General features: G+C 71.9%; 76 protein-coding genes and 3 pseudogenes. 34 read left to right on the forward strand and 45 right to left on the reverse strand.

Annotated features, from left to right (window positions below; genetic code table 11):
* The first annotated feature begins 318 nt into the window (after nt 1-318).
* The 5 genes from IF29_RS0103285 to IF29_RS0103305 all read left to right on the forward strand — a co-directional run bounded on the left by IF29_RS0103285 (nt 319) and on the right by IF29_RS0103305 (nt 4,588).
* Complete coding sequence (locus IF29_RS0103285) at nt 319-795, forward strand: hypothetical protein (protein ID WP_030249213.1); 477 nt, start codon at nt 319-321, stop codon at nt 793-795.
* Between the two features lie 38 nt (nt 796-833).
* The gene (locus tag IF29_RS0103290; protein ID WP_030249215.1) at nt 834-1,262 is read left to right on the forward strand and encodes a hypothetical protein; all 429 of its coding nucleotides are present in this window, start codon (nt 834-836) and stop codon (nt 1,260-1,262) included.
* Between the two features lie 110 nt (nt 1,263-1,372).
* On the forward strand, nt 1,373-2,110 hold the full coding sequence (locus tag IF29_RS0103295) for a ribonuclease H family protein (RefSeq protein ID WP_030249217.1): 738 nt from the start codon (nt 1,373-1,375) through the stop codon (nt 2,108-2,110).
* Between the two features lie 147 nt (nt 2,111-2,257).
* Entirely contained in the window at nt 2,258-3,550 is a 1,293-nt protein-coding gene (locus IF29_RS0103300) for an SAM-dependent methyltransferase (protein ID WP_030249219.1), read from the forward strand.
* A gap of 114 nt (nt 3,551-3,664) precedes the next feature.
* Complete coding sequence (locus IF29_RS0103305) at nt 3,665-4,588, forward strand: SGNH/GDSL hydrolase family protein (protein ID WP_084713438.1); 924 nt, start codon at nt 3,665-3,667, stop codon at nt 4,586-4,588.
* A gap of 27 nt (nt 4,589-4,615) precedes the next feature.
* Here IF29_RS0103305 and IF29_RS0103310 read toward each other — a convergent pair whose 3' ends face one another.
* The 4 genes from IF29_RS0103310 to IF29_RS0103325 all read right to left on the reverse strand — a co-directional run bounded on the left by IF29_RS0103310 (nt 4,616) and on the right by IF29_RS0103325 (nt 8,990).
* On the reverse strand, nt 4,616-5,023 hold the full coding sequence (locus IF29_RS0103310; protein ID WP_030249224.1) for an SHOCT domain-containing protein: 408 nt from the start codon (nt 5,021-5,023) through the stop codon (nt 4,616-4,618).
* A 75-nt stretch (nt 5,024-5,098) separates the two neighbouring features.
* Nucleotides 5,099-6,976: a glycoside hydrolase family 15 protein gene (locus IF29_RS0103315; protein WP_030249226.1), complete on the reverse strand. Its 1,878-nt coding sequence runs from the start codon at nt 6,974-6,976 to the stop codon at nt 5,099-5,101.
* 130 nt (nt 6,977-7,106) lie between these two features.
* Nucleotides 7,107-7,310, reverse strand: a complete 204-nt coding sequence (locus IF29_RS0103320; RefSeq protein ID WP_198037251.1) for a helix-turn-helix domain-containing protein — start codon at nt 7,308-7,310, stop codon at nt 7,107-7,109.
* Between the two features lie 273 nt (nt 7,311-7,583).
* Nucleotides 7,584-8,990, reverse strand: coding sequence for a PucR family transcriptional regulator (locus IF29_RS0103325; protein ID WP_157623551.1), 1,407 nt, complete (start codon nt 8,988-8,990; stop codon nt 7,584-7,586).
* A gap of 447 nt (nt 8,991-9,437) precedes the next feature.
* Between IF29_RS0103325 and IF29_RS43150 the strand changes: the two genes are divergently transcribed.
* Nucleotides 9,438-11,177, forward strand: coding sequence for a protein kinase (locus tag IF29_RS43150; protein ID WP_157623553.1), 1,740 nt, complete (start codon nt 9,438-9,440; stop codon nt 11,175-11,177).
* 150 nt (nt 11,178-11,327) lie between these two features.
* Here the strand turns inward: IF29_RS43150 and IF29_RS0103335 are convergent, their stop codons facing one another.
* Together IF29_RS0103335 and IF29_RS44650 are read right to left on the reverse strand one after the other, a co-directional pair.
* Nucleotides 11,328-13,013: a beta-1,3-glucanase family protein gene (locus IF29_RS0103335; protein WP_030249237.1), complete on the reverse strand. Its 1,686-nt coding sequence runs from the start codon at nt 13,011-13,013 to the stop codon at nt 11,328-11,330.
* A 207-nt stretch (nt 13,014-13,220) separates the two neighbouring features.
* Nucleotides 13,221-13,634, reverse strand: a complete 414-nt coding sequence (locus tag IF29_RS44650; RefSeq protein WP_051724823.1) for a DUF2218 domain-containing protein — start codon at nt 13,632-13,634, stop codon at nt 13,221-13,223.
* Between the two features lie 225 nt (nt 13,635-13,859).
* Here IF29_RS44650 and IF29_RS0103345 point away from each other — a divergent pair, with 225 nt between their 5' ends.
* Both IF29_RS0103345 and IF29_RS0103350 read left to right on the forward strand, forming a co-directional pair.
* The gene (locus IF29_RS0103345) at nt 13,860-14,162 is read left to right on the forward strand and encodes a muconolactone Delta-isomerase family protein (RefSeq protein ID WP_030249242.1); all 303 of its coding nucleotides are present in this window, start codon (nt 13,860-13,862) and stop codon (nt 14,160-14,162) included.
* Between the two features lie 172 nt (nt 14,163-14,334).
* Nucleotides 14,335-15,411: a YbfB/YjiJ family MFS transporter gene (locus IF29_RS0103350; RefSeq protein WP_084713476.1), complete on the forward strand. Its 1,077-nt coding sequence runs from the start codon at nt 14,335-14,337 to the stop codon at nt 15,409-15,411.
* Between the two features lie 11 nt (nt 15,412-15,422).
* On the opposite strand, the gene IF29_RS0103355 is transcribed toward IF29_RS0103350, so the two are convergent.
* Nucleotides 15,423-15,623 carry a helix-turn-helix domain-containing protein gene (locus IF29_RS0103355; RefSeq protein ID WP_030249248.1) on the reverse strand — a complete coding sequence of 67 codons (201 nt, stop codon included), beginning with the start codon at nt 15,621-15,623 and terminating at the stop codon, nt 15,423-15,425.
* The gene (locus IF29_RS0103360; RefSeq protein ID WP_030249250.1) at nt 15,620-16,204 is read right to left on the reverse strand and encodes a Uma2 family endonuclease; all 585 of its coding nucleotides are present in this window, start codon (nt 16,202-16,204) and stop codon (nt 15,620-15,622) included. The genes IF29_RS0103355 and IF29_RS0103360 overlap by 4 nt, the downstream gene beginning before the upstream one ends.
* Nucleotides 16,205-16,407: 203 nt before the next feature.
* Between IF29_RS0103360 and IF29_RS0103365 the strand changes: the two genes are divergently transcribed.
* From IF29_RS0103365 to IF29_RS0103375, 3 genes are all read left to right on the forward strand, one after another.
* Entirely contained in the window at nt 16,408-19,173 is a 2,766-nt protein-coding gene (locus tag IF29_RS0103365; RefSeq protein ID WP_030249253.1) for a galactose-binding domain-containing protein, read from the forward strand.
* Between the two features lie 343 nt (nt 19,174-19,516).
* On the forward strand, nt 19,517-21,430 hold the full coding sequence (locus IF29_RS0103370; protein WP_051724825.1) for an ABC transporter ATP-binding protein: 1,914 nt from the start codon (nt 19,517-19,519) through the stop codon (nt 21,428-21,430).
* Complete coding sequence (locus tag IF29_RS0103375) at nt 21,427-22,212, forward strand: AfsR/SARP family transcriptional regulator (RefSeq protein WP_030249259.1); 786 nt, start codon at nt 21,427-21,429, stop codon at nt 22,210-22,212. The genes IF29_RS0103370 and IF29_RS0103375 overlap by 4 nt, the downstream gene beginning before the upstream one ends.
* Before the next feature lie 33 nt (nt 22,213-22,245).
* Here the strand turns inward: IF29_RS0103375 and IF29_RS41525 are convergent, their stop codons facing one another.
* On the reverse strand, nt 22,246-25,170 hold the full coding sequence (locus IF29_RS41525) for an FtsX-like permease family protein (RefSeq protein ID WP_157623555.1): 2,925 nt from the start codon (nt 25,168-25,170) through the stop codon (nt 22,246-22,248).
* A 112-nt stretch (nt 25,171-25,282) separates the two neighbouring features.
* Nucleotides 25,283-25,792: a signal peptidase I gene (gene lepB, locus IF29_RS0103385; protein ID WP_084713442.1), complete on the reverse strand. Its 510-nt coding sequence runs from the start codon at nt 25,790-25,792 to the stop codon at nt 25,283-25,285.
* Between the two features lie 176 nt (nt 25,793-25,968).
* Here lepB and IF29_RS0103390 point away from each other — a divergent pair, with 176 nt between their 5' ends.
* The 6 genes and pseudogenes from IF29_RS0103390 to IF29_RS47335 all read left to right on the forward strand — a co-directional run bounded on the left by IF29_RS0103390 (nt 25,969) and on the right by IF29_RS47335 (nt 30,256).
* Complete coding sequence (locus IF29_RS0103390) at nt 25,969-26,172, forward strand: hypothetical protein (RefSeq protein WP_030249265.1); 204 nt, start codon at nt 25,969-25,971, stop codon at nt 26,170-26,172.
* Nucleotides 26,173-26,280: 108 nt separating this feature from the next.
* Entirely contained in the window at nt 26,281-26,823 is a 543-nt protein-coding gene (locus tag IF29_RS43155) for a hypothetical protein (RefSeq protein ID WP_030249268.1), read from the forward strand.
* A complete protein-coding gene (locus tag IF29_RS43160; protein ID WP_157623557.1) occupies nt 26,789-27,409 on the forward strand; it encodes a MauE/DoxX family redox-associated membrane protein in 621 nt (206 codons plus the stop codon). The genes IF29_RS43155 and IF29_RS43160 overlap by 35 nt, the downstream gene beginning before the upstream one ends.
* A 106-nt stretch (nt 27,410-27,515) precedes the next feature.
* Nucleotides 27,516-28,289, forward strand: coding sequence for an ABC transporter ATP-binding protein (locus IF29_RS0103405; RefSeq protein ID WP_051724827.1), 774 nt, complete (start codon nt 27,516-27,518; stop codon nt 28,287-28,289).
* Between the two features lie 254 nt (nt 28,290-28,543).
* Nucleotides 28,544-29,815 (forward strand): annotated as a pseudogene (locus IF29_RS0103410) (alginate lyase family protein); the annotation flags it as partial.
* Nucleotides 29,816-29,818: 3 nt separating this feature from the next.
* The gene (locus tag IF29_RS47335) at nt 29,819-30,256 is read left to right on the forward strand and encodes an RICIN domain-containing protein (protein ID WP_269664930.1); all 438 of its coding nucleotides are present in this window, start codon (nt 29,819-29,821) and stop codon (nt 30,254-30,256) included.
* A 156-nt stretch (nt 30,257-30,412) separates the two neighbouring features.
* Here the strand turns inward: IF29_RS47335 and IF29_RS0103415 are convergent, their stop codons facing one another.
* Entirely contained in the window at nt 30,413-30,832 is a 420-nt protein-coding gene (locus IF29_RS0103415) for a TOBE domain-containing protein (protein ID WP_030249278.1), read from the reverse strand.
* Between the two features lie 176 nt (nt 30,833-31,008).
* Nucleotides 31,009-31,479: a carboxymuconolactone decarboxylase family protein gene (locus IF29_RS0103420; RefSeq protein ID WP_030249281.1), complete on the reverse strand. Its 471-nt coding sequence runs from the start codon at nt 31,477-31,479 to the stop codon at nt 31,009-31,011.
* Nucleotides 31,480-31,620: 141 nt separating this feature from the next.
* Here IF29_RS0103420 and IF29_RS0103425 point away from each other — a divergent pair, with 141 nt between their 5' ends.
* Entirely contained in the window at nt 31,621-31,998 is a 378-nt protein-coding gene (locus IF29_RS0103425; protein ID WP_030249282.1) for a hypothetical protein, read from the forward strand.
* A 67-nt stretch (nt 31,999-32,065) separates the two neighbouring features.
* Nucleotides 32,066-32,764, forward strand: coding sequence for a TetR/AcrR family transcriptional regulator (locus IF29_RS0103430; protein WP_051724828.1), 699 nt, complete (start codon nt 32,066-32,068; stop codon nt 32,762-32,764).
* Nucleotides 32,765-32,807: 43 nt separating this feature from the next.
* Here the strand turns inward: IF29_RS0103430 and IF29_RS0103435 are convergent, their stop codons facing one another.
* Together IF29_RS0103435 and IF29_RS0103440 are read right to left on the reverse strand one after the other, a co-directional pair.
* Entirely contained in the window at nt 32,808-34,598 is a 1,791-nt protein-coding gene (locus IF29_RS0103435; RefSeq protein WP_084713444.1) for a CocE/NonD family hydrolase, read from the reverse strand.
* A gap of 79 nt (nt 34,599-34,677) precedes the next feature.
* Nucleotides 34,678-35,418, reverse strand: coding sequence for an acetate uptake transporter (locus IF29_RS0103440; RefSeq protein ID WP_051724829.1), 741 nt, complete (start codon nt 35,416-35,418; stop codon nt 34,678-34,680).
* A gap of 313 nt (nt 35,419-35,731) precedes the next feature.
* Here IF29_RS0103440 and IF29_RS0103445 point away from each other — a divergent pair, with 313 nt between their 5' ends.
* The gene (locus IF29_RS0103445; RefSeq protein ID WP_051724830.1) at nt 35,732-36,256 is read left to right on the forward strand and encodes a DUF6069 family protein; all 525 of its coding nucleotides are present in this window, start codon (nt 35,732-35,734) and stop codon (nt 36,254-36,256) included.
* Here the strand turns inward: IF29_RS0103445 and IF29_RS0103450 are convergent.
* From IF29_RS0103450 to IF29_RS0103475, 6 genes are all read right to left on the reverse strand, one after another.
* A complete protein-coding gene (locus IF29_RS0103450) occupies nt 36,187-37,392 on the reverse strand; it encodes a dihydrolipoamide acetyltransferase family protein (RefSeq protein ID WP_030249295.1) in 1,206 nt (401 codons plus the stop codon). The two genes, IF29_RS0103445 and IF29_RS0103450, sit on opposite strands and share 70 nt — an antisense overlap.
* Nucleotides 37,393-37,430: 38 nt before the next feature.
* A complete protein-coding gene (locus IF29_RS0103455; protein WP_198037266.1) occupies nt 37,431-38,867 on the reverse strand; it encodes an NAD-dependent succinate-semialdehyde dehydrogenase in 1,437 nt (478 codons plus the stop codon).
* A gap of 62 nt (nt 38,868-38,929) precedes the next feature.
* Nucleotides 38,930-39,907: an alpha-ketoacid dehydrogenase subunit beta gene (locus IF29_RS0103460; protein ID WP_030249301.1), complete on the reverse strand. Its 978-nt coding sequence runs from the start codon at nt 39,905-39,907 to the stop codon at nt 38,930-38,932.
* On the reverse strand, nt 39,895-40,950 hold the full coding sequence (locus IF29_RS0103465) for a thiamine pyrophosphate-dependent dehydrogenase E1 component subunit alpha (protein WP_084713446.1): 1,056 nt from the start codon (nt 40,948-40,950) through the stop codon (nt 39,895-39,897). Before IF29_RS0103465 ends, IF29_RS0103460 begins: the two co-directional genes overlap by 13 nt.
* A 19-nt stretch (nt 40,951-40,969) precedes the next feature.
* Nucleotides 40,970-42,232 (reverse strand): M24 family metallopeptidase, encoded by a 1,263-nt coding sequence (locus IF29_RS0103470; protein WP_030249306.1) that lies wholly within the window; start codon nt 42,230-42,232, stop codon nt 40,970-40,972.
* Nucleotides 42,229-43,179 carry an NAD(P)-dependent oxidoreductase gene (locus IF29_RS0103475; RefSeq protein ID WP_030249309.1) on the reverse strand — a complete coding sequence of 317 codons (951 nt, stop codon included), beginning with the start codon at nt 43,177-43,179 and terminating at the stop codon, nt 42,229-42,231. Before IF29_RS0103475 ends, IF29_RS0103470 begins: the two co-directional genes overlap by 4 nt.
* Before the next feature lie 233 nt (nt 43,180-43,412).
* Between IF29_RS0103475 and IF29_RS0103480 the strand changes: the two genes are divergently transcribed.
* Entirely contained in the window at nt 43,413-44,504 is a 1,092-nt protein-coding gene (locus IF29_RS0103480) for a LacI family DNA-binding transcriptional regulator (RefSeq protein ID WP_030249311.1), read from the forward strand.
* Nucleotides 44,505-44,526: 22 nt separating this feature from the next.
* On the opposite strand, the gene IF29_RS0103485 is transcribed toward IF29_RS0103480, so the two are convergent.
* The 5 genes from IF29_RS0103485 to IF29_RS43175 form a co-directional block, all read right to left on the reverse strand.
* Nucleotides 44,527-45,525 carry a LacI family DNA-binding transcriptional regulator gene (locus IF29_RS0103485; protein ID WP_037594127.1) on the reverse strand — a complete coding sequence of 333 codons (999 nt, stop codon included), beginning with the start codon at nt 45,523-45,525 and terminating at the stop codon, nt 44,527-44,529.
* 73 nt (nt 45,526-45,598) lie between these two features.
* A complete protein-coding gene (locus IF29_RS0103490; protein ID WP_063757416.1) occupies nt 45,599-46,738 on the reverse strand; it encodes an alkene reductase in 1,140 nt (379 codons plus the stop codon).
* Nucleotide 46,739: 1 nt separating this feature from the next.
* Nucleotides 46,740-47,306: an ester cyclase gene (locus IF29_RS43165; RefSeq protein WP_084713448.1), complete on the reverse strand. Its 567-nt coding sequence runs from the start codon at nt 47,304-47,306 to the stop codon at nt 46,740-46,742.
* Nucleotides 47,307-47,346: 40 nt separating this feature from the next.
* A complete protein-coding gene (locus tag IF29_RS43170; RefSeq protein WP_051724832.1) occupies nt 47,347-48,120 on the reverse strand; it encodes a cupin domain-containing protein in 774 nt (257 codons plus the stop codon).
* The gene (locus tag IF29_RS43175; protein WP_051724833.1) at nt 48,113-48,442 is read right to left on the reverse strand and encodes an antibiotic biosynthesis monooxygenase family protein; all 330 of its coding nucleotides are present in this window, start codon (nt 48,440-48,442) and stop codon (nt 48,113-48,115) included. The genes IF29_RS43170 and IF29_RS43175 overlap by 8 nt, the downstream gene beginning before the upstream one ends.
* Before the next feature lie 229 nt (nt 48,443-48,671).
* On the opposite strand from IF29_RS43175, the gene IF29_RS0103510 reads away from it, so the two are divergent.
* The 4 genes from IF29_RS0103510 to IF29_RS0103525 all read left to right on the forward strand — a co-directional run bounded on the left by IF29_RS0103510 (nt 48,672) and on the right by IF29_RS0103525 (nt 53,467).
* Entirely contained in the window at nt 48,672-49,754 is a 1,083-nt protein-coding gene (locus IF29_RS0103510) for an LLM class flavin-dependent oxidoreductase (RefSeq protein ID WP_030249328.1), read from the forward strand.
* Nucleotides 49,754-50,290 carry a DoxX family protein gene (locus IF29_RS0103515; RefSeq protein ID WP_051724834.1) on the forward strand — a complete coding sequence of 179 codons (537 nt, stop codon included), beginning with the start codon at nt 49,754-49,756 and terminating at the stop codon, nt 50,288-50,290. The genes IF29_RS0103510 and IF29_RS0103515 overlap by 1 nt, the downstream gene beginning before the upstream one ends.
* A gap of 68 nt (nt 50,291-50,358) precedes the next feature.
* Nucleotides 50,359-51,756, forward strand: a complete 1,398-nt coding sequence (locus tag IF29_RS0103520; protein ID WP_030249339.1) for an FAD-binding oxidoreductase — start codon at nt 50,359-50,361, stop codon at nt 51,754-51,756.
* A 124-nt stretch (nt 51,757-51,880) separates the two neighbouring features.
* Nucleotides 51,881-53,467, forward strand: coding sequence for an MFS transporter (locus IF29_RS0103525; RefSeq protein ID WP_037594132.1), 1,587 nt, complete (start codon nt 51,881-51,883; stop codon nt 53,465-53,467).
* 57 nt (nt 53,468-53,524) lie between these two features.
* Here the strand turns inward: IF29_RS0103525 and IF29_RS0103530 are convergent, their stop codons facing one another.
* From IF29_RS0103530 to IF29_RS0103550, 5 genes are all read right to left on the reverse strand, one after another.
* On the reverse strand, nt 53,525-53,971 hold the full coding sequence (locus IF29_RS0103530) for a PIN domain-containing protein (RefSeq protein ID WP_030249344.1): 447 nt from the start codon (nt 53,969-53,971) through the stop codon (nt 53,525-53,527).
* Nucleotides 53,968-54,222 (reverse strand): type II toxin-antitoxin system Phd/YefM family antitoxin, encoded by a 255-nt coding sequence (locus IF29_RS0103535; protein WP_030249347.1) that lies wholly within the window; start codon nt 54,220-54,222, stop codon nt 53,968-53,970. Before IF29_RS0103535 ends, IF29_RS0103530 begins: the two co-directional genes overlap by 4 nt.
* A gap of 22 nt (nt 54,223-54,244) precedes the next feature.
* Nucleotides 54,245-55,246: an alpha/beta hydrolase gene (locus IF29_RS0103540; RefSeq protein ID WP_030249350.1), complete on the reverse strand. Its 1,002-nt coding sequence runs from the start codon at nt 55,244-55,246 to the stop codon at nt 54,245-54,247.
* 21 nt (nt 55,247-55,267) lie between these two features.
* A complete protein-coding gene (locus IF29_RS0103545) occupies nt 55,268-56,146 on the reverse strand; it encodes a S1 family peptidase (RefSeq protein WP_030249353.1) in 879 nt (292 codons plus the stop codon).
* Between the two features lie 145 nt (nt 56,147-56,291).
* Entirely contained in the window at nt 56,292-57,251 is a 960-nt protein-coding gene (locus IF29_RS0103550) for a GlxA family transcriptional regulator (RefSeq protein WP_030249355.1), read from the reverse strand.
* Between the two features lie 124 nt (nt 57,252-57,375).
* Between IF29_RS0103550 and IF29_RS0103555 the strand changes: the two genes are divergently transcribed.
* A complete protein-coding gene (locus IF29_RS0103555) occupies nt 57,376-58,014 on the forward strand; it encodes an HD domain-containing protein (protein WP_030249357.1) in 639 nt (212 codons plus the stop codon).
* 4 nt (nt 58,015-58,018) lie between these two features.
* Here IF29_RS0103555 and IF29_RS48425 read toward each other — a convergent pair whose 3' ends face one another.
* From IF29_RS48425 to IF29_RS0103570, 3 genes are all read right to left on the reverse strand, one after another.
* The gene (locus tag IF29_RS48425) at nt 58,019-58,147 is read right to left on the reverse strand and encodes a 2Fe-2S iron-sulfur cluster-binding family protein (protein ID WP_269664922.1); all 129 of its coding nucleotides are present in this window, start codon (nt 58,145-58,147) and stop codon (nt 58,019-58,021) included.
* Complete coding sequence (locus IF29_RS0103565) at nt 58,144-58,989, reverse strand: SAM-dependent methyltransferase (protein ID WP_232241997.1); 846 nt, start codon at nt 58,987-58,989, stop codon at nt 58,144-58,146. Before IF29_RS0103565 ends, IF29_RS48425 begins: the two co-directional genes overlap by 4 nt.
* Nucleotides 58,990-59,107: 118 nt before the next feature.
* Complete coding sequence (locus IF29_RS0103570) at nt 59,108-59,764, reverse strand: TetR/AcrR family transcriptional regulator (RefSeq protein ID WP_051724836.1); 657 nt, start codon at nt 59,762-59,764, stop codon at nt 59,108-59,110.
* A 90-nt stretch (nt 59,765-59,854) separates the two neighbouring features.
* Here IF29_RS0103570 and IF29_RS0103575 point away from each other — a divergent pair, with 90 nt between their 5' ends.
* On the forward strand, nt 59,855-60,742 hold the full coding sequence (locus IF29_RS0103575) for an alpha/beta hydrolase family protein (protein ID WP_030249366.1): 888 nt from the start codon (nt 59,855-59,857) through the stop codon (nt 60,740-60,742).
* A 29-nt stretch (nt 60,743-60,771) separates the two neighbouring features.
* On the opposite strand, the gene IF29_RS0103580 is transcribed toward IF29_RS0103575, so the two are convergent.
* Nucleotides 60,772-62,529: an ATP-binding SpoIIE family protein phosphatase gene (locus IF29_RS0103580; RefSeq protein WP_084713450.1), complete on the reverse strand. Its 1,758-nt coding sequence runs from the start codon at nt 62,527-62,529 to the stop codon at nt 60,772-60,774.
* 198 nt (nt 62,530-62,727) lie between these two features.
* Here IF29_RS0103580 and IF29_RS0103585 point away from each other — a divergent pair, with 198 nt between their 5' ends.
* The 4 genes from IF29_RS0103585 to IF29_RS0103600 all read left to right on the forward strand — a co-directional run bounded on the left by IF29_RS0103585 (nt 62,728) and on the right by IF29_RS0103600 (nt 68,245).
* On the forward strand, nt 62,728-64,176 hold the full coding sequence (locus tag IF29_RS0103585; protein ID WP_051724837.1) for an ATP-binding SpoIIE family protein phosphatase: 1,449 nt from the start codon (nt 62,728-62,730) through the stop codon (nt 64,174-64,176).
* A gap of 211 nt (nt 64,177-64,387) precedes the next feature.
* Complete coding sequence (locus tag IF29_RS0103590) at nt 64,388-64,837, forward strand: hypothetical protein (protein WP_157623559.1); 450 nt, start codon at nt 64,388-64,390, stop codon at nt 64,835-64,837.
* A 143-nt stretch (nt 64,838-64,980) separates the two neighbouring features.
* Nucleotides 64,981-65,958: a GNAT family N-acetyltransferase gene (locus IF29_RS0103595; protein WP_157623561.1), complete on the forward strand. Its 978-nt coding sequence runs from the start codon at nt 64,981-64,983 to the stop codon at nt 65,956-65,958.
* A gap of 781 nt (nt 65,959-66,739) precedes the next feature.
* Nucleotides 66,740-68,245: a UbiD family decarboxylase gene (locus IF29_RS0103600; protein ID WP_051724838.1), complete on the forward strand. Its 1,506-nt coding sequence runs from the start codon at nt 66,740-66,742 to the stop codon at nt 68,243-68,245.
* Nucleotides 68,246-68,586: 341 nt separating this feature from the next.
* Here the strand turns inward: IF29_RS0103600 and IF29_RS41545 are convergent, their stop codons facing one another.
* Genes IF29_RS41545 through IF29_RS0103615 form a run of 3 tightly spaced genes read right to left on the reverse strand, consistent with a single transcriptional unit; the run spans nt 68,587 to nt 75,988 of the window.
* On the reverse strand, nt 68,587-69,903 hold the full coding sequence (locus tag IF29_RS41545; protein WP_051724839.1) for an FAD-dependent oxidoreductase: 1,317 nt from the start codon (nt 69,901-69,903) through the stop codon (nt 68,587-68,589).
* Nucleotides 69,900-70,730, reverse strand: coding sequence for a hypothetical protein (locus IF29_RS0103610; RefSeq protein WP_030249393.1), 831 nt, complete (start codon nt 70,728-70,730; stop codon nt 69,900-69,902). Before IF29_RS0103610 ends, IF29_RS41545 begins: the two co-directional genes overlap by 4 nt.
* Nucleotides 70,727-75,988 carry a type I polyketide synthase gene (locus IF29_RS0103615; protein WP_084713454.1) on the reverse strand — a complete coding sequence of 1,754 codons (5,262 nt, stop codon included), beginning with the start codon at nt 75,986-75,988 and terminating at the stop codon, nt 70,727-70,729. The genes IF29_RS0103610 and IF29_RS0103615 overlap by 4 nt, the downstream gene beginning before the upstream one ends.
* Before the next feature lie 584 nt (nt 75,989-76,572).
* Between IF29_RS0103615 and IF29_RS47345 the strand changes: the two are divergent.
* Nucleotides 76,573-77,002 (forward strand): annotated as a pseudogene (locus tag IF29_RS47345) (IS256 family transposase); the annotation flags it as partial.
* A 95-nt stretch (nt 77,003-77,097) separates the two neighbouring features.
* Here IF29_RS47345 and IF29_RS47350 read toward each other — a convergent pair.
* The 8 genes and pseudogenes from IF29_RS47350 to IF29_RS0103655 form a co-directional block, all read right to left on the reverse strand.
* Nucleotides 77,098-77,229, reverse strand: a pseudogene (locus IF29_RS47350) (exodeoxyribonuclease III); the annotation flags it as partial.
* A 271-nt stretch (nt 77,230-77,500) separates the two neighbouring features.
* Nucleotides 77,501-78,481 (reverse strand): phosphotransferase family protein, encoded by a 981-nt coding sequence (locus IF29_RS0103625; protein ID WP_030249400.1) that lies wholly within the window; start codon nt 78,479-78,481, stop codon nt 77,501-77,503.
* Nucleotides 78,482-78,995: 514 nt separating this feature from the next.
* Nucleotides 78,996-80,267: a TolB-like translocation protein gene (locus tag IF29_RS0103630; RefSeq protein WP_232241998.1), complete on the reverse strand. Its 1,272-nt coding sequence runs from the start codon at nt 80,265-80,267 to the stop codon at nt 78,996-78,998.
* Between the two features lie 232 nt (nt 80,268-80,499).
* Nucleotides 80,500-81,303, reverse strand: a complete 804-nt coding sequence (locus IF29_RS0103635; protein ID WP_030249405.1) for an exodeoxyribonuclease III — start codon at nt 81,301-81,303, stop codon at nt 80,500-80,502.
* Nucleotides 81,300-82,424, reverse strand: a complete 1,125-nt coding sequence (locus IF29_RS0103640) for a protein kinase family protein (RefSeq protein ID WP_157623563.1) — start codon at nt 82,422-82,424, stop codon at nt 81,300-81,302. Before IF29_RS0103640 ends, IF29_RS0103635 begins: the two co-directional genes overlap by 4 nt.
* Nucleotides 82,421-82,567 (reverse strand): hypothetical protein, encoded by a 147-nt coding sequence (locus tag IF29_RS44655; RefSeq protein WP_380522821.1) that lies wholly within the window; start codon nt 82,565-82,567, stop codon nt 82,421-82,423. The genes IF29_RS0103640 and IF29_RS44655 overlap by 4 nt, the downstream gene beginning before the upstream one ends.
* 44 nt (nt 82,568-82,611) lie before the next feature.
* Complete coding sequence (locus tag IF29_RS46730; RefSeq protein ID WP_198037254.1) at nt 82,612-83,463, reverse strand: LAETG motif-containing sortase-dependent surface protein; 852 nt, start codon at nt 83,461-83,463, stop codon at nt 82,612-82,614.
* 156 nt (nt 83,464-83,619) lie between these two features.
* The gene (locus tag IF29_RS0103655) at nt 83,620-84,429 is read right to left on the reverse strand and encodes a thioesterase family protein (protein WP_030249411.1); all 810 of its coding nucleotides are present in this window, start codon (nt 84,427-84,429) and stop codon (nt 83,620-83,622) included.
* A 108-nt stretch (nt 84,430-84,537) separates the two neighbouring features.
* Here IF29_RS0103655 and IF29_RS0103660 point away from each other — a divergent pair, with 108 nt between their 5' ends.
* Together IF29_RS0103660 and IF29_RS0103665 are read left to right on the forward strand one after the other, a co-directional pair.
* Entirely contained in the window at nt 84,538-85,365 is an 828-nt protein-coding gene (locus IF29_RS0103660; protein WP_030249415.1) for an enoyl-CoA hydratase family protein, read from the forward strand.
* 88 nt (nt 85,366-85,453) lie between these two features.
* Nucleotides 85,454-87,775 (forward strand): bifunctional salicylyl-CoA 5-hydroxylase/oxidoreductase, encoded by a 2,322-nt coding sequence (locus tag IF29_RS0103665; RefSeq protein ID WP_030249418.1) that lies wholly within the window; start codon nt 85,454-85,456, stop codon nt 87,773-87,775.
* Nucleotides 87,776-87,944: the final 169 nt, after the last annotated feature.

The following is an 87,944-nucleotide window of genomic DNA, read 5'->3' on the forward strand; positions in this document are numbered from 1 at the left end:
GGCAGGTGCACAGACCACGCACAGCATGCCGGGACCCGCACCCGTACGAGCGCGGACCGACGAATACCAGAGCTAAATTTGAGGTTTCCCCGAAAGGCCTTCTCCTGAGCTTCATCTGAGGTTCCACAAGGGCGCCGCAAAGGAGGAATCCGGCGCCAGGGAATCGCTTGACATGGAGCGGCCGACCGCCCCAGGATTGCGCTCGGCGAACGAAACCGCGATCGCCACGATTCGGCGGATTCAATTCCGTGATGGGGGAAACACATGCGTAACGCAAAGCGCGTTGCTGCCGTTCTCGGCGCGTCAACGCTGATTTTCATGGGTGTCACCGGGGTGTCCGGGACGGCCTTCGCAGCCGGCTCCGCGACCGTCCACCCGGACGGGTGCCCGCCGGACCCCGGCTACAGCTTCAGCGCGGTGACCCACACGTACCACGACATGGTCAGCAGCGTCGAAGGCACCAGTGACGAGACCATCGGCATCGCGCTGACCTCGGGCAAGACCGTCACCGGCACCATCACCGGCACCGTCACCACCGAGGAGTCGGCGATCTTCGCCAGCGCCAAGGAGTCGGTCAGCGCCTCGCTGGCCAAGGCCATCACCACCTCGGTGACCTACTCCGCGACCTGGAAGATCCCCAGCAGCACCAAGGTCGGCTACCTGCACGCCGGCGCCGATGAGGAGAAGATGCACTGGGAGTACGGCTCCACCGGCGGCAACTGCGTCTACCACATCAGCCGCCAGGGCACCGCGACCTTCCCGTACCACGTGCCGACCTTCTGGCACACCAGTTGAGCCGCGGGCCGGCCGCTGCAGGGATCCTCGCGGCGGCTGTGATCGCCCTGGCGGCGTGCTCCTCCGCGAAGCAGGCGCCGTCCGCGGCGCCGACCCCGAAAGCGGTCGGCCCGGCCTCCGCGGCCGCTTCGGCGACCGCCCCGGTGGATCCGCAGGAATACAGCGGATCGATTCCCGAAGGAAAGCTGCTGCTGAATACCCAGGGAAACGGGAATTCATCGCTGGCCATCAAGGGAACGGGTACGGACGGGGATTTCGTCATCGCCGTCAGCTGCATCGGGAAAGGCTCCCTGCATGCGGCGGACAAGTCCGGCCGGCTGCTGCTGGGCGTGGACACCTGCGAAGAGAGCCCGGGGGCCATCTACAACAGCCGCGGGCAGCTGCGCGCCGCGGACTCGGCCGTCGCGATAGCCGCGTCGCCCGGCGTCCACTGGCGCATCGCGGTCTTCCGGGCACCGCACCAGTAGCCGCAGCGCCAGTAGCGGTACCGGGACAGGCACTGACGTGACCACTGTGCGGGAGGGGGCGCCCCCTCCCGCACAGTGGTGTGCCCGTTGCGGACTGCCATCATGGGTGCATGATCGAACGAGTCGTCGCGGCGTGCGACGGAGCAGCCAAGGGAAACCCGGGACCGGCGGCATGGGCCTTCGTGGTCGCGGACAGCGCCGGCGCGCCGCAGCGCTGGCAGGCCGGGCCGCTCGGCCACAGCACCAACAACATCGGTGAACTCACCGCGCTGGAACAGCTGCTGACGGCCACCGACCCGACGGTCCCGTTGGAGGTCCGGCTCGACAGCACCTACACCCGTGACGCGGTGACCAAGTGGCTGGCCAACTGGAAGCGCAACGGCTGGAAGAACGCCGGCGGCAAGCCGGTGGCCAATCGCGAACTGATCCAGCGCATCGACGCGCTGCTGCAGGGCCGCGACGTCACCTTCGTCTACGTGCCGGCGCACCAGGTGGACGGCGACCCGCTGAACGCGATCGCCGACAAGGCCGCCAGCGACGCCGCGCGGTTGCAGCAGGCGTCCGGCGGGACCGCCCCCGACCTTCCGGTGCCGGACCCGGTCAGCGGGTCGGCATCCCGCAGCAGGCGGCCTGCGGCGGGGTCGGCCGGGGCGGCGGCCAAGGCGGCCGGCGGGGTTGCCAAGGCGGCCGGAACGGCCAAGCCGGCCGGAGCCGGGGGCCGTTCGCGCACCCTCGCCGCGCGGTACCCCGGCACCTGCCCGTGCGGCCGGTCCTACGCCAAGGGCGAGCAGATCACCAGGGTGGGCAGCGGCTGGGGCCATCCGGGCTGCACCGCCGCGGAGGCCTGAGGGGGCCTGAGGGGGCCTGAGCGGGACCCCGTCGGCGGAAACTAGATGTATATAGCAACGTATGTGTAAGGTGCCCTTGGATCTGGTGGCGGCTGCTCACCATGCGGGGCAGGTCGTCGCCGTGCGCTGACTTGGAGGAGGTTTTCCATGGCTCAGGCAGCAGGACGACTCGCCGGCGTGCTCGGCGGCGTGCTGGAAGGGCCGCTGCCGCTGCGGATCCGGGCCTGGGACGGCAGTGAGGCCGGGCCCGCCGAAGCGCCCACGCTGGTCTTCCGCAACCGCCGCGCGCTGCACCGGCTGCTCTGGAAGCCGGGCGAGCTGGGGCTGGCCCGCGCCTGGGTCGCCGGCGACATCACCGTCGAGGGCGATCTGTACGAGGCGCTGGGACGGCTGGCGCCCAGCGTGTGGCAGGGCGGCGAGCCGGCGCCGGCGCGGCGCGCGCTGCCCGACGGCCGCACGCTGCGGCTGGCCGCCGACGTACTGGCGCTGGCCGGCCCGTCGCTGCCGCCGGCGCCGCCCGAGGAGGAGGTGCCGCGCCGGCACGGGGTGCGGCACAGCATCGGCCGCGACCGCCAGGCGATCAGCCACCACTACGACGTCGGCAACGACTTCTACGCGCTGGTGCTCGGTCCCTCCTTCGTCTACTCCTGCGCCTACTGGCCCGACCCGGAGGCGACGCTGGAGCAGGCCCAGGCCGCCAAGCTCGACCTGATCTGCCGCAAGCTGGCACTGCGCCCCGGGATGCGGCTGCTCGACGTCGGCTGCGGCTGGGGTTCGCTGGTGCTGCACGCGGCCGAGCACTACGGGGTGCACGCGGTCGGCGTGACCATCTCGGCGGAGCAGGCCGACCTGGCCCGCAAGCGGGTGGTGGACGCCGGTCTGACGGACCGGGTGGAGATCCGGATCCAGGACTACCGCAGGATCGAGGACGGCCCCTTCGACGCCGTCTCCTCGGTGGGCATGGCCGAGCACGTCGGGTCGGTGGCCTACCGGACCTACGCGGACCAGCTGTACCGGCTGCTCAGGCCGGGCGGACGGCTGCTCAACCATCAGATCGCCCGACGTCCGCTGGAGGACGAGTCGGGGTACGCGGTCGACGAGTTCATCGACCGCTACGTGTTCCCCGACGGCGAGCTGGCCCCGGTCGGCAGCACCGTCTCGGCGCTGGAGTCGGCCGGCTTCGAGGTGCGGGACCTGGAGTCCATCCGCGAGCACTACGCGCTGACGCTGCGCGCCTGGGTCGCCAACCTGGAGGCGAACTGGTCCGAGGCGGTCCGGCTGGTCTCGCCCGGCAGGGCCCGGATCTGGCGGCTCTACATGGCCGCCTCGGCGCTGGCCTTCGAGCAGAACAACATCGGCGTGAACCAGGTCCTGGCGGTGCGCACCGGCGCGGGCGGGGCCTCCGGCATGCCCCTGGTCCGCGGTACCTGGGGCAGCTGACGCAGTGTCGGTTCCGTTGCGGCACACTGGTTTCCAGACCGTCCGCGACTGGGTATCCCGGTGGTGATTGGTCTATACACGTAGTGCGGGAGTGGCAGGTCTGGGGGGTCACTGATGTCGCGTGAACGAGTGGCACGGCGGGTGGCGACGGCGGCGGCCTACGGCGGTGGGGGCATCGGACTGCTCGGTGCCGGGGTCGCCGGGCTGCTGCTCGCCGAGGCGAAGCTCGCCGCGGTCAAGCTGGACGTCCTGCAGGGCGACCCGCTGCCCGCCGACGGCTGCTACGGCCGGGAGCTGGCCGAGGACGGCGCCGAGCCGCTGGCCCTGGTGGTGCTCGGTGACTCCACCGCCGCCGGGTTCGGCGTGGACCACGCGGTCCGGACCCCGGCGGTGCTGCTCGCCTGCGGCATCGCCGCGATCGCCGAACGGCCGGTGCGGCTGACCGTCGTCGCGGCGAACGGGGCCGTCTCGGCGGACCTGGAGCGGCAGCGGGAGCTGGCGCTGCGGCGCGAGTCCGCACCGGACCTCGCGCTGGTCATGATCGGGGCCAATGACGTCGCCCAGCAGGTCAGGACCGCCGAGGCGGCGCGGATCCTCGGCGACACGGTGCGCCGGCTGCGGGCGGCCGGGGCCGCGGTGGTCGTCGGAACCTGCCCGGATCTCGGCGCGGTGGCCGGCATCCTGCCGCCGCTGCGCTGGCTGGCCGCGCGGGCCAGCCGCCGGCTGGCGGCGGCGCAGGACCGGGCCGTGGTCGAGGCGGGCGGGCACAGCGTGCTGCTCGGCACGCTGCTCGGACCGGAGTTCGCCGGTCGCCCGGAGATGTTCGCCTCGGACCGCTACCACCCCTCCGACCAGGGCTATCTGGCGGCCGCGATGACCCTGATGCCGACCATGTGCGCGGCCCTGGACATCTGGCCGGGTGAGGGCGCCGCCCAGGCGGCCCAGACAGCCCGAGCAGCCCAGGCGCCCGCGACCCGGGGCGCCCGCGAGGGCGCCGGCCGGCCGGCGCGGGTCGCCGCCCTCCTCGATCCCCGGTAGCCGGGGCCCCGGTAGCCGCGGCCCGGATCAGGCCAGCAGCTTGTCCTTGGCCTTCTGGAACTCCTCCTCGGTGATCGCTCCCGAGGACTTGAGGTCGGCCAGCCTGGAGAGTTCGTCCACCTGGCTGGAACCGCCGCCCGCGCCGCCGGGGGCCGCGGCGGCCTGGCGGACGTACTGCTTGAACGCGGCGTCGGCCTGCTGGGCCTGCTCCCGGTCCCGCTCGCTCATGGAGCGGCCCCGGATGATCACGTAGAGCAGCACGCCCAGGAACGGCAGCACGATCACCAGGAGGATCCAGCCGGCCTTGGCCCAGCCGCTCAGGGTGTGGTCGCGGAACAGGTCAGTGATGATCTTGAACAGCAGGAAGAACCAGAGGATCCAGAGGAAGAACTCCAGCATGGTCCAGAACACGTTGAGCAAGGGGTAGTTCGACATGGTCAGCTCCAGCTGCTCGGCCCGCTGAGATGCGGCGATGACGCCTGAAAAACAGTCATATCACCGCAAATCAGGTTACGCATGCCCGGAACTCCCCTCGCGGTCCAGCTCCGCGTCCAGCGCCAGGGCGGCGTGGACCAGGGCCAGGTGGGTGAAGGCCTGCGGGAAATTGCCCAGCTGCTCGCCGGTGGGTCCGATCTCCTCGGCGAACAGGCCGACGTGGTTGGCGTAGGTGAGCATCTTGTCGAAGGCGTAGCGGGCCTGGTCCAGCCGGCCGGCCCGGGCCAGCGCCTCCACGTAGAGGAAGCTGCACAGCGAGAAGGTCCCCTCGCTGCCGCGCAGCCCGTCCGGGGAGGCCGACGGGTCGTAGCGGTAGACCAGGCTGTCCGACACCAGCTCCCGGTCCATCGCGTCCAGGGTGGACAGCCAGCGGCTGTCGCGCGCGGTGATGAAGCCGACCTTCGGCATCAGCAGCAGCGAAGCGTCCAGGACCTCGCTGCCGTAGTGCTGGACGAACGCCCGGCGGGTGGGGCTCCAGCCGTGCTCCATGACCTGGCGCAGGATGGCGTCGCGGGCGGCGGTCCAGCCGGGCAGGTCGGCCGGCCGGGCGAACCGGGTGGCCAGCCGGATGCCGCGGTCCAGGGCGGCCCAGCACATCACCCGGCTGTAGGTGAAGTCCTGGCGGCCGCCCCGGGTCTCCCAGATCCCCTCGTCGGGGCGGTCCCAGTGGTCGGCCAGCCAGTCCAGCAGGTCGGCCACGACCAGCCAGCCCTCGTAGCCGGCCATGTCGGCGACGTCCTCGGCCTGGGCCAGGCCGTAGACGGCCTCGCCGTAGATGTCCAGCTGCAGCTGGTCGGCGGCGCCGTTGCCGATCCGGACCGGGAAGGAGCCGCGGTAGCCCTCGAAGTGCCGCAGCTCCTCCTCGGACAGCTGCGGGTCACCGTCGATCCGGTACATGATCTGCAGCCGCTCGCCGCCAGCGGTGCTGCCGGCCCGGATCCGGGCGCCGAGCCAGCGCCGGAAGGCGTCCGCCTCCTCGCTGTAGCCCAGCGCGACCAGCGCGCTCACCGAGAGCGAGGCGTCACGGATCCAGGTGAAGCGGTAGTCCCAGTTGCGCTCCCCGCCCAGCTGCTCGGGCAGGCCGGCGGTGGCGGCGGCGATCAGGGCGCCGGTGGGGGCGTAGGTGAGCAGCTTGAGGGTGATCGCGGAGCGGTTGACCATCTGCTGCCAGCGGCCCCGGTAGCGGCAGCGGCTGATCCAGCGGTGCCAGTAGTGTCGGGTGGCGTCGAACAGCTCCCGCGTCGCCTCCTCGGTCAGCGGCTCCGGCGGTGCGGCGTCGGCGCCGCCGGTGGTCAGCACGAACGCGGCCAGTTCGCCCTCGGGCAGCGTGAATTCCGCGGTGGCGTCGGTGTCGTCGCAGCTCAGCTGCTGCGGTCCGACGGACTGGAGGTAGGCGGCGGCGTCCGCGGCGTGGAAGCCGACGCCTCCGGAGGCCAGGGTGCTGGTGCGGTGCTCGGCCCGGCCGTAGTCGAAGCGGGGACGGCACTCCAGTCGGAAGGTGACGGTTCCGCGCACCGTGCGCACGGCCCGGACGATCCGGTGCCGGTCCGAGGCCACGCCCGGCTCGTCCAGCGGCATGAAGTCGATCACCTCGCCGATCCCGGCCGGCGTCAGGAAGCGGGTGACCAGGACCGCCGAGTCGGGCAGGTAGAGCTGGCGGACCGTCATCTGCTCGGCATCGGCATCGGCGCTGGCGTCGGCGTCCGCGGCGGCGGTGACTGCGCTGATGCAGAAGGTGCCGCCCCGGTCGTGGTCGAGCAGGGCGGCGAAGATGCTCGGGGAGTCGAAGCGCGGGGCGCAGAACCAATCGATGGCACCGTCGGAGGAGACCAGTGCGGCGGTCTGCAGGTCGCCGACGATCCCGTGGTCGGCGATGGGGGGATAGCGGCGCATGGCGGGCTCGCTCCTCTTCCGGCCGGGGCCGGTTGGAAGATCGTCCGGGCGGACGGGTCGAGCCTTTCAGCCGCGGTGGCGGGCGGCGCGGGGGATGTGCCGTTCGGGTGAGCGGCCGGACCGGGGCCGGTCAGCCCACGCGGGGGTCGACCGCGACGAAGCGGCCGGTGCGTCCGGCCTCGGTGCCGGCGAGGCCCAGCGAGACCAGGGCGTCCAGGGCCCGGCGGACCCGCCGCTCGCCGGTGCCCAGCAGGTCGGCGAGCTCGGCGACGGACGCGGGGGAGCGGGAGACCAGATGCCGGTAGGTCTCCTCCGTATGGTCGTCAAGTCCCATGGACTCGAGCATGCGGTCTTCCTCCGACGCGGTGCCTGGTGCCTGGGCTGCTCCGGCCAGGGCGGCCGATGCTGCCAGTCTTCCGTGCGTCGCGAGCGGATGACCACAACCGGCAGGTGTCCGGTTCGGGAATTCGAGGCGGCGCCCGCACCGCCGGGCGCTGCTCCTACGAGCCGGAGCAGCGCCGTGGGGGAGGATCGTCGGTCACGAGCGGTCATGGGTGGTAGGGAGTGGTCGGAATCGGAATCGGTTGTCGGAGTCGGTTGGGGGTGGTCAGGACGGGTCGACGGGCAGCCCGGCCGTCCGCGCTGCTTCTCCCTCCTTCAGTAGCCGCCCGCGCAGGGCGAGGTCGATCTCGAACCGGGACTGCGGGTTGGTCAGCGCGCCGCCGAACAGCTTCTCCAGCCGGCGCATCCGCTGGCGCACCGTCTGCGGGTGCAGCCCCAGCGTGACCGCCACCTCGGGCGCGCTGCCGCTGCTGGCCCCGAGCCAGGCCAGCAGGGTGGCCTCCAGATGACGGCGGCGGTTGGGGGTGAGCCCGCCGAGCGGGGCCAGGCAGCGTTCGCTGACCAGCCCGACCAGGGCCTGGTCGCCGAGGAGCAGCACCGCCGACAGGTTCTCGTCGCAGTAGGTGGGACCCGGGGCGTTGGCCAGGACCGTGCCGGGCAGCCGCTCGGCGACGGTGCGGGCCCAGCGGAGCGACTCGGCGGCGTTCACCCAGGGCACCGCGGGGCCGACCACGGCGGGCTGGTCCCCGAGCAGCCGGGCCAACTGCTCCCTGGCACCGGGGGCGTGGGGCTCCGGGAGGATGAGGAAGGCGTCGGGGCCGTCCAACTGCGCCAGGACGTCCGGCCGGCGCCGCAGCCGGTCGGCGCCGCCCGGGCCGAGCGGGTTGCGGTCGGCCGGTGTGTCGCAGTCCCCCGGCCGCAGCAGCACCACCGCGGAGAGCGCGGGGGGCAGCTTCCACCGGGCCGCGCGCGCGGCCTCGGCCACCAGGTAGGCGGGTTCGCCGGCCAGCAGCGACCTGAGCAGTTTCTGGCGCAGGAAGCGCTGGGTGCCGGCCTCGTCGGTCCGGGCCTGGGTGTAGCCGGCGGCTGCGGCGACCACGATCTGGTCGGCGTAGGCGAAGATCACCTCGGCGAGCAGGGCCAGCGTCCCCAGGGAGACCCCAGTGTGCCGGGCGACCATCGCGTACCTGCGCCAGACCAGTCGGGCGCCGAGGCGGTAGGCGGACTGCAGCAGGTCCAGGCTGCGGCCGGCCCGGCACTCGCTGCGTCCCAGCGCGCGGTGGACGGTGGCGGAGGCGGCGCTGGAACTGCGGTCGCCCGCGATCAGGTCGGCGAAGTGGGTCAGTGCCCGGCCGGTGGCGCGGTGCAGCACAGCTCCGGATTCGTCCTGCTCGAAGAGCTGGGCGAACTCCGGTATCTGACGGCATATCTGCTCGACGATCTCGGACACCAGCCGCGGGTTCTCGCCCCGCAGCAGCCGGGCCAGGCCCGGCGGCAGGGCCACCCAGGGTGCGTCGTGCGGCACCGTGCGCGGTGCCTCTGCCTGCGGTCCGGCGTTCCGGGGCACCGGCACCCGGTCCCGGCGGACGACGAGCGAGGCGGCCCGAGGTGGATGGGCTGACGGGGCACGCTGGGGTGCGAGGCCCGAACCGTGTTGCGTTGCAGTGGACATGCGACCTCCTTCGCCGGTCCTGCGGGCGCCGCCGGCCGGGGAAGTCGAACCGGTGGCGCCCGCTGACCTTGGGAGTGAATCAACCGCCCGGTACCGGTGGCGCCGGTCGGGGCCGTTGGGCCGGAGGAGTCAGCGGGTGACCACCCGGCCGATCCGAGCATAGGGGGAGTCATCCGTCCGGAACGGGGCACAGCGCCTCCGTTAGGAATTGATAAGAGAGTTGCCCTTCAACGCCGGAGGCGCGACGGCAGGACCGGAGCCCGATCCGCGCCGCGGATGCGGAACCCGATTTCCCCGGCCGGGGTGCGATTTCCGAAAATGTTCGCACCTGCAGCGGTGATATCCCGACGCGATCGCTCACCTACGGGCAGGTCCGTCGATGTCATGACTGGACAGCGGCAAACCAGTTGATGATGATGAGCAGCAATTCATGTGGGAGGACCGGAAGTGACCACTGGAATGGCGCATCAGCACGGATTGAGGCGGTCCGGCCCCGAAGTCCGTACGGAGCCCTGGATATCCGACCGCGACGCCGGGACCACGCAGCTGCTGCGCGACGAGTACGGGGTGCTGTCCTCGCTCCGCTGCCTGGACGTCGGGCTTGCCGCCGACCCCGGTTTCCAGGGCGCCTACCCGGCGGAGACCTCGGCGCTGGCGGCCCTGGACGACCCCCGGGTGGCGCCGCCGGAACGCTATGTGGTGGGCGCCACCGGCCGCATCATCGCCGTGGTCCGCAGGCATGTCGACGGCACCCCGCTGTCGGTGCTGCTGGGGCAGCGGACCCGCGGCTTCGACTGGCAGACCGCCGCGGTGGTGGTCACCGACGTGCTGGCCGCACTGAGCGCACTGCACGGGCGCGGGGTGCCGCACCGCAGTGTGCACCCGAGCCAGGTCCTGGTCGGCACCAACGGCGTGTGCGTGCTGGTCGACGTCGGGCTGGCCCGGCGGACCGGCGGTGATGACGGTACGTCAAACACCGCGGGTGCCGAGGCCGGGGCCGGAGTCGAGCGGCGGGAGACGGCGATCGCGGCGGACCTCTCCGCGGTCGCGGTGCTGTTCGCGGCCTGCGTCGGGCAGATCGACAGCGGGACCGGCGCCAACGCGGGCTCCCCGGCGGCGGACGGCGTCCCCGACCTGCTGCGCGCGGTGCTGGAACGTGCCAACGATCCCGACGCCCGCGACGGCAGGACCGCGGCCGACCTGCTCACCGCCTTCGGCAAGGTGACCGCGCGGGCCTTCGACGCGGGGTGGGTAGAGCGGGGCCGTGAGCGGCTGGCCGCCCTGGTCGCGGACAACCGGCAGGCGCCTGCCGGGCTGACCGAGATGCTGCGGGCCGGGTGGAGCCGGCGCCGGGCTCCTGGCCGGAAGGCCGGTCGCACCGAGGAACCGGCTGAGCATCCGTCACCCTCCACTCCGCAGACCGGGCTCAGGACCGCAGTGGTGGCCGCGCTGCCGGTTGGACTTCAGGCCAGGCTGCGCAGGCCGGGGGCGCTCTGGCGGGCCGGGATCCTGCTGCTCATGGTCGCTGGTGTCATCGCGGCCACGGTGTCGGGTCTCAGCACCAAGGGGGTCAAGCATCCGTCGGCGTCGGCTGCGGGCCGCGCGTCCGCGCATCCCTCGGCGATCGGCACCGCGGCGGCGGCCCCGGTCCCCAGCCCGAGCCTCAGCCCCAGCTCCAGTCCCAGCCATGCCGCCGGCTCCGTTCCGAGTACCGGCCCCAGTAACGGTGCCAGTGCCGGTACCGGGCCGACCACGGCCCCGGGCGCCTGGCAGACGGTCGGCTACACCAACCGCGGGGCCCTGACCCGGGACCCGGCGGTCTCGCGCAGCGGGGACGGCTCGCTCAGGCTCGCAGCCCCGGCCGGCGGACACGTCTTCGCAGGCCTCGCCACCCTGATGGCCGCACAACCGGGGACCCGGACCTACGCCGCCTGGGTCAGGACCGAGGGACCGGCGCAGCAGAAGGTCTGCATCGACATTCTGTTCTACGACTCGACGGGCCGTCAGATCGGCTCGGACCATGCCGCGTTCACCAACGGCGGCAGTCACGACTGGCAGGCGGTCTCGGTCACACTGGCCAGGCCCTACGGAGCGACCCGGACCGACTTCCAACTGCGCCTCGGCGACCAGGGTCTGAGTCAGGGCGGATCCGCCTGGTTCGACGACGTCACCGTGGCCGGTCCGTGAATCCCCGGGGAAATTCCGGGTATTCCGTAAGCCGACCGTAAGCCGACGGCAATCGGCTGCGCGGCAATTGCGCCCCGGGCAGGGGAATGCCGCGACGCCGGCGGCGGGTGTGGCCGGACTACCGCCGCCGGCGTCGCTCTTTCGGTTCGGTCAGCTGGCTTTGAAGGTGAACCAGTTGATGTTCACGAAGTCGGCGGGCTGCCCGCTGGAGAAGGTGAGGTAGACGGTCTGCACCCCGGTGGTGCGGGTGATGGTGGCGGGGACGGTCTGCCAGGTCTGCCAGCCGCCGGTACTGGCGAGGGAGAAGCTCCCCAGCACGGTGCCGGTGGGGCTGTTGAGCCGGACCTGGACCAGGCCGCTGACACCGGCGGCGGCTCCGGAGGCGACCCGGGCCTGGAACTGGGTGGCCCCGGTGCTGCCGAAGTCGATGCCGGAGTAGCTGAGCCAGTCCCCGTTGGCGATCCAGCCGACGTCCTGGCCGCCGTTGGTGTCGCTGCAGGTCTCGGTCTGGGTGCCGGACTGCCCGGAGTAGGACTCGGCCTGGATGGTGCCGAAGGCGCCGGTCCCGGTCCCGGTGCCGCTGGTCGGGGTGGCCGAGGCGGAGGCCGAGGTGGTCGTCGAACCACCCTGTGCCGCACCGACACTGATGGTGAGTGAGGTCGGTGAGGCCGACTGGACCCGGCCCTCGAAGTCGACCCCGGCCGGGTGGACATCGTCGTAGGGGAAGGCGTAGCCCAGGTGGTCGGTCGAGGTCTGGTGCACGATGCGGGCGTAGTGGTTGGTGCGGGCCTGCGCGTAGAAGGCGGAGGGGTTCTCGCCGTCCGGCTGGTTGGCGTCGGCCAGCAGTGTGGTGCGGTTCAGGGCGGCGGCCAGACGGGCGCTGAGGTTGCCCATCTCGTCGTTGCCGGTGGTGAACGGGGCGCTGCTGCAGTTGAACACGGCCGCGGTGCTGGGCTTGGCGAAGCTGCCGACGCCGGGGAAGCTCAGCACGCCGTTGCTGACGCGTCCGGTGGTGGTCCCCCAGGAGGCCTGGGTGTCGATCACCAGGTCGGTGCTCTGGTACTTCGTCCAGACCTGGTCGATGTAGCTGTCGAGATAGCCGCTGAACAGCGCGGGGTTGGCGGTTATCGCGGTGTTGGGGCTGAGCACGCGCAGCGTCGCCCCGCTGGAGTTGGTGACGATGAGCTTGGCCCAGTCGCTGCCGTCGGTGGCGGCCTGGGCGCGCAGCGCGGACGCCACCGTCTCCAGCCCCCCGGCCGGCAGGCCGTTCACGGTCTGGGCGCCCTGCGGCGTCTGGAGGTTGAACGAGATGGGCACGGACGCGAAGTCCACGTAGCTGATGTTGGCGTACAGCTGGGTGGTGTCGTAGGTGAACTCGCAGAAGCTGTACGCCGTGGCGATGTTGGGGTCGGTGGGGTTGGACACCGACGGCATGGCTATGCCGGGACCGGGGTTGACCAGGAAGGTGAGCTTGCTGCCGATGGAGAAGTAGATGCGCCCGCTGGCCAGGTGCGGAACGTAGATGGTCTTGGCAGGCGAGCCCGGGGCGTTGAGCGCGATCGCGCAGTCGGCACCGAGCGCGGCTCCGGGCGCGGAGGGGGACGGCGGGTGGTAGAGCGTGCTGCCGTCGGCCTCCAGGAAGGCCCAGCTGTTGCCCTGGTTCAGGTCGAGGCCCAGGACGTAGGCGTAGACCGTGGCGGACGAGGTGTTGTTGGCCAGCTGGACCGGAAGGGTGGCGGTGGTGCTCGCCGAGGCGCTGCGGCGGATGGTGGTGAGCAGGACCGGCGCGGCCACTGCCGCGATCGAGGCGCTGATCAGTTTTCGACGGGAGATCACGTCTTGCTCCTGGGGGCCGGACAGCCAGGCGTGGGGGTCGCAGGCGGTCGTGACGGGTGGTCGGTTGAGTCAGCACGTGGACCGGTCGCCGGAAACGGAACCCCGGTTGGCGTGTCATGCACACTCTTGCCGTCACTTCACGCATCGTCAATATCCCGCGCTTGAAAGCGCTCTCAACTCAACCTTAAATAAAACTCTTGAACGCATTCACCCCCCGTTGGTCGCACCGTGGTCCGGTCCGTCGGTCCAGGTCACGGTGAGGTCCTCACGTGCACCGAAGCGCTCGATGTTGCCTCCGACGATCTGCTGCAGCCTGACGAGGTCGGCGGGGGTGGCGGCGTCGACGGCCAGCAGCAGGCAGTCGGGCTCCGCGGTGATGCGGCAGACGCCGGTGGAGCCGGGGAACTCGATCACTCCGTCGGGCGGGGTCCACCGGGCCCGGGACGCCTTCCAGGCGGCGTGACCGCACAGCTGCTTGCCGTACCGCTCGCCGCGCTCGGTCGGGATGCGGGCGTGGGCGCTGACCGGTCCCTGCTGGCGGCCGTTGTCGGCGGGCGCAGGGTCGGCGGGCGCAGGGTCGGCCGGGGCGGGGTCGGGGGTGTGTGAGCGGGGGTGGTGCACGGGGGCCTCCCGGGTCGTGGAATCGCGGTGCCGAGGGTTTCGGGGCGCCGCGCCGTCAGTTTTGCTATACATAGTGTCGCTGTCAAGACATAGTGTCCTCACCCTGTCTGGGAGGCTTGGCCTACCAGCAGGGAGGAAGCCGGTCGTGGCGCCGCCGACCGCGGTGAGTCAGGGTGGAGTCAACGGCACCCGGCAGCGGGCGCCACGGCAGACAGGGAGAGGGCCATGCGGGAGTTCCTGGTCGAGCTGACCACCACCGTCCCCGAGGGAACCGAGCAGGCCGAGGTGGACCGTCGCCGCGCGGCCGAAGCCGTCCGGGCCAGGGAACTCGCCGCCACCGGGAATCTGGGGCGGCTGTGGCGTCCGGTCGGTGAACTGCGCAGCCTCGGCATCTGGCGGGCCGCCGACGAGGCCGAGCTGAACGAGAAGGTGCTCGGCAGCCTCCCGCTGCGACCGTGGATGACCGCCGTGATCACACCGCTGGAGTCGCACCCCAACGACCCGGGCTGGACCGGAGCCGGCGCCTGAGCAGTCCTCACCGCGTCCACCGACCACGAGTGAGGACCCCGTCATGAGCTCCGCAACCCCGGGCGCCGCCGTGGCCGCCGAGGGGCGCCGCCGTTCGTCCGCACGGCCCGGGGGTGGTGCCGGGTCCCCGTGGGCGCATGTCCTGCGGGCCGCCGCCGCGTTGGCGGCCGCCATGGGCGTCGGCCGCTTCGTCTACACCCCGATCCTGCCGCTGATGCACGCTCAGGCCGGGCTGAGCGCCTCGGCCGGCGCGAACCTGGCCACCGCCAACTACGTCGGTTACCTGGTGGGTGCGCTGGTGGGGATCCTGGTCCCGGCGGCCGTGCGCTCCCGCACCGTGCTGCGCGGCTCCCTGGTGGTGCTGACCGGGTCGCTGGCCGCGATGCCGTTGAGCCACGCCGTACCGGTCTGGGCGGTGCTGCGGCTGCTCGCCGGTGTCGCGAGCGCACTGGTCTTCGTCATCGCGGTCAGCTCGCTGCTCAACCATCTGCGTGAGTACCCGCCGCAGCTGCCCGGATGGGGCCTGGGCGGTGTCGGCGCCGGGATCGCGCTGTCCGGCCTGCTGGTCCTGGTGCTGCGTCAGGCGGCCGACTGGCGTGCAGCCTGGTGGGCCGCGGCCGCACTGGCGGCGGCGCTGTCCGCCGCGGCCTGGACGCTGCGCCCGGCGCCCGTCGGCGACGCGGCCGACCACGGGGAACAGCCGCGGGCCCACCGCTGGTTCGGCTGGCTGCTGGCCTCGTACACGCTGGAGGGCATCGGCTACATCATCGCCGGCACCTTCCTGGTCGCGGCGATCGGGCAGTCCTCGCCGGGCTGGATCGGCAGCGGCGCCTGGGTGCTGGTGGGACTGGCCGCGGTGCCGTCCGCGGCGCTCTGGGCCCGGCTGGGACGCCGATGGTCCCGTCCCGACCTGCTGCTGGCCGCGCTGCTGGTGCAGGCGGTCGGCATCGCCCTGCCTGCCCTGGTCGGTGGGATCGCCGCCGCCCTGGTCTCGGCGACCCTGTTCGGCGGGACCTTCATCGGCATCAGCACCCTCGCGCTGGCCACCGGAGCGCAGCTGCGGTTCCCGCGCTCGGTCGCCCTGCTCACCGCCGGCTACTCCGTCGGCCAGATCCTGGGCCCCGTCGCCGTCACCCCCCTCCTCCACCACGGCTACCACCAGGCCCTCCTGCTGGCCGCCGCCGTGGTCCTCGCCGCCGCCGCAGCGGCAGCCGTGCTGCGCATCGGATTCCCACCGGGCGAGCGGTGACCGCAGATCCTTCAGCGGTGCGGTTCGAGGTCCAGAACCACATCGCAGTCCAGTGCGGCGGCCAGGCGCTGTAGTACGGGCAGGGTGGGGGTGGTCCTGCCGGACTCCACCCGGGAGACGAAGGCCTGGCCGGTGCCGGCTCGCGCGGCCAACTCCGCCTGTGACAGGCCCAGTGCGGTGCGTCTGTTACGGATCAGCTCGGCGGCCGTCACTGCGGGTCCTGGTCGTAGCGCGGCAGCTCGCCGGTGTCGATGACCCACTCCCTGATGGTGATCTTGTCACCGAAGACATAGGGCACACGGGCGTCGTAGGCAGCGGTGCCGCTCCTGGTGGTGATGGCCCAGTAGTGGACGCAGGTGCCGTCGCGAGGGTCGACGATCAAATAGTGCGGGATGCCCAGCTGGGGATAGTGGCGCAGCTTGCTCTCGTAGTCGTTCTCCGGATTCGACGGCGACACGATCTCGACTGCCGCCAGCAGCGCACGGGGACTGATGGCGTCATCCGTGTCCATGGCCGCCTCCGGAAGTACCAGCACGTCAGGACGGCGCAGCTGGCCCAGGGCGGCTTCTTCGATGTCACCGGAGGTGGTGGCGACGATCCCCGGGGGGAGCTGCGGTTGGAGCTGACGCTCGATGCGCAGTGCGGCGAGGTCGTGGCGGCCAGCCGGACTCATCATCATGATGATCTGACCGTCGCTGATCTCGACACGGGGGCTGAACGGCGCCGGCGGCGTGAAGTGTGCAGCGAACGCGCGCAGGTGTCTGTAGATCTCCTGCTTCGTGGCGGCGGTCATGAGTCAACCGTACATGACGAAATCGTCATACCGGAGTTCCCCGCTCCTGGTCCGACCCCGGGGTTGGGCAGTGGTCGCAATCCGCAGTGAAGTTGAATTTTTGCAGAGATGTATCAAACCATTGCGGATGGATGTCGACACGGTTACGTTCCCTGCGGCACAGTGCCTTTCTCTGTGCATGCCAGATCCCAGGGAGGGACCCGATGAGACTCCTGCCCAGCACTGCCCCGCGCGCCTGGATCGGACTGGCCGTCACGGCCTTACTGGCGGGCCCGCTGCTGGTCCCGGTCGCGGCGACGCCGGCCGCGGCGGCCACCGGCGCCGGGGCGACGGTCCCGTTCACCAGCCTTGAGGCCGAGGCGGGGACGCTCAGCGGCGGAGCCACCGCCGTGTCGCCGACCTCCGCGCCGACCACGCAGTACTCGAGTCCGGCCCTGGAGGCCTCCGGACACGCGTATGTGCAGCTGACCAACACCGGTCAGGCCGTGCAGTGGACCAACACCACCGGCGCGCCCATCACCGCGCTCAACCTCCGCGAGAGCATCCCCGACTCGTCCACCGGCGGCGGTACCACGGCGACCCTCGACCTCTACGTCGACGGCGTGTTCCGGCAGGCGCTGAACCTCAACTCCCGGCAGAGCTGGTTCTACGAGGGGACCAACTACAACGGCAGCGACCAGAACCCGGCCGACGGCGACCCGCGGGAGTTCTTCGACGAGTTGCACACCTTCGTCACCGGCGCCGCGATCGCCCCCGGCAGCACCATCACGTTGAAGAAGGACGCCGCCAACACCGCAGCGTTCTACTACATCGACGTCATGGACGTGGAGAACCCGCCGGCGCCGGCGACCCAGCCGGCCAACTCCATCTCCATCACCAGCTGCGGCGCGGTGGCCGACAACAACCCGACCAACGGGGCCGCGGACAGCGCGGCCGTCGACAGCACCGCCGCCATCCAGAACTGCATCAACCAGGCCGAGTCCCAGGGCAAGATCCTGTGGATCCCGGCCGGCACCTTCTACCTCAAGGGCACCACCGGGCTGAAGGCGCAGGGCATCACCATCGCCGGCGCGGGCATGTGGTATAGCACCATCTACCGTGACGTGCCGCTGCCCAACAGCACGCCGCTGGCCGCCACCTTCGAGCTGACCTCCTGTGACGTCCACGACTTCCACCTCGACTCCGACTCCACCAGCCGCGAGATGGTGGACGGCGGTGGCGGCGCCATGGACACCTCCGGGACCAACTGGGTCGCCGACAGCATCTGGAGCCAGCACGTCGAATCCGGCTTCTGGGCGTCCGGCACCGGCGGAACGGTGCAGAACAGCCGCGTCACCGCGGTGTGGGCGGACGGCATCAACCTCAACAACGTGTCGCTGAACAACTCCGTCGGCAACAACCTCACCGCGACCAACAACTTCGTCCGCGGCACCGGTGACGACGGCATGGCCATCAACTCGGTGAACTACAACACCGATTCCAGCGGCAACAAGACCTACTACACCGCGATGTCGCACATCACGATGACCCACAACACCGTCATCGCACCCTGGGGCGGCAAGGGCATCGGCATCTACGGCGGCAGCAACCAGGACGTCGAGAACAACTACATCGCCGACACCGCCCGCTACATCGGCCTGGGCGCCGGACGCTTCGGCGTCAACGGCAGCGACCTGCTCACCGCCACCGTCAACGGCAACACCATCGTCCGCTCCGGCGGCAACGGCTACAGCCAGGGCCAGCCGGCGCTGCAGATCGGCAACGGCGGCGACGGCCAGAACGTCGGCACCGTCGACCATGTGACGGCCACCAACAACACCGTGATCAACGCCCTCTACGACGGGATCGGCTTCTCCACCTCGACCAACACGCTGCTGCAGAACAACACGGTCACCGCGCCCTGGCGCAACGGCGTCGTCATCGCGCCGCCGTTCTACCCCGCGCCCACCGGGTCGGCCACCATCACCGGCAACACCGTCACCGGTCTCGGCTCGGGGATGGTGCCGTTCGTCAACAACTCCTCCGGCTTCACCGCGACCGCGAGCGGCAACAGCTGGAACGGCGGCGGCACCGTCGAGGGGCCGTACGGCGGCACCGCCGCGGCCGTCCCGGGCACGGTCCAGGCGGAGAACTACGACACCGGCGGCCAGGGCCTCGGGTACAACGTGTCCTCCGTCAACGGCACCGGCAACGCCTACCGCGGGGACGGCGTCGACCTGGAGACCACCTCCGACACCGGCGGCGGCTACGACCTCGGCTGGACCTCGGGCGGCCAGTGGTTCCGCTACACCGTCAACGTCGCCACCGCAGGCACCTACACGGTCAACCTGAGGATCGCCGCGCCCAGCGCGGTCACCGGCGCGCTGCACATCTCCGACGCCTCGGGGGCCAACCTGAGCGGCGCCGTCAGCCTGCCGGCGACGGGCGGGTGGCAGAACTGGGCCACCGTCAGCACCCAGGTGACGCTGCCGGTAGGACAGCAGGTGCTGACGGTCAATCAGGACAACGGCGGCTGGAACCTCAACAGCCTGCAGTTCGCAACCGGGCAGGCCGTGGCCACCAACCTCGCCGCGGGCCGGCCGACCGCCGAGTCGTCGCACAACGACGTCTACGCCTCGTCCAACGCGACCGACGGCAACCAGGCCTCGTACTGGGAGAGCGCCAACAACGCGTTCCCGCAGTGGCTGCAGGTGGACCTGGGATCGTCCCAGTCGGTGAGCCGGGTGGTGCTGCAACTGCCCGCGGGCTGGGGCGCACGCGACCAGACGCTGTCCCTGCTCGGCTCGACCGACGGGACCACCTTCACCACGGTGAAGGCGTCGGCGACCTACACCTTCACCCCGTCCGCCAACAACACCGTCACCATCACCTTCCCGGCCACCTCGCAGCGCTACCTGCGGGCCAACATCACCGCCAACACCGGCTGGCCGGCCGGCCAGGTCTCCGAGTTCCAGGTCTGGAACCAGTAGCAGCAGCACCCCCCCCGCGACGCGGTTCCGGCACCGGGCCTTCGACCCGGTGCCGGAACCGCGTTCGCACGTCCGCTGAACAGGCGTCAGACCAGGGATTCAGTCCTGCAGTTGGCTACGGTCCCGGCCCCGTCGCAGGTGTGATTGTTGCTCAAGCGATTGACAGCGGTCTGTACCTGAGTGATGCTCGGGTCGGCCGGAGAGCGCTCTCTCGGATGCTCGGGGATGGTACGGCCGAGGGGCGCGACGGGGTGAGAGGCTGGAGAGGCGGGGGAGTGCTGTGTCCGCTCGGACGAACGGGGCCGATCGGCGTGCGGGAACGGCAGGCCGGGGGCCCCGCCTGGTGCGACTGCTTCCGAAGGCCTCCGCCGAACTGGCCCGGGCGGCACCCGTGGCACTGGCGGCACGGGTGCTGGCGGCCCTGGCCGTCGGCGCGGCGCCGGTCGCGGTCGCCTGGCTGACCAGGCAGGCGATCGACCGACTGACGGAACATCAAGTATCGGCGGCAGAAGTTCCCTTGATCGCCCTGTGCCTGTTCGGCGCGGCCGCGGCCACGGCCCAGTACCTCGGCGTCTACGCCGACCGGGAGCTGGGGCGGCGCACCGCGCAGCACGCCCTGGGGCGGCTGTTCGGAGCCGTGGTGGCCCCGGTCGGGGTCGCCGAGCTGGAGGATCCGGGCTTCCAGGACCGGCTCAGGCTGGCGCAGCAGGCGGCGACCGGCGGGAACGCGCTGCTGGCCCAGCAGTTCATCGGCGGCGCCCAGTCGGCGGTGACCTTCGTGGGATTCCTGGTGGCGCTGCTGCCCGTCTCACCGCTGTCCGCCGCGCTGGTGCTGGCCTCGGCGGTGCCGGCGGTGGTAGCCCAGGCCCGGCTGTCGGAGCGCCGGGTCCAGGTGCAGTCGCAGGTCAGCCCGCAGCTGCGGCGCCAGGTCTTCTACAGCTCGCTGATGCTCGACCCGCGCGCCGCCGCGGAGATCCGGCTGTTCGGCCTGGGGCCGCTGTTCCGGGGCCGGATGGTCAGCGAACTGACCCGGTCCCAGCAGCAGGAGCGGACGGTCGACCGGGCCACCCTGCGGGTGGACTCGCTGCTGGCCCTGCTCACCGGGGCCGTCTCGGCGGCGGCCCTGCTGGTCACCGCGGCCCGGGTCGGTCAGGGCCGGGAGCCGGTGGGGGACCTGGTGCTGCTGATGGCGGCGCTGGCCGGGGTGCAGGGCGCGCTCGCCGGACTGGTGTCCCAGATCGGCGGGGTCGGTCCGGCGCTGGCCCTGTACGGCCACTACGACGCGGTCGTCGGCGCGCGGCCGGTGCCGGGACCGGCACCGGAGCCGTCCACGGCCGGGGGGATGCCGGGGCCGCTGCACACCGGCATCCAGCTGCGGGACGTCTGGTTCCGCTACCACTCGGACCAGGAGTGGGTGCTCCGCGGGGTGACCCTGTCGCTGCCGGCCGAGGGATCGGTCGCGCTGGTGGGACTGAACGGCGCGGGCAAGTCGACCCTGGTGAAACTGCTGTGCCGGCTGTACGACCCGCAGCTCGGCAGCATCACCTGGGACGGCGTCGACCTCAGGGAGCTGGACCCGGCGGCGCTGCGGCGCCGTATCGGTGTGCTGTTCCAGGACTACACGACCTATGCGCTGACCGTCGCCGAGAACATCGCCGTCGGCGAGGTCTCCACCCTCCCGGGGGCCGAGCGGCCCGACACCGACGGCGGCGCCCGGGTGCGCGCGGCCGCGGCCGCTGCCGGGGTGGACACCCTGGTCGCCGGCCTCCCGGACGGCTACGGCACCATGCTCAGCCGCACCTTCGCGGCGACGTCCACCGCCGCACGCCGGCAGGAGCGGCGCGGAGGACAACCCGTCGCGCACCCCGGGGCCGGGCCCGACGTCGGGCGAACCGGGGTGGCCCTGTCCGGGGGCCAGTGGCAGCGGATCGCCCTCGCCCGTGCGCTGCTGCGGCGCGACGCGGACCTGCTGATCCTCGACGAACCCTCGTCCGGTCTGGACGCCGAGGCCGAACAGCAGGTGCACGCGCGGCTGGTGGAGCTGCGCGCACGGCGCACCAGCCTGCTGATCTCGCACCGGCTCTCCTCGGTGCGGCAGGCCGACCGCATCGTGGTGCTGCGCGGCGGCCGGATCATCGAACAGGGCGACCACGACTCGCTGATGCGCAGCGGCGGCGCCTACGCGGAGCTTTTCCGCACCCAGGCGGCCGGCTACCAGCTGGCGGCCGCGGAGCCGAGCGGCGGTGCCGGGCGATGAGCGCGGCGCAGGTACGGGTGTCCGTGCTGGGGCCGATGGAACTGACCGTCGACGGCAGGCCGGTGGCCATTGGCGCGCCGCAGACCAGGACGGTGCTGGCGCTGCTGGCCCTGGGCTCGGGCTCGGTGGTGCCGATCGACCGCATCATCGAGGGCGTCTGGGGCGAGCGCTCGCCGAGGTCGGCCGTGCTCAAGGTGCAGGGGCACGTCTCCGCGCTGCGCAAGGCCCTGCACGGGGCCGGCGCCGCGGCGGCGGCAGCGGTGCTGGTCACCCGCCCGCCCGGGTACCAGCTGGGCGGCGAGGGCTACTGCTGCGACATGGACGAGTTCACCGGGGCGGCCCGCAGGGCCTCGGCCCTCGCCGCCGCAGGGGATGCGGAGGCATCCTGCGAGCTGCTCGACCAGGCGCTGCGGCACTGGCGCGGACCGGCGTTCGCCGATGTGCCGGGCGACGAGGTGCGGCTGCACGCGGCGCGGCTGGAGCAGCTGCGCTCCATCGCCCTGGAGGACAAGGCGGCCCACGACCTGCGCCGGGGACGCTTCTGGGCGGTGCTGGAGGACCTGGGCCCCGAGCTCGACAGCAATCCGTTGGGGGAACGGGCCAGGGAACTGGTCATCCACGCCTATCTGCGGCTGGGGCAGCGCCATGCGGCGCTCGCCTGCTACGAGGCCGGTCGGACCCTGCTGCAGGACGAACTCGGGATCAGCCCCGGCCAGTCGCTGCAGCGGCTGGCCCATCTGATCCGGCACGGGGCCGCCCCCGGCGTCGAGGCCGGTGTCTGAACCGCTCGGCGTCGCATCAGATGTGACGTTCCGTCACTCCTCGGCCAACAGCCGGGCGGTGGGCAGGTCTCGCAGCGAGCGCAGCGGTGCGGCGGCGGCGACGACGGCCAGGACCACGGCGGTCGCCGCGCCCAGTGCCGCGGTCAGGTAGACGGCCCGGGGCAGGGACGGCTGGAGCACGGCGGCGAGGCCCAGGGCGCTGCCGGCCCCGAGTACGGCGCCGATCAGGCCCAGGCCCGCGGCCTCGTAGCCGGCCAGCCGGGTGAGCTGGCCCTCGCTCCAGCCGGTGGCCCCGAGCAGGGCGAACTCGGCCGCGCGCTCCCGGATGTTGACATAGAGCACGTCGGCGACGGCGACCGCGCCGAGCAGTGCGGTGACCCCGGCGGCGAGGTAGTCGGTGGGACGGGTCTGCAGCACCACGGCGTCGCCCAGCAGGGTGCCGGAGACGGTGCTGTGGAAGGCCAGGTCGATCATGGCGATCAGGGTGAGCGCGGCGATGCCCAGGGCCAGGCTGACGGCCCCGAGCAGGGTGCGTCCCGGCGCCCGGAGCAGATTGCTGCGGGCGAGCGCGCTGATGCGGCGGCGCGGCCGGGGACGGCGGACGAAGGCGACCGCGGGCCGGACGGCGGCGCCGGGGTCGGCCCTGGTGGCCCGCCAGGCCGGCCAGAGCGCGGCCAGCAGGCTCAGCAGCAGCGCGGCGGGCAGTGCCAACAGCGCGTAGCCGGTCCTGACGTGCACCCCCAGCAGCGGGGCCAGCGCGAAGGCGCAGCCGGTGCCGCCCGCCCCGGCCGCCGCGCCCACGGCCGCCGCCTCGGCGAACACCAGTTGGAACAGCCGTGGCCGGGACCAACCCAGACAGGCGAGGACCCCGAGCTCGGTGACCCGGGAGCGGACCGCGGCGCTGGACGCGTTGCCGACCGCCAGCGCGCAGGCGACCAGGACCAGTACCGCCAGCAGCAGGCTCTTGCGGTTGACGGCGGTGACCACGACGGCGGCCACGCCCTGCTTCAGCCAGGGCTGGGCCAGGGTGAGGGCCGGGCGGCCGTACTTGCCGGCCGGGACGGTGGTGGCGACCGTGGTGGCGGAGGAGCCGGTGACGAAGTCGACCTGCAGCCCGGTGGCCTTGCGGATGCTGTCCGCGATGGCGCTGACCCGGGCCCGGGAGAGCGCGTCGATGCCGACCTCGCCGCTCACCCGCACCCGGATCGTGCTGATCGGGGCGGCGGGGTCGATCCCGAGACCGGCCCCGGTGTTGATGTAGGGGGCCTTCTGCAGCCGGGTCAGCGCGCTGAGCGTGGTCAGCACGGTGGGGCGCTGCGCGATCGGCCCGGCCGGGTCGCCGTCGGGGCCGAGCGTGCCACCGCCCAGGGCGGTGCGGGAGGCGGCGTCGGCGCCGGCGGCGCCGGGTTGGGAGTAGAGGTCCATCGGCGCCGGGGCGAGCGAGGGTCCGAGGTTCACCTTGCCCGGGTCGAACACCCCGACGCTGCGCAGCTCGGTGCTGGACCGCGGGTGCACGCCGTCGGTCGCCGGCCCCGGCTCGTAGAGGTTGCTGTTGGAGTCGGCGGGGGAGTGGTCCACCACGGTGCGGGTGGCGGTGTCCTCCAGCTGCACCGGCAGGCCGAGCCAGCCGGCCCCGGGGTCGTAGGCGGAGCTGTGCCAGGCGGTCCCGGGCACGGTGACCGGCTGCTCGGTCAGCCCCGATCCCGATCCGGCCCGATGCGCCGTCAGCGTGGTGTTGCCGGTGGTCCAGATGTCGGAGACCACCGGGTCGTAGCCGGAGGCCTGGGCCGCCAGGCTGGGCAGTGGCGCGGCCATGGCGGCGAGGATCTGCCGGTAGGCCTGATCGGTCGTCACGGTCAGCTTCCCGGAGGGGGTCGCGGGCTGCCGGGCGAGCAGGTCGGGCCGGGAGATCAGGGTGCTGCCCGCGGCCACCGCGTCGGCGACCGTCGGCTGCAGGGAGCTCACGGTGATGTCGATCCGGTCCGAGGTGTCCGGCGTCGACGAGGCCAGGACCGGGATCGAGGGCGAGCTGTAGACCTGGCCGTTGGCCGTCCGGTCGTAGCGGTCGGTGTCGGTGAACGTGCTGGTCGACGGTCCGTCGGTCTCGGCCAGGTAGCGTCCGTCGACCACGGCGTGGTCCAGGCCGTCCAGCCGGGCCTCCTGGACCGGGTCGATGCCGGCGATCAGCATCGGCACGGTCAGACCGATGACCACGTGCGGGGACCGGCTCTGCGCGGGGGTGTCGGTGACGTAGGTCGGGTAGGTGGTGTCCTGGTTGCCGGACCAGCAGGCGGTGCGGCTGCGGGAGGCCGGGTCCAGCGCCGGGCCCTGGACCGTACTGCCGCCGGTCGCGGACGGGCCCGCGGCCGAACCGTCGTAGACGCAGACCCGGCTCACCGAGCCGTCCGGGTGCTGCTGCAACGCGTACATCTGGTCGACCAGGTCCTTGGGGTCGCCGCGCAGCGGGTCCCGGGTGACGTAGAGGTAGATCGGACCGTCCGGGATGCGGCTGGTGCCCCGGTCGGTGACCCAGGTCGGGTCGATCTTCAGGATCTGGTTCTCGACCCCCGGCTTGAGGTACCTGCTGAGGTCGACGGAGACCTCACCGGTCTGCATCGCATAGCCGCCGACCGCCACCGGCGCCGCGACCGACACCCCGGGCAGCGACAGGATCTTCTGCCACTGGCTGAGGGTGATGCCGCCGCCCAGCGAGCTGAGCTGGTCGGTCTGCACCAGGCCGCGGCTCTGCTCCAGCGAGGAGGCGGTGCCGGCGGGCCGGACCAGGATGTCGTACAGCGGACGGAAGTTGGCCTTCACCGTGCCGACGGCCTGCAGCTGCGCGCCCTCGGCTGCCGAGCTGAGCAGGGCGAAGCTGGTCACCGCCAGCAGGATCGCCAGCAGGGTCGCGGCCGTCCGCTCCCGCCGGTAGCGGAGCTGCGCCCGCACTGCCGTCCACACGCCGGGGACCTCCAGGGACTGTGCCGATGGTGGGCTGATGGTCTGTCATGGCTCGCGCCACCGGGGGAGAGCGCTCTCTTGTGATCCAGGCTTCCTGGCCCCGGCCGTCCCGTCAACCGGTTCGGGGCAGCCGCCGCAGCACCACTCCCACCACCAGCGGGGCGGGGAGGTAGCCCCAGGTGCGAGAGTCCACGCTCCCCGGATCGTCGCCGATCACCACCAGGCTGCGGTCGGGCACCCGGTCGGTCGCGGCCGGGGGGACGGCGGCGGCGACGGACGCGGGGACGCGGTCGCCGGGGACCGCGGCCACCCTCTTGATCAGCCGCCCGCCGTAGTCGGCGGGGGTGCCCGGCAGCCGGAACACCACCACGTCGCCGACCTTCGGGCGGGAACGGCTGCGGCTGCGGGTACGGGAGACCAGCACCCGGTCCCCGTGCACCAGCGCGGGGCGCATGCTTCCGCCGTCGACCCGCACCACCAGCAGCCGCCTGCGCAGCGTCAGTACCGCTCCGACGGCCAGGGCCGCGCCGCAGCCGAGAGCGGCCAGGACGGCCACGGTCGACGGCGCCGGGTGTGCCGCCAGGGGGTGCGGGGCCGGGCGGTCGTCGGTTCGGTGCGGCATGCGGACCACTCTCCGGCTCCCGACCAGCGGTCTCAACGCCACCGGTAGCGAGCCGTCAGGCCGTCGGTAGCCGTCCGGTAGGGACCCGGTAGCGGGTCGGTACGGACGGGGCGCAGGCTCAGCCGCAGTCGCCCGCCGACCCGGCCGGCCCAGCACCGACAGCACTGAGGAGACGCATGACCAGCAGAATCCGCTCGATCGGCGACCGGATGCTCGCCGTCCTGCTGCCCAGCACCTCGGCCGCCGCCTGCACGGTGGCCTACTACCGCACCACCAGCTACCTGCTGGGGGAGCCCGGCTGCGAGTGGGTCTACACCACGACCGGTTACACCAGCAGCAACGTGGTCTGTACGACCCGGAGTTACTGCAGCGGCGGCTGACTCGCGCCCCGTCCCCCATCGGCGCCACCGCCACCGGGCCGACCCCGGCGGTGGTGGCGCGCCACCGTCCTCCCCGCAAGGAGCCCTCCCCCAAGGAGTGTTGAGCGCGTGCTGTACCTGGCGACCGGTGTCACCGTCGTGGGCCTGCTGTGCCTGTTCGACCTGTTTCTGACCTTCGCCGTGATCCGGCGGCTGCGCGAGCACGCGTCGCGGCTGGAACGGGTGGCCGGAGCGGACCGGCTGCTGCCGGTGGGCGCGCGGATCGGGGCGGCGACCGCCGCCGATCTGGACGGGCAGCCGGTCACCGCCGACTGGCTGCGGCAGGGAACCCGGCTGGTGGTGCTGATGTCGGACACCTGCAACTCCTGCCTGGCCGAGGTCGGCGCCGCCGCCGGCTACGCCGGTCGGATGCCGGGCGGGCGGGACGACGTGCTCGCCGTGGTCACCGGTCGCGGCGCGGCCGACGGACACCGGGACCAACTCGTCGCCGGTCTGCGGGAGGTGGCCAGGGTGGTCACCGGAGCGGACGCCTCGGCGCTGGCGACGGCCTTCGCGGCGGAGTCGTACCCCTGCTTCTACCTGCTCGACCGGGGCCGGGTCGCGGTCGCCGGGCACGGTGTCGACGACCTTCCCGAACTGGTCCGGCACTGACGTGCGTTACCTGGTGCTCTGCTGCGACCTGGTGCTGGCCGGGGTATTCGCGACGTCCGCAGCCTCCAAGCTGCGCAGCCACCGGGCCCGGTCGGCCTTCGTCCGCTCGCTGGACCCGCTGCTGGGGCTGCGCGGACGGGCCGCTTCGGTGACGGCCGCCGCCGTGGCGCTGCTGGAGTGCGCCGCCGCGTCGTTGTGGGCGCTGCCCGGGGCGGGCCGGATCGGACCGGCGCTGTCCGTGCTGCTGCTGGGCGGGTTCACCGGGGCGCTCTCCTTGACGCTACGTCAGGGAACCGCGGCCCCGTGCAACTGCTTCGGCGCCTCGCAGGCACCGGTTGCGGTCCGACATATCGTCAGGAACCTGCTGCTGATGGCTCTCGGGCTGGTCGCGGCACTGCATCCCGGACCGGACACCGCGCCGTGGCGGGTCCCGGCCGCGGCGCTGCTGCTGTGCCTGCTGGCGGCCTCGGCCCCGGTGGTCGCCGTGGCCCGCCTCGACGACCTGGCCGAACTGCTGCGCCCTGCCCCGGGAAGCCGGTTGGCCGATACCGTTGACGCCCGACCCCCGGCCCGATCCGCACCGTGACACGGACCTGCACCGTGACGCCGACCCGTACCGAGCCACCGATCCGCTACGCGGCACCGACCCGCCTCGCGCCCCGACTCCCGCACGGACCCTGGAGCCCAGCAGCATGACCTCCCGCGCAGTTCCGCCCGCCGCCCCGCTGTCCGGCTCCGACCCGCGGACCCCGCCGGGCGGTACCGAGGACGGGGCCGCAGTCGGCGCCGCGGTGCGTCTGGTCGGAGTGTCCAAGTCGTTCCCGGTCGCCGACGGCAAGTCGCTCACCGCGGTCGACGCGGTCGACCTGGAGCTGGCGCCGGGCAGCCTCACCGCCCTCACCGGCCCCAGCGGCTCGGGCAAGTCCACCCTGCTGCACCTGATCGGCGCGATCGAACGTGCCGACTCGGGCTCGCTCACCGTGGACGGGCTGGACCTGGCCACCGCCAACCGCCGCTCGCTGACGGCCTACCGGCGCGGTGTCGGTTTCGTGTTCCAGCGGTTCCACCTGCTGCCGGCGCTGACCGCACTGGACAACGTGCTGGCGCCGGTGCTGCCCTACCGCAGGCCGGGGTTCGACCGGGTCGAGCGGGCCCGGGAGCTGCTGGACGCGGTCGGCCTGGCCGGGCGCGAATCGGCGCTGCCGTCCCGGCTCTCGGGCGGCCAGCAGCAGCGCGTGGCCATCGCCCGCGCCCTGATCAACCGCCCCCGGCTGCTGCTCGCCGACGAGCCGACCGGGAACCTGGACTCCAGGACCGGCCGCGAGGTCCTGGACCTCCTCCTGGACCTGCGCACCCGGCACCCGATGACCGTCGTCCTGAGCACCCACGACCCGGCCACGGCGGACACCTGCGAGCGCAAGGTGGTCCTGCTGGACGGACGGCTGGAGGCGCCCGACGGCCGGTGACCCCGGTCCCTGCCGCCTGCGCCGATCGGTGCAGGTCCGGGCGCTGCCGCGACGACGGCCGCAGATTCCTTCCGCCGCAGGTGAGTTGACGGTCGATCGAACGGGACTTGACGCGGGATTGGTTCAGACCTATCTTCCTGACCTACCCCTGCAAGTTCATGTCAATGACATGAGTTCACGTCCTTGAACCCGGGATCGGTTCCGCCCCCACAGGAAGGCATCCCATGCGTTCGTTCCCCATGCGTTCGTCCCCCGTGAGTTCGTCCCCCGAGTCCCCGCGACCGCCGGCGCACCGGCGGCGCAGGACGGCCTGGGCCGCCGGGCTGACCGGCCTGCTGATCGCGGTGCTGGCCGGTGTGCTCACCGTCCCGTCCAGCCTGGCGGCCACCACCCCCGCCGCCGGCCTGAACGCCGCCGCGGTCACCCCGGCCGTCGCCCCCGCGCCGACCTCCTTCGTTCACCCCGGCGTCGGCGTCAGCCTGCCCCAGCTCGCCTACGTCAAGACCCAGGTGCAGGCCGGTGCGGAGCCCTGGAAGGACGCCTACGCGCAGATGATGGCGAGCTCCTACGCCTCGCTGAGCCGGGTGCCCGCGCCGCGCGCCAATGTCGAGTGCGGCCCGGTCTCCAACCCCAACTACGGCTGCACCGACGAGCGCCAGGACGCCATCGCCGCCTACACCGACGCGCTGGCCTGGTACATCACCGGCAACGCGGCCTACGCGCAGGAGTCCATCAGGCTGATGGACGCCTGGTCGGCCACCATCACCGAGCACACCAACAGCAACGCCCCGCTGCAGACCGGCTGGGCCGGCTCGATGTGGCCGCAGGCCGCCGAGATCATCCGCTACACCTACACCGGCGGCTGGGCCAACCAGGCGCGCTTCGGCACCATGCTGAAGAACGTCTACCTGCCCGAGGTCATCAACGGCTCCAACAGCAACGGCAACTGGGAACTGGTGATGATGCAGGCCGCGGTCGGCATCTCCATCTACCTCAACGACACCGCCGACTACACCAAGGCCGTCAACAAGTTCCTGGTCCGGGTCCCGGCCTACATCTACCTGTCCACCGACGGGGCCCTGCCCAAGACGGTGCCCAGCCAGAACCTCACCACCAGCGCGCAGATCATCTCCTACTGGCAGGGCCAGTCGACCTTCGTCGACGGACTGACCCAGGAGACCTGCCGCGACTTCACCCACACCGGCTACGGCATCGCCTCGATCTCCAGCGTCGCCGAGACCGCACTGATCCAGGGTCAGGACCTCTACCCCGAGGTCGGCCCCCGGCTCCAGCAGGCCCTGGGCTTCCAGTCGAAGTACGAGCTCGGCGCGGCCGTGCCCAGCTGGCTGTGCGGCGGCAGCGTCAACAAGGGTCTTGGCCCGGTCACCGAGGTCGGCTTCAACGCCCTGCACAACCGCGAGGGCATCGCGATGACCAACACCCAGACGCTCACCGAGCAGATGCGCCCGCAGGGCACCAACGCCCTGTTCGTCGCCTGGCAGACGCTCACCAACGCCGACAACCCCGACGTGGTCCCCACCGGCAGTACCACCACGCCGCCCACCACCGCACCCCCGGCCGCCCCCAGCGGGCAGATCACCGGCTACGGCGGCAAGTGCGTGGACGTCACCGCGGCCGGCACCGCCAACGGCACCGCGATCGACCTCTACGACTGCAACGGCACCGCCGCGCAGACCTGGACGGTCGAGTCCGACGGAACGCTGCAGGCCCTGGGCAAGTGCCTGGACGTCACCTCCGCAGGGACCGCCAACGGCACCAAGGTGGACCTGTACGACTGCAACGGCACCGGATCGCAGACCTGGACCGCCGGGGCCAACGGCTCGCTGGTCAACCCCCAGTCCGGCAAGTGCCTGGACGCCACCGGCCCCAGCTCCGCCAACGGCACCCCGCTGCAGATCTGGACCTGCACCGCGGCGGCCAACCAGACCTGGACCCTGCCCAGCTGACGGGCTCCGGCTCCGGCACCGTGCAGTGAAGGGTCCGGACCGGCGCGGCTTGGGGAGTCGCGCCGGGGTGGGCACGCGTCAGCCGTCGGGGAGACCCGGAGGCATGGCGCGTGCCCGTTCCCATGTGTTCCCGCCGAATGTGTTCCCGCCGAACTGTCAGGCCGTGGCCAGTGAGACCTCGGTGGACTTGATCAGCGCGGTGACCCGGCTGCCGGCCGCCAGGCCGAGGTCGGCGACCGCGTCCTTGGTGATCGCCGCGGTGAGCTCGCCGCCGTCGACGGTGATCTTGACGGTGGCCATCGCGCCGCCGGTGGCGACGTCGGTGACGGTGCCGGGGATCCGGTTGCGGATGCTCAGCCCCTGGACCGGCCCGGTGGCCAGTGAGACCTCGGTGGACTTGACCATGGCGCGCACCGCGGTGCCCTCGGCGAGCCCCAGCTCCTTGACGGCCTCCAGGGTGATGGCCGCGGTGATGTCCTGACCGCCGGTCAGCCGGGTCCGCACCGTGGCCATGACCTCCCCGGCGGTGATCGAGGTGACGGTGCCGGGGATCTGGTTGCGGATGCTCAGGCTCATGGGGGTCGGTCCTCACGTGGTGCGGTGGGGTGGGGGCAGGTGTCCGCCTGCGGTGTCTCCTTCACCGTAGCCAGCATCGGCCTGCCCCGCCGGGACCCCGTCGCAGCTGCGAGGGGGAGTCGCCCCTGTCGGCCGCATCGGCGTGCCGTCCTCTCCCCGCCGTCTCCCCGGCGTCGTCAGTGCTGCCCGACCTGGTAGTTGCCGGCCGGCTGCTGGGTGATGACGTTCAGCCGGTTGAAGGCGTTGATCAGGGCGATGACGCAGACCAGGTCGGCGAGCTGGTCCTGGTCGAAGTGCTTGGCGGCGTTGGCCCAGACCTCGTCCGGGACGCCGCCGGCCGCGTCGGCGGTGCGGGTGCCCTGCTCGGCCAGCTCCAGGGCGGCGCGCTCGGCCTCGGTGAACACCGTGGCCTCGCGCCAGGCCGCGACCAGGTGCAGGCGCTGGTGGCTCTCCCCGGCGTGCACGGCCTCCTTGGTGTGCATGTCGACGCAGCCGGAGCAGCCGTTGATCTGGCTGGCGCGCAGCCGCACCAGCTCCTGCGTCGCGATCGGCAGCGTCGAGTCCGCGAGCGCCCGGTTCGCGGCGATGATGTGCTTCACGGACTTGGCTGCGACCGGGTTGTCGAGGACGGTCAGGCGGGCTTCCATGGTGCGCTCCTTGGCGTTGTCCGCCGCTGTTCGGCGGATACACCCCTTAGGACAGGACAGCCCGGCGAGCTGTGACACGGCCGGATGTGACCTGCGTCTCCTGTCTGGTATGTGTCGGCAGATGAAGGCAGAATCGAACGTATGCGCGAACGCTCGTCCCGCCCGACCCCTGACGACTGGCCCTCCGCCCTCCCCGCACCACTGAGCCGTGACCTGCCCGAGGCCGCGCTCAGCTGGCTCCACCAGGCCCTGCCCGCCGACCAGTGGCTGCACCCGGTCCTCCGCGGCCGGCCCTGGATCCTGGCGGTGCTGGGCACCTGGCGCATCGACCGTGAGATCGAGACCCTCCGCGCCCACCGGCGCTATGTCGCCGACGCATGGTCGGAGGTGCTGGGTCCGCAGGTCACCGAACAGCTCCTGGCCGCCCACGAGGCCGAGGCTGAACGCCTCACCGTGCTGGGGCGCCAGCTCCGGGCAGTGGAGACGGTGCTGTTCCACCGCGCCGACCGGTCCTGGTAGCCGGCCGGGCGTGCCGGTGATCAATGGCGGATATGCTGGCGCCATTTCGAGCGACGAGGATTGTCCGATGGCTGGGGAACCCGAGCAGGCGCCGCGGCTGCGCAAGGACGCGGAGCGCAATCTGGCGCGCATCCTGACCGCGGCGCGGGAGGTGTTCCGGGACCGGGGCGTCGGAGCGACGCTCAACGACATCGCGCACCACGCCGGGGTCGGGGTGGGCACCGTCTACCGGAAGTTCTCCGACAAGGAGGCGCTGGTCGACGCCCTGTTCGACGACATGGTCGAGACCGTGGACGGGTACCTGCGCCAGGCGCTGACCGAGCCGGACGCCTGGGTCGGGCTGACCTGGGCGCTGGAGCGGGTGTGCGAGGTCCAGTCCTTCGACCGGGGGCTGCGCGAGGTGATGCTCGGTACCGGTCGCGGACCGGCGCGGCAGAAGCAGATGCGCGACCGGGTCGCCCCGTCCGTCGACGCACTGGTCGCCAGGGCCCAGGAGCAGGGCACGCTGCGGCGCGACCTGGTGCCGCCGGACTTCCCCATCCTGCAGCTGATGGTCGGCGCCGTCACCGATCACATCGGCCAACCCGAGCTGTGGCGCCGCTATCTGACGATCCTGATCGACGGCCTGCGTGCGCAGCCGGGCCGGCCGACGCCGCTGCCCGCGTTCGAGGTCACCGACGAGCAGATGCACGACGCGCTGGTCGACAGCAGTACCGAGCAGGCGCGCACCCGTCGGGCCCGGACCCGCCGGAAGAAGACCACGTAGCGGTGTCCGCACCGGGCTTCCGGCGAGGCCCGGTGCGGGACGGTCAGGACGCGGGGCCCCAGTCGGTCGGGCTGGTGGTGAACCGGTCGGGTGAGGTGAGCAGGAGGTTGAGCACGGAGGCCGCGGGCCCGCCGTAGCCGACCGTGTAGACGCCGCCGGCCAGGTTCCCCAGTTCCTGCGGTGTGGGCGCGACGGGGAAGTGGAAGGTGGACGGGGTCTGGCTGGTGAGCACCAGTTGGATCCGGTCCCCTGCCGGGATCTTGGTGAGGTTGGACAGCAGCGAGATGTCGTAGCGGGTGGTGCGGCCGGGGGTGACCGGCTGCGAACTCGCCTGGGTGAACGGGTGGCTGGGCTTGAGCAGGGTGCCGCCCTGGCCGTACCAGCTGGTCAGCGGGGACAGCGCCCGCTGGCTGCCGAGCAGTACGCCGTCGGCCTGCTTGGTCACCGTGCCGTCGGGGGCGACGATGTTGAGCGTGGCGCTCAACTCGGTGTCGGTGGCGGTCGAGGAGGCGTAGACGGTCACGTCCGACGGACCGTCAAGAACCGCTGCCGAGGCCAGCGGGCTGCTGGTGTAGGTCAGCGAGTTGGTGGTGCTGGCCGGGGCCCAGGCCAGGGTGTCGTCGGCACCGCTGCCGGCCGGGGTGCGGCTGAGCGTGCCCTTGCCGAGGTAGTAGCTGCTGGCGTCGCCGGACGGCGGCCACGCCGCGGTGTCGGTCCACCGGTTCGCGCCGTTCTCGAACAGGTGCAGCGGGGTGGAGGTGTCGGCCATCCCGGTCTTCTCGCCCTTGAGCCAGGTGTCGAACCACTCCAGCCGCTGGTTCTGCAGGGTGGTGGCGTTGACGTTCTCCCCGTGCGTCCACGGGCCTACGATCGCCTGGTAGCGGCCGGTGACCGGCTCGCCGGCGGTGATCGGGGCGGTCAGCGGACGGTGGTAGTAGGCGTTCTGCGCCGCGACGTAGTCGCCCAGGTTCCCGCCCGGGAACAGGTCGTTCCAGCCCGCCTCGGTCAGCGCCGGGATGCCGTTGGCCACGATGGTGGGCATCAGCTTCTGCACGTCGAGCTGCTGCCAGTAGGCGTTGTCGTAGGCGTCGGAGCCGCCGGTGGCCTGCTGGGCGACCACGACCGACTGCGGGTCGGTGGCGGGGTCGTCCTCCGGGCCGCGCGGTTCGGCCCGGCCGATGCCGGCGACGAACGGGGTGGGGATCCCGCCGTTGGCGGTCAGGTCGTTGTAGAAGTCGGAGTCGGTGCAGAACGGGGTGATCGCCTTGAGCGCGGAGTCGGTGCCGACCGCCGCGGCGGTGAACCACTGGTCCACGCCCAGGTAGGAGCAGCCGTCCAGGCCGACTCGCCCGTCCGAGCCGGCCAGGCTGCGGGCCGCCCAGTCCACCAGTTCCGCGCCGTCCTGGCCCTGGCGCTGCCCGAACCAGGAGAGCTGGCCGCCCGAGGCGCCGGTGCCGCGCACCGCGGAGGCGACGTAGATGTATCCGCGCTGGACGAAGTAGTCCCCGGGGGTGGTCGGGTCCGACTGCGCGCTGCCGTAGGGGTTCTGAGTGAGCAGCACCGGGAAGGTGCCGGTGGCCCGGGCCCCGGTGGCCGGGTCGGTGGGGTAGACCACCTCGGCGGAGATGGTCACCCCGTCGTCCATCTTCACCGAGACGTTCACCGGGGCACTCACCCCGTAGGCGGCCGCTTCGGGCGTCCAGGCCGGGTGCGACGCCGCGCCGGCGGCGGGGGCGAGGGCGGTGCTGACCAGGGTGGCCGCGGCGAGTCCGGTGGCGAGGGTGGACGCGTTCGGATGCCGGCGGAGGAGGGCGAGCGGCGTTCGTGTGCTCATGCAGGTCTCCATTGACTGTGGTGCAGGTGCCGGGCCGCGCGTGGGTGGCGCTGGGCGGCCGGGCCGGGTGGGGGTTGTCTCAGGCGCCGAGGGCGGGTGCGGCTGCGGCCGGACCGCTGAAGCGGGTCAGCGGGAAGAGCGGGAAGACCGTGCGGCGCAGGGTGTCGTTGGCCAACTCGGCCAGCACGACGTAGAAGGCGACCGCGGCCAGCACGATCTCGGCCCAACCCGCCGCGTGCAGTGCGGAGTCGACCGGCACGCCGGAGCTGGTCGCGCCGAGGTAGGCGATGGCCAGCAGCACGATGGTGAGGTCCAGCAGGCAGAAGGCGGTGAGGGTGACGGCGTTGGTGCCCAGGCTGGCGATGGTGAAGACGACGGTGACCACCAGCCAGGCGAGCAGGAACACCCCGAGTGCCTGGACCACGGCGTGGTGGGCCTGGCCCGCGAGGGCCTGCGGCGTGGCCCCGGTGCCGGCGCCCGCGGCGACCACCTCGGCAGCGATGTGCGGGGCCACGTAGAACTCGATGGCCGTGTAGCCCAGCCAGAAGGCGCCGTAGGCGGTGAGGAACGCGGCGACGAAGGTGGTGCCGGCGGCCAGGGCGAAGAACCCGGCGACCATCTGCACGATGCCGCCGTAGAAGAACGTCCCGGTCAGGATCACCGAGCTGCCCGCCGCGTTCATCGCGCCGGTGGTGGACAGGCCGAGTGCGAGCGAGCACCAGGCGAAGCCGGCGGCACCGACGGCAATCGCGTGTCCGATGCGGGGTGGCGCGGCTGAAGCGGGGGACGGACCCGCGGGGGAGACGGACGTGGCTGTCATGACAAGCACCCTTCGTTGGATGTTGCAGGACGTGCGACCAACCGAACGGTCGGTAGTGTTCGCGCGTCAGTGCAGCACTGTCAAGGGCTGTCCGGGATATGAGATATCCGCTTCTGTGGAGGGTGCTCCGTCCGATATCGCCGCAGGTCAGCGAGGTGATTGATGGAGTCGTCGTGGCGGTGCGGCGGAAATTCGGGCCTTGGGGACCAATTGGATGAAATGTATCCGCTTTCGCTCGCATAAGCGGATACTATGCATCCGTATAGCGGTTCGGCCTGCCGTGCCGCACCCTCGACGACCGACAGGACCACTCATGTCCCAGCCCACTCCGCCCGAGCTCGCCCCTCCCGCCGCCCGCCGGGCGGTGGCGATCGCCGCCGCGCTGCTGGCGGCGATCGTGGTGGGCGGCCTGCTCGACACCGCCATCGCCGCCATCGCCCACTCCGCCGGCGCCTCCCGGCAGTTCAAGCCGCTGGAAGCCGGGTCCTACTCCAGCTTCACCGCCTTCGGCGTCCTGATCGGCGCGGCCGGCTGGGCGATCGTGCGCAGGCGCGCCCGCGATCCCAGGGCGCTGCTCGTCCGGCTCGCACCGCTGGTACTCGCGCTGTCCTTCATTCCCGACCTGCTGCTGCTCGCCGTCTCCGCCCAGGCCGACGCCGCAGCCGTGATCGCCCTGCTCGCCATGCACATCGTGGTCGCGGCCTGCGCGATAGCGAGCTATCTCTGGGCGTTGCCGCTGGCGGCGACCTCGCAGCGGCGGTCGCCGGATCAGAGCTCGGTGGACCAGTCCCTGGTCTCGACGGCCTCCTTGAGGAAGGACAGGAACCGGGCGGCGTAGCCGCCGTCGACGGCCCGGTGGTCGAAGGTGAGGGCGAGGTTGCCGACCGGATGGACCACCACGGCGTGGCTGCCGTCCGGGAGGGGGACGGCCACCGGGCGGGGCCGTACCGCGTCGGTGGCCAGGATCGCCACCTGCGGCTGGTTGATGATCGGCGCCGTCAGCAGGGTGCCGTAAGGGCCGGGGTTGCTGATGGTGAAGGTGCCCTCGGCGTAGGCGTCCGGGCCGAGGCGGTTCGCCCTGGCTCCGGCGACCAGCGCGGAGATCTCGCGGGCGGTGGCCCGCAGCCGCTTGTCGGCGGCGTCCTGCACCACCGGAACGACCAGTCCGTCGGCGTCCAGGTCGACGGCGATCCCGAGATTGATCCGGCGGTGGACCAGCAGCGCGTTGTCGCCCACGGAGGCGTTCAGGTGCGGGAAGGCCGCGAGTGCGTCGACCACCGCCCTGGCCACGAACGGCAGATAGGTCAGACTGAAGCCCTCCGACTCGCGCCAGGACTGCGCCGCGGCGCGGCGGACCCGGTCCAGGTTGTGGAAGTCGACCTCGATGGCCATCAGGGTGTGCGGCGAGGTCGCCTTGGAGCGCACCATGTGCTCGGCCGTCAGGCGACGCCGGGTGCTGAAGGGGACGGTCAGCGTCCGATCGGGGTTCGCGGGGGAGGTGACCGCTGCGGCGGCGGGCCCGGGAACGGGCGGTGCGGCTTCGGCCACGGCCCCGGGCGCCGCCGGCGCCTCGGCCGCGGCGGTCAGGACGTCGGCGCGGGTGATCCGGCCGCCTGGCCCGGTGCCGGTCACCTGATCGGCCGTCAGTTCGTGCTCGGCGAGCAGCCGCCGCACCAGCGGCGAGAGCGTCCCGTGGCGGGCCCCGGCCCCGGCTCCGGCTCCGGCATCGGTATCGGCGACCGCGCCGGTGCCGATGACCGCGAGGCGGGTGCCGACCGGGACGGTGTGGTCCGCCGCGACCAGGATCTCGGTCAGGATGCCGGTCGTCGTGGCCGGTATCTCGGTGTCGACCTTGTCGGTGGACACCTCGAAGAGCGGCTCTCCCTCGGTCACCGGATCACCGGCCTTGTGCAGCCAGCGGGTGAGGGTGGCCTCGGCGACGGTCTCGCCGAGCTGGGGCATGGTCACGTCCATGGGGTGGTGTGCTCCGTTCGGTTGCGGTCGTCGGCCGGTCACCAGGAGACGGCGATGTACTTGGACTCGGTGAACTCCAACAGCCCCTCGTGGCCGCCCTCGCGGCCGATGCCGCTCTGCTTGGTGCCGCCGAAGGGCGCGGCCGGGTCGGAGACCACACCCCGGTTCAACCCGACCATGCCGGAGTCGAGTTGCTCGGACACCCGGAGGCCGCGGGCCAGGTCGCCGGTGTAGACGTAGGAGACCAGGCCGTACTCGGTGGCGTTCGCCAGGCGTACCGCCTCGTCCTCGGTGGCGAAGGCGACGACCGGGGCCACCGGCCCGAAGACCTCCTCCCGCAGCACCGGCGCGTCCGGCGGCACCTCCGCCAGCACGGTCGGCGGGTAGTAGAACCCCGGGCGGTCCAGTGCCTCGCCGCCCGTCACCACCCGGGCGCCGGCCGCCACGGTGTCGGCGACCAACTGGGCGACCTTGTCCCGGCTCGCCGCGTTGACCAGCGGGCCCAGGCCCACCCCTGGCTCCAGACCCGGTCCGACGGTGAGCGCGTCCATGGCCTGCGCCAGGCGGCGGGTGAACTCGGCGGCCACCGGCTGCTCGACGTAGAAGCGGTTGGCCGCGGTGCAGGCCTCGCCGCCGTTGCGCATCTTGGCGACCATGGCGCCGGCCACGGCCTGGTCCAGGTCGGCGTCGGCGAAGACCAGGAAGGGGGCGTTGCCGCCCAGCTCCATCGAGCAGTTGACCACGGTGCGGGAGGCGGCGGCCAGCAGGGTGCGGCCGACCTCGGTCGAGCCGGTGAAGGACAGCTTGCGGACCCGGGGGTCGTCCAGCATCGCCGAGACCACCGCCCCGGAGCGGCGCGAAGGCAGCACGTTCACCACCCCGTCCGGCGCGCCGGCCTCCTCGAAGAGGGCGGCGACGGCCAGCGCGGTCAGCGGGGTGTCGCTCGCGGGCTTGAGGATGACGGTGCAGCCGGCCGCCAGCGCGGGCCCGATCTTGCGGGTGGCCATCGCGGCCGGGAAGTTCCATGGCGTGACCAGGACGGACACCCCCACCGGCTGACGCAGCACCAGGATCCGGTTGGCGCCGGAGGGGGCGGTCTGCACGCTGCCCAGGCCGCGGACGGCCTCCTCGGCGTACCAGCGGAAGAATTCGGCGGCGTAGGAGACCTCGGCCCGGGCGTCGGTGAGCGTCTTGCCGTTCTCCAGCACGATGAGCTCGGCGAGCTCCTCGGCCCGGTCCGTCATCAACTCGAAGACGCGGGTGAGCAGTTCGGCGCGGCGGCGCGGGGCGGTGGCGGCCCATCCGGGCAGGGCCGCCGCTGCCGCCCCGACCGCGTCGAGGCCGTCCTGGACGGTGGCGTCGGCGGTGTCGGCGATCCGCTCGCCGGTGGACGGGTCGAGCACCTCGATCCGCGACCCGTCGCCGGAGGGGCGCCAACGGCCGCCGACGAACAGCTCGGTGGGTACCTTGTCGATCTGCAGTCGCTTCGGTGACCGGGGCGACTGGGGCGAGCGGGGCGACTGGGGCGGGTTCGGAGTCACTGGTCCATCGCCTTCTGGACGGTAGCGGTGATGCGGTCCACCGAGGGGATCGCCAGGTCCTCCAGCGCGTCGGCGGACGGCAGCGGGATGTGCGGGGTGGTGATCCGCACCGGTGGGGCGTCGAGGTCGAAGAACTGCTCCTCGGCGACGATGGAGACCAACTCGGCTCCCCAGCCGCACAGTCGGGGGTTCTCCTCGACCGTGAACAGCCGTCCGGTGGCCCCGACGGACTCCAGGATCGTCCGGGTGTCCAGCGGCACCAGGGAGCGGACGTCGACCACGGTGCAGTCGATGCCGACCGCGGCCAGCCGCTCGGCGGCCTCCAGGCTGCGCGGGACCATGGTGCCCAGCGCCACCAGGGTGGCGTCCCCGCCCTGGCGCAGCACCTTGGCGGTGCCCAGGGTGTCGGTGATCTCCCCGTCCGGGACCTCGCCGCGGGTGGGGTAGAGGGCCTTCTGCTCCAGGAAGACGACCGGGTCGGGGTCGCGGACGGCGGCGGACAGCAGCCCGATCACGTCGACCGGGCTGGAGGGGACCACGACCTTCAGCCCGGGCACGGCCATCGCCCAGTTCTCCACGGACTGCGAGTGCTGGGCGCCGAACCGCAGGCCGCCGCCGTTCCCGGCGCGGATCACCAGCGGGAAGGAGACCTGACCGTTCGTCATGTAGCGGCTCTTGGCGATTTCGTTGACCACGATGTCCCAGCACACCGCGAAGAAGTCGCTGAACATGATCTCGGCGATCGGGCGCAGCCCGGTCATCGCCGCGCCCATCGCGGCGCCGAGGATGGCCTGTTCGCTGATGGGCGTGTCGCGCACCCGCACCGGGCCGAACTCGTCCAGCAGCCCGACGGTGGCCTTGAACACCCCGCCCGCCTCGGCCACGTCCTCGCCGATGAACAGCACACCGTGGTCGCGCCGCATCTCCTGGGCGATGCCGCGGGCCACCGCTTCGCGGTAGGTCAGTTCCGCCATGACGATCCTCCGTCCGCCCACACGTCCTTCATGAGCAGTTCGTGGCCGGGCGTGGCGCCGGCCTTGGCTTCCTCGGTGGCCCGGTCGACGGCCGACCGGGTCTCCTCCTCGATGGCCTGCAGCTCCGCGTCGGTGACCCCGGCTTCCAGCAGGCGGGCGCGGTACCGCGGCAGCGGGTCCCGGGCGAGCCACTCGTCGACCTCCTGCTGCGGCCGGTACTTGGCCGGATCGGCCCGGGAGTGGCCGCCGTGACGGTAGGTCAGCGCCTCGATCATGGACGGTCCGCCGCCGGTCCGGGCCAAATCCAGTGCGGTGAGCGCCGCCTGGTGGACCGCGTCCGCGTCGTTGCCGTCGACCACGACCGGGTCCAGCCCGTAGGCGCCGGCGCGATCGGCGGCCGGACGCGGCACGGCGGTGATGGTGCTGGTGCGGGTGTACTCCATGTAGAGGTTGTTCTCGCAGACGAACACCACCGGCAGCTTCCAGATCACCGCGAGGTTCAGGGCCTCGTGGAAGGCGCCGATGTTGGTGGTGCCGTCGCCGAAGAAGGCGACCGAGACCTGCCCGCTCTGGCGGTACTGGGCGCTCCAGGCCGCGCCGCAGGCGATCGGCAGGTGCGCGCCGATGATCGCGTAGGAGCCCATCACCCCGTGCTCCACGCTGGTGAGGTGCATCGAGCCGCCCTTACCCGCCATCAGACCGTTCTCCCGGCCCAGGAGTTCGGCGAGCACCGGACCCATCGGCACGCCCCTGGCCAGGGTGTGCGCATGGCCGCGGTAGGTGGCGAAGGTGTAGTCGTCCGCACGCATCGCCAGGCCGAAGCCGGCGGCGATGGCCTCCTGGCCCAGCGAGAGGTGGCTGGTGCCCTTGACCAGGCTCTGCAGGAACAGGTCGTAGGCGCGCTGCTCGAACTGGCGCAGCTCCACCTGCATCCGGTACAGCGCCAGGGCGGTGGCGCGGTCGGGCGGGGGCGGCGCCGGCGGCGCGGAGGCGTCCTCGGCGGGACGGACGGCGGCCGTGCCGGTGCTGGTTGCTCTTGCCATGTCGCTCCTAGGTCGAAGGTCAGTAGGCGTTGGCGACGAACAGTTCCTGGGCCGGGAACCTGGTGAGGATCTGCGGTCCGGCCGCGGTGACCACGACCTCCTCCTCGATGCGGGCGGCGGAGAACCCGTCGGAGGCCGGGCAGTAGGTCTCCAGGGCGAAGACCATGCCCTCCTGGATCTCGACCGGGTGCTCCAGGCTGTTGAGCCGGCTGATGATCGGCCGCTCGTGCAGGCCGAGGCCCAGGCCGTGGCCGAACTGCAGGCCGAAGGCGGCCATCTCGCTCGCGAAGCCGAACTCCTCGGCGGCCGGCCAGACCCGGGCGACCTGGTCGGTGCCGACCCCCGGCTTCACCACGCCTATCGCCGCGTCCATCCACTCCCGGGCCCGGGTGTAGGCGTCCCGTTGCGAGGCGGTGGCGCTGCCCACGCCGAAGGTGCGGTAGTAGCAGGTCCGGTAGCCGTTGTAGGACTGGATGATGTCGAAGAACGCCTGGTCGCCGGGGCGGATGATGCGGTCGGAGAAGTTGTGCGGATGCGGGTTGCAGCGCTCGCCGGAGACCGCGTTGATCGCCTCCACCTGGTCCGAACCCATCTCGTACAGGCGCTTGTTGGCCAGCGCGACGATCTCGTTCTCCCGCACGCCGGGCTTGAGGGCCTCGGTGATGTCCTGGTAGACGCCGTCGACCATGGCGGCCGCCATCGACAGCAGGGCGATCTCGTCCGGCGACTTGATCTGCCGCGCGTCCAGCATCGACTGCTGGGCGTCGACCACTGTCAGGCCCTGGCGCTGCATCTCGAACAGGAACGGCGGCTCGACGATGTCCACGCCGACCGGCAGCCCGGCCAGGCCCGCGTCCTGCAGCATGCCCTTGATCTCGCGGACCGCCGAGGCCATCAGGCCGGCCTCGGGGGCGATCGCGCCGCGCAGCCCCAGCATGCCGGCGCGGGAGTTCTCCGGGCGCAGCCACGGCGCGTACAGCTGGTGGTGCCGGGCCGCCGAGCCGAAGTCCCACAGCACCGGCTCGCCGCCGCGGGTCAGCAGGGCGTAGCGGCTCATCTTGTCGCCGAGCGCCCCGCCGATCCAGGTCTGGGTGGTGTAGCGGATGTTGTAGAAGTCGAAGAGCAGGAACGCCCCGCACTCGCCGGCCTCCAGCGCGGCCCGGGCCCGCCGGATCCGGTACTCCCGCAGCCGGTCGTAGTCCACCCGCTGCTCGTAGTCGACCGCGCTGTGGCCGTGGGCCGGGATCGGACGGCGCGCCGTCGCGCCGGTCGCGCCGGTCACTGAGGCGCCGTCAGGCCGTCGTCGACGACGACGTTCTCGGGCCGCAGCTCCATCCCGGCCGACCGGGCCTGCTCCAGGATCAGGGTGGCGAAGTCCTGTTCGGTGTGGCCCGCGCCGATGGCGGCGGACACCAGCTGGGCGGTGGCCGAGGCCAGCGGCATGGGCACCTCCAGGGTGCGCGCGGCGGCCAGGCCCAGGTCGAAGTCCTTGCGCAGCAGCGGCATGGTGAAGGTGGGCTTGAAGTCCAGGTTCACCAGCGCGGGGGACTTGTAGCGGGTGAAGACCGAGCCCATCACCGAGTCGTTGAGGAAGGCCAGGAACGCGGCCCGGCTGACGCCGCCCTTCTCGGCCAGCAGGGTGATCTCCGCGAGCGACTGGGTGACCACGCCGAGGAAGACATTGTGGGCGATCTTGACCAGCCGGGCCACCTCGTCCTCGCCGACGTAGGTGACGCCGCGGCCCAGCACCCGCAGCAGCGGTTCGACCCGGTCGAAGACCTCGCGCGGCCCGGAGACCGCGACGGTCAGCAGGCCGGCGGCGATGACCTTCGGGTTCCCGCTGACCGGGGCGGCCAGCAGTTCGGTGCCGCGCTTGGCGGCGGCGGCCCGTACCAGGGCGGAGACCTCGGCGGACACCGTGGAGCTGTCGACCAGGACGGCGGGGGCGGCGCCGGGGGCGGTGAGCACGCCGCCGGGGCCGGTGGTGACGGCCTCCAGGTCGGCGGAGGCGGACACCATCACGAAGACGATGTCGCGGTCGGCCAGCTCCTCGGGGCGGTCCACGACCGTCGCGCCGAGCTCGGCGAGCGGCTCGGCCTTGGCACGGGTGCGGTTCTGCACGGCGACGTCGTAGCCGGCCTCCAGCAGTCGGGTGGCCAGTTGGAAGCCCATCCGTCCGGTGCCGATCCAGCCGATCCGCGGCCGCTGGGCAGGGGTGTCGTCGGTCATCTGTTCGTTCCTCGCTGTGGGAGGGGGAGCGGCAGTCGGATGGGGTTGAAGGTGCGCATCCGATTGCCGGCTGCTGTGCGTGGAGGCAGTGCGAGAATCAGCACCTGCTCTCTGCAACCGATTGCAGTCATGCTCGCGCCGCTCCCGCAGGGCTGTCAAGAGGTGGTGCGGAACGGATCCGGACCATCCGCCCGGCGATTGTGGCGGCCTGTGAAGATCCCTACACTCGCCGGATGAGCAAGCGCCCGACCATCGCCGACGTGGCCCGTCTGGCGGGGGTCCACAAGGCCACGGCCTCCCGAGCCCTGAACCCCGAAGCCGACGCCCGGGTGAGCGCGGCCACGGCGCGCCGGGTGCGGACGGCGGCGCAGGAGCTGGGGTTCACCCCGAACACCGCAGCCCGCAGTCTGCGCACCAACCGCTCCTCCACGGTCGGCGTGCTGATCCCGGACCTGACCAACCCGCTGTTCCCACCGATGGCACGCGGGATCGAGGAGGTGCTGACCCGCCGCGGCTACACCGCGCTGCTGGCCAACACCGACAACGACCAGGCCAAGGAGCGCACCCGGTTCGAGGCGCTGCGCGGTCGCCAGGTCGACGGGTTCATCGTCGCCACCGCGCAGCGCGAGCACGCCCTGCTGGCGCAGGCCCACGCCCAGGGCGTGCCGGTGGTCCTGCTGAGCCGGGGCACCGACCTGCCGATGTTCCCGCTGGTGGCGGCGGACGACGCAACCGGGATGGAGCTGGCGGTCCGCCACCTGTTGGAGCTGGGGCACCGCTCGATCGCCCATCTGGCCGGCCCGCAGACGCTGTCCACCGGCGCGATCCGCACCAGGGCGTTCCAACAGGCCGTGCGGGCGGCCGGGGTGGCCGCTGACCGGGCTCCGGTCCTGGTCAGCGAGGCGTACTCGGTGCGGGCCGGGGAGCAGGCCGCCCGCGAGCTGCTGGACCGCCACCCCGGCAGCACCGCGATCGTGGCCGGCAACGACCTGATCGCGCTGGGCGCGCTGCACGTACTGCGCGAACGCGGGCTGCGCTGCCCGCAGGACGTCTCGCTGGTCGGCTACAACGACATGCAGTTCGCGGACGAGTTCCAGCCACCGCTGACCACCGTGCACGTGCCGCACCTGGAACTGGGCGCGGAGGCGGCCCGGTTGCTGCTGGAGCAGCTGGAACGGTCGGACGGCCAGGGCGCGGGTCAGGGCCTCGGCCGGGCCGGTGCCGGGCCGGCGGCCGTGGCGGTGGCCAAGACCGTGCTGCTGCCGGTGCGCCTGGTGGTGCGCGACTCCACGGCCGCGCCGCAGGCCGGGAGCGAAGCCGGCTGATGACGGATCAGCTGATGCGAGGTCAGCTCACCCGGGCACGACCGGTGGTGGCCCGCGGCACCAGCGTGACGCCCAGGCTGACCGGTCCCGGATCCTGCTGGGTGGGGCAGGCGTGGTCCAGCAGCAGCTGGTCCACCGCCCGGCTGCCCAGCTCACCCAGCGGGACGGCGAGGGTGGTCACCGCCGGGGTGGTGTAGCCGGCCAGCTGGGTGCCGCCCCAGCCCACGACGCTGACCTGCTCCGGGACCCGGACCCCGGACTGCAGCAGCCGGGCGGTCACGCCCAGCGCCATCACGTCGTTGAAGCACACCACCGCCGACGGCAGCGGTGCGCGCACCAGCTGCTCCGCCGCCAGGTTCCCCGACTCGAAGCCGGGCCGGTTCGGCGCGGACACGTCGACCTGCAGTCCGGTCTCGGCCCCGGCCTGCAGCAGCGCCTCCAGGCGGTCGTTGGCGGCCCAGGAGTTGGCCGGCCCGGCCAGGTAGAGCAGGCCGGTGTGGCCGAGATTGCTGAGGTACTGGGTCAGCTGCCGCATCCCCTGCAGCGCGTCGACCAGCACGCACGGGTAGCCGTCCACGCGCCGGTTCACGAAGACGGTCGGACGCAGCACGCCGACCTCGGCGATCTGCTCCTCGCGCAGCAGCGAGGAGAACAGCAGGAACCCGTCCACGTCCTTGGACAGGGCACGGATCAGCTTCTCCTCGTCGTCCGCGTCGTCGTCGCTGTCGCCCAGCAGCGCGGCCAGGTTCTGCCGCCGGGACTGGTGCTGGGCCGCCTTGACCATCTCCGGGAAGAGCGGGTTGGCGAGGTTGGGGACGATCAGCCCGATGTTCCCGGTCCGCCCGGTGGTGAGCGCAGCGGCCATCCGGTTCGGCGCGTAGTTCAGCTGTTCGGCGGCGGCGTAGACCTTCTGCCGGGTCTCGTCGCGGAAGCGCTGGGGGGCGGTGAAGACCCGGGACACGGTGGAGACCGAGACCCCGGCAACGCGCGCCACGTCCCGGATGGTGGACTGGTTGACCATTCTCTCCAACACCTCTGGCGTGCGATTGCGATGAGCTGAGCCGAGCCTATGCCGTCCGCAGGTCCGCGACGTACTAAGGGACGGTCCGGGCCCGGAGCGGCGCCGGCCCGGCGGCCTGCTCCCGGTCCTGGGTCTGGGTCTGGGTCTGGTCCAGGGTCGGGTAGTCGGTGTAGCCGTGGTCGTCACCGCCGTAGTAGGTGGAGGGGTCGGCAGGGTTGAAGGGGCCGCCCAGGGCGAGGCGGTGCGGTAGGTCCGGGTTGGCCAGGAACAGCGAGCCGAAGGACAGCAGGTCGGTCGTGCCATCCGTGACCAGGTCCAGTTCCGGCAGCCCGGTCGGGCGGGGCGCGGTGTGGGGGTTGAGCAGGAAGACGCCGGACCAGATCCCGCGCAGCTTCCGGGTCAGCGCCCGGTCCGGGCCCTCGGCCAGACCGAGGTAGGCCAGCCCGATGCCGTCCAGTGCGGTCGCCAGGGCACCATAGGTCTGCGGGCAGTCCTGCTCCACCATGCCGTTGTAGGGGTTGCCTGGGGAGAGCTGGATGCCGACGCGGTCGGCTCCGATCGCCCCGGCCACGGCCGTGGCCACCTCGATCGGGAAGCGGATCCGGTTGGCGACTGAACCGCCCCAGGCGTCGGTGCGGGTGTTGGACTGCGCGGACAGGAACTGGTGCAGCAGGAAGCCGTTGGCGCCGTGCAGTTCGACCCCGTCGAAGCCGGCCGCCACCGCGTTGCAGGCCGCGGTCGTGAAGTCCTGGATCGTGGCGGCGATGTCCGCCTCGGTGAGCTCCCTCGGTTCGACGCAGGGCCGGGGACCCTGCGGGGTGAAGACCTGCGCGTCCGCCGTGATCGGGGAGGGGCCCACCGGTATCAGGCCGTCCGGGAGCAGGCTGGGGTGGCCGATCCGGCCCGCGTGCATCAGTTGGGCGAAGATGGTCCCGCCCGCGGCATGGACCGCGTCGGTGACGGTGCGCCAGGCGTCCACCTGCGCGGGGGAGTAGAGGCCCGGGGTGGCGGGATAGCCGCGGGCCACCGGCGAGGGCTGGATCCCCTCGGAGACGATCAGTCCGGCCGAGGCGCGCTGGCGGTAGTAGGTGGCCGTGGACGGACCCGGGAGGGCAGCGGGCCCGTAGGCGCGGCTGCGGCTCATCGGGGCCATCACGATCCTGCTGCGCAGGCGGTGCCGGCCCAGGTCGATGGGGTCGAACGCGGTTGCCATGTCAGTGCTCCTCGGTGTCGTGGTCCGGGTGGCCCGGACGGCCCCCGGGGTTGCCGTCCGGCTGCGGCCACAGGCCCAGTTGGCGCACCAGTGCCAGCTCGTCGACGAAGAACCAGGCCTCGCAGATCAGGCTGTCGCGGATGCGCCACTGCCCCAGTTCGAGGACCTCGATGCTGCGCCCGGTGGCCGCGATTCCGTACAGCTCGCCGCGGTGGGTGCCGCGGATCAGCCAGGTCGCCCAGACCCGGTCGCCGTGGGCGATGATGTCGAGGATCTCGTCCTGGCGGTCCGGGATCGAGCGCGCGTCGTAGCTGGGTCCGTCGCCGGTCCTGACCTCGGCGAGGTTGGCCATGCCCATGCGTCCGGGTCGGAAGTCGGGGACGGTGTACTTGGCGCGCTCCGCGAACGGCAATGCGCGGAACTTCAGCACCAGTTCGATGTTGGCGCGCTCCTGCGGCGTCAACTCCGGGTCGTTCAGGGCCTTTTCAGTGGCGCTCGGCCCGGCCTGCGGCTGGGGCGGTTGGTGGACCGTCATGGCGGCTCCTACGGTGGTGACTGCGACACTCATTGATGGATGGTCAGATGAATTGCCGAAGACGACTGTTGGGTCATGCGCCCGAGTGGAGCACCAGGGCGCGGCTGCCGGCGTTCAGCGCCAGTGCCTGCACCTGCGACGCCTGCGGCAGCGACAGGTACTCGTCCGCCGCGACCACCGTGCTCGCCCCCGGAAGGTCGAACCGGTAGCGGCCCGCGAGCACGTAGACCGCGGTCGCCGAGGGGCCGGGCGCCCATCGGGCCCCGAGCGGGTCCCCGTCGTGCAGGCTGATCCGCAGGCCGGTGCCGGTGGCGCCGGCGTCCGCGAGCGTGACCGGATCGGACCGTCCGCCGCCCGGGCCTCGGACCAGTGCGGCGGGTCCCGGCCCGGTGCCGTCCAGCAGCCGGGTGGCGGCCTCTTCGTTCGCCCGGACCCAGGCCGGGCCGGGCTCCCCGGGGGTGCCGAAGATGGCCGGCATCTGCCGGAAGACCTCCTCGAAGCCGGCCGGGGTGAACAGGACCATGGCCCGGGCCTCGCCCTCCACCACCTCGAACTGGTGCGGAGCGCCCCGGGGGACCAGCAGGAACCCGCCCGGCCCCACCTCGTGCGAGGTGCCGCTGACGGTGAGCAGGTAGGCCCCGTCCAGGACGTAGAAGCACTCCACCGAACGGTCGTGGGCGTGCGGCGGGACGGCGGCGCCCTTCGGGCTCTCCGACTCGGTGAGGCTGAAGGCGCCCGCGGTGACCGAACCGTCGGCGACCACCCGGAACGAGTGGCCCGGTACGGCCGCCGGCCGGATGTCCCGGGTGGCGATCAACCGCCCGGTCGGGCCGGGCAGTTCAGACATCGACGTCGACCAGTGAGGGTGCCCGGGTCTCCTGCTCCACGGTGTAGAGCGAGGGCAGCGCCGGGAACTCCAGCCACTCGGGCTGCCCCTGCAGCCGACGGAACTCCTCGCCGTGCGCGGCGTCGAACTGCTCGGCCGACTCCCAGCCGGCGACGTTGACGTAGCGCAGCCGCGCGTCGGGGTTCAGCGAGAGGTGCAGCCTGCGCCACCGGAAACCCGGCTGGGCGCACATGAAGTCGTCGATCTGCGTCCACAGCGCCAGGAACGCCGCCTCACGCCCTGGCGGCACCTCGAAACAGTTGATGAAGACGACGTCTGCCATCTGCAGGGCTCCTTGGTCTTGTGCTGCCGGTGCGGCGCAGGGTGAATGCAACCGATTTAACGATGATGGGTAGCCGGTCCGGCGGTGTCAAGAAGTCTGCCGCGTCTGCGCTTGAGAGGTCGCAGTTCCAAGGCTTGTCAGAAGCATTGACCCCCCTGGGGGTGCGTGGTAAATCTCTGTGCAACCGTTTTAACAAGCATCCTGACGCAGCCTCAAAGGAGCAGCTGACATGCGGTTCTCGATCTACCTGAACCCGCAGACCCGCGGACCCGAGGAGGACGTGCCGATCATCGAGCACACCGTCGCCCAGGCCGTCCGCGCGACCCGGGCCGGGGTGCACGGCATCGCGCTGACCGAACACCACTTCTCCGGCTACAACACCTACGGCAACAACTTCATGCTGGCCGCCCACCTCGGCTCCCAGGTGCCCGACGGCACGATGTTCCTGATGGCCGTCGCGGTGCCCACGCTGCACAACCCGATGCGGCTGGCGCAGAGTTGCAACCTGCTGGACGTCATCACCCGCGGCAACCTCATCGTCGGCTTCGCCGCCGGCGGGTCCCCGGTGGAGTACGCGGGCCTGGGCCGGGACCCCTCGGTGCGGCACGAGCAGATGCTGCACAACCTGGAGGTGATGGAGCGGGCGCTGGACAAGAAGCCGGAGGACCCGGACTACGAGTGGTCCACCGCCTTCGAGCACGGCTCGCTGCGCACCAGGATCATGCCGGCCGCCTACCACGCCTCGCGTCCGAAGTTCGCACGGGCGACCCAGAACGACGAGGGCGTGGTGTGGACCGGGCGCAAAGGCTGGTACCTGTTCACCGCGCGCGAGACCGTCGACGTGATCGGCCCGCGCCTCAAGCTCTACACCGAGGCCCTGGCCGAGGGCGGGCACGACGCGGCCTTCATCGAGGAGCGCCTGGACTGGAGCCTGGTCCAGAAGCAGGTGATCATCCGTGAGACCGACGCGGAGGCGGTGGCGTTCGCGCGGGCCCGCATGGAGGAGATGGGCGCGCACCAGAGGAAGAACTTCGCCATGACCGGCGACATCAAGGACAGCGCCCACCTCAAGAGCGTGGTCGGGGTCTCCCCGCAGAACCCGGACGAGTTCCTGCAGCGCGCGATGATCGTCGGCAGCCCCGCCACGGTGACCGAGCAGATCGAGGCCTTCGCCGAGGCCGGAGTGCGGCACATGTCGCTGCTGTTCAACTTCGGCTTCATGACCGAGGCCGAGTCCAACCGTTCACTCGACCTCTTCCTGGACGAGGTGCTGCCCAAGTTCGTTGCGGCGGGCCGCACTTCGGGCAACTGATGGCCTCCGCCGACTACGGTCTGCTGATCCTCAGGATCACCCTGTTCGCAGTCATGGGCTTCCACGGCACCCAGAAGCTCTTCGGCTGGTGGGACGGGGGCGGGCTGGACCGCGCCGAGAAGTTCTTCGCCTCCCAGGGCTTCCGGCCGCCGCGGATGATGGCCCTGATCGCCGGTGCCACCGAGACCACCGGCGCGCTGCTCGTCGGCGCCGGCGCGGGCAGCGTCCTGGCGGTGGCCATGCTCACCGGGGTCCTCGCCAACGTCGCCGCGATCCACCTGCGCAACGGACTCGACAGCCGGAAGCACGGCTTCGAGCTCGAACTCGCCCTGCTGGCGGCGGTGGCGGCGATCGGGTTCTGCGGACCCGGCGCCCTGAGCCTGGACCACCTGCTCGCCCTGCCGCACGGTGCGCCCTGGGGGCCGCTGGCGGTGGCCGCCGGTGTGCTCGCCGGCCTGGTCGTCGTCACCACCCGGACCCCGGTGGGCGAGCGTCCGGCGGCCGCCCCCGCGAAGGTTCCCAGCCACCGACCCTGACCAAGCGTCAGCTACGCCACACCCCCGCCACACCCCCCGCATCAGAGGAACAGGAGCGTACGCCGCACATGGAGAACTCCCTGCCCGTCAGCAGCGTCCTCGCGTCGCTCGAAGGCACCTTCGAGGGCGAGACGGTGCTGCCCTCGGACCCCGGTTACGACCAGGCGCGCCGCGTCTGGAACGCCACGGTGGACCGGCGCCCCGCCGTGATCGCCTACTGCCGCTCCACCGCCGACGTCGCCGCGGTGGTCCGCGCCGCACGCGCCGCCGACCTCCCGCTGTCCGTACGCGGCGGCGGCCACCAGGTGGCCGGCCTGTCGGTGTGCGACCAGGGCGTCGTGGTGGACCTCTCCCGGATGCGCTCGGTCGGCTTCGCCGAGGACGGGACCAGCGTGCGGGCCGGCGGCGGATGCCTGCTGGCGGACGTCGACCGCACCGCCGCCGAGCGGGGCCGGATCGTGCCCGCGGGTGTGGTCTCCCACACCGGCCTGGGCGGTCTCGCGCTGGGCGGCGGGTTCGGCTGGACCTTCCGTAACTTCGGTCTGACCTGCGACAACATCATCGGCGCCGAGGTCGTCACCGCGGACGGAAGCATCGTCCGGGCCGGCGAGTCGGACGGCGAGGACGCGGACCTGCTGTGGGCGCTGCGCGGCGGTGGCGGCAACTTCGGCGTCGTCACCGAGTTCACCCTGCGCACCCACCCGGTCAGCGACGTCCTGTTCGGGCAGGCGGCCTTCCTGCTGGAGGACCTGCCCGTGGCGGTGGCGCACTACGTGGCGACCATGGAGGCGGCGCCCGACGCGCTGAGCGCCATCTGCATCACCTGTCTGGCCCCGCCGATGCCCGGTATGCCAACGGAGTTGGTGGGCCGTCCGGTGGTGCTGGTCAACGCGGTGTGGTCCGGCGACCTGGAGTCCGGCGCCGGGCCGATGGAGCAACTGCTCACCCGGGGACCGTCGGTGATGAGCTTCCGGGCCCGGATGCCCTATGTGGCGGTGCAGTCGATGCAGGACGACCTGCATCCGCACGGGCGCTCCAACTACAACAAGTCCCGCTACCTGGACCGGGTCGACGACACCGCGATCAAGGCCCTGCTGGAGGCCGGCGGCCGGCTGCCGGGGCCGCATGCCCAGATCGAGGTGCTGCGCCTGGGCGGGGCCGCGAGCCGGGTCCCGGTGGACGCGACCGCCTTCGCCCACCGCGGGGCCGCGTACATCCTCAACGTCGTCGCGGCCTGGACCGAGCCGGACCAGGCCACCACCCAGATCGGCTGGGCCCGCGACACCTATGCGGCGATGGACTGCGTCGGCTCCGACGCCGGCTACATCAACTTCCTGGGCACCGAACCGGACCGGGTCCGCAGCGTCTACCCGCCGCGGACCTACCGGCGACTGCAGGCGATCAAGCGCCGTCTGGACCCCGACCGGGTCTTCCGCGGCAACGTCCCCATCGAACCGGCGCCCTAGGTCCAAGACCCGTGCCACGCACGCCCGCACGCCCGCACGCCCGCAAGTCCGCACGCCCGCACGAGAACACCGCAGGAGTACCCCAGTCCCAGCCCTCCACTCCACCACCACCATTGGATGCGGCATGTCCCAGAACCCAACCCCGCCCGAGTCCGGCAGAAGCCTGCCGCTCCGCACGCTGATCGCCTGCTGCCTGGCGATCTGCATAGCCCAGACCGCGCTGGCGATCCCCGCCACCCTCAACGGTCTGCTCCAGTCCTCCCTGCACACCACCGGATCCCAGCTGACCTGGATCTCCGACGCCACCCTGCTGCCCGTCGCCGTGCTAGAACTCACCTTCGGCGTCCTGGGCGACCTGTTCGGGCGCAAGCGCCTGCTCGTCGGCGGCGCGCTGCTGCTGGCCGTCGGCGAGGCGCTGTCGGCCGGCGCGGGCGGCGTGCACTACCTGTGGGCCGGCCAGGCGCTGGCCGGGGTCGGCGCCGCCGGGATCCTCCCCAGCTCGCTGGCGATGGTCGCGGTCGGGACCCACACGGCCAAGCACCGTGCCACTGCCATCGCGGCCTGGTCCGCCTGCCTCGCCGCCGGTGGCTTCGTCGCCCCGATGCTCGGCGGCATCACCGGCAACTACGGCTCCTGGCGCTGGTCGTTCATCGTCCTGGCGATGCTGGGGGTGGTCAGCGCGGCCGTGGGCCTGATCGCCCGCGACTCCAGGGCGCCGCAGGGCCGATCGCTCGACCTGCCGGGCCAACTCACCATCGGCATCGGCCTGTTCGCCCTGCTCTACGCCGTGATCCAGGGGCCCACCGACGGCTGGGGAGCGGCCCCCGTGGTCACCGCCTTCCTGATCGCGGCGGTGTTCCTGGCGCTGTTCGTGGTCGCCGAACTGCGGTCCGCGGCCCCGCTGCTGCAGCTGGACCTGTTCAGGAACCGGGCCTTCAGCGTGGCCGCCGCCGTCGCGGTGACCGGGATCTTCAGCTTCATCGGCACCTGTTACGCGCTCAGCATCCGGCTCGGCCCGATCCAGCACCAGAGTCCGCTGCGCATCGCGGTGGCCTTCCTGTTCACCAACGGGCCCACGCTGGTGCTGGCCCCGGTGACGGCCAGACTTCTGCACCGGGTCTCGGCGCGCTGGCTGCTCAGCGGCGGCTTCCTGCTGATCGCCGCGGGCGACCTGCTGCTGGCCCGGATCCCGGTCACCGACCTGGGGCTGCCCTCGCTGATCGCACCGCTGATCCTGATCGGCCTCGGCTTCACCCTCGCGGTCTCCTCCATCACCGCGACGGCCGTCAACACCGTGCCGATCAGCCTGGCCGGCATGGCCAGCGGCGTCACCAGCCAGTTGCGCGACTTCGGCGCCACCCTCGGCCCGGCCCTGATCGGGGCGGTCGCCCTGAGCCGGGCCGCCACCGGATTCAACTCCGCCCTCGCCGGCTCTCCGCTGCCGATCGGCGTCAAGGCGGCGGCCGGGCAGATCGCCACGGCCGGCGGGCCGCTGGCGGTCAACTCGCTGCCACCCCAGTCACCGCCAGGCGCCGCGGCGCCGCTGGCCCTGCACGCCCTCGGCGACGGCTACTCGACCGGGTTCCTGGTCTGCGGCGCCGCCGCACTGCTGTCCTGCCTGCTCGCCGGACTGGTCCTGCACGGCAGCCACGGCCGCGTCACCGCGCCCGAACCGGACATCGACACGCTAGCCGCTCCAGCGATCGCCTGACCGCACCGGCCGCGGACCACCGAGGCCCGGGTCCGCGGCCTTGCGCCTGGCCGGGAGCTACTCCAGGTCGTCCGGCAGCAGACGGAAGGCAGCGTGATCCGTGAGGGGACGGACGGCCCGGAAGTGGCGTCGGTCGACGGTGAAGATCGCATTGGTGCGGAACTCCGCAGCGAGGGCGACGTTGACCGCGTCGGTGAGGCCGATGTTGAGATCTCTGTACCGCTTGAGCACGACACGTGCGGCGGGGAGATGCGGACCGACCTCTGGGATCTCGAACCGCCCCACCGCCTGACGGTCGATGATGTCGTCGAGCACGGACATCGCAGCTTCGGGGCTCACGCCCGTGGACGCCAGATAGTCCAACTCGGCCAGGACCAAGGGCGAGATGACCAGATGGCCCACCGTCTTGAGTGCGAGCCGACAGGCTTCGTGATCCGGTTCGTCGCCGAAGTAGTAGGCGAGCAGTGCCCCGGTGTCGCCGACGACGGCGACCTCGCTGCTCACCGCCCGAACCCCCGCATCAGCTCGTCCCGGTCAGCGACGAGTCGCCCTCCGCCACCGGGGAGAACCGGTGCGTCGTCGAGCTCGTCGCCCATGGGGTCGGTGCGGAAGGGGTAGTGAGCCGGAGCCAGGGAGGGCGGAACGAGGGTGGCCACATGGCGACCGTCCTTGGTGACCGTCACGATCTCCCCCCGCTCGACCGCCCCTATCACCCTGGCCGTCTGTTGGTTCAGCTCCCGCATGGTGGTCTCCATGGGGGAAGTGTACTACGAGGTACTACACGGCCGCCTGCGCGAGGAGGCGCTGGAGCCAGCGGGTGCGGGCGTTGCGTGCGTCCTGGCTGAGTGCCGCCCGCGGTGCCAGGCCGTCGAAGCCGTGGTAGGCACCGGGCCATACGTGCAGTTCCGCCTGGCCGCCGGCCTGCCAGATCGCGTTCGCGTAGGCCACGTCCTCGTCCCGGTAGATCTCCGCCGACCCGACCTCGACATAGGCCGGGGGGAGTCCGGAGAGGTCGGTGGCGCGCGAGGGGGCCGCGTACGGCGGTAGGTTCGCAGCACCGTGGCGGTCGCCCAACAGGGCCTTCCACGCTGTGGTGTTGGAGGTGAGACCCCATACGCCGTCGCCTGCCAGCTGATGACTGGAGAAGGTGGTGCCGCGGTCGTCGAGCATGGGACACAGCAGCAGCTGCCCCAGAGCCCTGGGGCCGCCGCGGTCGCGGGCCAGCAGGGCCAGGGCCGCGGCGAGCCCGCCACCCGCGCTCTTCCCGCCGATGACGATGCGGTCAGCGTCGATGCCCAGCTCGGCGGCGTGCCCGGCCGCCCAGACGAGTCCGGCGTAGCAGTCCTCCAGCGGTTCCGGGTACTGGGCCCGGGGCGCCAGCCGGTACTCGACGGAGAGGACGGCCAGTCCCAGGGGGAGGGCCCACTCGCGAAGGAGCCGCGGAAGCACGGACCATGCGTTGCCCATGACCATCGCGCCTCCGTGCATGTAGTACAGCAGCGGCAGTGGTCCCACCAGTCCGGACGGCCGCGCGCTCACGAGCGTGACCTCGGGGCCGTCCGGCGGTCCCGGTACCCGGAGTTCCGCGACCGCGAAACGGCCGTCGGCGCGAAGCTCCTCCGCGGTGGGCCTGGGCCGGGCCGCGGCGTCCTGCTGCTGCCGGGCCCGCAGATTGCCCGGGGTGACCGGCTCCCTCGACTCCACGCCCAAGTCCGCCAGTGCGGCGTTCAGTTCGGGGTCGAAGGGGGGCGCCGCCCCCGGTGTTCCGCTGTGGCCCATGCGGGGTAGCCAATCACAGGGTCACGGCTTGGGCAGGGTGCAGCCCGGGAGGGTGAGGTCGAAGCGGTTCCCGGAGGCCACGCAGGCGGGGATCTCGTAGGTCTCCTCGGCGTAGTTGGTGCCCTGGTGCACCGTCACATTGCCGTTCTGGTCGACCTCGCAGGGGTTGTCCAGGGTGCAGCGGGAGCCGTCCTCGTTGCCCGTGTTGTTGACGGCGACCACCAGGCCGGTGGCGGTGTCGATGACCGGCGAGCCGGAGGTCCCGCCGATGGTGTTGCAGGTCGAGGTGTAGCGGACCGAGTCCTTCCAGACCCAGTTGCTCTCGTGCAACTGGTAGACGAATCCGTCGATCGCGCAGGAGTAGGTGGTCTTCCAGTAGCCGGAGACGACCTTGATGGCCGCGCCGGCGGTCGGGTGCGTCGCGGACAGCCGCAGCGGCGCGATGCCGTAGGAGGACTGGATCTGCGCGTAGGTCTTGCCCAGTTGGTAGATGGTGATGTCGGTGTCCGTCATGGTCGCGTACGCCACCTTGACGGCGCGGAGCGTGGCGAGCTTGCGTCCGGTGGAGCTCAGCAGGCTGAAGCTGCGGGTGGAGGCCTGGTCCACGACCACCTGGCCGGGGTCGAGGAACCCGGTCTCCAGGCAGTGCCCGTTGGTCATCACCAGCGCCGGGTCGCTGGACACGGACGAGGGCATCGCGATGAGGGAGCCCGAACAGTCGTCGAGCGCGACCGTGCCGGCGTAGGTCACCGTGACGGCCGCCGGCGCGGGCGCCGATGCGCGTGCGTACGCCGATGCCGGCGCGTACGACGGTGCGGCGACCGCGGGGCCCGCCAGGCCCAGCAGCGCGCCTGCGGCGGCCACGAGCGCGGCCAGGGTGGCGCGGAGCGGGTGCTTCATGGGTGGGAGTCCTCTCACGACCGAGCATTCGGTTGGATTGTCATGTACATCATCGCGAGAGGGGCTGCCCCGGACAAGACCGCAGGGTCGGCCGGCGGACTCAGGGTTGTGTATTAGTACCTACCAGTGCCGGTCACGGCGTCGGTCATGACGCTGGCCCGGTCGTGCCGAAGCGGGAGCGGTACTCCGTCGGGGTGGTGCCCAGGTGGCGGGCGAAGGCGCGGCGCAAGGTCTCGTCGCTGCCCAACCCGCTGCCGTAGGCGGCCGAGGTGACGCTGTCTCCGTCGAGGAGGAGCTGCTGGGCACGGTCCAGGCGGACCCGTTCGAGCCAGCGGGCGGGTGTGGTGCCGAGTTCGGCGTGGAAGATCCGGGTCAGGTGACGGGGACTCACGGCCATGCGCGCGGCCATGGCGGTCAGGCTGTGGTCGGCGGCCGGGTCCGCGAGCACGGCGGCGACGAGTGAGCGCAGCAGGTCGCCCCGCGCCGGCGGGGTGGTGACGGCCGTCGAGAACTGCGACTGGCCGGCGGGCCGTCGCATGAACACCACCAGCTCGCGGGCGACGGCCCTTGCCACGTCGGCTCCGTGGTCGTCCTCCACCAGGGCCAGGGCCAGATCGATCCCGGCGCTGATGCCCGCCGACGTGACGTAGCGTCCGTCACGGACGTGAATGGCGTCGGGTTCGAGGCGCACCCGGGGGTAGCGGCGGGCGAGTTCCCCGGCGTGCCGCCAGTGCGTCGTCGCTCGGCGTCCGTCGAGCAAGCCGAGTTCGGCGAGGACGAAGGCGCCGGTGCACACCGATGCGACCCGTTCCGCCCGCTCGGTGAGGGTGCAGACCGTGTCGAGGAGTTCCTGCTCCACGGGTTGCTGCGCCAGCCGGTCGCCCCCGGCGACCACGACCGTGTGCAGTGGCCCGGCGTCGGCCGCGGTCACGGCGCCGGCCAGGGTCAGCCCGGTCGAGGTGGTCACCGGGCCGCCGCGCGGCGAGACCAGGACCGGCTGGTAGGGCGGGGCGTGCCGTCCTGCCTGGTGCAGCACCTCGGAGGGGCCGCTGACGTCGAGCATGGTCACGTCGTCGAAGATCACAAAGCCGACCCGGTGCTTCATGTCCGGATCTGTGGTTTTCCTGGCTGAAGGGACATGGCCCCAGCCTACGTCCCCGACAGAAGGTGGACAGACAGCACAAGGACAGATGAACCGACACACCGACATGACGACGACGGAGGCAGTCATGAACCAATGGATCGCAGGCGTGGCCATCCCGGACAGTGCCCTGGCCCGAGAGGCGACCGAGCTGGTGCGCGAGGCCGCGTCGCCGCTGCTGTTCGACCACTCCAGGCGGGTCTTCCTGTGGGGTGCGCTGCGCGGGCGGGAGCAGGGGACCGACTTCGACGCCGAGCTGCTCTACGTCGGAGCGATGTTCCACGACCTCGGCCTCACCGAGCGCTTCCGCGGTTCGCAGCAGCGTTTCGAGCTCGACGGCGCCGACGAGGCCCGCTCGTTCCTGCACGCCCACGGCATCACCGGCGATGCCGCCGACCGGGTCTGGACGGGTATCGCCCTGCACACCACGCCGGAGATCCCGCTGCACATGGCGCCCGAGATCGCCCTGGTCACCCGCGGTGTGGAACTGGACGTCCTCGGCATCGGCTACGACCTGGTCCCGGACGAGCAGCGTGCCGCCGTGGTGGCGGCGCACCCCCGCCCGGACTTCAAGAACGGGATCCTCGCCGCGTTCACCCGGGGCATCGAGCACCGTCCCGGCACCACCTTCGGCAACGTCAAGGCGGACGTGTTGGCACACTTCGTGCCCGGTTTCGTACGCGGCGACTTCGTCGAGGTCATCAAGGACTCCGCCTGGCCGGAGTGACAGCTCACATGTCCAGGACGACGTCGGTGCCGGGCCGGGCGCAGCAGATGAGCACCTCGCCGTCGGGCGGGGACTCCAGCGGGTCCGGGGCGTAGCTGACGTCGCCGGACAGCCGGTCGCGGCCCGGGGTCACGGCTTGCGGGCGACCCCGGCGTAGATGCCGATCCGCTCGCTGCCCTCGGCGGGCTCGCTGTCCGGGCGCCAGAACGGCGCCAGCACCAGGCCCGGCTCCAGCAGCTCCAGGCCGTCGAAGAACCGGCGGATCTCGGCGCCGGAGCGCAGCTCCAGCATCGCGGACACCCGGCTGTAGGCCGAGTCCACACCGGCCTCCTCCTCGGCCGTCAGCACGTCGTTGGTGCCGTGGGTCAGCACCAGGTGGCTGCCGGACGGGAGCGCGGCCAGCAGCCGGGCGACGATGGCGTGGGGCTGGTCCGAGTCGGGGACGAAGTGCAGTACGGCGACCAGGAGCAGCGCGACCGGCCGGTCGAAGTCGATCAGTTTCCGCACCCCGGGCGCGGCCAGGATCTCCTCGACGTCGCGCAGGTCGGCCTGCAGCACCGCGGTCTCGCCCTGGCCGGTGCCGGCCATCAGCGCACGGGCGTGGGCCAGCACGATCGGGTCGTTGTCCACGTACACCACCCGCGCCCGCGGGTTGACCTGCTGCGCGATCTGGTGCGTGTTGCCCGCGGTGGGGATGCCGGTGCCGATGTCGAGGAACTGGTCGATGCCCTGCTCGGCCAGGGTCCGCACGGCGCGCTGCAGCGCCGCGCGGTTGGCCCGCGCGGCCGTCCTGGCCTCCTCGCCCAGCAGCAGCATCGCCTCGCCGGCCTCGCGGTCGGCGGCGAAGTGGTCCTTGCCGCCGAGGAGGAAGTCGTACACCCGGGCCGGGTGGGCGACCCCGGTGTTCAGCTCGGTGGGCGGCCGGTAGTCCTCGGCGGCGCCGGCCATCCAGTCGCTCGGTTCCGCCGTGGTCATCCTGGGCTCCTCAGCACCGCGGTGATCGGTCGTCAGTCAGGCTATGGGCAGCGGGTCGGACGTGTCCGGACAATCGTCAACTCGCTTGAGCGGAAGTCATGTTGATGCCGATCTGCGGTCAGTGTCCAGGGGTTCCGAGGTCGGCGTCGGTGAGCGGGCCGACGGGCAGCGGTGAGGGCTCGGTGCGGGCGGGGCGGAGCCCGTCCAGGACCACGCCCAGGACCCGCCGGTACAGGTCGGGGCGTACGGCGGCGGCCCGCAGCGACAGCGTCGCGTGCACGGACATCGTCAGCATCAGCATGTCGGTGGGCTCGATGTCCGCCCGCAGCTGTCCCGCGGCCTGGGCCCGCCGCACCAGCCGGGTGTGGTGCACCCGCAGCGAGGCCTCAGTGGCGGCGAACAGTTCGTTGAGCCGTTCCGGCGCGCTCCCGCGGGCCCAGCCGGCGGTGGCGGTGTAGGCGCCGAGGACCAGCTCGCGGAAGCCGCGGTCGGCGGCCAGCTCCGCGCTGGACTCCTCGAAGTAGCGCACGAACCCCTCCCACGGATCCGCGGCCCGGGCGGCCTCCCGGGCCTGCGCCTCCCAGGCGCGGAAGCGGCCGGCAAACAGCTCCAGGATGAGGTCGTCCTTGTTGCCGAAGCGCCGGTACACGCTCGCCACCCCGACGCCGGCGCGCTCGGCGACATCGGCCAGCGTCGCGTCGAGGCCCTGCTCGGCGAAGACCGCGGTGGCGGCGGCCAGGATGCGTTCGGACACGTCGGTCGCCTTCGTCGCCATGGAGTCGATGCTACCTCGCTTGCGGAATAGCTGTTCCGATGTAGCCTGGGTGGCGGAATAGCTATTCCGACAGCAGGGAGACCGACCCCCATGAACCTCAAGTACATGCGCATGCTCCCGGGCATGGAGTACTCCACGACCCCGGCTCCCGAGCCCGACGACCACGAGGGCGTCGTACGGATCACCGTGGACACCGCGGAGCAGGTCCCGCGCAAGCCGGACGGCGTCACGCTGCGCCGCGGGCTGCGCTACCACGAGGGACTCCGGCTCGACCTGCACACCCCGAGCACGCCGGGGCGCCACCCGCTGGTTGTCTACCTGCCCGGCGGCGGTTTCGCCGTCGCCCCGCGCGCGATGGCGCGCCGGGAGCGGGCCTTCATCGCCGCCTCCGGCTACGCAGTCGCGTCCGTGCAGTACCGCACCACGCGCCAGAAGGCGACGTACCGTCAGGGGCTGGCCGACGCGCAGGCGGCGATCGGCTACCTGACCGGGCGCGCCGAGGATTTCGGGATCGACCCCGGGCGCATCGGCGTGTGGGGCGAGTCCGCCGGCGGGTACATGGCCTCCCTGGTCGGGTTGGAGGACGAGCGGATCGGGGCGGTCGTCGACAAGTTCGGCGCCGTCGACATCGCCCGGCTGGCCGAGGGCTTCGACCAGCGCATGCACACCTTCCTCGGCAACCCGGACAACGCCGTCAACCGCTACGGCGCGGCCGAGGCCAACCCGGCCGACCTGGCCCGCCCCGGGGCCCCGGCCTTCCTGCTGCTGCACGGCGACGACGACCGGGTGATCCCGCCCGCGCAGACGCTGGAACTGCACCTGGCCCTCCGGGCGGCCGGGGTCGACAGCACCCGCTACCTGCTCACCGGCGCCGGCCACGGGCACCTGGCGCTGAGCGGGGAGCAGTCGCGGCAGTGGACCTCGCTGCAGGTCATGACGCTGGTGCGCGACTTCCTGGACCGCAACCTGCGCGGCTGAGCGGGCGCGGATCCGTCTCCGACAGCCGGCTAGCCGGCGTCGGCATCGGCATCGGAGTCCGGGCCCCCGTCCGGCTCCTCGGCCAGCTCGAACCACACCGTCTTGCCCTCCGACTCCGGCCGTACGCTCCACTGGTCGGACAGGATATCGAGCAGCACCAGCCCGCGCCCCGAGGACGCCAGCTCGCCGGGGGTGCGCTGGTGCGGCAGTTCGTCGCCGCTGTCGGAGACCTCCACGCGCAGCGTGCGGTGGCCGGGCTCGCCCGACACCGCGGCGATGAGCACCGCGGCCTGGTCGGTGTGCACCAGCACATTGCCCAGCAGCTCGGACGCCAGCAGCACGGCGGTGTCCACCAGGTCCGGCCGCCCCCAGTCGTGCAGCAGCGCCCGCAGCTCCGTCCGCGCCTCCGCCAGGCCCTCCGCCTGGTCCTGCTCGATGGTGATCAGCACCCGCCGCACCGGCCGTACCGGCTGCTGGGCGCCGGTGTCGCGGCGCAGCAGGAGCAGTGCGATGTCGTCCTCGTTGCGCGGGGTCGGGCGTTCCTCGCCGTGCTCCGTCACCGGGCCGACCACACTGTGGATCAGCCGGTCGGCCATCCCCTCCAGATCGCCGGTCGGGCCGGGGGACATCGCGTCCCGCACCCGGATCCAACCGGTCTGCATGTCGAGCCCCCCGGTCTCGATCAGCCCGTCGGTGCACAGCATCAGGATCTCGCCGGCCTGCAGCTCCATGACGTTGACCGGGTAGTCGTCCTCCTCCGGCATCAGGCCCAGCGGCAGGCCGCCCCTGAGGTGCTTGATCATGCAGGTGCCGTCGGGCATGCGCAGCACCGGGTCCGGATGCCCGGCCCGCGCCATGTGCAGCGTGCCCGTCGCCGGGTCGGCCTCGATGTAGATGCAGGTGGCGAACCTGTCCTCGTCCAGGGAGGTCAGGAAGCGCGAGGTGCGCGAGAGCACGGCGTCCGGCCCGTGCCCCTCGGCCGCGTAGGCGTGCACCGCGGTACGCAGCTGCGCCATCAGGCTCGCAGCGTGCAGATCGTGGCCCTGGACGTCGCCGATGACCAGCGCCAGCCGGTCGGACGGCAGGTCGATCACGTCGTACCAGTCGCCGCCCACCACCAGCCCGCCGCCGGTCGGCACATAGCGGGAGGCCACGGTCATCCCGTGGTACTCCGACGCGCCGCGCCCCATGCTGCTCCGCAGCCCGCGCGACAGCGCCAGCTCCGCCTCCCCGGTGCGCGCCCGGTCCAGCGCCCGGGAGATCAGCTCGGCCAGCGTGGCCAGGGTGGCGCGCATGCCGCTGTCGAACTCGACATGGTCCACGAAGGCCACCAGCCACACCCCGGTGATCCGGCCGGTGCTGACCAGCGGCAGGAACGCCCAGGACAGACTGCCCTTGCGGGCCGCCAGCATCCATGTGGTCGGGAAGCGCTCGCGGTACTCCTCCACGGTCGGCACGTACACCGCGCGGCCGGTGCGCAGCACCTCCGTCGACGGGTGGTCGGTGGAGATCGGCATGCGGACGGTCCGGCCGTGGCCGGTCCGGTACCCGTACCGGCCCAACAGGCTCAGCCACTTCTCGGTGACGTCAAAGATCGCCATGCCGTCCAGCGGGAACTCAGGCGAGTCGAGCGACCCCACCGCCTTGAAGACCTCGTCCACGGAGGTCGCCTCGGCCAGCGCGACGCCCACTCCGATCAGCGTCACATCGCGGTGCCGGGGCGGGGCGGCGGGGGCGGCCCTGTCCCGTTCAGCTTCGGCCGGGGGGCCGTCGTCATGATCGTGCATCCACGGCCCTTCTGCTCGTCTCGCCTCGTCCCCGGCCCGCCCGTCCGCCCGCCGTCCGTTCCATGCTCCGTCGGGACGGCGATCCGTGCAGCACGGTGTACGCCGTCCTCGGGGCGAGAGCGGAGCGGAACGTATGCTGATAAAAGGTGCGAAAGACATCGAGCCCGGGCCCGGTGGCAAGGAAGGGCTGGTCTGAGCATGTCGGCAGGGACACGGACAGCGGCCCTGGCCGGGCGACTCCCCAAGGTCGGCGTCCAGCAGCTGCTCCCGGGCGGAGTCCTGATCCTGACGGCGGCCGCGCTGCTGATCGCCCGCCCGGACGGGCACTACGGACTGGTGCTGGCGGTCGTGCCGTTCGTCGCGGCCGCCGTGCACGGTGTCGCGGGCACCGCGGTGGTCGGGACACTCACCGTGGCCGCGTACGTGGTGCTGCGCCACCAGCTCCTGGAGGGCGGGACGGGGGTGTGGCTGATCAAGCTGGCGTTCGTGGCCGGCGCCGCGGTCCTGGCCACGGTGATGGCCCGGGGACGGGTGCGCGAACGGACACTGACCCACACCCGGGAGCTCGCCCTGGCCCTGCAGGAGGGGCTGCTGCCGCAGCACCTGCCCGCCACCAGCGCGGTGCAGGTCTGCCACCGCTATGTGCCGGCCGACACCGATGCCGGGGTCGGCGGCGACTGGTACGACGTGATCCCGCTGTCCAGCGCCAGGGTCGCCCTGGTCATCGGCGACGTGGCCGGCCACGGCATCCACGCCGCCGCCATGATGGGACGCCTGCGCACCGCGGTCCAGACCCTGGCCGACCTCGACCTGCCCCCCGACGAACTGCTGGCCCGCCTGGACGACCTGGTCGCCCGCACCGGCCAGAACGAGCAGCGGCCCGAGCTCGCGGCTACCTGCCTCTACCTGGTCTACGACCCCGTGAGCGGACACTGCAGCATGTCCGGCGCGGGCCAGCCGCCGCCCGCACTGCTCCACCCGGACGGCCGCGTCGAGTTCGCCCCGCTCTGCCCGCAGCCCCCGCTGGGGGTGGGCGGCACCCGTTTCACCGCGCTCGACCTCGCCCTGCCCATGGGGACGGTCATCACCCTCTACACCGACGGCTTGCTGGACCTGCGCCGGCACCACAGCGACACCGCCCTGGACCACCTGGCCCGCACCCTGGGCTCCGCGGGCCCGACCCTGGACGGGATCGCCGACCACGTCTGCGCCAGCCCCCACAACACCAGCGACGACGACATCGCCCTGCTGCTGGCCCGCACCCGCATGCTGCCGCCCTCGGCCGTGGCCACCTGGCGGTACCCCGCCACCGCCCGCTCCGTCCCGCAGGCCAGGGCCGCCGTCAGCGGGCAGTTGAGCGCCTGGGGCCTGCCCGAGTTGCTGCCCTCCACCGAACTGGCCGTCAGCGAACTGGTCACCAACGCCGTGACCCACGGCGGCGGCCCGATCACCGTGCGCCTGATCAGGGACCGCACCCTGGTCTGCGAGGTCACCGACACCGGCGACTCCACCCCGCGCCCGCGCCGCGCCGCAGCCCTGGACGAGGGCGGACGCGGACTCGACCTGGTCACCCAGCTCACCGACCGCTGGGGCACCCGCTCCACCGGCGCCGGCAAGACGGTCTGGACCGAACAGGCCCTCCCGTAACCCGCTGCGTTGGTCGGCGGGCTCTCGGCTGCAACACCATGCGAACGCCAGATCAACGCCATGGTCTGGCAGATCCGGTTCGACCAGGATGATCCCAGGTCAGCGCGGACGGACGGCCCCTCGGGTCACCCCGATCCGGTTCCGCCTCCGCCGCCCTCGCCATTCCTCATCCCTCATCCCGCACCGAAGCCGAACCAGGAAGCGCCCGCACATGACCGTTGGACGAAAGCTCCGTTCCGCAGTGGCCGCGACCGCTGTCCTCGCCGGCACTCTCGTCGCAGGCGTCGGCGCCGCCGCCCCCGCCTCGGCCGCCTCCGGCTGCCCGTCCGGCTACAACACCAGCCAGGCCTACGACTTCTACGACGGATCGGGCAGCCTCGCCGCGATCGGCAACGTCTACGACTACCCGAACCGGGTCTGCACGACGCTGACCGCCCAGGGCCGCTACTACGGCATGTACAAGTGGATGTCCGACGGCATCACCGCCGTCCCCGGCTACGGGACCGACTCCATCTGGGACAACAACTACTACCGGTACTACGCCGGGCCGATCCAGCTGTCGGACGTCTACGGGGCGATCTGCAAGGACTTCCACTTCGGCATGCAGGACAGCAACGGCAACTGGGTGTTCAACACCGACCGCACCCTCGGCTGCGACTGACCACGCTCACCCGAGCGGCCCGGCCGCACCGTGCTCACCGGGGGGGAGCACGGCGCAGCCGGGCCTTTTTCGCAGCGCGGCCGACGCACGATCGGCTACGGTGACGCGGCTACGACCACCGACCTGGAAACGGGGACCACTCGATGGGTTCTGTGCTGTTCACACCGTTCGATCCGGCGCGGGCCACCGAGGCGGAGTACCGTGCCGGCTACGACCTGCTCATGGCGAACCACGCCGCGGAGTGGTCGGAGATTCAGCCGCCGACCTCGTTCGAGTCCTACACCGCGAGGCTCCGGGTCATGGGAGAGGGCGCGGAGCCCGAAATATCCCTGGAGGAGAACACCCATCTGGCGACGGTCGAGGTCATCGTCCACCCCGATCGGCGACGCGAGGGGATCGGGACCGAGTTCCTGAAGGTGATGCTGGCCGAGGCCCGCGCCGCCGGTCGCTCCAGTGTCCTGGGGCCGTTCGTCCGGTACGGACACGCCGGAGAGTCCTGGACCTCGCGACTCGGCTTCAAGCCCGGCCCGTCCTCCCTCCTGCAGCAGCTCGACCTCGCCTCCGTCGACCGGTCGCTGTGGCAGGTGCCGACGCCCGCCGGATACCACCTCGTGGCCTGGTCCGGCCCGGCCCCGGAGGACATCGTCGCCGCCTACGCCCGAGCCCGGCAGGCCATGAAGGACTCGGTCACCGACGGCCTCTCGTGGGAAGCCCCTGACTGGACGCCGGAACGAGTCCGCATGGAGGAGGAGCACGTCCTCGCCGAAAGCGCGGAACAGCATGCCGTCGTGGCGGTCCACGACACCTCGGGAGAGGTGGTCGCGGTGACTCTGATGTACATCCGGAAATCCCAGCCGGCCAAGGGCTTCCAGATGGACACCGCAGTGGTCCGTGAACACCGCGGCCACGGTCTGGGCCGGGTGGTCAAGGCCGCGATGCTGCGCCGTCTGGCCATCGAGCGCCCCGAGTTGGAGGCAATCGCCACCCAGACCGCCGACGCCGTCAACATGGCCCGGATCAACCGCGAGGTCGGATACCGCGATCTGTTCTCGCAGGCCTACGTCGAGGCCAGGATCTCCGACATCGAGGCGGCGATGGTCCGCAACGCCCAGCGCGGGTAGGCGCCCGTCCGGTCCCCGCCCACTCACACTGCTTGGGCGGCCAGGATCCGCCGGCCCACGCCGTCCACCCGGTCACCGCGGTGCAGGGCGAGTACCCAAACCGGTTATGCGGAGTCTCGGCCACCGATTTGGGGCCGCCGGACCGGCCGCTGCCCCGGCGCGTGATCCGCTCGACCGTTCCCGGCCGTTGATGCCCGAGGACGGAATGACGCGCGGTGGGCAGTTGGCCGCTGCCGCGAGCTGCGTCACCGCTGAGGAGCGGCCGACCTCACCCCAGCAGCTGCGGGCGGCGGTCGACCGGTGGACGGTTTGAACCATGCCGGGCCCGTCCGCTCGGCCGCCGTCGGCGCGGCCTTCCGGGCGGCCCTCGGGGTGTGTCAACTCCTGTTATTTATCATGGGATTAGGCATTTTATGGGGCAAAGTTCCGAGCACTTCGACTGTCGCAGGTCGTCGGTCTACGATCAATCCTGTGACGGGAGAGAACAGGCTTGTTGCAGCTGCCAGCGGTGCGGTCGGGATTCCCGGGATCGCCGGGATCGCTTACGGGGTGGCCCTGTTGGTGTTGGAGCCGGTCCGGTGTCGATGACCAGCTGTGGCAACAGCGACAACCCGGTGCTGCCCGTCCCTGCCTGCTACCCGTGCTCCTCCAGCCGGGACGGCATCGTCCGCCGTCCCGCGGAGCGCACACCGGACCTGATGGGCGTCGACTTACCCGACCCGCCGTGCCGGGGTGAACAGCCGCCCCGGCGTGGCACCGCCCACCGATGGGGAGGAACCCCGTGACACATCTCCGCAGCCTGCGTGAGTTCATCGCTGAACTGGAGTCGATCGGCGAGGTGCAGCCGATCGACCAGGAAGTGCACTGGAACCTGGAGATCGGCGCGATCATCCGCCGCTCCTACGATCTCAGGGCACCGGCACCGCTGTTCAACACCATCACCGGGTACACCGGATCCGGCTTCCGTGTACTCGGTGCACCCGGAGGGCTGAGCGGCCCGCGGCACAGGCTCGCCCGCATCGCCCTCGCGCTCGGACTGCCCGCCGAGGCATCCGGACAAGAGATCATGGAAGCGATCGTCGCGGCCCGCGCCAAGCCGGGACTCGCCCCGGTGCCCGTCCCCGCGGAAGACGCACCCTGCAAGCAGAACATCCGACTCGGCGACGACATCGACCTCTTCGCCTTCCCGACCCCGCTCATTCACGGCAACGACGGCGGCCGCTACATCCAGACCTACGGCATGAACATCGCCAAGACCCCCGACGGCTCCTGGACCAACTGGTCCATCAACCGGATGATGGTCGCCGGCAAGGACCAGCTGGCCTGCCTGATCCCCGGCCCCCAGCACCTGGGCATCATCCGGGCCCAGTGGGCGAAGCTCGGCAAGCCGATGCCCATCGCGCTGGCGCTGGGTGTGGAACCGGGGCTGCCCTACGTCGGCGCCATGCCGCTGCCCGAAGGCGCCGACGAGAGCCACTTCCTCGGCGCGCTCTTCGGCGAGGGCATCGAGGTGGTCCCGGCCGAGACCGTGGACCTGCTCGTCCCGGCCAGCGCCGAGATCGTCATCGAGGGCCACATCGCCTTCGAGGAGGAGGTGATGGAGGGCCCGATGAACGAGTACCCGGGCTACAACGCCTTCGACGCCTCGCCCAAGCCGCTGTTCAAGGTCAGCGCGGTCACCTACCGCGACGGTGCCATCCTGCCCGTGGTCGCCGCAGGCCCGCCGGTCGAGGAGGACCACACCGGTACCGGGACCATGCACGCCGCCGAGATCCTCTACCAGCTGCGGCAGGCCGGCCTGCCGATCGCCTCCACCTGGTTCTCCTACGAGTCCGCGCTGCACTGGCTGATCATCTCCGTCAGCCAGGACTGGCACGAGACCCTCGGCATCCACGCCGGTGAGCTGGCGCAGCGGATCGGCGACATCGTCTTCGCCGGTAAGGCGGGCTTCGGCGTCCCGAAGATCCTGCTGGTCGAGGACGACATCGACATCACCGACGTCAACGAAGTGGTCTGGGCGTTCGCCACCCGCACCCACCCCGAACACGGCGAAGTGCACTTCCCCGACCGTCTCACCGTCGGGCTCTCGGTCTACCTGGAGGCCGAGGAGCAGCACACCTACCGGGCCGGCAAGGTGATCTACGGCTGCCTGCTCGCCGACCGCTTCGAAGGAAAGCCACGCCCGGTCAAGGGCAGCTTCGAGAACGGCTGGCCCGCCGAGGTCCGCGAGCGGGTCCTGACCAGCTGGCAGTCCTACGGCTACCCGGACGCCGACGCGCGGCGCTAGTCGGCCCGCTCACGACCCCTGGCCACAGGGCCCAGCCGCCGCAGCCAAGTGCCGCGGCGGCTGAGCCGTCCAGGCAGGTGCGCCCGCCCGCGCCTTCCGGCGCCGTCACACGTCGAAGGCCACGGTAACCGGGGCGTGGTCCGGCTCCTGACCCGACGTCACCTCCTGCCTCTGCGAGGCCGTCGACAGCCTGCCGCCCTCAGGTGCGTCAGGCCCTCCCGTGCGCTGACGTCATTTCGGGAGGGCCCCGTCCAACTTCTTGCGGTCGACGATCTCGAAGCTCACCCAGCCCCAGCAAACCTTGCACGGTCGTCGCAGAGGCATCCACTTGCGACTGCGCTTCAGTTCCGTGTTCGGCGGCCTCCGCTGGGCACGGGCAGGAGACATCGGGCGACCACGGCGGGAGAGAGCAGCGCAGATGGCGGTCTGCGTAGGTGGAGCACGTCCAGCAGGGCCTGTTGGGTGCGTTTGCTGTGGCAGGCGGTCGCCATCACACGGTCGGTGTAGCGGGCGGTTATCCGTTGGACGGCGTCGGGTGGTGGCGCGGGCGACCAACGGGAGTCGCTTGCTGTGGCCAAGCGCCAGGCCCAGCCGTTCTGGCGGGCGAGTGCGCGGTGGAACAGAGGGGGGAAACGGTCGTCCACGGGGATCCGGGACAGAAGGTGCGCGAGGAGTGATGCGGCCCAGGCGGCGGTGCTCATGCCTTGTGCGTAGACGGGGTCGAAGGCGCAGACGGAGTCGCCGAGGCGGATGAAGTTGCCTGGCTGCTGCCGGAGTTCTTCGACGTGGCGGCGGCGGTTGGCGGTGGAGCCGCTGACCGCGACCGGGGTGAGTGGTTCTGCGTGGGCGATGGCCTGGGCGATCAGGGGGGTGCACAGGCTCTCGGCGAAGGCGGTGAAACCTTGCTCGTCGCGGCCCGGGCGGTCGTCGCCGACGCCGATCAGGGTGACGAACCATCGGCCGTCCTCGACGGGCATCAGCATGGCTCCGCGCGGCTGGTGCGGTGCGCCGGGTTGGATGTAGCAGGCGGCCCAGTCGGCGCGGTGGTCGTCGGGGATGCGGTACTGGCGGGTGGCGTAGCCGAGGCGGCAGTCCACCACGGTCTCGCGGGCGGCGGGCCAGCCTGCCTCGTGCAGCCACTGGTCGGCACGGGAGCCGCGGCCGGTGGCGTCCACGACCAGGTCCGCCGTCAACGCGTCGCCGTCGGCGAGGGTGACAGCCGCGACCCTGGGGCCCTCGGGCGTGATGCCGACGGCCTGGCCCTGCCGCAGTTCCGCGCCGGGCAGCGCCAGCACGCGTTCGCGGATGCGCCACTCCAGGAAGGTCCGGCTGACGCCGTAGGCCCGGAGCGTGGAAGGGAAGCGGACCGCCCAACCGTGGGGGTTGCGAATCAGGGTGTCGGCGGCGAAGTCGATGACCGGGACGCCGGCGGCCGCCAGTCCCGCGGTGAATCCGGGGAGGAGTCGGTCGATCTCGCATTGTCCTCGGCTGACCAGTCCGTGCACGTGGGCGGCTTGCGGGGTGCCTCGTCTGGTGTGCGGGCCGGTCGGCAGGGTGTCGCGCTCGACCAGGGTGATCCGGTCGAAGTGGCCGGTCAGGGCGGAGGTGGCGAGGAGTCCTGCGATGCCGCCGCCCAGGACCACGGCTCGCGTGGTCATGATGCCTGGTCCGAGGTGAACTCCCCCGCATGTCGGGCGACTCCGGCTGGGTGCGTCGATGCGGGGAGGGCACCGTCGGAGGGGAGTTGGGAGGCGATCAGCTGCAGCGTGGCGAGTTGGGCGGCGAGAGCCGCCAGGCCGAAGAGGCTGACCAGGGGTTCGCCGAAGGTGTGGTGCGCGGCCAGCACGATGGGCCAGCCGGTGACGAAGCACAGGCCCAGGTAGCCGCTGGCCACCATGGGCAGGGCGAGCCAACTGCGCCATCCGGGCGCGGCCCGGGTCAGGAAGTGCAGGGCCGCGCCGAGGAGCAGACCCATGGCCATGTAGTTGGGGGCCCAGATCAGGGGGAAGCCCCACAGGCGGAAGGGCTGCTGGCCGGTGTAGGTGTACAGGCCGAAGCGGACGGAGGGGACTTCAGCGACCACGTCGGCCAGGCTCATCGCGGCGAACACGGTCCAGAAACGGCGGCGGTGCCAGCCTTCCTCCAGGGCCAGGTAGCCGAGGTAGGTGATGAAGGAGATCCACATGGGGTACACGAACAGGCACCAGAGCGCTTCGTAGACGCCCAGCAGGTGGTAGACGCCGGGTGAGGCGGAGGTGGGCGCCCCCAGGACGATGCCCGCGGTGCGCTGGAAGGCGGGGTCGACGAAGAAGCTCACCGCGGAGCCGAGCAGCAGGACCAGAAGCAGCTGGCGTCCCTTGCTGCGCCACTCGTACCAGGCCCACCCGAGCAGGGCCGCGGTGGCGAGGGAGCCTGCGGCGATGGTGACGCCGCCGGCCCAGGTGCGCTCGGTCTGCGTCGCGGTGGCCAGGAGCAGGGTGTTCACTTCGCCTCCTGTGCGGACGTCCGGTCGGTGGCGGCCAGCCCGGTCTGTTCGAGGAGGGCTTCGGCGAGGGCGGCGGGGCTGGGTTTGACCCAGATGGTGCCGGGGGCGATGTCGGTGCGCAGGGCTGCTGCGAGGCGCTGCTGGAGCTGGACCGCGCCGAGGGAGTCCAGGCCCAGGACGATCAGGCTGGTGTGGGGGCCGATGTGGCGGGTGGTTCCGCCCAGCAGCTCGCGGACCTGGTCGATGACGAAGGCGGTCAGGATGCGGTGTCGATCGTTGCCGGGCGCTGCGGTCTGCAGGTCCTCCAGCACGGGTGACGTGTCGTCGACAGTGCCGGCGGTGACGCCGGTGAGCAGTTCGGTGAACAGGGTGGAGCTGCGCATCGCCGGGTAGGGGGCGGTCCACTGGGCGGCGTCGATGGGTGAGTAGGCGGTCTGCTGGTGGCCTTCGGCCAGGATGCGTTCGAAGGCGTCGGTGCCGTCCTGCGGGCTGATCATCACGAAGCCGCGTGCGGCGAGGTGCTGTCCGCGTCCGGCCTTGGACCAGGCGCCCCAGTGGATGCCGGTGGCCGGCAGGCCTTCGGCGAGGCGGTGGGCGACCAGGGCGTCCAGGTAGGCGTTGGCTGCCGCGTACGCGCCCTGGCCGGGGGAGCCGAGCAGGGAGGCGACCGAGGAGTAGACGGCGAAGAAGTCCAGGTCCAGTTCCAGGGTGGCCTGGTGCAGCTGCCAGGCGCCCTCGGCCTTGCCGCGCCAGACGCGTTCCAGCAGCTCGGTGTCGAGCCGGGTCAGGGTGGCGTCCTCGACCACGCCGGCGGCGTGGACGATGCCGTGCAGCGGGTGGCCGGTGTCGAGGGCGTGGCGCACTGTCGCGGGGTCGGCGATGTCGCCGGTGACGACCTGGACGGTGGCGCCGGTGCTGCGCAGCTCCTCCAGTTGGCGCGCGGCGTCGGGGCCGGGCTCGGTGCGGCCGACCAGGACCAGGTGGCGTGCGCCGCGTTCGGTCAGGCGTCGGGCGGTGAGCAGGCCCAGCCCGCCGAGGCCGCCGGTGACCAGGTAGCCGCCGTCCGGCCGGATGCGTGCCGACGGCTCGTCGGCCGGCCTGTCGGCGGGGCCGGTGCGGACCCGGGCGCTGGAGCGGGCGCGGTGGTGCCAGGCGATCTCGGTGATCGGTCCGTCCGCCAGCAGGTCGGGCAGGACGTCGCCCAGTGGTGTGTCGCTGGACAGGGTCAGGGTGCTGGGCCGCAGTTCGGGCAGTTCGAAGGCGGCCACGCGCAGCAGGCCGCGGATCCCGGCGGCGGTCAGCGGGTGGTCGCCGCGCCAGGCCGTCCACAGCCGCGGCGGGGCGCCGCGTCCGGCCAGGGTCTGCAGCACGGCCAGGGTGCGGCGGACGGCGGCCTGCGCGCTGGCGGGGTCGGGGTCGGTGCCGCCGCGGTTGAGCACCAGCAGGATGTGGGTGACGGCGGGGCTGGTGGCGTCCTCCAGTGCCTTGGTCAGCGCGTCGGCGAACGGCGCGCGGTCCGGGGACAGGCTCTGCGGGTACGACAGCAGGCGACTTCCGGCGGTGCGTTTGCGCAGGAGAGCTGAGAGCCGTTCGCCCCAGCGGGTGTGCTCGGGGGCGATGACCAGCCACTGCTGGCCCACCGCCTGCAGGACGTCGGGTGTTGGCTCGGGGTGCCAGGCCAGGTGGGCGAGGCGGTCGGTGTAGCGCTGTTCGGGTGGGGTGATGTTGGACAGGCGCAGCCCGCGGATTTCGGCCACCACCGTGCCCTCTGCGGTGGTCAGCAGCCCGGACGCGGTGCAGGGCAGGTCGTCGGCGGTGTGCAGGGTCACGTCCGCGTAGCGGGCGTGGGAGGTCGGGCCGAACAACGTGACCTCGTCGAAGCCGGCGACCACCACCGGGCCCGGGCTGGTGGCGCAGTAGCCGAGCCAGGCGGCCACCGCCGTCTGCACGAACTCGTCCGCCAGCGCCGGGTGCAGCCGCAGCGCTGCTGCTGACACCCGGGCGGAGTCCGCGGTGCGCACCGTGGCGACGGCTCGGGTGCGGTCGGGGCTGAGCCGGATGCGGTCGATGGCGGTGAAGAACGGGCCGTGGAAGACGTTGTGCCGCTCGCGGAAGTGCCGGTGCAGGTCGGCGGGCGCGGAGTCGGTCCACTCCCCGGTCGGGCCGTCGAGGACGGGCGGCGGCTCACGGTCCGTCAGGGTCCGCAGCGTGCCGTGTGCGTGGATGACCTGACCGTCTTCGGTGCGGGTGAGTACTTCCCCGTGCAGGGAGCCGTCCTCCTGCAGTTGCAGCCGGGTGTGGACCACCGGCTCGGGCTCCAGCACCAGCGGGGACTGCGCGCGCATGCCCTCCAGCGTCACCGTGTCCGTGCCCAGGGCCTGGGCTCCGGCGGCCAGCAGCATCTCGGCGAAGCCGGTGCCGGGCAGGACCGGGACGCCGGCCACCCGGTGGTCGGTCAGCCACGGCAGCCGGGCCGGGCTGATCGGAGTCTGCCACAGGTGGCGTCCGGGATCGTCCGGGTCCTGCACGTGCCCTCCGAGCAGCGGGTGCTGGCGGGCTGCCGGCAGGTGCGGTGCGACCAGGGTGTAGGGCTCGGCGGTGCCGCCGTGGCGGGTGCGGTTCCAGCTGGTGACCGGGACGTCGGCCAGCTGCCCGGCGCCGTAGCGGGAGGACAGGTCGATGCCGTCGAAGCCCGCACAGTGCGCTGTGGCCAGGTGGGTCAGGAACGACTCGGCGTCGTCCGCGCCGCGGCGCAGTGAGCCCACCGCCACCACGTCCTCGATGCCCGCCAGTGCGGCGGTCTCGGTGATCGGCCGTGATGCCAGCGGGTGGGCGGTGCACTCGACGAACAGCCGGTGCCCGTCGGCCAGGGCGGCCTCCACCGCGCGCTGGAAGCGCACGGTGTCGCGCTGGTTGTGGACCCAGTAGGCGGCGTTCAGCGGGCCGGGGTCGCGCGGGTTCGCGCTGACGGTGGAGTAGAACGCGATCTTCCCGGGCCTGTTGTCGGGCAGCCCGGACAGCACCTGGTGCAGTTCCGCCACCACCGGTTCGACCTGGGGCGAGTGGGAGGCCACGTCCACGTCCACCATCCGCGCCGCCGTTCCTGCCGCCGTCCATGCCTCGACCAGCGCCCGCACCTGCTGGGCATCGCCGGAGACGACGGTGGTGCGCGGTGCGGTGAGCACGCCCAGGGCCACGCCGTCGGCCCCGGCCGCCTCGATGGCGGCCCGGGTCTCGTCGGCGCTGAGCATCACCGATGCCATCGCACCGTGGGCGATGCGGGCAAGCAGCGTGGCCCGGCGGCAGATCACCTTGACGCCGTCCTCCAGGCTGAGGACTCCGGCGACCACGGCGGCGGCCACCTCGCCCAGCGACTGCCCGATCACGGCCGCCGGCTGCACGCCCCAGGAGCGCCACACCTCGGCCAGCGCCACCTGCACCCCGAACAGCACCGGCTGGATCAGGTCCACGCCCACCAACTGCTCCGGGCGCTCGATCATCGCGCGCAGCGAGAACCCGGACTCGGCCTGGACCAGCGGCTCGATCGCGTCGATCGCGGCGGCGAACACCGGCTCGGAGCCGAGCAGCCCCTGGCACATCCCCGCGTACTGCGAGCCCTGTCCGGTGAAGACGAACACTGGACCCGGATGTCCCGGCGGCAGCACCGGCGCCCCGGCGGCGATGCCGTCGGCAGCCTGGCCCTTCGCGAACTGCTCAGCCAGCTCGGCGAGTTGGGGCAGCGAGTCGGCGACGATGCCCAGCCGTTGCTCGGCGTGGCGGCGACGCAGGGCCAGGGTGTGCACCACGTCCGCGACCGGCGTCCTCGCGCCCTCGCCCTCGGCCCAGCCGGCCAGACCGCGCGCGGAGGCGGAGAGCGAGGCCTCCGAGGTGGCCGACAGGAGGAACAGCCGCTTGCTGCCGGGGCCCTGCTTCGGCGCCTTCGTCTTGATGCGGCGCGGCGCGGGCGCGGCCTCCAGCACCAGGTGCCCATTGGTTCCGCTCACCCCGTACGAGCAGACGGCGGCGATGCGCGACTTGCCCGGAACCGGCCAGGGCGTCAGCTCGGTGGGCACGAACAGCCGCGAGGGCTCGTCCCGGTCGATGCCGGGGTTCCAGCCCGTGAAGTTCCGGTTCGGCGGGACCAGGCCGCGGCGCAGCGACTCCACCGCCTTGATCACTCCGGCGACGCCGGAGACCGGCTCGGTGTGGCCGATGTTGGTCTTCAGTGAGCCCAGTGCGCACCCGCCGCGACCGGTGCGGCCGTAAACGGCATGGATGGAGGAGTACTCGATGGGGTCGCCCACGGAAGTCCCCGGGCCGTGTGCCTCCACCAACCCGGCGTCGCCCGGGTCGATCCCGGCCAGGTCCACCGCCTGCCGGAACAGCCGGCGCTGCATCTCGGCCGAGGGCGCGGTCATCCGGGTGGCCTGGCCGTCGTTGTTGACGGCACTGCCGCGGATCACGGCCAGCACCCGGTCGCCGTCTCGCCGGGCGTCCTCCAGCCGCTTGAGGAGCAGCGCGCCAGCCCCCTCGCCACGTACGTAGCCGTCGGCACGGGCGTCGAAGGCGTGGCAGGCGCCGTGCCGCGAGAGCAGCAGCGGGGCCTCGAAGTAGTGCGTCTGCGGCGCGACCATCAGCAGCACGCCCCCGGCCAGGGCCTGGTCGCACTCCCCGAGCGACAGCGCACCGCAGGCGGTGTCCAACGCCACCATGCTGGACGAGCAGTGGGTGCTCACCACCATCACCGGCCCACGCAGGTCCAGTGCGAACGCCACCCGCCCCGCCGTCCCGGCGGTGTAGTTACCGAACAGGTAGGGGCTGTTGGGCGCGTCCTCCACCGGGCGGGCCTCGCGGAACAGGTTGTCCGGGGCGTAGGTGCCGATGTACACGCCGGTGCGCGAGGCGCGGATGCGGTCCAGCGGGATGCCGGCGTGCTCCACCGCCTCCCAGGCGACCTCCATCATCACTCGCGACTGCGGGTCCACCCACTCCCGCTCGGCCGGGGCCACCGACAGCGCCTCGGGCTCCCAGGCCCATATGTCACCGTCGAGGAAGCAGCCGACGGCGGCGCGTTCCTCCAGTTCGGGATCCTGCAGGGCGGCCAGGCGGGCTGCGTCCCACCGGTCGGCGGGAACAGGGCCGGTGGTGCCGCGGCCTTCGGCGGCCAGCTGCCACAGGCCACCGGGGCTGACCACGCCGCCGGGCAGGCGGCAACCGATACCGATGATCGCTATCGGTGTTGCTTGCGATGCAGACATGACATGAACTCCTGTACAGAGTCATGGTGCTGACGAGGGATTGGAGCAGCAACTCGGCGAGGGCCGTGCTGCAGGAGCCGGGAAATCGGCACCTTCGCGCTTCCGCCCAGCCCCGTCTCGCCGGCGGACAGGAAACGGTGGAGCCGTCCGTGGAGGACGACGCTGATCTTGTCGGTCCGGGGCGCAGAGCCCGCGTACGAGGCGACAGGGCGGAACGGGCGCGGTGCGGCTTGCTTCGGCGATGTCGCGCATGGACGAGACCTCTGCTGTCGACACACACGGATGCGGCGCGCGTCAAGGTGATGCGTCCGCTGCTCCAGGCTCAAAGCCTGTGCGTACATCCGCATTCATCCAATGGCGCACAGAAGCCGGAACACGGCGCTCGCCATCAGGCAGAACGCGGCAGGGCGGTCGGGACGCCACCGTGCGCCGCTGCTGAGACCTTGCGCCGCCCCTGGCCGCTGTGAACGGCGGCCAGGTCCCCGGTACGCAAGGGGAGAGGAGGCAGTTGAGCGGCGGGCGGCACAAGGAACTGAAGTGGCCAACAAGGCCGAGCGCACCGCCGGTCAACGCGGGTCGGGAAGGTGCGCCCAGTACTCAGCGTAGTCATCGACGACGGCTCCACCCAGTCCGCTCCGTGATCGACGAGATTGTCCGCGACGCGCCCGCCGGATGCTGTCCGCGGCCCAGAAGGCGGAAGTCAACCAGTACATAGCCGAATTGGCGTCCGAGACCGACGAGCGGGGATGTCGCCTGGTGGTCCCCAACGGCCGCCACCGGCCCTGGACCGTGGCCACGGTCGCCGGGGCCATCGAGGTCACCGCGACCCGGGTGAACGACCGCCGCATCGACGAGTGCACCGGCGGACGCAAACGGTTCTCCTCGAAGATCCTGCCGCCCTGGTGCCGGAGGCCACCCAAGGTCAGGGAGGTGATACCGCTGCTCTACCTGCACGGGTTGTCGTCCGGGGACTTCGTGCCCGCGTTGGAGCAGTTCCTCTGCTCGGCCGCCGGATCGTGGGACCCGACGCTAGCCCAGTCCGCCGTCCCACGGCACCTGGACCGCTGGGCAGGCGACCTCTACCCGGGCCCTCCTGGCTTCCGGGGTCGTCACAGCGCGAACGTCACGGTCACCGGTGCGTGGTCGGACCAGCGCTCCGGGTGGGTGGCGGCTCGCTCCACCACCGCTGAGGTGGCCTTTTCGGCGAGGGCCGGGGTGGCCATCCGGTAGTCGATGCGCCAGCAGCCTGCCTTTGCAGGAGCGCCGGCCGCTTGGCCCGCGACCGCAGCCGGCCCTCGACGTTCGCCGTGGTGGCTTCCAGTCCCAGCCCGGCCACGAGCTCCTGACCTGGCGTCACCTGCTGCCTCTGCGAGGCCGTTGATAGCCTGTCGCCCTCAGGTGCGTCAGGCCGTCCCGTGCGCTGACGTCATTTCGGGAGGGTCCCGTCCAACTTCTTGCGGTCGACGATCTCGAAGCTCACCCAGCCCTGGCACAGACACGCAGGTCGAGTCTTCAGCTCGCGGGGATGAGCGCCAGCGCCTCGTTCAGGTGATGCTCGGCGATCCCGCGCATGAACTCCCGGTCGGGGAAGTCCCCGTCCAGCAGGCGTAGCGGGCCGGCTGTCAGCGACAGATGCTGGGTGAGTTTGTAGAGCGCGAGTCGGTGCTCGTCGAGGCCGTCAACCGCCAGGTGCTGGTACTGGCTGTCGGTGTGGCGGAGGCGGAGGAACACGTGCTCCCACTCGACGTCGAAGTACAACAGGTTCTCGATGTCGATCACGACGGGATGGCCGTCCCGGTCGACCATGACGTGGTCCAGGCCGAGTTCGCCGTGGACGACGGAGTACTCGGCGCGCGGCTGCACCGCCCGGGTGAGCTGACGCAGCCGCTCCTCCAACTGGTCGTGAGCGTCGGCGATCCTGTGGTCCCGCGCGGTCGCCTCGGCGAGGCAGCGCAGCGCGAAGTCGAGTGCTGCCTGCTCGCACGAGGCCGGACGTGACGTGCCGCCCCCGTCGATCAGAGCCACTTTGCCGAAGGACGGCGCCCGGTGGCCGCGCATCACCGCCAGGCTCTCGGCGAGCCGCACCATGGTCGGCTCTGCGGCGCGCGGGTCGCGGTTGCGCAGGTCCATCAGGTCCTCACCGGGCACGTCCTCGACGATCGCAAGGTCCGCCGGGTAGTGGGTGTGGTTACGGTCGGTCAGATGAATTCTCAGGACCCGAAGGCCCAGCGCCTCCAGCCGCGCGTGCGCGGACTCGAACAGGTCGAGCCCGATGCTGGGTGAGAACGGGTCAGCAAGGTCACCGTCGTGTTTGGTGGTCGGCCAGTAGTTCTCGGAGCCCTCCCACAGATAGGCGATCGCCGTCATGGCGTCGTCCATCGTCAGCCGGTACACGCCCTTCGTGGTGCCGCCCGTGAGCCGCTGGACCCCTTCCAGCTGTCGCCCGCCGCCCAGCGCGGCCCGCGCCGCACTCGCCAACTGATCTCGCGTCACTTTCTTTGGTGTCACGCCCGCAACCCGCCTTCCGCTTCGATGACGGGAGCACCCTACGCGAGTCGTCGTTCAACCCCGAACGAGTTTCTGGAGGACGCTGCCGCTGAAAGTGAACGGAGCCAGCGGCGGATCGCGTCCCCTGGCGTGCCCCGGCGTGGTGTAGCCGATCGGTCAGCGGTGGTGCTGGGCAGCGCGGGGTGCTGTTGGGGAGTTCGGTAGGAGAACGGCGTCTCAGGGCTCCTGAATGATGTTCGGCCTACTCGCCCACCAGGGTGTGGGAAGAATGCCGTGGAGCCCGCTGTCCGGGGGCAGGCTCACCCGTCCACCCGTCCGTGGGGGGAGGCCACCACGCGGAGCTCGGAGGAAGGCTGGACCGTCGACACGTACGGCCGGCCAGGAATAGGCGAGGCATCTCCTTGGTGATCAGCGACTGAGCATCTGCATTCTGGCGTCGCGGAGTTGGTCGTCAGAGTGGGGATTCACCGAGGGCCTGTGGGAGGTGAGGAGGCGGCGATCATGCGCCTTCCGTCAGGATCTTGTTGACGGCGGCGCGAAGTTGCAGCCAGGTGGGATCCGTCGGGGCGGCCTCGGTCACGGTTGAGAGGTCATCGGCTTCCCAGGTGCGGGTGCCGTCGGTGACGATGAGGTCGGATTCCAGGTCGCTGTCGGTGGGGAGTTCGGAGGTGGCGGCCAGGAACGCAGTGGCTGCGGTCTTGGCGAGCTCGTGGCTGTTCGGGGTGTTGGCCGTTGTCGGTGCGGGGCTGGTGAGGACGGAGAGCAGGAACAACTGACCACCGGCGGTGGCGGTGAGGAGTTCGCCGCTCCGGGTCACCGTGAGCGCGGTCAGGCGGGACTCGGGCGGGCCGTTGTGCTCGGTCGCTTCGCGGGTTTCGACGTCCACCTCGAGCAGGGAGCCGCCGGGCGTCGCGATCCACAGGATGCCTGGGCGGGTGGCGAAGGCGAGATTGTGCCTCGGCCAGGACTTCATCTGGTCGAGCCACTCCTGCGGATAGGGGTAGCCGGGGCTGGGGTCACCCAGGGGCGTGAACAGTACGCGGCGGAGCGAGGGGAACTCGAAGACCTCCACGTAGTTGCCGTACGCGTTGCCACGGATCGCGAAATGACGTCCGTCCGCACTGAAGACCGGGGCCTCGTAGCCGTCACAGTCCAGGATCAGCGCGTGACGCAGCCGCCGCATCACGGTAGGCGCGGCGCCGTCGCCGGCCTCGGTGCGGGCAAAGAGGCAGTGGGTGGCTCCCTGGTCACTGACCAGGGTGGCCACGAGCCCTCCACCGGGATGCGTCGCTATCCCGGTGTCCCATCCGGGTCCGGCGCTGACGGCCCCGGAGCCGAGGTCGATCACGTCCGAGCTCTCCCAGTCGTCGCCCCCTTCACGTCCCGACGGGGAGGCCCACAGGGCATGCCCGTCGGGGCTGAATGCAAGACAGTGGTAGGAGGAGCCGTCGCCCACGGCAGACACCCCGTCAGGAGTCCACTGCCGCAACCCCTCCGCCGTCGCCACGACCAGTAGCGCCTGTTCCGGATGCCACGCCGCAGCTGGCGTCAGCTCCATTCGGTGCCACCCGACGATGTCCCCGTACACCTCCGCCTCAGCCCCCACCGCCCCGAGCTCCCGCAGTTGCTCCCCGCCGCAGTCCCAGATTCGGACCGCTGGCCGCTCGGAGTCCCAACAGGCCACCAGCGGTAGCCGCGGATGGCACACCAGCCGCTCCACCGAACACCCGTCGCCGACCAGCGCCCGTGCCACAACCTTGAGATCAGTCACACCGGCACAGTAGCCAGTGGCACTGACAGCAGGACGAGTGCGATTCCGGCCTCGCTCGGCGTGGGGCGTGCCGGGGCGTCGGCGTTCGGTCCGCGGCGGGAGCAGATTGGCGGATTGCATCTTCCGTGCGTAACCAGGCGCAGATCTTCCCGACCCCAGGCCTGAGCGGCTGACGTGCGAAGAGTGGGTCAGGCAGCGAAGCCGCGCTGGGGGCCCGCGACGGCAGTGGACGTCAGAGTGCGAAGGTGACAGTCACTGGTGCGTGGTCGGACCAGCGCTCAGGGTGGGTGGCAGCTCGTTCCACCACCGCTGAGGTGGCCTTTTCGGCGAGGGCGGGGGTGGCCATCTGGTAGTCGATGCGCCAGCCGGAGTCGTTGTCGAAGGCGCGGCCGCGGTAGGACCACCAGGAGTAGGGGCCGTCGACGTCCGGGTGGAGGCGGCGGACCGTGTCGACGTAGCCGGCCTCGTCGATGACGCGGGTCATCCAGGCGCGTTCCTCCGGCAGGAAGCCGGAGTTCTTCTTGTTGCTCTTCCAGTTCTTGAGGTCGGCCTCGTGGTGCGCAATGTTCCAGTCGCCGCAGACCAGGACCTCGCGGCCGCCTGCCGCGGCGCGCTCGCGGAGGGCCTTGAGGTGGTCCAGGAACTCGACCTGGAAGCGCTCCTTCTCCTCCTGGCGTGGGGTGCCCACCTCGCCGGAGGGCAGGTACAGGCTGGCCACGGTCAGTCCGGGGAGGTCGATCTCGGCGTAGCGGCCGGTCGCGTCGAACTCGGTGGAGCCGAAGCCGATGCGACGGTCCTGCGGCTCGGTCCGGGAGAGGACCGCGACGCCGGCCCGGCCCTTGGCCACGGAGGGCGCCCACAGCACGTGCCAGCCCTCGGGCTCGCGGACGTGTTCGGCGAGCTGCGCGGGTTCGGCCCGGACCTCCTGCAGGCAGACCACGTCGGCCTTGGTCGCGGCCAGCCACTCGACGTAGCCCTTGCCGGTGGCGGCGCGCAGGCCGTTGACATTGGCCGTGGTGACGGTGAGCGTGCTCATGGTGCCGGGGTTCCCTGCTGGCTCGGAGGCGGAGGACCGGTCCATTGTCCATGACGGCCCGGCCAGCCGAGCGCGGCGCGCGCCCAGTCGGCGACCAGGGCCAGCAGACCCAGGCGCCGGCGCAGCGTCTCGGCGGGGGAGCGGCGGTCGTAGGCGCGGGTAGTCACGTCCTGGTCGAGGCGGCGCAGCATCGCCGGGGCGAGCCAGCTGTACTTGGCTGCACCGGTGGCGGCGATGGCTCTGTGCACGGCGGCGTCGGAGCCCTGCCAGCCACCGGCGCGAAGCCCGCGCAGGTAGGCCTCGGGGAGTGCCGCGGCGATTTCGGGTAGCAGGGACGGGTCCAGCAGACCGTCGGCGACCGAGTCCACGATCAGATTGGAGATGTCCTCCCCGATCGCACCGGTACCGGTGAACGACCAGTCCAGCAGGACGGTCCGGTCGTCCGTCGCGATCAGGTTCATCGGCCACAGGTCGAGGTGGCAGAGCGTCTGCGGAGCGGATTCGGCGACGGCCAGCAGTGGTCCGGGGTCGGCGGCGAGGGCGGCCAGGTCGGCGCGCAGCGGCTCGGACCAGGCGGCGACGGCCTCCGGGTGAGACCAGTCCGGTGCGGTGCTGCCGGGGTCCGGGACGGCGGCCAGGTAGTGGCGCAGCCAGCGGTGGGACAGCCAGGGCCGATCGGGCGGGTGGGCCGCGCAGGCGGCCTGGGCGGTGCCGAGGCGGTGCGCGAGGTCGCCCAGGTCGGCGACGCTCCACTGCGGTCCCGGCCTGCCCGCGACGTCCTCCAGCCAGAGGGTGAGGCCGCCGTCGGGGTCTTCCTCGACGTCCAGCAGGGTCGGGGCGCCCAGGCCGGCATCGGCGTAGACGGTGGCGGCGAAACCGGTGCTGTAGGCCAGGTATTCGCGGCGCCAGTGGTTCCAGTGCCGCGGGTCGTCGCTGGTGGACCAACGTGCTGTGCCGCTGCCCGAGGGTGTGAGGCGCTTGCGGACGGCGCTGCCGTCGGGGCCTTGGATCCGGTCGATACCGGCCGTGGCGCGATTGTTCTGATTGTGGGTCAGCGGGACGGCGGTATACGGGCCCGGACCGACGACAGCGGCCACCGCAGGCGGCACTCGCAGTGTCACGGCAGCGTGCGGGTGAGCCAGACCAGCTCGCCGCGGTCGTCGACGGAGACGTGGTGCCGCTCGAAGCCGAGCTTCTCGAGGACGCGGAACGACGGCGTGTCGTCAGCAACAAGATGGAACGACATCGGCTTGTACTCGGACATGGGGTTCACTCTGCACCAGCGGCGGTACCGCCCGCAGCTGGGTGTCAGTTGTGGGCGGCCTTGCGGCGGCGGGTGGCGACGACTGCTGCGGCGCCGGCCACGACCAGGGCGCCGGCGGCGCCGGCGATTGTGCCGGTGTTGGAGCCGCCTCCGGTGTTGGCCAGGGCGGGGCCGGTGGGGGAGGCGCTCGGTGCCGGTGAGCTGCTGGCGCTGCTCGGGCTCGGGCTCGAGGAGGCTGACTTCGACGGGGAGGCGGAGGCGGAGGCCGAGGGCTTGGTGGTGGCGGAGCCCGGGATGAAGAAGGTCTGGTCGGAGACGGCGTAGTCGGCCTGGTCTGCGCCGCCGCAGACGGTGCCGGTGGACGGCGGGGCGGTGGGCTCACCCGAGGCGCTGGGTACGGGCAGGCCGGTTCCCACCAGAGCCGAGGCGATCTCGCTCCAGGTGGCGTTGAACTGCGTGGCGCGGACCCGCAGTTGGACGGTGTCCTGCTGCCCGGCGGCCAGCGTCACGTTGGACCGGATCAGCAGGCGGCGGTCCGTGTAGCTGAGCGGCGTCCATCCCGACGGGGTCCGCATCTCGACCGCGAGGTTGGTGGTGTCGGGGTAGGTGTAGGAGTGCGCGCTCTCGTAGTAGAACTCCAGCACCTCGTCGACCTTCGGGACCGCCGTCGCCGAGCGGTTGGTGAAGGTGACCGTGGCTGTCACGGCCGGGCCGCCCGCCAGCAGTTTCACTCCGGCCAGTCCGGTCAGCGAGGCGCTGAAGGAGCAGGTTCCGGCTGCCGCCAGCTGCGGCGCCGCGGCGGGCTCCGCAGCCTGCGCGACCGAGGCCGTGGAACCGAGCACGCAGGCCGCCCCCACCGTGAGTGCGGCTGTCAGGACGATTTGGCTGGAACGCATGGCGAGGAGACCCCATCGGAGTGGTCGGCAGGAGCGGAGGCGCACAAAGTTCGCACCAAGGTTGCACAACGGTCGCACAAAGGTTCGTGACAGGAGCAGGCTAGCAAGACGGGGCTGCCGGGAAGGGAGGTAAGAAGGAATTCTTGCGTAGCCGGATCAGCTCGACGGGGCGGCTGGGGCCGGGGTGACGAAGAGGGTCTGGGCGGCGCGGCCGATGGTGGACTTCTCGTCCAGGAGGAGGGTGTCGGCGAGTCCGATCCCGGCCGGGTCGAGGGTGGTGCGCGAGCTGAGGCCGATCCAGTCGCCGACCGGCGGGCGGCGCAGATGCACCGTCAGGTCGGCGTTGGTGTAGCGGTACCTGCTCATGTCGAGCTCGCCGGAGATGCCGTTTCCGGAGTCGGCGGCGATCAGGGTGCGGCACAGGCTGGAGGCGGGCTCGCCCGCGACCAGCGGGTAGCGGGGGCGGAACCAGCAGGTGGCGGGGCCGCGCTCGGTGAAGGATCCGGCGACGAAGCGGACCTCCACGGCGGTGTGGTACCCCTCGTCCCAGCGGACCGGGAAGCTACCCTCGGGGGCCTCGTGCGGTCCCGGGCAGGGCAGCGGCTGATCGACGCCCGGGGCCGAGCCGTCCTCGGCGCGCATCAGCAGGGCGGTGGCGCGCATGGCCACCCGGCCGTCCACGAGGCGCAGTTCGGCCTCGACCCGGCCGACGTTGCGGCCCGCCTCGGCGGCGCGGACGGCCACCGCAACCTCCGCGAGCGGGACCGGGCGCAGGATCTCGAAGGTCATCCGGACCACCCTCGCCCCGGGCCGCTGCTCGGCGGCGAACCGCTCCACGGCGCGTCCCAGCAGGGCGGCGGGCGGGCCCGCGTGCTGGGCGTCGGGGCTCCAGGGGCCGCGGGTCAGCGCGGTGGCGGTGAACCGTCCGTCCGGGCCGGGGAGGTAGAAGGCTTCAGCGGTGGCCATTACCGAAGGGTAATACGCGGCGTGGTCGGCCGCCACGGTTCCCAGGTGTGTCCCCAGCCCATATCGTTGTCGTGACGACAGTCGAAAAACAGCGATGGGAGGGACGCCGTGAGCCCGTTCCGCGGATCCGTGCCGTTCACCGAGGACTGGGAGCACTTCCGGGTCACCCGCGCCGACGGCGTGGCCACCGTGACGCTGGACCGGCCGGAGAAGCTGAACGCGCTCACCTTCTCCTCCTACGCCGACCTGCGCGATCTGCTGACCGAGCTGCCGCACCGCGGCGACATCCGGGCGCTGGTGCTGCGCGGGGAGGGTCGCGGGTTCTGCTCCGGCGGGGACGTGGACGAGATCATCGGTGCCACCCTGGAGATGCGGCCCGACGAGCTGCTCGACTTCACCCGGATGACCGGGCAGGTGGTGCGGGCGATGCGGGAGTGCCCGGTTCCGATCGTCGCCGCGGTCCACGGCATCGCGGCGGGGGCCGGCTCGGTGCTCGCGCTGGCAGCCGACTTCCGGGTGCTGGCCCGGTCGGCCCGGTTCGCCTTCCTGTTCACCAAGGTCGGACTGGCCGGTGCCGACATGGGCGCCGCCTATCTGCTGCCGCGCCTGGTCGGGCTGGGCAACGCCACCAAGCTGCTGATGCTCGGCGACACCATCGACGCGGCCACCGCCGACCGCTACGGCCTGGCCAGCGAGCTGGTCCCGGACGAGGAGCTGGACGGGACGGTCGCCGCCCTGGCCAGGCGGCTGGCCGACGGGCCGGCCTTCGCGCTGGCGCAGACCAAGGCGCTGCTCACCCAGGAGCTGGACATGGGCCTGGCCTCCTCCGTCGAGCTGGAGGCGATGACCCAGGCGCTGCTGATGAAGAGCGCCGACTACGCGGAGTTCCACGCGGCGTTCAAGGAGAAGCGGGCCCCGGAGTGGCGCGGACGCTGAGCCGGAGGATGGCCGGTCCATGACGGTCGTCATATCAACGCTATAGACTGGCGGTACGGCCCCGAGCGGGCCGGGAGGGAGGCGCGCGGTGCGGATCGCGGCTATCGGCGGTGGCCCCGGCGGGCTCTACTTCGCCGCGCTGATCAAACAGCTCGACCCGGCGCACCAGGTGACGGTCTGGGAGCGCAACGCGCCCGGTGACGCCTTCGGCTTCGGCGTGGTGCTCTCCGACGAGACGCTCGGCGGGATCGAGCACGCCGACCCGGCCGTGCACCGGGCCCTCGCCGCCGGCTTCGCCCGCTGGGACGACATCGACGTGCATGTCGCCGGGCAGGTGTTCACCTCCGGCGGCCACGGCTTCGCCGCCACCAGCCGGCGCAGGCTGCTCGGCATCCTCCAGGACCGCTGCCGCGAGCTCGGTGTGGAGCTGCGCTTCGGCACCGAGGCCCCGCCCGCGGCCGAACTGGCCCGCAGCCACGACCTGGTGGTGGCCGCCGACGGCGTCCGCTCCCGGACCAGGACCGACGCGGCGGAGGTGTTCCGGCCGGACCTGCAGCAGCACGCCTGCCGCTACATCTGGCTCGGTACCGACCTGGTGCTGGACGCCTTCCGGTTCCAGATCCTGCGGACCCCGCACGGGCCGATGCAGCTGCACGGCTACCCTTACTCCGACGACGCCAGCACGGTCATCGTGGAGATGCACGAGGAGGTCTGGCGCCGGGCCGGCTTCGACGCACTGGACGAGCAGCAGAGCATCGCCCAGTGCGAGAAGCTCTTCGCCGACGTGCTCGACGGGCACTCCCTGCGCGGCAACGACTCCCGCTGGATCGCCTTCACCACCGTGCGCAACGCCACCTGGCGGAACGGCAACACGGTGCTGCTCGGCGACGCCGCGCACACCGCCCACTTCTCCATCGGTTCGGGCACCAAGCTGGCCATGGAGGACGCGCTGGCCCTGGCGGCCTGCCTGCACGAGCACCGCGACGGCCGGATCGAGGACGCCCTGGCCGCCTACGAGCAGGAGCGCCGTCCGGTGGTGGAGTCCACCCAGCGCGCCGCCCGGGCCAGCCTGGACTGGTTCGAGAACCTGGCCCAGTACCTGGACCAGCCGCCCTGGCAGTTCGCCTTCAACCTGCTCACCCGCAGCCGCCGGGTCACCCACGGCAATCTGCGGCTGCGCGACCCCGAGTACGTCGCTACCGCCGACGCCCGTTTCGCCGGGCAGCCGGTCGACACCCCGCCGCCGATGTTCACCCCGTTCCGGCTGCGCGGGCTGACGCTGCGCAACCGGGTCGTCGTCTCGCCGATGGACATGTACTCCGCCACCGACGGCACTCCGGGCGACTTCCACCTGGTGCACCTGGGGGCCAGGGCGCTCGGTGGCGCCGGGCTGGTGATGACCGAGATGATCTGCGTCAGTCCCGAGGGCCGGATCACGCCGGGCTGCACCGGGATGTACTCGCCCGAGCACGAGGCGGCCTGGCGGCGCGTCACCTCCTTCGTGCACGCCGGCAGCGACGCCGCCGTCGGGTTGCAACTGGGCCACTCCGGACGCAAGGGCGCCACCCGGCTGATGTGGGAGGGCATGGACCAACCGCTGCCGGACCACGAGTCCTGGCCGGTGGTCGCGGCCTCGCCGCTGGCCTACCGGCCGGGGGTGAACCAGCTGCCGCGCGCGCTGGACCGGGCCGGGATGGACGCCGTCCGCGAGCAGTTCGTCCGCTCCGCCACCATGGGTGCGGCGGCCGGGTTCGACCTGCTGGAGCTGCACTGCGCGCACGGCTACCTGCTCTCCGGCTTCCTCTCGCCGCTCACCAACCACCGCACCGACGGCTACGGCGGTCCGCTGGACGCCCGGCTGCGCTACCCGCTGGAGGTCTTCGACGCGGTGCGGGCGGTGTGGCCGGAGGACCGTCCGATGACGGTGCGCATCTCCGCGACGGACTGGGTCGAGGGCGGCAACGGCGTCGAGGAGGCAGTGGCCATCGCCCGGGCCTTCGCCGAGCACGGCGCCGACGCCATCGACGTCTCCACCGGCCAGGTCAGCCCCGAGGAGCGTCCCGCCTACGGCCGCTCCTACCAGACCCCCTTCGCCGACGCGATCCGCAACCGGGTCGGCGTGCCGGTCCTCGCCGTGGGCGCGGTGTCCTCCTGGGACGACGTCAACTCGCTGCTGCTGGCCGGCCGCGCCGACCTGGTCGCGGTGGGCCGCCCGCACCTCTACGACCCCAACTGGACCCTGCACGCGGCGGCTGAGCAGGGGTGGCAGGGGCCGGGCGTGCAGTGGCCGGTCCAGTACCGGGCCGGCAGCCGGCCGCCGCAGACGGGCCGCACCGACGCGCCCCGTCCCCGGCTCCAGCTGCTGCGCGAGGGCGAGCCGGGTACCCGCCACGGCCGCTGGGCGCCCTAGCCGACCCGGCGATCCCTGGCGGCCAGGCGACCTCTGACGGCCCGGCGACCTCTGACGGCCGGTCGGCTGCTACTGACTTTGGAAGCGTGATGTCGTTGGGGGCTGACGGAGTGTGATTGTCGCGGTATGCCGGGTGTATGAGGTATCCGCAGGGTGGTGGGCTGACGCC

Source organism: Streptacidiphilus jeojiense, from assembly GCF_000719095.1.
Taxonomy (GTDB): Bacteria; Actinomycetota; Actinomycetes; order Streptomycetales; family Streptomycetaceae; genus Streptacidiphilus; species Streptacidiphilus jeojiensis.

Excerpts from the sequence above, each read along its gene's own strand:
- IF29_RS0103285 (WP_030249213.1), top strand. The coding sequence starts at position 319 with ATGGGTGTCACCGGGGTGTCCGGGACGGCCTTCGCAGCCGGCTCCGCG.
- IF29_RS0103295 (WP_030249217.1), top strand. The coding sequence starts at position 1,373 with ATGATCGAACGAGTCGTCGCGGCGTGCGACGGAGCAGCCAAGGGAAAC.
- IF29_RS0103300 (WP_030249219.1), top strand. The coding sequence starts at position 2,258 with ATGGCTCAGGCAGCAGGACGACTCGCCGGCGTGCTCGGCGGCGTGCTG.
- IF29_RS0103305 (WP_084713438.1), top strand. The coding sequence starts at position 3,665 with ATGTCGCGTGAACGAGTGGCACGGCGGGTGGCGACGGCGGCGGCCTAC.
- IF29_RS0103310 (WP_030249224.1), bottom strand. The coding sequence starts at position 5,023 with ATGTCGAACTACCCCTTGCTCAACGTGTTCTGGACCATGCTGGAGTTC.
- IF29_RS0103315 (WP_030249226.1), bottom strand. The coding sequence starts at position 6,976 with ATGCGCCGCTATCCCCCCATCGCCGACCACGGGATCGTCGGCGACCTG.
- IF29_RS0103320 (WP_198037251.1), bottom strand. The coding sequence starts at position 7,310 with ATGGGACTTGACGACCATACGGAGGAGACCTACCGGCATCTGGTCTCC.
- IF29_RS0103325 (WP_157623551.1), bottom strand. The coding sequence starts at position 8,990 with ATGTCCACTGCAACGCAACACGGTTCGGGCCTCGCACCCCAGCGTGCC.
- IF29_RS0103345 (WP_030249242.1), top strand. The coding sequence starts at position 13,860 with ATGCGGGAGTTCCTGGTCGAGCTGACCACCACCGTCCCCGAGGGAACC.
- IF29_RS0103350 (WP_084713476.1), top strand. The coding sequence starts at position 14,335 with ATGGGCGTCGGCCGCTTCGTCTACACCCCGATCCTGCCGCTGATGCAC.
- IF29_RS0103360 (WP_030249250.1), bottom strand. The coding sequence starts at position 16,204 with ATGACCGCCGCCACGAAGCAGGAGATCTACAGACACCTGCGCGCGTTC.
- IF29_RS0103365 (WP_030249253.1), top strand. The coding sequence starts at position 16,408 with ATGAGACTCCTGCCCAGCACTGCCCCGCGCGCCTGGATCGGACTGGCC.
- IF29_RS0103375 (WP_030249259.1), top strand. The coding sequence starts at position 21,427 with ATGAGCGCGGCGCAGGTACGGGTGTCCGTGCTGGGGCCGATGGAACTG.
- lepB (WP_084713442.1), bottom strand. The coding sequence starts at position 25,792 with ATGCCGCACCGAACCGACGACCGCCCGGCCCCGCACCCCCTGGCGGCA.
- IF29_RS0103390 (WP_030249265.1), top strand. The coding sequence starts at position 25,969 with ATGACCAGCAGAATCCGCTCGATCGGCGACCGGATGCTCGCCGTCCTG.
- IF29_RS0103405 (WP_051724827.1), top strand. The coding sequence starts at position 27,516 with ATGACCTCCCGCGCAGTTCCGCCCGCCGCCCCGCTGTCCGGCTCCGAC.
- IF29_RS0103415 (WP_030249278.1), bottom strand. The coding sequence starts at position 30,832 with ATGAGCCTGAGCATCCGCAACCAGATCCCCGGCACCGTCACCTCGATC.
- IF29_RS0103420 (WP_030249281.1), bottom strand. The coding sequence starts at position 31,479 with ATGGAAGCCCGCCTGACCGTCCTCGACAACCCGGTCGCAGCCAAGTCC.
- IF29_RS0103425 (WP_030249282.1), top strand. The coding sequence starts at position 31,621 with ATGCGCGAACGCTCGTCCCGCCCGACCCCTGACGACTGGCCCTCCGCC.
- IF29_RS0103430 (WP_051724828.1), top strand. The coding sequence starts at position 32,066 with ATGGCTGGGGAACCCGAGCAGGCGCCGCGGCTGCGCAAGGACGCGGAG.
- IF29_RS0103435 (WP_084713444.1), bottom strand. The coding sequence starts at position 34,598 with ATGAGCACACGAACGCCGCTCGCCCTCCTCCGCCGGCATCCGAACGCG.
- IF29_RS0103440 (WP_051724829.1), bottom strand. The coding sequence starts at position 35,418 with ATGACAGCCACGTCCGTCTCCCCCGCGGGTCCGTCCCCCGCTTCAGCC.
- IF29_RS0103445 (WP_051724830.1), top strand. The coding sequence starts at position 35,732 with ATGTCCCAGCCCACTCCGCCCGAGCTCGCCCCTCCCGCCGCCCGCCGG.
- IF29_RS0103450 (WP_030249295.1), bottom strand. The coding sequence starts at position 37,392 with ATGGACGTGACCATGCCCCAGCTCGGCGAGACCGTCGCCGAGGCCACC.
- IF29_RS0103460 (WP_030249301.1), bottom strand. The coding sequence starts at position 39,907 with ATGGCGGAACTGACCTACCGCGAAGCGGTGGCCCGCGGCATCGCCCAG.
- IF29_RS0103465 (WP_084713446.1), bottom strand. The coding sequence starts at position 40,950 with ATGGCAAGAGCAACCAGCACCGGCACGGCCGCCGTCCGTCCCGCCGAG.
- IF29_RS0103475 (WP_030249309.1), bottom strand. The coding sequence starts at position 43,179 with ATGACCGACGACACCCCTGCCCAGCGGCCGCGGATCGGCTGGATCGGC.
- IF29_RS0103480 (WP_030249311.1), top strand. The coding sequence starts at position 43,413 with ATGAGCAAGCGCCCGACCATCGCCGACGTGGCCCGTCTGGCGGGGGTC.
- IF29_RS0103485 (WP_037594127.1), bottom strand. The coding sequence starts at position 45,525 with ATGGTCAACCAGTCCACCATCCGGGACGTGGCGCGCGTTGCCGGGGTC.
- IF29_RS0103490 (WP_063757416.1), bottom strand. The coding sequence starts at position 46,738 with ATGGCAACCGCGTTCGACCCCATCGACCTGGGCCGGCACCGCCTGCGC.
- IF29_RS43165 (WP_084713448.1), bottom strand. The coding sequence starts at position 47,306 with ATGAGTGTCGCAGTCACCACCGTAGGAGCCGCCATGACGGTCCACCAA.
- IF29_RS43170 (WP_051724832.1), bottom strand. The coding sequence starts at position 48,120 with ATGTCTGAACTGCCCGGCCCGACCGGGCGGTTGATCGCCACCCGGGAC.
- IF29_RS43175 (WP_051724833.1), bottom strand. The coding sequence starts at position 48,442 with ATGGCAGACGTCGTCTTCATCAACTGTTTCGAGGTGCCGCCAGGGCGT.
- IF29_RS0103510 (WP_030249328.1), top strand. The coding sequence starts at position 48,672 with ATGCGGTTCTCGATCTACCTGAACCCGCAGACCCGCGGACCCGAGGAG.
- IF29_RS0103515 (WP_051724834.1), top strand. The coding sequence starts at position 49,754 with ATGGCCTCCGCCGACTACGGTCTGCTGATCCTCAGGATCACCCTGTTC.
- IF29_RS0103520 (WP_030249339.1), top strand. The coding sequence starts at position 50,359 with ATGGAGAACTCCCTGCCCGTCAGCAGCGTCCTCGCGTCGCTCGAAGGC.
- IF29_RS0103525 (WP_037594132.1), top strand. The coding sequence starts at position 51,881 with ATGTCCCAGAACCCAACCCCGCCCGAGTCCGGCAGAAGCCTGCCGCTC.
- IF29_RS0103535 (WP_030249347.1), bottom strand. The coding sequence starts at position 54,222 with ATGGAGACCACCATGCGGGAGCTGAACCAACAGACGGCCAGGGTGATA.
- IF29_RS0103540 (WP_030249350.1), bottom strand. The coding sequence starts at position 55,246 with ATGGGCCACAGCGGAACACCGGGGGCGGCGCCCCCCTTCGACCCCGAA.
- IF29_RS0103545 (WP_030249353.1), bottom strand. The coding sequence starts at position 56,146 with ATGAAGCACCCGCTCCGCGCCACCCTGGCCGCGCTCGTGGCCGCCGCA.
- IF29_RS0103550 (WP_030249355.1), bottom strand. The coding sequence starts at position 57,251 with ATGAAGCACCGGGTCGGCTTTGTGATCTTCGACGACGTGACCATGCTC.
- IF29_RS0103555 (WP_030249357.1), top strand. The coding sequence starts at position 57,376 with ATGAACCAATGGATCGCAGGCGTGGCCATCCCGGACAGTGCCCTGGCC.
- IF29_RS0103565 (WP_232241997.1), bottom strand. The coding sequence starts at position 58,989 with ATGACCACGGCGGAACCGAGCGACTGGATGGCCGGCGCCGCCGAGGAC.
- IF29_RS0103570 (WP_051724836.1), bottom strand. The coding sequence starts at position 59,764 with ATGGCGACGAAGGCGACCGACGTGTCCGAACGCATCCTGGCCGCCGCC.
- IF29_RS0103575 (WP_030249366.1), top strand. The coding sequence starts at position 59,855 with ATGAACCTCAAGTACATGCGCATGCTCCCGGGCATGGAGTACTCCACG.
- IF29_RS0103580 (WP_084713450.1), bottom strand. The coding sequence starts at position 62,529 with ATGCACGATCATGACGACGGCCCCCCGGCCGAAGCTGAACGGGACAGG.
- IF29_RS0103585 (WP_051724837.1), top strand. The coding sequence starts at position 62,728 with ATGTCGGCAGGGACACGGACAGCGGCCCTGGCCGGGCGACTCCCCAAG.
- IF29_RS0103590 (WP_157623559.1), top strand. The coding sequence starts at position 64,388 with ATGACCGTTGGACGAAAGCTCCGTTCCGCAGTGGCCGCGACCGCTGTC.
- IF29_RS0103595 (WP_157623561.1), top strand. The coding sequence starts at position 64,981 with ATGGGTTCTGTGCTGTTCACACCGTTCGATCCGGCGCGGGCCACCGAG.
- IF29_RS41545 (WP_051724839.1), bottom strand. The coding sequence starts at position 69,903 with ATGACCACGCGAGCCGTGGTCCTGGGCGGCGGCATCGCAGGACTCCTC.
- IF29_RS0103615 (WP_084713454.1), bottom strand. The coding sequence starts at position 75,988 with ATGTCTGCATCGCAAGCAACACCGATAGCGATCATCGGTATCGGTTGC.
- IF29_RS0103635 (WP_030249405.1), bottom strand. The coding sequence starts at position 81,303 with ATGAGCACGCTCACCGTCACCACGGCCAATGTCAACGGCCTGCGCGCC.
- IF29_RS44655 (WP_380522821.1), bottom strand. The coding sequence starts at position 82,567 with ATGTCCGAGTACAAGCCGATGTCGTTCCATCTTGTTGCTGACGACACG.
- IF29_RS46730 (WP_198037254.1), bottom strand. The coding sequence starts at position 83,463 with ATGCGTTCCAGCCAAATCGTCCTGACAGCCGCACTCACGGTGGGGGCG.
- IF29_RS0103655 (WP_030249411.1), bottom strand. The coding sequence starts at position 84,429 with ATGGCCACCGCTGAAGCCTTCTACCTCCCCGGCCCGGACGGACGGTTC.